Origin of the sequence: Enterococcus sp. MMGLQ5-1 (assembly GCF_013155265.1) — a bacterium.
Taxonomy (GTDB): domain Bacteria; phylum Bacillota; class Bacilli; order Lactobacillales; family Streptococcaceae; genus MMGLQ5-1.
Map to the genome: position 1 here is coordinate 57,672 of NZ_JABJXU010000005.1, position 115,343 is coordinate 173,014.

A 115,343-nucleotide genomic window follows, 5' to 3' on the forward strand; every position below is an offset into this window, starting at 1 on the left:
AAATATACAACCATTTCAAGCATTTAAACCAAATATGTTAAAAAGCAATTAGCGATTCGACCACTAATCATCGTCTATTTTATAAATTATTATTTAGTTTTTCAGCCATGACACCCAATGCCAAATATTTAGAAATTCTTCAGCATGCATAAAGCGATAGTCATCTCATCAACCATACAAACTGACGAGATAACTATCTCGCTTATACTGCGTAAATCATAATACTTTTATAGTGCTAAAAATATAAAAAATAAATCAATAACATTAAATACATTAACGTTATTGATTTATAAAGTAAAATTAATCTATCAGCTTGCCGAAATAGTTATATTAATACCATTATTAAAAAAATTAGTTATCCGAATATAAAAATTATTAACGTCTTGATTTTATTAGATTATCGTAATATCCTGATTAACCAAATATAGTTTTAAATAGCTTTTACACTTACACTAATTAACACCGAACCCTAAAGTCATTGCTTGCCAAAAATCAATGAATTATGTGCCTTTTTATTTAATCTATAACCGCACATTTCCTTATTTATGCCTTTACAGTCATGCTCAATCAATTGGATTAATGCTGATTCATCAAAATAATATTTTTCACAGTCTTGAAAATGATTTCTCAATATCACTAACTTTGCATCAATCAATATCATTTTTTGAAGAGACAGCCACATCAGATCGCCATTAAAATTTTTACAAAGTTTAAGAACCTCTGACTCTTGGATCATCCAATAATCATATAGCTTTGGCATTTTTTTTTGGACTAAATCAAAATTAATATCTTCTCTCATAATTGTTATATATTCTTTTTCAGTTTGAAAAAACATTTATAACACCTCAATTTTATTATCTTTTTTTCTTAATAAAAATAACCAACCCCGATGCAACACCTAAGCATCCAATTAAGATAAACCAATTATTTATTTCTTCACCTGTCTTGGGCATAATTTGATTGCTATTTTTTATTTTAGCATTCGTTTTCTCTAAAACTTGATTGGGATTTTCATTTACATCTTGTGATGTGATTGAAAATTTAACTGGTGTTTTATCAATTTGATAACCTTCGGGAGATTTCGTTTCAACCAATTGATAATCGCCAACTTCTAAGGCCTCTATTGCTATTGTACCGTCACTACCCGTTACTATATTTCTTCTCAATACTTTACCGTCAGCGGTTTGTAATTCAAATTCAGCATTTGCTAGCATTTTGGAGGTCTGACTATCTACTTTTTTCAAGATAATTTTTCCAAGCTTGGTATCTAAATACTTATTTTCAAATACTACCTTTTCTTCATATACTGGGGTCGCAACCAACTGACCAGCATTATCCGCAACCTTTACAGATACCTGATATTTACTTTGATCATAGCTAATCGTACTATCCGTACCAGCAACCTCTTGAATCACATAGTTATAGGTACCTGCCTTACTATAATCCAGCGCATCAAAGTAAATCTTGCCAGACGCATCATTCGACTTAGTTTGAAGCACCTCACCGTCACTAGACAACAGCTCAAAGCTAAACTGACCGGCTGTTAAATCTTTACCTATTAATTCTTTAGTCGCTTCTAGCACCGCACTGCCCTGTGCTGGACGATAGGTATTTTTAAAAGCTGCAGCTCCGTTATATGTTGGGGTCGCAACCAACTGACCAGCATTATCCTCAACCTTTACAGATACCTGATATTTGCTTTGATCGTAGCTAATCGTACTATCCGTACCAGCAACCTCTTGAATCACATAATTATAGGTACCCGCCTTACTATAATCCAGCGCATCAAAGTAAATCTTGCCAAACGCATCATTCGACTTAGTTTGAAGCACCTCACCGTCACTAGACAGCAGCTCAAAGCTAAACTGACCGGCTGTTAAATCTTTACCTATCAATTCCTTAGTCGCTTCTAGCACCGCACTGCCCTGTGTTGGATGATAGGTATTTTTAAAAGCTGCAGCTCCGTTATATGTTGGGGTCGCAACCAACTGACCAGCATTATCCTCAACCTTTACAGATACCTGATATTTGCTTTGATCGTAGCTAATCGTACTATCCGTACCAGCAACCTCTTGAATCACATAATTATAGGTACCCGCCTTACTATAATCCAGCGCATCAAAGTAAATCTTACCAGACGCATCATTCGACTTAGTTTGAAGCACCTCACCGTCACTAGACAACAGCTCGAAGCTAAACTGACCTGCCGTTAAATCTTTACCTATTAATTCTTTAGTCGCTTCTAGCACCGCACTGCCCTGTGCTGGACGATAGGTATTTTTAAAAGCTGCAGCTCCGTTATATGTTGGGGTCGCAACCAACTGACCGTCATTATCCTCAACCTTTACAGATACCTGATATTTACTTTGATCATAGCTAATCGTACTATCCGTACCAGCAACCTCTTGAATCACATAATTATAGGTACCCGCCTTACTATAATCCAGCGCATCAAAGTAAATCTTACCAGACGCATCATTCGACTTAGTTTGAAGCACCTCACCGTCACTAGACAGCAGCTCAAAGCTAAACTGACCGGCTGTTAAATCTTTACCTATTAATTCCTTAGTTGCCTCTAATGTTAAGCTTGTTGCCTTCGTCTTAGGATTCGTTACCTCTATGATATAACCATTAACATCTGAATTATGTATTCTAAATACATCACTCGGACTAAACCTTGGACTGCTATAGCCAGCTAAGCCTGATACCTCAACTAACTTATACTGTCCTACAGCCAACTTGCCAAAGGTCACTTCGCCATTTACATCGGTTGCTCTCTCTAAAGTACCAATTGAGTCATGAGGTGTATAATCTTCATACTCTTGTGTAGCTTCATTGAGCTTAGCCAATTTAAAGATAACATCTTTCAAATTAACCCCTGAATCATCCTTTTTTACTACCTTTATGGATTTAGCCTCAACACCTTCTGCACCACCACCAATTTCTTTAAAATCAATTTCTCTCTCATTAGAAATCGCTTCTTTATTATCATAAATCAGCTTCGCTTGATTTTTTAATTTACTTGGATCACCAGCTACATCTGCTCGAATCGTTACCTGAAAAGCAATTACCTCATCTTCGATGCCCGATTGAAAATGATTCATCGTTTTCCAATAAGCCTGATTAGTTATTTTTCCACTAGCTAGCTGAGCATCTAATAGTTTTTTTATTTCATCATAATTATTCGCACGATATTTTTCTGGTAATAAAATACCGTTGTTTGGGATATTTCCAAAATAAATTACAACTGTATTATTTAAAACACCATACGATGGCTTCCCATAATTTTTTAATGTCTGTTGGTACTCTTCTATTGTTGTTTCTGTAGTAGGTGGCTTATTTTCAATTTGATAATTTCCCCATGAAGACTGCGTGACATCAGTGTATAAAAAAACATTGTTTGACATGATTTGTTTAGATGTTGAGCTATATAAAATTGTTTGAATTTTTAATGAGCTAAAGGTTTGATTTTCTTGCAATTCATCAATAAAGAAACTATTATTTAACGTTTCATAGCTTTCTCCATTATATCTTTTATTTAAATTATCAAAATTCAGTAAAACATCCCAATTGGCTACATTTTCACCCGATACCTGTGTTCCATTTTTAACGATAGCGCTATTGTTAGAGTTTGGATATTCACCAGCAGAACCACCACCACCATCAATATCAAATGATGGAAGTTTGATGCCATTTTCTACCTCAATAACAATATTTGAGCCACTCTTCTCAATTTTACCATCTGCATACACATTACCGTTTTTGATGGACTCTTTAGCAACCGCTAGGTCAGTTAGAGTAATTTTAATTTGCCCATCAATTATCTGATACTTACCTAGAATCTCTCCTGTTGTAGAATCCTTTAAGTCATACTCAGAAGTATTTTTATATGAAAAATAATCACTTGGTAGGCTGAAATAAAAATAATCACCTGCAGACATTGTTGCTAAATTGGCTTCACTGATATTCCAGCTATATTCAAATCTAATAGAATTGCCTACGATGGGGCTTGCCGCACCATCTACTAACTGACCATTTTTGATAAAATCATAAAAGCCACTACCACTATTAATTTTAACATCTATTCCAGAAGTGGTTATTTTATCGCTTACATCAGCATTTGCTCTTAAGATTGGTATTTGGCGCAACGCTATTGCTTGACTCGACTCTTTACCCTGCTCTGAGCTATTAATTAACGGTTCAGGAGGCATTAATTTTGAGTGAGTTTCAAAAGCAGTTGCTGCCTCATTCGTAGCTGCCAATTGACTAGATTCTTCAGTGGCTGAAGCCGATATTTGATTATCTACAGTCTCTGCAATAGCAGTAACAGGAGCAATAATAAACGAAACAATCAGCAGAATCAAACTAATTAGCGTAAACATTTTTTTTGACATTACTAAACCTACTTTCTTAATAAATACATATCTATAATCCTCTGGCTTGACATCCATTACCGTCATTTCCAGTTTTTTTTCTAGCAATAAACTTCAATTGATTAAACACCTCTACTTTGTCTAATAGCTTGCCATATCATTAGCAATTTACCAAGACAGCACAACCAGCTTCAAGTGGAGATTATGACTGCTCATTCTCCATGATCAACCTGCGAAAGTGACTGTCGCCCGACATTTCTATCATAAAAATCTATTTAACTGGATTCACAAATTATTTTTTAATTAAAATAAATTTCATCATCCGAGAGCTAATGCTCATTTGATTTTTCCATTGACGAAATAGAGGATAAATATCAGTTTTAAGTCTTTTTTGTTCATCAATCAACCCATGATAAAATGCCCTCTCAGAGCAATTACCATCAACAAAAAAGCATATTCTCCGTTAATGCAAACTCTAAAGCGGATACAGATTTATGAATAAAAAATCAGTTTCTTTTCAAATTAAGAAATCTCTTTTCTACCAAATAAAACGCCGCCCGACATTGAAGCCAATATCATTCCCAGCTGAATTTCATGTTCATCATTTAATAAAACGCCTTCTTCTTTTTCCAAATTTGCCAATCTTTTTTCAATTTCCAAAAATTTCCTTCTCTCTAATTTTTGGTAATAATTAATATTTGAATCATTATCAATTGTAATTGTATGTTCTGATTTACTATTTATATCAAATTGATAATTTACTGGTCCTTGATTGTCTGGCAGCAGATTCCAAAACGGAAAAAAGGATTGATTAGTAATTAAAAAAGGTAATACCCAAAGAATTATTTTTTTATCTCTCACCATCTTGCTCCTTTATACCTATAAGTACATTCCCCAATTCTCGCCAATCATTAGCTGTTGGTGGCTTTTTCCAAATTAATTGCTGACAGTTTAACTTATCCATTGCACAATCTGACAAAAATAAATCTGTGAGCGTACTAATTCTTGTTTCATAATGGATATTCATAGATTGAAGAGAGCTCAGCATAATACGGATATAATTGTTATAATTTTCTCCGTGAGAAAAATCGATACAAATATATAAAGGTACTTCTATTTTTTCTAACGGAAGCTTCGTAACCAATAAAAAAAGGTAGTCATAATAAAATTTATTCCGCTCAGAATCGGACTTAAACAAATTTTTGGAATTAATTATACAAATAAATTCCTTAAGAAAGAGATCGAGCTTAGGATTAACTTCTTCAAAATAATTAATTCTTCCTTTAATAATAAAGGTTTGCTCTCTAAAATGATAAATCAACCATTTTCTAGTAATATTTTTTATCTCAGCTAGTAGTGCTGCGTGCTCAACTGAGCTCGTCAAATCATAATTAAATCGCTTTAAAAAAAGGGCTGAAAATTCATCCGTTATCTCTTGCACCTGTCGATCAATCTCTGACACATTAAAACGGCTAATAAATTTTATATTCTCAATTTCAAAATGGCAATACATCATTAAATAAGCAATTTCATCTATTAGTATTTTTTCTGAAATAATCAAGCTTGCTGATAGAAATTTTTTCAACCATTTGGTGAAATCAGTTTCAATATAATCAGCATATTTCTGATCAATATGGTGCTCATTCATTAAGCGTGTAATCCAAATCGTAATAAATAACGACAGTTTTAGTGTCTTAGTTCTAGGAATACTTAGTGAAAAATACTTTGATAATTGCTTTAAAATGGTTGTACTTAATTTAGTAATGACCTTCGGAAATGGATTTTTAACGCCGTTAAATAACTCATAATAGGTACTAAATAAAATGCTTCTTAAATTTAATTCATTACCAATCAAGCTATTTTTATGCAGCGAAAGTCCGTCTTCACTCAATACAGTCTTTAAATCTCGATAATGCAAATAAATATTTGATTGGCTGATATAAAGCAATTGAGCTTGCTTTTTAATAGGCATTTCAAAAGCTACAAAATTATGGAAAATGTTAAAAAATTCACATTTCTGCAAATAACTAATCCTTAATTTTTTTAATAATAGATACTCAATTCCTTTTGTCCGAACCTCTTTTTCAGTGCTCACTTCAATACTAGCATTACATTGAATACTCTGTATCTCAATATTTATCTCTTCAATGTATTTTTCAACCTTATATAAGGATATCTCCAGTAACGTACTTATTTGATGAATCGTAAAATAATTATTTTTATTATTATCAACAAGCTTTAAAATAGACCACTTATAACGATAATCATCCGTAAGTAATTCATTTGCTAACATTAAGCGGCTCCTTTCTAAAAAAGTCTATCATATATTTTTATTTCGATACTTTATAAAAAACAGCTATTTTTCTCTATTTTTTCTATCTATTTTAAAATTTTAGGAATAATCATAATTCACTATCTAATACGCAACTCGGACCATGATATTACATTTCATTATTTTATGCTATAAAATAACGAAATATTAAACAAAAATATATATAAATAAAAAATAAATTAATAAAATAGCAATTATTCTGATAATTATTAATTTAACAAAAATAATTAAAACGCGCTATTTTTCAGTAAATACTCTAAGAAATTAAGTAATCAATGATGGAACAGCAAAGTATCAATTTAAAATATAAAAAAAAACCTAAAACAGAAGTTCTACGTCTTTTTTTGATTATATTTCAGTGAATCAGCTAAAAAATCCGTCACCATTTGCTAGAGACGATATTTAAATAAAAAGATAGCAGCTATTCCAGAACAGATTTTTATACCTAGCTTAGTAAATCTTCTCTATCTAAAAAATTAGGCTTTACTTTTTTTGAGCTACTTAAATATATTTTACCAAACTCATCAATTAAGCCATGAAATTCTTTAGCCTCGCTACTAGTAAAAAGATTAGCTAAATCAATTACTTCATATAATTCCTTATAGGATTGATATTCTTCTTGCTGCAACCAGCTAAATAAACGCCTTGCATAGGCATCTGCAATAAACTCTGAACGATCAAATATATAAACCAGCAATACATCCGCCGTTTCAAAGCCAACCCCTTTTATTTGCAATAAAATCTGCCTAAGATTTTCTTCATAAGTGTTAGATATTTTTTCGTAATTCCAATCATGCAGCTCGAACCATTGGAAAAGAGCTTGGATTGTTTGTGCCTTATTTCTATAAAAGCCACTTGGACGAATCAATAGCTCTAATTCTTCTATCTGTAATGCCTTTATTTTTTTAGGTGAAAATTTTGTTCGCTCATTCAGATTTTTTAAGGCCTTCTCAGCATTACGCCAATTGGTATTTTGAACAAGAATGGCACCCAACACAATTTCTGGCTTTGTTTTTGCTGGCCACCATCCTTGGGGTCCCATTTCCCTTAGTAATACTTGAAACAGCCGACGTGTATTTACTCTATTCATTTTGCTGCCTGAATCTTTTTGGCGTTTGACCGTAATATGCTTTGAATTTCTTAATGAAATATGATACATTTGGCAAACCAATATCCTTCGCAATTACTGTGATTGTCTTTCTTGTATTCAATAATTCTCTCCTTGCATGCGCCATCCGAATAGCCTGCAATCTCTGCTGGGGAGTTTGCCCAGTTATTTTTTTAAACACATGTCTCAAATAGGATTCTGAGCCGTGAGCTAAAAAAGCCAATTCCTTTAATGACAAATTCATTTGATAGTTTTGTCGTAAAATTGCTTCTATCTCCTCTACCCATAGCTCATCATTTACAATTTTACCAGTTGGCTGACATCTTTTACATGGTCTAAATCCACGTTTTTCAGGTTCGTTTAAATCATAATAGATTTCAACATTTTCTCTTTTAGGTATCCTAGATGGACATGAAGGACGGCAAAATATTTTGGTCGTTTTTACTGCATATCGGAATAGGTTGTCATACGCTGCATCATTGGTCTTCAAAGCTTGCCATTCACTATCAGTAATCAATCTATTACCCTCCATTAAATCTGATGATTTTCTAAACGCTCTCGATCAAATCCTTCTATCGCAAGCAATTCAATTTTACGATTGATACCGCCAGCATAACCCGTTAATGAGCCGTTAACCGCCACAACTCGATGACAAGGAATTAATATTGATATCGGATTATGACCGACTGCACCACCGACTGCACGAGCCGAGCTTCTCTTGCCGTTTTTTGCTATGCTATCAGCAATTGATTTATAAGTTCTTGTCTGCCCATAAGGTATCTCCTCTAGCAATTCTAGAACCTGACTTTGAAACTCAGTGACCTCCGGTGCTAAAATTGTTTTGTCAATCAACGGTTGACCACCCGAAAAATATTCTTCCAGCCAGTCCTTCACCATCTTTATTATCCGATTTTCTTCATTTCTTATATCGGTTAGCTTATATTTTGCGCCATAATATTTTTGATTTTCAAACCAAACACCTTTTATATTCATTTCATCACACAATATTTCTATGTTTCCTAATGGTGATATATACATACTTCTAAATAACATTATTACGCCTCCTTAAGCCGATAAAAGTTTCTAATCAAAACGGGTCATCGACTAGCATATGATATGCCTTTTCTTCAATCATCTAATCCTTCCGTCATCAATATAGCAGTCGAGCGCTTCTTTTCTATAAGCTTATTCTAACAAAAAAAATGACTCATAAATAACATTATCTGGCTTTTTTCTTTTTAATATTATTGCCATCCCATCAAATATGAATTATTTGTAATAGAAATTTAATTGTTAATAAAAACAATTAAATTAATTATTTATCAACTCTTAACATTTAGACTGAAATAGCTTATTATTAATAATAAGTAGTGCCGAGTTCTATCTAAATGATATTTATCAATCCATTTATGTAAAAATCCATTTTAACAGGAAAAATTTTTTAAAAAGGAGAAAAAATGATTCTAGGAATTTTATTATTAGCTCTAGGAAGCTGGCAGTGTTATTCTACAAATAAATATTTTAAGCTTTTAAAAACAGAAGGTAATGAGAATACGTCACCATTCAGCATGCTAGCACTATTTAGTGGGTATGTATTTGGAATTGCCTTTATAATCGCTGGAATCGTTATTATCGCTAGCTGAGGAAGCAAAAATTACTACGCTAAAGCGATCAACGGACCAACAAAGGATCTAAGGCTTCCCCTTAGCAGCACTGGTTTTATTAAAGACTAAAGGTGATAAGACAGCTTGTAAATAGAACAATATTTTATTCAAGTAAACAGTTTAGACCAAGTTTGATAATCTAAGATTGCTCTGTAATATCAAAATACGACAAAAAAGCCAAGAACATTGATTTAACAACATTCTTGGCTTATAAGGAAGGTTTAGCCTACACTGCCTTCCATATTGGAATCGACTTCTCAACCCGTATCATTCGTTATCAAAACTAGTAATCAGGGTCATTCATGATAGTTCAATTAGTCAATAATTATCATTGATTATCAAATTAAGAGGGTCAAAATCTGGTCAATTTATACTATGTTATTGGGAGCAAAAAAGAACTAGATAAACTAGTTCTTTTTTAATTTTATATTTATATCACAGTTAAATCAGCTAATTTTTTGGAAGTTAGAAATTTATTAATATCATCAGGAGTCAACTTATTATCAGATAATATCTTTTCCGTTTCAAGTCTCCAAAGTAAGTCTCCTTGATCAGTATACTTCCTAATAATTTCTGAAATGACAGGTAATTTTTTTTCTGCAAATTTCAATAAATCATCTCTATTAACATAGTTAATATTTGTTATAATTTCTTTAACACCTTCATTAATCTGACTAGCATTAGAAATTAAAACATTAATAATAGCAGCATTTGAATCTAACACAAGACTCTCTCTATTATTCTTTATCCAAGTTGGGTGCGTGCTTGATTGCCTTGCATGATCTACAGAAATCCCTTTGTCAGTATTTTCATAAATTTTACATTCTGTCACTATACAATATTTACTATTTAAAACCCACCATGGGTCTGGATTACCCTTGCCATTTGGATTACTAGCCCTGTATCCTAGTAACTTTCCAAGTTTTTCCACGCCTCTCTCAAACTTAACACCATCATTATCTTGTAACAAATTAATCACATCAGTAGAATCCTTTTGAAAATTACTGTTCCTTTTCCCTTCCGAAACTGATGATATATTATTTTCCAACCTATCAATCATATCAGATATTGTAGATTCAAATGCATTATCTTCTTCAACTGAATCTTCAATTTTAAGATTTCTAAACCAAGTTATTGCATTTGAATGTTTTGAAGCTTTATCATAATACTCATTTGCTTTTATTTTATTTAACTCACCTTTTCCTTCTCTAAAAAGTTTATTATAAGCCGAGGCAACTTCGTAATTCCAATATTGTTTATATCCACCAAGCTCTGGTGACCTCAATGTATCAATTATAGCTATAGCTTTTTCTATAGCTTCTTCATAATTTTGTTTCCATAAACAATATTGAAAATCAACCTCAAGCTTCGAAGATTTTATCAATTCCTCATTATATTTATACGTATCTTGATTACTCCTAAATTTATTTCTTTGTTTAATGATTTGCGTCTCTATGCTATTCCATTCACCATCTCTAGTAAATCCTAAAGTCGCTGTTTGAGACAAATCTTCCACAGATTTCACTTGCTTACTAACTGCATAACCTGTTTCCATTTCAGCTCTCAATTCTGGGGAGAACAGATTAGATTTTCCAGTAGGAGACATAAGAGTTTGCAATTCTCTTCCTATAACCATAACTACCGCATAATCATTTGTTGACCGTGTGCATCTTCCTACTGCTTGAGTTACTCGTGTCTTCATTCTTTCATTAAATAAGATAGCCGTTGATAGTTTACTTATAAAAAATCTTTCTTGTAGTCCTGTCGTACCAGGAAGCCCATATAAAATCAGAAAATGGCATAGTTCGTCTTGCATATTTAATCCATCATATCTATTTGCAAGAACTGCTATCGCATTATCTTCAGTACTAAAATTATCAAACGAACTTTTTAAATCCTCAATCTCATATATTGTAGCCTTTGATTTATTCATTAATTTGTTAATTATTTTTTCAGAGTCTCTTTTGCTTTCAGTTAGTATCAATGCTCTAGGAGTATATTCTTTTATTTTAGAAAAAATTTCAAAGTTATTTTCTATTTGAAATTTAACATTAGGGAAAATAAAAAATCGTCGACCTATACTTGGAATCCGATTTTCAGATAAAGATAATCGTTTAATTTTGCTTACTCCAATCGTTCTCTCCAACTCACCACTTACTCCTAAAGTAGCTGACATGTATACCCTTTGTTTAGGATTAATAAAAGATTTCAATTCTTTAGTTGGTGGAATAAACGGTCTAATTACAATAGTATTTTTACTCAAATATAAATTACATGCTTCTAAGTTATACTTTATATTTGCCCATGCATATTTCTTTAAGCTATCATCCATGACTCTAGGACTGATTATTTCGTATAGATCATTAGAAATTTCATCAAGTTTAATTCTGGGAACCATATCACACCAGTTTTCTTCAGCACCTTCATTTTGGTCTTCAGCAAGTCTTAGGTAGGAATTATTTGTAATAACATCTTTGAGGCGTTCAGAAATACTAATAAATAAGTCCGAATCATCTTTTCTATTGATTGTTAACGTCCAATTATTTGCTATATATCCTTCTGCACTATGCGCATCATCAAAAATAATTACATCGGCTTCACAGAAAAAACTATTTATATTAAAGATAGAACTATAATTTGTTACAGCTATCTTACTGCAGTCAAAATATGAACTTACAGCATACTGAGAATAATTTGCTCTTTTCCCTGTAAATGCTACTGCAGGAATATCATAATCTTCGTTTGCCTGCTTAACTACTTGATTTACTAATTGATTATTTGGACAAACATAAACTACTTTTTCTTTTAACTTTCGTCTCCTGTACTCAGCTATCAATAACCCTACTAATGTTTTTCCACTTCCTGTTGGTAACTCTAATGCTACATCAGAATAATTAAAAAATTCATCTTTTATGTATTCTGTTAACATCTCTGCTTGGTAATCTAAAACCCCCTTAATTTTTTTCTTTTTATAATCTTCATACATTTCTTGAGGACTGTTAAATGTCAAATCTTCACTTTCATCAAATATAAATCTAGCCATAGTATCCCCTCCTCAACTTATTTCTATAACATTATTTTATAGTAAGTGCTCTTAATTTCAATAATAAATAAAGAACACCTTTCAATGTAGTGACCCCAAAAAGTTAGACTTTTTGGGGTCACTACATTGAGATAAACTCTCTTTTATCACACCAGAGTAAAAATCATCTTAATGCACCTGTAATCACGATTCAACCTTCAATTTAGTTCAGTATAATAACTTATTAAATAAAATTTGAAATTGTTTATAATTCATCCCAAGTTTGTTCTAATATAAAACCAAAATTATTTTTGTGACCCAATAAAGCCGCTCTGGTAACATCAATTAAATCAGTGAAATCTCTATCTTGTCCTTTTATTCCTTGTGATCCCAAACCTGCCAATAACTTTTCAGCAGTCCCCAACTGAAGATTTAAAGAGTTAAATGTCTCAATATATGAATCTTTCTTAGATTCCTTGCATTGATAATATAAACAATATAAATAATGCCTATGCGAATTTTTTTCTGTGAACCCAGATGATGATGGTAGCTCCCCTAAAAATAACATGTCACTGTTAGGGCTCTCCATTGATAAAGGAGGCCGTAAGGTATTTAAATAACCCATTTGAGAAGCTAAATCTAAAAATGCTAATTTAAATTCTGAAAAAACGGTTGGTGAATAATACCACGTTGATCGTCTACTTGGATTTCGTTCCTCTATAGTCTCAAATCTACTGGATTGAAACCATCTAACATTTAAAAAATTTCCTGAGGCAATTGCGTCACACTTAGTTGAGGCTAAAAACAACATCTGATGACTTGCATACCCAACAATAGTTTTTTTCCCTGCTCGTTTAATGCTTGTAACTAAATTCATCAAATTTAAAATCCATAGTGGCTCATCAACTAAATACATTTTATCTGGATGTTCACAAACTATATATACTCCTTCGATATCCATTTTCTCTATGAATAATACAATTTTCTCAAGTTCTAATGTATTCTTCATCAATTCTTTTCCTAATGAAATTGTTAAATAAATAGGTTTCGATATTCCATTTTTTTTAACTAAAGAGACATTGCGCTTTTGAAATTGAACCCATATTTCTGAAAAATTATCAATAGTATATGACGGTAATATTATTTTAGAACTTTTTAATTCCTTATTTAATAAACATAGTTCATCTATAAGTTTCTCATTATCATCCTTCGATAACCAATATTTATATTCCTTTAGATTTTTATGATATTTTTCTGGATAATACATTTGTGGATCAAAAAGAACCTTCCCACCATTTGAAATAATTTGTTTAGAAAAGGTCGAAATACGATTTGGTTTTATATTTACAGGGCTCAGAATTACAGTTCCTTCCCCCCATTTTTTTATTAATTCAATACTCATAGTCTGCATACCATGACCCATTTGAACATAAAAATCCATACTATACTCCCTCTTTTATTTTAACGAGCTTTTTACTGCTTCTAAAAATCCAAGTGCTTGTTCTGCATTTCTGGGTCTCTGCGAAGGATATTTAGCCATCATTATATTAAGTAAACCTAACAGCTGATTATTATCATCTCCTTTTATGCTGACAATTCTAGGCATCAAAGTTCTTGTTTTCACAATTACATCAGTGAGGTCTGAAGCGCCTTCCAAAAAAGGATTTATACCAGTTAAACATTCATAAATAACTACTCCTAACGCATATATATCAGTTCTAGAATCAATATCTTCTTTCAAATTATCAATTTGTTCTATTGAACCATAACCAGGAGTATAAGGTCCATTAAAAGCCTCTGTTGCTGTTAATGATTCCATTCCTATAACTCTAGCTATACCAAAATCCAAAAAAAATAATTTGTCATCATCTGAAACCATTATATTATCTGGCTTTATGTCTCTATGAACTACACCTTCTCCACTATTCTCTAAAGTTAAAATAAAATTTAAACCTTGTTCTAAAAATAAAAGCGCTCGTTCAATATCAAGCGGACCTTCTTCAGCAATAACAGTAGACAGTTCTCTTCCTATAACTTTTTGCTCAATTATATAAATAGTCTCATCTTCATCATATTCAATATTACCTGTTTCAAAAATTTTAGGTGTATTAACAAAGTTCCCAGAAGAGACAAGATTTATTTCTCTAACTAATCTTTCATTTTTGTTACGACAAATTTTAACCACAACATCGCCAAACACTTTATGTTTAGCTGAATAAACTATTTTCTGTCCTCCTTTTGCAATTCGTTCCACATTATCAAATTGTACAAAAAGTTCTTCCTTATTCATTTCTAAGGCTCCTTTACCTATTTAATGACTTACCTATCCATTCATTAAATTGAAGCGATACGTAACTGGTAGGCAAACCTTTTTTCTTTGCTTGCAATACTTTTTTAAAACCATCTGGCTTTGTATAAAGCCCCAGCCCATTTTTATAAAATAAATCTCTCGTGCTATTTTGAGGTTGTTTAACAGGCAAGAGTGCATAAGATTCAGAGGCAAACCAAGTATTTAATAATGTTTGTTCATATACTGATCGTACATCATAAAGTTTAGCTTCTATAGCCATTAATTGCTTTATTCCGAAAAAAGTGTGTGTAGGTTCAACTTGCCACGACCTAGCAGTTCTCCTTATTAGACCACAGTCTAATAAACGCTCAAGTGATCTTAAAACTTGTTTTGCATTATATCCTAATCTAATAAAATACTCCCCATCACAACTTCTTTTATTAATTAGAATTGATAAAATTTTTAGCTCTTGGACAGTTAATAAATTGCGTGTTGTACTCCACCTATCATATGACGCCTCGTCATAGCTAGCCAAAACTATGTCAGGAAAAGTTGATTCTATTTTAGGCTCTACAAACACAGCTAATTTATTATTCTTATTATACCTGTAGAATCTCTTCTCATAATATGAAATAAACTCCCATACTAAATCATACTCTTTACCATAAGTATTGGTTCGAGTCTTTAAACCAATACTTTTATTATTTTCATAAAAGAAATTTGTCTTTCTCATGTTGGCTCATTCCCTATTTTATTAATAATAGTAAGTATAACATACTCTCATTTAAATTTAACTAAGATAACAAAATTGACGTATCTATATGAAATATTTGTATATCTATTTGATCTACAATAACTCCCACAACTATGTAGTAATTTTTAATCGAAAACTATTTTTTAACCACCATAAATATGAAACAAATAAATCCCTTTGTATAGAGAATTATTTTCCTGATTTCATTTAGTTTCATATATCAAAATTTATTAACCTCTTGCAAAAGTAAAAAAAGAGTATCCCAAGTAAGCCGTGTAGCTCAATTAAAGGGTACCCTGAGTACAGTCAAATAACAACGGGATGGGGTTCTCTATCCTATTCATTCAATTCCTTGTATAATTCTGCCAAAAATATGATTTTGTTTAGAAGCTAATTCTTCTTTAAATTTTTCTGATTTATTATATTGATTACGATTTGATCTAATAGTTAAAATAGCAGTGATCAAAGTTCCCAAAAAAGGAACCCATAGCTGCCACCTTTCATAGCTCATAATAATTCCTTCTTTACAATTTTCCTAAAATAGATATAAATATATATTCGACAAACCCATGGAATTGTTTCAAATAAATGCTACCACAATCCTGTTCACTTAACAATATAACGCTTATTTTCATCTAGATGAAATATTTGTAGGTCTGTTTCATCTACAATAACTACCACAAATTTGTAGTACTTTTTAATGAATTTAACCAAAAACTTTTTTTCATTTCAGCTATATATGAAACATGTAAAACCTTGCTATATCAATGTTTATAAATCTTTATTCTAAATTATTTCATGTATCAAAACTTATTAACCTTTTGCAAAAGTCAAAAAAAAAGTACCCCAAGTGAGCCATGTTGCTCAATTAAAGGGTACCCTTAGTATGGTCAAATAACAACGGGGTGGGGTTAATTAGTGAAATTATCTACAATATTATATCTGATATGTAATGACACCATCCTTCGCAGTAATTACTATTTGTCCATCTCCCCCCGTACTCCAAATACTCACTGGTTTACCGCCTGTATGTAAACTTACTTCCTTAGCTACATCAAGAAAGCTATCGTAATATTCTTCATTGCCTTGTCCTGAGGTATACAGTTGTAAATTCTGAATAGTAGCTGACATGGCTGGTAATAGGTTAACTGTTGTTCCATCATCTTCTATAGAACAGCCCAGCCATTTTGCTTTATTTTGAATAAAATCATTAGGATTTAAATCTTTATATCTAATAACACCCAAATTAATGTTCTCGGTTTGAGTTGATGAAGAAGGTGCAATATTATTGGTTACAATCTCATTAAATCCATTTCTTAATTCGAAGTTCTCAGTTTCTGTAAAATATAGATAATTATTCTCGTTTCCTTGATTTTGAGTTGTAATCAATACTTTAGGTTGTCCCAAATAAATTGTAAAAAAGTATACATGTTTAGCAAATTCTGGTTGCGTTTCGGCATCAGAATAGACTGCTACTAATGAGTAATCCGATTTTTCATCGCCGTATTCTGACCAATTTAAAACTATTGGTGTATCACCAATGACAGCTTGCCAACCACTATTATTCAAAACAGACGCTGGAAGTGACAGTCCATACAAATCGACATTGTTATTCGGGCTGTATTGTTTATAGGACCGATTCATTGCTTGTCCCCAATTAATCATAAAACTATTTAATTTTTCACTTTTTTCTGTATTCCATAATGTATCTTCTGCTACTTCCTCTTCTGATGAAGAATTACTAGCAGAAGATACTTTTGTCGAATTAGTCGTGTAAGATGTTTCATTAGAAACTGAAGAATCAGATTTTTCTTGTCTATTTCGACAAGATGTCATCAAAACAATAGATAATAATAAAACCAAAATATACCATTTTTTCATTAAAGCGCTCCTAATAAAACTTCTCTGGATTTTTTTCTATATAATCATTGTAAATAATAAATGTCATTGATACAATAGTTTGTCCCGTTTGTATTTTATCCACATCTCGTTCTTCTATACCCATTTTAATTTTTCCAATCCCATCATAAAGAGTTGTATGTGAATCTTTCATAGCTTTAGGGAGATTCTTAGGAGGCTTCATACTGTCAAGTTTCTTCATTTCCTTACCTAAGAAATTTGCAGTATCTTTCATATCACTATCTGAATATACATCAGTTTGTTTGATTTTATCATCGCTATTATTAACTATATCAACCACTTCTTGAACATATTCAGCTTCTGACATATGACCTGAGCTAAAAATCATTGAAAAACAACCTAATAATAACAAGACCCCCACTATCAGTATTATTCTTCTATCTTTTGGATGATGATGCGTTTTGAGAAGCTTTCTTATTGCAATTGCGAAAAAAACAAGACCTATCCCGCCTAATATTTTTGTCATCACTTGACCTCCTCAGTATCCAGATGATAAGCCTAGAAGTGTTCCGAGAATACCACCTGCTACACCTGCAATCATTAAAATAGTCCCATGCTTTTCATCATGCTCTCTATACAAATACCCCATAATAACTCCAATAGCACCAAATAATACAGGAATAAATAGTAGTGAGATGACAACTGAAACCCACCCAGCAATCTTATAAAGATTTCCACTTTGTTTTCCCTTACTAATCTGGGTTTTAACTTCACTGAGCGATTTTTCTATCTTAGGGTTTATTTGTTCTGTATATAACTCCTTATTTTCCTGAGATGCACCACAAGATGGGCAAAACTTTGCTGATTCTTCCATTTTACTGCCACATTTACTACAAAACATTTTCTTTTTCCGCTCCTTTCACATTGAAAACATCATAAAACAACTCATCTAAATCAACTTCTAGTATTTCTGATAACAGCTTCATTTGGTGGGGTTTAGGTATAGTTCTTCCCGTTTCCCATGAACTAATTGACTGTTGAGTGACAGACATCATCTCAGCAATTTCAATTTGAGAATAACCCTTTGCTTCTCTGTACAAACTAAGCCTTCTTTTCTCTTTCATAATCTTCCTCCTCATCATCATTATTATATACGTCGTTTTGTAGTTTATCAACAATAATATGTTGTTAAACGCATTTTTAAAAGTAATAAACAACACTTCGTTGTATAGTATAGATATTGGAGGAACAAGTTAATGAAACAATATGCTAAAGCTATAAGAGAGAACAGAAAAAAATTGGGATGGACACAAAAGCAGTTAGCAGAAAAAATCCATGGTTCTCAACAGGCCATCGCTCGTTGGGAAAATGAAACGACTGAGCCACGAACTGAAAATTTACAAGCACTTTCAAAGGCTCTGGGAGTCCCTCTAAGCCATTTTATCGATGAACAAACAGAGATGGCAGATGAAGAGTTCAACGCTTTGTATCGCTCTTTATCGACCGAAGATAAGGTTAAAACCTTAGACTATATGAGGTTATTAAAAAGGCAAGAAGCGGAACGCAATGAGTTCAAATAAAAGCACCAATCCGATTAGGATAGGTGCTTCTTGTTTTCTATATTGAAATGGTAAATAAAACTATCACCAGTAATATCAATTTTAGTTAGCTCTTCTTTGTTATATAGGTCATTCATTACCTTGATTAGATTTAAAGGCTCATCAGAATTATATGTAATCCCATCATTCTCAGTAAAGTCCAGTTCTCCTAAAATCACTTTGTAGTAGTTAGGAATCCAATTTCCTCTCTGAAATACTCTGGAAGATATAACTTTAACAAAGCCCATTTTCTCTAGTAATCTGATGTTTTTAGCACTTCTTCCAGTATTACTATCATTGCCCATATCTGCTAAAGTTGCGTGAGTACAATAGAATACTCCATCACTACCACTATATTTTTTAGAATGATACAGTAAACTAAAAAGAAGATATCTTAGATTTTTCCTTGGGATAGATAGAATAATATCTAACTCTTGTCTATAAAAAATAATGTCACTAGACTTCATGCTAAATGAATAGTCTACATTATAAACTGTCTCAATTACACGCTTTGTTTCATTTTTTAACCCCTGTAAATCCCATCTTTGATTTATGAATTTTCTTGTATTAGAATTTTTAAAGGTATTTTGAATAACATTGAAGATAAGTTGATGCGTGGTCTCCAAATCATTGCCTTGATACTTTAAGATACGAGATGCGTGAAAGGTAAAAAAATTTCTAGTACTTGATTCTGACAAGTATCCATCTTCAAGAATCTTTCTCACGTATGCATAAATACTTTGATTATTATACTTCTTAGCAGTGATATCTTGATGATGTACTTTCTTTTTCTTGTTAGTAGTTAATTGATGTTTAGTAGTAGTTGAACAATCTTTCAGAACATTTTCTTTGAACTCACTCAAAGATTGAGGTTCTATAGACAAAAAATAATCTATAGGCAATGGTTCTAGTGTTCGATTGTCAACATAGTAACAAAATTCTTCTGTTTTCAAATGAATACCCAACGGTAATTTGACTCCAAGTCCAGTAGTAGGTCTTCTTTCGATGCGATGAATTGTTTCCCCCATCCGTGAAAGGACTTCATAATAGAAGTTTTCAAATTCCCGTTCCCGAATAAACCCATCAAAATAAAGGTCAACATGATAACCCTTCATTCCTGAATACCAAACATGTATATCTTGCATTGAAATACCATAATAGGAGTTAAGCACATCTATCAATTCTATAGTTGTCCATCTTCTATCTCCTTCATCCATAATATCGATATCAAAACATAAAAATTTTGTCAATCCATAAGAACCTAATTTTATTCCTAATGTGTATTCTCCATTTAAATGTTTTCTAACTTTCCACTCATTTAATCGCACTTTATCATCAGTAGTCGTTTTATATATAGCTTTTTCTTCCTTTATCTCTTGATAAAGGTATTCCTTTCTATAACTGATTAAAAGTTTGTCCATTTGTTTTACTACATTATCCTCTATCTGCTTTGTATATTTATTTTCCATACATATCCTCCTATAATTTTTAATAGTTTTCTTTTAACTTCTCTTACTAGTAATAAATAAAGATACTTGTAAGACATAATCAACACTGCCTACTAAGCATAAATTCATCTAAATCTGATTTTTTTATACGCTTAGTACCTTCTATTATTGTTATAGGTAAATCATACTCGTTGATGTATTTAGCTAGAGTATTTCTGGATATTGACAAATAATCACAAGCATCTTTCATAGTTAAAAAACCTGAAAAATGATTGGTAGGATTAGATAAAGTAGTTAACAGACTTTTCAGTTCTAAGAGCTCTTTATTTAAAACTTCTTGGATTGTTCTCTCAAGCAGACTATCCAGAGTAATTTCTTCTATTCTATTCATGGAATGTCCTCCCTTCTATTTTTTAATCATAATAAACACCTCCTCTTTCAATTAATATATAAATTATAACATATTTTCGTAAATAAATCAACACCTATTAGTGATATTTTTTTGGTATTAGTAATTTTTTAAAAACTTTTAGTTGATTTATTCACTTATTAGTGATATTATAGATATTGAAAGGAATGAAGCTATGGAAAAAAATAGTAACTTAAAGGTTGGATTTGCACTTAAACGCATTAGACAGATGAAATCTATTGAAGGAAAAAAATATACACAAGCGATGATGGCTAAAGATTTAGGAGTCGGACAGTCATATATTGGAGGTCTTGAAAACAACACACGAATCCCATCATTCAAAACTTTGACAAAAATTTCAGATGCTTTAGGTATCAGTCTCCGCAACTTAATTGATTTATGCGAATACCAGCGTCTTACAGAACTATATTGCCATCCAAGTAAAGATGAAAGGCACGACCTATTATCTTCAGAGGAGTTATATAAAATAGGCACACCTGAAGCTTTTGCTTTTAGGGATGTTAGTAAATCTTTCGATTTCGAAAATCTTAATTTTAAATTAGGAGAATTTTTAGATAATATTGATGTAAAAAAGAAGATATATGAGGGAGAAAATTTTCCTTATATAGACTCAACTAATTTATCAGATGTTATATCTAAGGGAATTGATAAACAAAAAAACATTTTCTTTAATAACCAAAAATTGACCGATGGACAGATATTAGGTCTTAATCACTATTTAGAAGCAATTACAAATCAGAAAAATGGAGGTGTTTAAGATGGAGCGATATTAAGCCGTAACATCTTGGACTAAACAGAAACTAAAAACTAGATTTACTCCTACTATTGCTCCCAATAGACTATATCTATTGACCAATATTTAGGAGGAAAAAGAATTGGCAAAAGTAACAAAATATAAAAAAAATAATGGTCAAGTAGCATGGATGTTCAAAGGACATGTAGCCACTGATCCGCGAACTGGAGAAAAAGTAAATACCACACGTAGAGGCTTTAAAACTAGGCAAGATGCAAAAAAATCACTTGATGAACTAGCATACGAGATAAAGTACGGGGTCAAGAAGAAAGCTTCTGATATGACTTTCGAGGACTTGTATGAAGAATGGATAACCCATCAACGATCAAGTGTTAAACCTTCGACAGTAGCTATATCTGTTAGGTTTGCTAAAAATCAAATACTACCTGAGTTTGGTAAGTTGAAGTTAACGGATATTTCTGTCCCATACTGTCAGAAAGTCTTAAGCAAATGGCATGCAAAATATAAGATGTGGGATTCTATTCGAAAACAGACTGGACAAATTTTATCCTATGGCGTTTCTATGGAATATATTGATAGTAACCCTATGAGAAAAACAATGCGTCCTAAACATAAAGAGTATGAGGAAAAACGAAAGTTCTATACTAAGGATGAATTGAATACCTTGCTAAATGCATTCAAGGACTTTGGAAACACTAAGCAATATGCTTTCTTCAGATTACTAGCATATACTGGGATGAGAAAAAGCGAAGTTCTTGCATTACAGTGGAAAGATATTGATATGTTTAATAAGGAACTGCATGTTAACAAAACAGTTGCGATTGATGAACATAAGAATATCATAATTCAAACGCCTAAAACCAAAGCCTCAAGAAGAACGATTTCTCTTGATAAAGGGACTCTAGCAATCTTAAATGACTGGAAGTTGCAACAAAGAACTGAATATCTTAAACTAGGCTATAATACGAGCTCAGAAGAGCAATATGTTTTTACAACACTTAAAAACACGCTATACATTCCAAACACTGTGAATGATTGGTTAAGATATATTTTGAAAAAGTATAACTTACCTCGTATTACGCCTCATGGGTTCAGACATACCCATGCTAGTTTGCTATTAGAAGCTGGAGAATCTGTTAAGGTAGTTCAACAACGATTAGGGCATGAAAATAGTAAAGTGACGTTAGACATCTACGCACATATTACTAACAACGCACCTAAAAAAACGGGTCAAGAGTTTGCTGATATGATGGCTAATCAATAAAAAGCTGGTCAAAAGCTGGTCATTTCTAATATCCAGTAAAACAAAAAAACCAAGAACATTGATTTAACAACGCTCTTGGCTTATAAGGAAGGTTTAACCTACACTGCCTTCCATCTCATACGAAATCAATCGATTCAATTCAACAGCATATTCCATCGGTAATTCTTTAGTAAATGGTTCGACAAAGCCCATAACAATCATTTCAGTGGCTTCACTTTCTGATAAACCACGACTCATCAGATAATAAAGCTGCTCTTCTGAAATTTTTGAAACCTTCGCCTCATGCTCTAAAGCAACCTGTGAATTATGAATTTCATTAAAAGGAATTGTATCTGACTTAGAAATATCATCCATAATAATCGTATCACACTCAATATGTGAAGCTGATTTGATACTTGGTTTATTAAATGTTACCTGTCCACGGTAGTTTACCGCGCCACCATCTTTGGAGATTGACTTAGAAACGATTGAGCTTGAGGTGTGAGGGGCATTATGAATCATTTTAGCACCCGTGTCCTGCTCTTGACCTTTACCAGCAAAAGCGATTGATAGCATCGTACCACGTGCACCTGCACCATCTAAGTAAACTGCTGGATACTTCATTGTGGCTTTCGCCCCTAAATTCCCGTCAATCCATTCGACTGTTGCATCTTCTAATGCCTGAGCTCTTTTAGTCACTAAGTTATAAACATTATCTGACCAGTTTTGAATGGTTGTATAACGTGTATAGCCACCCTTTAAGGTGAAAATTTCAACAATTGCCGCATGCAAGCTATTAGATGAATAGGTCGGTGCTGTACAGCCTTCAACATAATGGACACTTGCACCTTCATCAACAATGATTAAGGTACGTTCAAACTGCCCAGTATTTTCAGCATTGATACGGAAATAGGTCTGCAACGGTGTATCAACCTTCACACCCTTTGGTACATAAATAAATGTGCCACCAGACCAAACAGCTGAATTTAATGCTGCCAGCTTATTGTCAGTTGGCGGTACTAATTTCGCAAAATATTGTTTAAATAAATCAGGATATTCCTTTAAAGCAGAGTCAGTATCCGTAAAGATAATACCTAGCTTTTCAAATTCGTCCTTCATATTGTGATAAACAACTTCTGATTCATATTGCGCTGAAGCGCCCGCTAGATACGCACGTTCTGCTTCTGGAATCCCGATTTTTTCAAAGGTATCTTTGATTTTATCTGGTACATCATCCCAGTCGCGTGCCGCCTTATCACTGGCTCTTTGGAAATATTTAATTTTATCAAAATCAATCTCAGATAAATCTGCCCCCCATGATGGCATTGGCATTTTATGAAACGCTTCTAACGATTTTAAACGAAACTCCAACATCCATTCTGGTTCTTCTTTTGCTTTAGAAATTTCACGGACGACTTCTTCAGTTAAACCTGTACCTGTACTATAAATCGGTTCAACATCATCGTGAAATCCAAATTGATATTCTTCTAATTCTGGTACACCCATCTGGAGCCTCCTTTTGTTATTTAATTTATTCTATCGATACTTACTCACTATCATACTACGATAAACCTATTTTAGAAACCGAAGTGCTTAATCATGATAGGCCAAACCGGATGCGCCGGTATTGTATTTACTCTCTAGTGCCTTCTTTAAGGCGTTCCGCGTCAGAAGAAACACCGGGATTGTGACAAAAGTCCTAACCCCTTTTTGAATTGTTCGTAATTTACGGGAGACAATACGACAACGACTAGGAAAATAGACAAATTTCCGAATATTTGCAAGCAAATGCCATCAATTTCCTAATTTTCTACATCGTTAAACGTCTTTTGTCCCACCTCCTTTGTTCCTCTTCCTTTTCCCATAAAAATTTACATTCCTATGGGGCCCAGTTGGAACGCAAGCTCTAATAATTAGTGACAGGTCAACCCCGATGTCCCGGTATTATCTTCACTCTCTAGTGCCTTCTTTAAGGCGTTCCAGCTTAGGGTTGCACATTTAATTCGCGCTGGAAACTTAGAAACACCAGAAAGAAAGGCTGCATCACCAAGTGCATCAGTATTTTCAACAGCCTGCCCCTGTACTAATTCTGAAAAGGCTTCTGAAAGCTCTGCCACCTCTTCAATTGTTTTACCTAATACCGCATCGGTCATCATTGAAGCAGACGCAGTAGAGATTGAACAACCTGAGCCATCAAAGGCGATATCCTTAATTCGTCCGTCAGCGACTTCAACACTCAAATGAATCACATCACCACAGGTTGGATTATTCAAAATTAAAGGTGTCGCACCTTCCAAAGTACCATGATGATGTGGATGTGCAGAATGATCTAAAATTACTGCGCGATATAAGCTATCTAATTTAGTTAGTGCCATCTTTAAAAAACTCCTTTGTTGCCAAAATTGCTTCAATTAATTTATCACAATCTGCCTTGGTATTATAAAAATAGAAGCTGGCACGTGCTGTTGCTGGAATGCCCAAATATTCAATCAAAGGCTGAGCACAATGATGTCCTGCTCGAACTGCAACGCCCTCCATATCTAATGCCGTTGCGACATCATGAGGGTGTATTTTATCTAAATTAAAAGCAATTACTGCAGTATGCTCAGAAGGATCTTTTGGTCCATAAATTTCAAGACCTTCAATTGCTTGTAATTTAGGCAGTACATAATCTACAAGCTCTTGTTCATACTGATGGATATTTTCAATGCCTAATTCTTCAAGATAATCAATCGCTGCACCAAGCGCAATCGCATCTGCGATATTAGGTGTCCCTGCTTCAAATTTCCATGGTAAATCTGTCCATGTAGATTCAAATTGGTGGACAAAATCAATCATTTCACCACCAAATTCAACAGGTGAGATTGCCTTTAATATTGATTCCTTACCATACAGAACGCCAATACCAGTAGGACCACACAATTTATGACCCGAAAATGCAAAGAAATCCGCATCTAAATCCTGAACATCTACTTTAGTATGTGGGGTTGACTGTGCACCGTCAACGACAATAATGCCACCCTTTTGATGCACATAAGCTGCCAATTCTTTAATCGGATTTGTAGTACCAAGGACATTTGACGACTGCGTAATCGCTAAAATTTTAGTATTCTCAGTGATTACTTCATAAGCCTGTTCTAAATCAAGCTTACCATCTTTCAAATAGACATATTTTAAAGTCGCACCTGTTTTTTTAGCGACCTGCTGCCAAGGTACAATATTTGAATGATGCTCCATGATTGAAATCACGATTTCATCGCCAGCCTTTAAGGTCGAGCCATAGCTCTGCGCGACCCAATTAAGACCAGTTGTTGTCCCACGGGTCAATAAAACCTCTTTGGTAGAGCTGGCATTAATAAAGCCTCTGACCTTTTCTCTAGCTGCCTCATAGGCATGAGTTGCTCGCTCGGCTAGCGTATGCACGCCACGATGCACATTCGCATTATCATTTTCATAATAATGAACTAAGGCATCGATTACCTGCTTTGGTTTTTGAGTCGTTGCTGCATTATCCAAATAAACAAGGGGTTCGTCATTGACCTCTTGAAATAAAATTGGAAAATCATCACGAATCTGATTCGTTATGGTCATAAACTACACCCTTTCATTTCATACTTTCAACCATAAGCTAAGCTCGTTATCTTTTACGTAGCTTACCTTCAATCACTTCAATGAATTCTTCTTGAACATCGCGTAATGGAATTGCCGTAATCACTGCACCTAAGAAACCACGAATTACAAGACGCTCAGCTTCCTGTTTGGCAATCCCACGACTCATTAGGTAGTATAAATCTTCTGGATCAACCTGACCAATAGAAGCTGCGTGACCAGCAGTGACTTCATTTTCATCGATTAATAAAATTGGATTTGCATCGCTTCTGGCCTTATCTGAAAGCATTAAAACTCGGCTTTCCTGTTGTGCATCAGCACCCTTAGCGCCACGAATAATATGACCGATTCCGTTAAATGTTAAGGTTCCCGCTTCTAAAATAACACCGTGCTGCAAAATATGTCCAACCGAATGTTGACCAAAATTCGTAACACGTGTGTCTACACCTTGCACTTGTTTGCCAGCAGAGATACCAACTGCCTTTAATTCAGCATGTGAGCCATCACCAACTAAATCCGAATCAAAGTCGGCAATCACATTGCCATCATTCATCACACCAATTGCCCAATCAATTGAGGCATCATTTAAGAGATGACCACGACGTGAGATAAAGGTTGTCAAGTTTTCACCGAGGCGATCAATTGCTGAAAACTTAACCTGTGCGCCACGTTTGGCAATTACTTCTACTACAATATTAGCAGAGGTTTGAGCAGTGCTTTCACCCACAGTTTGAAATCTTTCCAAATACCTAATTGATGCATTTTCATCAGCAACAATTAAAACATGTTTATTAAACGGTACTTTAGAATCACCATTTTGATAAAAAATTGCTTCAATCGGCTGTTTAATTTCAACATTTTTGGGGATATAAAGAAAAGTGCCGCTATTAAAGTAAGCTTGATGCCAAGCCGCCATCTTATCTTCACCCGCTTTTAATGCAGTCGTCATAAAGTACTCTTTGACCAAGGCTTCGTGCTCTATCATCGCTGTATGAATGTCAGTATAAATAACACCCTGATCAATCAAAGCCTGTGGTAGCTGCTCTAAGACTGTCTGTGTGCCCTCTTGAACAATTAAGGGATTATTGGATAATTGGTTAAAATCCGCAACATTACCTGTTGCTGCCTCTTCTTCATCAAAGTTAGTTTCAAATAGATGCCAACGATGGTAGCGTACACGCTCAATAACCGGCAAATCTAGTGAATCAATTGCTTCAAAGGCTTTTTGGCGCTTTTCTTGCATCCACGCCGGTTCACCCTTAATCGCAGAAAAGGCTTGAATATTTGTTAAGTTTGACATATTTTCGCCTACCCTTCTTCTACGTATTCAATTCCTAATTCTTTACTAATTTCAACATAGCCTTCAGCCTCTAAGCGCTTGGCAAGATCAGCACCACCTGTTTTAACAACCTTACCTTCCATCATAATATGCACCACATCAGGCGTAATATAGTTTAGTAATCTTTGGTAATGGGTAATAATTAATGCGCCAAAATTTTCACCACGCATCGCATTTACACCCTTAGAAACCACCTTCAAAGCATCAATATCCAATCCTGAGTCAATTTCATCTAAAATTGCAAATGATGGCTCAAGCATCAACAGCTGAAGAATTTCATTACGCTTCTTCTCACCGCCAGAAAAGCCTTCATTGAGATAGCGCTCAGCCATTTCCTCAGGCATATTTAAAATATCCATTTTTTCATCTAATTTTTTGATAAAATCTAATACAGAGATTTTGTCATCTTCGTCACGCTTGGCATTAATTGCAGCTCGAATAAAATCAGCATTAGTAATACCTGGAATTTCAGAAGGATATTGCATTGCTAAAAAGAGACCTGCACGTGCACGTTCATCAACTTCCCATTCCAAAATATTTTCACCATCAAGCAAAATTTCACCTTGAGTAACTTCATAATTAGGATTGCCCATAATCGCAGCCGATAAAGTTGATTTACCAGTTCCATTAGGTCCCATAATCGCATGAATCTCACCTGTCTTCATGGTAAGATTAACACCCTTCAAAATTTCTTTTTCTTCGATTCTTACATGTAAATCTTTAATTTCTAATACAGACATAGCTTCCTCCTACTTATTATCATGACTAATTCTATCATATCACTTAATGAAAACCATTATCAATCAAAGCGCCTTATTATAACAAAAATCTCGTTACTTTTTTTTGATAAATAATTTTTGATTACTGAACAAATTATTGGTAAATCTCATAGGCAAATAAAACTGCAAAAATGTTTAATTTTTTGAACTACGTTTTTAAAGCGCCCCTTGGTTGCTTGTAATGAATTGCCTCACAAAAATGAAAGATTTTGCGGTTTTGGCAAAGACACTAAGCAAAGTCGAAAGGGTTGCCTTTCAGCGTAGCGTGTGTTTTTGTCTCATCGTTTGATACATACATAGTATATGAATACGCAGTATTCTTCCGACGCAGTCGGAAATAAAACATGATACAAATTTTGTGAGATGAGGCGGAAGAACGCAGTGAACAAAGAATTAGAAGCCTTTTTAGCTAATCAAACATCACAACTCTAACAACTTTAATTCAAGCTATACCGATAAATAGATTATATATCTAACGTCTAATTCTATTGAACGAAGTTGCTTCCGACGATGCCGACTAATCTAGCTTCAACGGCTTGACAACATGCTCCCGAGTCAAAATTTGACGTGTCAAAGAATGACACTTTCAAATTTCGCCTACCGTTCGCAGTTGCCAGACCAAGCCGTTTCAGCTTTTTAAATAACCGCCTCAATTTGCAAGCAATTTTCGGGAGGTAAGTGTATGTTTGAGCCTTTGAACTACGTTTTTAAAGCGCCCCTTGGTTGCTTGTAAAAACAAGTTCAAATGCATACCTTTGCCACTAACCGCCTCAAATTGCAAGCAATTTTCGGGAGGTAAGTGGCAATGGCAAAAAGCTCAGTCACACTTTGCGACTGAGCTTAGGTATGATTAAACAAAAACAATTATTAACGGTCAGTGACCTTTAGAATGCCATTTAATTGTATGACGAGTTGGTCGATTCGTCTTAACAGTTCGACGAATACCATTTTTATCAATTTTTACTTCCACATTATAAATCTCATTTTTAGTTAAATCATAAAAACGACCTACAGAATCAATGACAGTTGATTTAGCCTTACCAGCAAATTCCTTAGCTCTATCTGGAATTTCACGTGCTGCATCAGGGGCATCCTTACTCAAGTCTCTAGTCACATCTTTAGCCTTCTCGACAACATCTGTCGCGAAGTCACGCGCCTTATCAAACACTTCATTTAATTTATTATTTGCCATGAGCTTCCTCCATCCAAGTAAATCAATATTTTATCTTCGCCAGCTTATCTGCTTCTATAATACGATAAAATTACCCATTTTTCAAAGAAACATCTCCATGAAAAATACTCAAAAATTGGTAATTACTATTATCGCTTTTGAACCATCGCATTCGCAATATTATATTTACGCTTTAAATACCATTTCACTGCCAATGCTGCAGCCCCAATGACAATCGCTGGAATGGCGGTTAAGTTTGGATTAATTGTTGCTGGAAGCAGTGCTGTAACGCTGAATAGTAACACCCAAACCAAAATTGCCAAAACCATAATACCGATTCCCTTAAGCCAGCCCTTACGATCCTTATTAGCCGCATCAGTGCGATAAAAATAATGATACATTAAATAAAAGACTAAGCCGCCTGCAGCTGCCATCACAAACAATGTCAAAACACCATAGCTCGCATTTTCGCCAGCCTTTGAAACCAAGCCTAAAATACCATTCATTAAAGCTAAAACACCAAGCAATAATAATGAATTGTCAAGCCACATCAGCCAAGGTGTTGTATTCTCAGCTTTATTTTCAGTTTGACCAATTGTACCCTCAAACTGCATTGTGTACTCGGTAACCGTTCCATATAATTTTCTAGCCGTTAAACCATTTTTCTGATTAGCAACAATTTCAGGTAGAAGCTCTTCAAGCACTATTTGAATTTCAGCTTCAGATTTACCAAGCTCCCTCAAGCGCTTCTTTAAATCAAAAATATAGGCGCTATTTTTATTTGTTAATTCTTTTGTTAAATGGTTAATATCAACTGCTGGCTTTTCAATAGCCGATGATTTTTTATCTGCCAATTTCTCACTCCTCAATTAATCAATAATTATCAATTATTAATTATTAAACATTAAATCTAAATTCCATAATATCGCCATCTGCTACGACATATTCCTTGCCTTCAAGTCTAACACGTCCGGCTTCCTTTGCAGCTTGCATACTACCGTATTTATTTAAATCTTCAAAAGCAACGGTTTCTGCCCGAATAAAGCCACGTTCAAAATCAGAATGAATAATACCTGCTGTTTCTGGCGCTTTCATACCACGCTTAAAGGTCCAAGCACGGACTTCTTTTTCACCTGCAGTAAAATAAGTCCCTAATCCTAATAAATGATAGGCGGCACGTGTCAATTGATCAACACCGCTTTCTTTAAGCCCCATTGCTTCTAAAAATTCTGACTTTTCATCATCCTCGAGTTCTGAAATTTCCTCCTCAGCTCGGGCAGAAATCACCACAACTTCAGCATTTTCCGTTTCAGCAAATGCTTTAATATCCTTAACATACTGAATATCATCAGGATTAGCAACCTCGTCTTCTGCCACATTGGCAACATATAAAACCGGCTTAATTGTCAATAAAAAGAATGCTTTAGCAATCTTTGCTTCATCGTCAGTTAATTCAACCGTTCTTGCTGAAAGACCTTCTTCAAGCGCTGCTTTCAGCTTAGTCATTACTTGAAATTCAGCAACAGCATCTTTATCTTTAGTTCTTGCAATTTTTTCAACTCGCGCATAACGCTTATTGATTGAATCTAAATCTGCCAAAATTAATTCCAGATTAATCACATCAATATCTTCTAAAGGATTAACATGACCCTCAACGTGTGTGATATTCTCATCGTCAAAAGCACGTACAACATGGACTATTGCGTCCACCTCACGAATATTAGCTAAAAATTTATTTCCTAGACCTTCACCTTTACTCGCACCCTTAACAATACCCGCAATATCCGTAAATTCAAAAGTAGTTGGCACTGTTTTTTTCGGCTGTACTAATTCTGTCAAGCGATTTAAACGCCAATCAGGCACTTCAACCATTCCAACATTTGGATCGATTGTTGCAAATGGATAATTTGCAGCCTCAGCACCCGCCTTTGTGATTGCATTAAATAAAGTTGATTTTCCGACATTTGGTAAGCCGACAATTCCAGCTGTTAAAGCCATATTTCCTCCCGAGATTAGTTATTTTCTGATGCTTTAACAAGCACCTTTTTAATTTTTTTGTTAAAGTCTTGGCGAGACATCATAACAATATGTCCACAATTTGAGCATTTAATTTTTATGTCCGCACCTAAGCGAATTACTTCCCAAGCATTCGCTTTTTTACCCGTTTGTTTGACAACACAGGCATGAGGTTTTTTCATTTCGACAATATCATTTAAATCGTACATAATCCCTCCAAAAATACTTGCTTGAGATACCAGTTCAGTGTGACCAGTACAACCTTTAATTTTACGTGCCATTAGCATTTAAGTCAATCATAGAATCATGAAACAATTAATAATTTCTTTAAAAATATTTTATTGCAGTATCCATTAATATACTTTTTACATTTTTTATAATGCGTTTTGCTTTAAAAAGAAATTATATTTGATATAATATAACTAATTGGTAAGAGCAATCTTACTAATTAATAATGTTAGGGTTACTCCCCTTTCCCTTTCATACTTTCATTTTACCCTTTTTAGCCACATGTCTTATTGACCTAGTATTTACAAAGCCCCCCTTCATAAAGCTTTGTATTTATATGGACGGCAATAGACTGTGGCATTTTTTGGTCTTTTAAAATAACAACAGTTTTAATTATAGGTTAAAAAAGCTGTCCTTGAATTAATCGCAGTCCTATAATAATAAATCGATCCGTGACTGGATTAAATTTCAAAAACAACCAACATTAAATAATCGCTAAAGCTTATTAAACTCAGCAGAGCAAGCATCAATAGTTATCAGATTTCCGCATGCTCAATTTCAAATTGTCGCTTTTTATATTCTTGCTGAACGATTGAAAAATCAGCACGTTCTTTATCCAAAACAAATTGTACATTTTTCTTTTTGATTGACCAATCAATCATATACCCCATATCCAAGTCCAAACCAATTTGAAATTCTAAAAAGCCAACAATCTCAGACCTGACATATTCAATATCTGCACGTTCAGTTTCAGTTTGAACCTTTTGCCAGCCAAAATAAATTTCATCATATTCTGACGGATTTAGATAATAAAAGGTATATTTCAAATTATCATATTTCATATCCAAGAAAAAAGTATTGGCTGGACTACTTTTACCATCATATAATGGCATTGACTTTGCCAATCCTAAAAAACGTCTTGCCTTATCTGTGATTACAATTGTTAAACCAGTTGTCATTTCATCGCCTCCTAGCATCAGTGTGTGCGGAAAACAAATAAAAGGATTGTAACCAAGACAAATAAGAGAATAACGATACTATCTGAAATATGCCATGCCAGCTTTCGATAGCGTGTTCGACCTTCGCCACCCTGATAGCCTCTAGCCTCCATTGCCGTTGCTAACTCATCCGCCCGCTTAAAGCTACTTACAAAAAGTGGTATTAATAAGGGAATCACTGCCTTTATTTTTTGAATAATACTACCCTCGCCAAAATCAACACCTCGCGAACGCTGAGCATTCATAATTTTTTCAGTTTCATCCATTAGGGTCGGTACAAATCTGAGCGAAATCGAAAGCATAAGACTGATTTCATGAACAGGTACCTTAACCTTTTTCAAGGGATTCATTAAGCTTTCAAAAGCATCTGATAGCTCTAGCGGTGCAGTTGTTAAGGTGAGCAGAGTTGAAAAGAATATAATTAAAATAAATCGCATGAAAATTAATGCAGAGTTTTCAAGCCCATATTGTGTGATTTGGATGAAGCCTAGCTTAAAGTAAACCTCTCCACCTACTGTAAAAACCAGCTGTAAGACCACAGTAAATAAAATCAAAACAAGCATTGGTCTCACACCACGAAGGAAAAAGGAAAAATTAATTTTTGAGCATAAAATTGCAACTAAAGTTAAGACTGTCAAAATGGCATAAGTAACGACATTATTCGCTAAAAAAATAATAATAATAAATAAAAAGGTTGCAATCAATTTAGCCCTAGGGTCCAATCTATGAATTAGCGAATCAACAGGAATATAGCGCCCTAAAATCAGCTTATCCATCATTTATAATTGCTCCTCTCAGCATTACAGTTAATTCATTTAAGCTTACTGGTAAATTTTCAAAAGTAAAGCCTTTCTCCTTCAGCTTCACGGCAAAATCAGTTACCTTAGGTACCCCCAGCTGTTTTTCTCTTAACCATTCAACCTCTTGGAAAACCTCTTCGGGTTTACCAGATTTTACTAGCTTCCCCTTTTCTAAAACATATAAATAATCTGCATAATCAGTCACATCATCCATTAAATGAGTCACTAAAACAACACTAATGCCAGTAGTTTGATGTAATTGATAAAACATTTCCATCATTTCCTTACGCCCCTGTGGATCTAATCCAGCTGTCGGCTCATCAAGCACCAAAACCTCTGGATTCATCGCTAAAACACCAGCAATCGCGACGCGACGCATTTGACCACCGGAAAGCTCAAAGGGAGAACGTTCATAAAGCTCTTCTGAAATCCCTACTAATGCCAGCTTTTCACGAGCAAACTTAAGTGCTGCTTCTTTAGATACTCCAAAATTTTGTGGTCCAAATGCAACATCTCGGATTACTGTTTCATCAAAAAGCTGAGCTTCTGGAAATTGAAAGACAATGCCCACCTTTTTTCTAACTGCTTTTAGCTTGCGATTATCGACATCAGGTGTAATTTCTAAATCCCCTACCGTCACCTTACCACTAGTTGGCTTAAGCAAACCATTAAGATGCTGCAGCAAAGTTGATTTACCAGAACCTGTATGACCAACAATGGCAACATAACTATTATCCGGTATCATTAAATCCAAGTCAAAGAGAGCACTACTTTCAAAGGGGGTATTAGGTTGATAAGTAAAATTTACTTTTTCGATTTTAATTGCCATAAAAACGCTACCATCTCTTCCTCGGTTAAATACTGTTTTGGTAATTCAATACCTACTTTTGCTAAGGAGGCTTTAATTTTCTCTGTTAAGGGTACATCTAAACCAAGCTCAATCAAATCCTGCCCCTTTGCAAATATTTCGGTCGGCGTTCCTGTCGTTAGAACCTTGCCTTGCTTCATAACAATAATTTTATCTGCTAGAGCAGCCTCATCAATATCATGTGTGATTGAAACAACGGTCAGATTTTTTTCTGCCTTAATTTGCTGAACAATCTTAATCACTTCTTGACGGCCTTTAGGATCTAGCATACTAGTTGCTTCATCTAATATGATAATATTTGGTGCTAGCGCTATCACTCCCGCAATTGCAACACGCTGCTTTTGACCACCAGATAACCTTGCTGGCTCTTTTGTTTTATAATCTGCCATTTGGACACGCTCAAGTGCCTGATTAACTCGGATTAGCATCTCATCACGAGGTATACCTTGGTTTTCCAAGCCAAAAGCAACATCGTCTTCGACAGTAGAGCCTACAAACTGATTGTCTGGATTTTGAAAAACCATGCCAATCCTTTTACGAAGCTCCCAAACATTATCTGGCGTCATGATGGTGCCATCAATCAAAACGTCCCCATTTTCAGCCTTAATCAAGCCATCCATAATTTTAGCAGTTGTTGACTTGCCAGAACCATTATGACCAATGATTGCCACCCACTCACCTGACTCAATTGTTAATGAAACGTCATCTAATGCATAATCGCTTGCTTCACTAGAATATTTAAAAGATATATTTTTTAGTTCAATCATCATAACCCCTAATATTGAATTGGGCACAGCATTCAAAACTACTATTGACATCTTTGATTTTTATTTTGACCCAATTATTTTTATCCTTGCCATTATACCACACTAAAATACATTAGTAGCTTGCTTTTATGATTTTCATTTATTTCTCAATTGAAGCCATATTAAACAAAAAATCATCTACTGATTTAAGCAGATGACTAAATTATTATTTTTAAAATAACTATCTTGCAAGACCACGTCCGGCAATTTTTGCTAAAAAATTACCAATAATTTGTGTGATAAAGACAATAACTAAAACGAGAACAAGCGATAAGAAGGTAACATCGCCGCGACCACGTTGATAGCCCTGCTGCAATGCCATTGCTCCGAGACCACCGCCACCAACGGCACCTGCCATGGCTGTCAAACCAATTAAATTAATAACAGTAAAGCTAGAGGCTCTGATAATCGAAACCAGACCTTCCTTTAAGTAAACACGTAAGATGATATCTGTATTGCTTGAGCCCATTGCTTTAGCTGCCTCTACAACTCCAGGATCAACCTCAAGTAAAGCATTTTGAATTTGTCTAGCAAAAAATGGCGTTGTACCAATAACAAGAGGTACGGTAACCGCTGCCGTTCCTATTGATGTACCAACTATTAAACGCGTAAATGGCATGATAACAGCCAGTAGAATAATAAAAGGAATTGAACGTCCAATATTAACAATTTTATCCAATATCCAGTAGATGTATCGATTGGGTGTTAAGCCATATTCATCGGTAATCAGCAAAATAATACCCAGCAATAAGCCGATAATGCCAGCAATAACCCCCGGAATCAAAGTCATTTGAATTGACTCAAGCGTCGCAGTCCAAAAATCTGAACCTAACAATACAGCATTTGGGAAGAATTTTTCAAACATTATTTTTCATTCCCTTCTTTAACAATTTTTATCTGTGCATCCATAGCATTTAAATAACGTTGGATTGCCTCAAAATCTTCAACATGATCAAGTGTCACTAAAAGACTTCCAATTGAGGTATTTTGAACAAATTCAATATTACCATACAAAATTCCAGCAACTACACCAAATTCTCGATAAAGATTGATAATAATTGGTTCTTCAGTTGTACGATCCCCGACAAATTTTAATTCGTAAATTGGTTTATCGGTATGCTTGACGATATTTTTTTCTGCCTGCTCAATATGAGTTGCCGTTCTAATAAAATCCACCGTCAACGGATTTTTAGGATTTTGAAAAATATCAACTACCTGACCTTTTTCAATAATTTTTCCTGATTCCATGACTGCCACCTGATTGCATATCTCCTTCACTACCTGCATTTCATGCGTAATGATAACGATTGTAATGCCTAGCTTTTCATTAATCGACTTTAGTAATTCAAGTACAGCAAGCGTTGTCTTGGGATCCAAGGCCGAGGTCGCTTCATCACAAAGTAATATCTTAGGATCATTGGCAAGTGCTCTAGCGATTGCTACTCTTTGCTTTTGACCACCAGATAACTGTGCAGGATAGTTGTCCTTTTTATCCAAAATACCAACTAAATCAAGCAAATCCTCAACTTTTTCCTTAACCGCCTGCTTTGATAAGCCACTGCCCTTTAAAGGAAATGCAACATTATCAAATATAGTTCGACTTGACATTAAATTAAAATGCTGAAAAATCATACCAATATTTTTTCGTGCAATTCTTAAGTCATGATCCTTCAGAGCTAATAAATCAGTGCCATCAACAACTACCGAGCCCTTTGTTGGTACTTGGAGTAGGTTAATGACCCTAACAAGTGTCGATTTACCAGCACCACTGTAACCAACAATGCCATAAATATCACCTTTTTCAATCGTCAAAGAGACATTATCCACTGCAGTTACTGTTTTATTTTTAGAAGTAAATTTTACATCAATATTATTTAAATTAATCAATAAATCCAACCACCTTTATTCATCATTATGTTTAGCCAATATAAGAGGCAGAGAACATTATCCCCTGCCTCGTCATTTATCATATCATAAGAAGATAAGCAAAACCTGCAAAATATTAAAAAACAGCCTTCAACATGATGATTTAAAACTAGCTCTCATTTTATTAATCTACTTATTCCCAAGCTGGGATATCACCAGTTGCTTTAATCAACTCAGCCACATGGTCTGTCTGATAAGCCTTAACAATTTTCTTGAAATCTTCATTATCCTTATCTTCCTTACGAACAGCAATTACATTTTTATACAATTCAGAAACTTTATCCAAATGATCTGTATCAATATAGATTGCCGATTCTTCAGGTGTTGTTTGCAACTGATCAATCACAAAATTAGTATTAATAGTCGCCGCAGTAACATCAGGTAAGACTGAAACAAGCTGATCCGCTTGTATTTCTTTAATTTCAATTTTTTTATTATATTTTTCAATATCTTTCACTGTTGGTGAATCAGGTGCATCCGCTTTTAACGTAATCACATCAATTGCCGCAAGTAGCTGCAAAGCACGGCCACCGTTTGTCACATCATTTGGAATCGCAATCGTATCACCATCTTTTAATTCGCTATAATCCTTAATCTTGTCTGAATAAAGACCAAATGGTGAGATAATTGTATAGGCAATATGAACTAGGTCTTGATTATTCTCTTTATTATAGTTATTTAGATAAGCAACGTGCTGGAAAGAATTTAAATCCAATGACCCGTCAGCAAGCGCTGGATTTTCCTCAGTATAGCCAGAAAAGAGCTTAACATCTAAGGTGATGCCCTCTTTTTTCACTTGATCAGCAACATATTCCCAAATTTCCCTTTGTGAATCACTTGCGACACCAACAACATATTTATGCGATTCAGTTGATGAGCCACTCTTACTTGAAGAACCACAGGCAGCAAGTGTTATCACTGCTAGAAAAGCAATCGCAAAGCTAATTAATTTTTTCATATAAATTTCTCCTTTTATAAAAACATATGGTAAGACATAAATAATCTTATTACAAAAAATAATAAATTTATAATACCATTTTCCTATCACTGATTAATAATTATTTATCACTCCATATTTAAACACTATAATGACTGAATACTTTGATAATTTTGCTTAATGGTTTCGATGCTTTTAATAAATTTTATATTTTCTTCAGCGGTTAATTCAAGCTCTTGTCGAACAAATTTTTCACCATCAAATAGACTAGGCCAGCCATAATAGCAATCTTTAGTTGAATCATAGCAGCTAACATTTAATACTTCATTATTTTTTTCTGTCATTGCTTGGATAATCCGAAAAGTCGTACTGGCAATCCCAAAGGCTGTATGCCGCTTGGCTTGATAAATCTGCCAACCAGCCGCTCGCCCCGCTGACTCTTCAGAATTTGAAACCTGATTCACCGCAACTTGACTATTGCCATGCTCACCAATCATCATAACATCACGACGCTTCGTTATATTGATTAAACGATCAGTATCAATTACTGTACCTGTCCCAATCACTTGTTCCTTAGGTAAACCCGTCAATTCTGCCAAGTAAAGTGCAATGACATCACAAGGATTAGTAATTGAAATTATTTTTCCAGAAAATCCTGATTCTTTCAATTTTGGCGCTACATCTTCTACAATTTTCGCCGTTACTTTTAGCTCAGCAAGACGATCGCTTTCAGCATTTTCAAATATCGTAATATCACCTGCTGAAAAAATAATAAAATCTGCTGATTCCAAGTCTTGATAGTGCGTCAAAATATTAATTTTATGCTTAATATTTAAAGCCGTATCCAATAATTCAATTGTTTCAGCAGCAACCTTTGCCTGATTATTGTCTATCAACACAAGCTCGTTAGCTATTTTTTTTAATAATAACGTATACGCAATTGTAGAACCAACATGGCCCAAACCAATAATTCCAATTCTCATCAAGTCTCACTCCTCTGCATATAATAAAGCACAAATTATTCTTGAATATTATAACATAAAAAAAGAATAGTCTCCGACTATCCCCACATTGTTAAGCTTAATAAAATGAAGAGTGTCCCGTGACTTAAAGTCACGGGAGCCCCAGAGCTAGACTAAGGATAATATAATTAACAATTAATAAATCCCACCATCATAACACTCAACATAGTTAGTGGTAATAGCTAACTAAAGGTTAACTAAATTCACCACTATTTATGATATTTAAAGATTAAACAAATTCAATGATTGCCATTGGTGCAGCATCACCACGACGTGGTTCAGTCTTTAAGATACGAGTGTATCCACCATTACGCTCTTTAAAGCGCTCAGCCAAATCACCAAATAGTTTTTGCAAAGCATACTCAATTTGAATATCTTCATCAACTTCTTTAATTGAAGCAACCTCATGGCGTACATATGCAGCAGCTTGACGGCGTGCATGTAAATCACCACGTTTTCCTAAAGTGATCATTTTTTCAACAGATTTGCGGATTTCTTTCGCACGCGCTTCTGTTGTCACGATAGTTTCGTTGATAATTAAGTCAGTCGTTAAATCGCGTAGCATTGCTTTACGTTGTGAACTTGTACGTCCTAATTTACGATAAGACACTTATTCTTCCTCCTTGAACTAATCTTCTGGACGGAGTCCTAAACCTAAATCATGCAGTTTAGCTTTCACTTCTTCAAGTGATTTACGTCCTAAGTTACGTACCTTAATCATTTCTGGTTCAGATTTAATAGTTAATTCTTGAACCGTATTGATACCTGCACGTTTTAAACAGTTATATGAACGAACGGATAAATCCATTTCTTCAATTGTCATTTCTAACACTTTTTCTTTTTGTGTTTCTTCCTTCTCAACCATGACCTCAGCCTTTTGACCAATATCAGTTAAGTTCACAAAAATACCCAAGTGTTCCGTTAAAATTTTAGCAGATAGACTTAATGCATCCTGTGGAATAATTGAACCATTAGTCCAAATTTCCATAGTCAATTTATCATAATTGTCCAATCTACCAACACGAGTTTGCTCAACTTGATAATTTACACGGCTTACTGGTGTATAATTTGAATCCACAGCAAGAAAGCCAATAGGTGTTCCATCACTCTTATTTTCTTCTGCTTGAACATAACCACGACCTGTATTCACAGTTAAGGTTGCTCTCAACGTTTTGCCGTCTGCAATCTCAAATAAATGATGCTCTTTATTTAAAATTTCAACATCGCTATCCGTTAAAATATCGCCAGCTGTCACAACTTGTGGTCCAGTAACGTCAATTTCGATTGTTCTTTCTTCGTCAGTAAACATTTTAACCGCAAGGCCTTTAATGTTTAGAAGAATTTGAGTAACATCTTCTCTGACACCATCAACTGTCCCAAATTCGTGTAACACACCATCAATTTGAACGTTAGTAACTGCAGCACCTGATAAAGAAGAAAGTAAAATACGACGCAATGAATTGCCTAAAGTTGTTCCATAACCTCTTTCAAGAGGCTCTACGACAAATTTGCCATAATTATTAGCTTCATCAATTTTTTCAATTCTTGGTTTTTCAAACTCAATCATTTATTCGTTACTCCTTTCAAAACGAGAAGTGCCAGCCATTCTACAATAAGCTACTATACACGACGACGTTTTGGAGGACGACAACCATTATGTGGGACTGGAGTGACGTCACGAATTGCTGTTACGTCAAGACCTGTTGCTTGCAAGGCACGAATAGCTGCTTCACGACCTGAACCTGGTCCTTTAACCGTAACATCAACTGATTTCAAGCCATGTTCCATCGCTGATTTCGCTGCTGTTTCAGAAGCCATTTGAGCTGCAAATGGTGTTGATTTTTTAGAACCCTTAAATCCTAAAGCACCTGCTGAAGACCATGCTAAAGCATTACCATGTACATCTGTAATCATCACGATTGTATTGTTGAATGTTGAATGAATGTGCGCAACACCTGATTCAATATTCTTTTTCACACGACGTTTACGAGTTGGTTTTTTTGCCACGTTTCACTACCTCCTTACTAATTAATTATTTTTTCTTACCTGCAACTGTCTTAGAAGGACCTTTGCGAGTACGTGCATTATTTTTTGTATTTTGTCCGCGAGTTGGTAAACCACGACGATGACGCATACCTCGATATGAACCAATTTCCATTAAACGCTTAATGTTTAAGTTCACTTCACGACGTAAATCGCCTTCAACTTTAAGTTTGTCTACTTCACGACGGATTGCATCTTCTTGATCATTTGTTAAATCTTTAACACGGATATCTTCTGCAACTCCAGCTTCAGCTAGAATTTTTTGAGCAGTCGTTTTTCCGATTCCATAAACATAAGTAAGTGAAATTACGATATGTTTATCACGAGGAATATCGACACCTGCAATACGAGCCATTTATTTGTTCACCTCCATTTTATCCTTGACGTTGTTTATGTTTAGGGTTTGCTGGGCAAATCACCATAACACGACCATTACGACGAATCACTTTACAATGTTCGCACATTGGTTTTACTGATGGTCTTACTTTCATTTTTATAATACCTCCACGTTAATTTGAAAGTACAATTATTTAAAGCGGTATGTAATCCGACCACGAGTCAAATCATACGGTGACATTTCAACTGTCACGCGATCTCCTGTTAAAATACGAATATAATTTTTACGAATTTTACCTGAGATTGTAGCTAAGATTTGATGACCGTTTTCAAGTTCCACTGTAAACATTGCATTCGGCATTGTATCAACGACTTTGCCTTCGATTTCAATCATATCTTCTTTTGCCATGCGAAGTGTAACCTCCTAAAATCTACAATACGCAGTATGTTTCAAGCCTACCATTCTCAAAGTCGAACTAGATTATTATAGCACTAAAGCCCTTATTTTACAAGAAAATTAGTTACCTAGCGCAGCTTGTACTTCTTTGAAAACTTGGTCTATTGCTTGGTTACCATTAATATCATAGACAAGATTTTGCTTACGATAATATTCTAAAATTGGTGCACTTTGTTTAATATTAATTTCCAACCGATTTTTAACTGTTTCAGGCTTATCATCCTCTCTTTGGAAGAAGTTATGCCCACCACAACGATCACAAGTCCCTTCAACCTTTGGCGGATTGAAAACTTTATGATAAGTGGCACCACAGTCTTTACAAATAAAACGGCCAGATAAACGTTCAACTAAAATCTCTGGATTAACATCGATATTAATTACATAATCAACTGTTTTATTTATTGATTCTAAGATTTCCGTCAGGCTATATGCTTGATCAATCGTTCTTGGAAAACCGTCTAAAAGGAATCCATTCGCTACATCACTTGCGCCTAAACGCTCCTTAACAATTCCGTTGGTTACTTCATCTGGAACTAATTCGCCTTTGTCAATAAAGCTTTTAGCCAATTGCCCCATTTCAGTACCTTGAGCCATTGCTTCTCGGAACATATCACCGGTTGAAATATGCGGTATTTGATATGTATCAATTATTTTTTCTGCTTGAGTACCCTTCCCTGCACCGGGAAGCCCCATAATCAAAATGTTCATTTTTGATTGCTCCTTATTTATTTCTCACTTGATTCAGCTATTTACAATTAAGCGAATAGACAGCTTAAATGGACTAATCGAAAAATTGTCTTAGTCCATCCAAACCACTTATTCCGAAATATCCATAAAACCGACATATTTTTTCTTCAGCATTAATCCCTCTAATTGTTTAGCTGCCTCAAGTGCAACTGAAATGACAATTAAAAGTGAAGTACCACCCAAACCAATTGATTTAGGCAAGCTCCAAATTGCTGCTGCAATAATCGGTAATAGTGCAACTAATCCGAGGAAAATTGAGCCTACCGTTGATAGACGCATCAAGAGATGTGATACGTACTCTTCGGTTCCCTTACCAGGACGAACTCTTGGAATATAGCTGCCTTGCTTTTGCAAGTTTTCAGCCATTTTTTCTGGATTAACTTGAACGAAAGCATAGAAAAAGGTAAAGGCAATAATCAATACTGCATAGAAAATACCACCAACAATTGTATTGTAGTTAAATATTTCAGACATTACTTTAAACCATGTTTCATTACCGCGCGATTCTTGGAAAAATTGTAAAATTGCTTGTGGTGTCGAAATAATTGAGCTTGCAAAGATAACAGGGATTACACCAGCTGCATTTACTTTTAATGGTAAATATGAGCTTGTTGGCGCACCTGATACACGTTTTGTATATTGAATTGGAATTTTTCTTTCTGCCTGCTGCACAAAAGTTGTTAAAGTCACGATGATAATAACCGCAATAATTAACACAATAATAAAAACGATTGAAATTGGAATTCTGCTTGAATCCACATTAATAAAGTGATCTTCAAAGATTTCCTTAATCGCTGAAGGCAAACCAGAAATAATCCCTGCAAAAATGATCATCGAAACACCATTACCAAAACCTTTTTCAGTAATTTGCTCACCCATCCAGGTTACAATCATACTTCCTGCTGTAAGGATAACCCCAATAGAGATGTATGACCAAACACTTGGATTTTGCACTAATCCCAAGCTAACATACTGATTAAAACCAGCAGTAATCCCAATTGATTGTACTAAGCCAAGAACTAATGTCAAATAGCGAGTGACCTGATTTAACTTCCGACGACCAACTTCACCTTGTTTACTCCACTCCACAAACTTAGGCACAATATCCATTTGAAGTAATTGAACAACAATTGACGCAGTAATGTAAGGTGAAACACCCATCGCAAAAACAGAAAAGTTTTGCATTGCACTACCAGAAACAATATTGAACATACTCATGAATGGTAAATCAGCCACCTGCTCTAATGATTTTGCATTCACGCCAGGTACGGTAATATGCGCACCTAAACGAAATACAAAAAGAATAAAGAATGTGAAATAGATCTTATTACGAATTTCTTTAACTTTAAACGCATTTTTCAATAGTTTAAACATTAAAGCACCTCGATTGAACCACCTTTAGAAGTAATTGCTTCTTCAGCAGTTTTTGAGAATTTTGAAGCCTTAACAGTTAATTTTTTAGTTAACTCTCCATTGCCTAAAATCTTAATTCCAGATTTAACATCCTTCACGATTTTAGCCTCTACCAAAGCTTCTGGTGTTACTTCCGCACCATCTTCAAAACGATTTAATGCATCTAAATTAACTAATGCATAATCCTTTGAATTAATATTTTTAAAGCCACGTTTTGGCATACGACGGAATAAAGGTGTTTGACCCCCTTCAAATCCTAAACGAACACCACCACCTGAACGAGATTTTTGACCCTTTTGTCCACGTCCTGATGTTTTACCATTACCTGAAGAAGTTCCACGTCCAACACGGTTACGGACTTTACGGCTACCTTCAGATGGTTTTAATTCATGCAGTTTCATAAAACTTGAGCACCTCCTTAGACTAAGTATAATAATTAAACTTCTTCAACGTCAACTAAATGTGAAATTGTGTTAATCATTCCACGAATTGCTGCGTTATCAGGTTTTACAACTGTTGATTGTAATTTTGTAAGTCCTAACGCTTTAGCAGTGTCACGTTGATTTTGTTTACGTCCAATTACAGAGCGCTTTAAAGTAATTTTTAATTCAGCCATTGTAATCCTCCTTAACCAACTAAATCTTCTACAGATTTTCCACGTAACTCAGCAACTTCGTTAGCACGTTTTAATTGTTTTAATCCCTCAACTGTTGCGCGAACAACGTTGATTGGTGTATTTGAACCTAATGATTTACTTGTTACATCAGCAACACCAGCAAGTTCAAGTACGGCACGAACTGGTCCACCAGCAGCAACACCAGAACCCTCTACAGCAGGCTTCATCAAGATACGTCCACCTGAAAATTGACCAATAACTTCATGAGGAAGTGTTGTGCCAACCATAGGAACTTCAATTAAGTTTTTCTTAGCATCTTCAATTGCTTTGCGGATAGCTTCTGGAACTTCTTGCGCTTTACCTGTACCAAAGCCAACGTGACCATTCTTGTCACCAACTACAACTAATGCGGCAAAACGTAAACGACGTCCACCCTTAACAACTTTGGTTACACGGTTGATTGAAACAACGCGTTCTTCTAATGATTTATCATCAATATTGAATACCATGTGTGGTTTTCCTCCTTCTAATTAAAATTCTAATCCATTTTCGCGTGCAGCTTCTGCTAAAGCAGCTACACGTCCATGATAAAGGTAACCACCACGGTCGAAGACTACTACTTTTACGTCTTTTGCTTTTGCACGTTCTGCTACTAATTTACCAACAGATTGAGCTTTTTCTGTTTTATTTCCACCTGAAATTTCTTTATCTAAGGTAGAGGCACTTGCTAGCGTCACACCCGCTACGTCATCAATAATTTGAGCGTAGATGTGTTGATTAGAACGGAAAACGTTCAAGCGTGGGCGCTGAGCTGTACCAGAGATACGGTTACGAACACGGTTATGACGTTTCTTACGTGTTTTATTTTTATCTGGTTTTGTAATCACAATTTTCACCTCTTATAATTTTTCACAATAAATTGTCAATGACACTTTCATTGTTCTACTCGGAATTTTTGAAAAGTATTCCAGAAACTTTCCCAGCAATAGTTCACAATTAATAATTAACAATTGATTATTAATGAAACTATTTACCAGTTTTACCTTCTTTACGACGTACAAATTCACCAACATAGCGAATCCCTTTACCTTTATAAGGCTCTGGCGGACGTAGTGAACGAATGTATGCTGCAACTTCACCAACAACTTCTTTGTTGGCACCCTTTACAGAAATTTGAGTAGCAGCAGGCACTTCGAATTCAATGCCTTCTGGTGCTTCAACTTCATCTGGATGAGATTTACCTAAGCTCAATACAATCTTTTTACCTTGTAGTTGTGCACGGTACCCAACCCCGATCATTTCAAGGTCTTTTTTAAAGCCTTCAGAAACACCAACTACCATATTATGGAAATTAGCACGAGTTGTTCCGTGGATTGTTTTCATTTCTTTACTATCATTAGGGCGAGTAAATGTTACTTCAGACCCTTCAACTTTAATTTCAATATTATTGTTAAAAGTACGTGTTAATTCGCCTTTAGGTCCCTTAACCGTTACTGTATTGTCTTTACGATCAACAGTTACACCTGCTGGCAAAACAACAACTTTATTACCAATACGACTCACTTTTGGCACCTCCTTTTATTTAAAAATTCTTACCAAACGTAAGCAATAACTTCGCCACCGACGTTACGCTCACGTGCTTCTTTATCAGTTAATAAACCTTCAGAAGTAGAGATAATTGAAATACCTAAACCATTTAAAACTTTAGGTACATCATTCGCTTTAACATAAGCACGTAATCCTGGTTTAGAAATACGCTTTAAGTTTGTGATAACACGTTCACCATCACGTCCGTATTTTAAGAATACACGGATGATACCTTGCTTATCATCTTCGATATACTCAACATCTTTGATGAAACCTTCTTTTTTCAAGATTTCAGCGATGTCACGCTTAATTTTAGATGCAGGCACTTCTAACACTTCGTGTTTGACTTGATTCGCATTACGAATACGTGTTAAAAAGTCTGAAATTGGATCTGTCATGACCATTGAAGTAGTAACCTCCTTTAAATTTTCGTTTAACATTTGAATCCAAGCTTACCTTAAATTCTATTATAACTGCTTACCAGCTTGCTTTTTTCACGCCCGGAATTTGACCTTTATAGGCTAGTTCACGGAAGCAAATACGGCAAAGTTTAAACTTGCGGTAAACTGAATGTGGACGTCCACAACGTTCACAACGTGTGTATGCTTGAGAAGAGAACTTCGCAGGACGTTGATTTTTAGCAATCATTGATTTTTTTGCCATTTAAGTTTTGCCTCCTATTTTACTTTTGGAATGGCATACCTAACCCTGCTAATAATTCACGAGATTCTTCATCTGAATTAGCAGTAGTTACGATAACGATATCCAAACCACGAACTTTATCAACCAAATCATAATCAATTTCTGGGAAAATTAATTGCTCTTTCACACCTAAAGTGTAGTTACCACGTCCATCAAATGCTTTTTTACTAACACCATGGAAGTCACGTACACGAGGTAATGAAACAGTTACTAATTTATCCAAGAATTCATACATACGTTCGCCACGTAATGTCACTTTAGCGCCGATTGGCATTCCTTCACGCAAACGGAAACCAGCGATTGATTTTTTAGCTTTGGTAATCAAAGGCTTTTGACCTGAGATTAAGCCCAACTCATTGACAGCCTTTTCTAAGTTTTTAGAGTTAGATACGGCATCCCCAACACCCATGTTAAGTACAATTTTTTCTACTTTAGGCACTTGCATTACTGAAGTATAGTTAAATTTTTCTACTAAGGCTGGAGTTACTTCATTTTTAAATTTTTCTTTTAAGCGATTAGCCAACTAATTTGCCTCCTTTCACAATTACTTATCTAGTGTTTCCCCAGATTTTTTATTAAAACGAACTTTTTTATCGTCTTCAAATTTATAGCCAACACGACCTGCAACACCATTTGCATCTAGCACTTGAACATTAGAAGCATTGATTGGTGCTTCCTTTTCAAGAATACCACCTTGAGGATTTGCAGCGTTTGGTTTTTGATGTTTTTTAACGATATTAACACCTTCGACAACAACTTTGTTTTGTTTAACCAAAACTTCTAAGACAACGCCTTCTTTGTTCTTGTCTTTACCGGCGATAACTTTAACTTTATCGTTTTTCTTTACAAACATTAATTTACTGACCTCCCTTAGAACAATTAATAATTAATAATTAATAATTAATAATTGTCAATTGTTAATTGACTTATAGTACTTCTGGTGCAAGTGAAACGATTTTCATGAAGTTACCTTCACGCAATTCACGAGCAACAGGTCCGAAAATACGTGTCCCACGAGGGCTCTTATCATCACGGATGATAACAGCTGCATTTTCATCAAATTTAATATATGAACCATCTGTACGACGCGCGCCAGATTTTGTACGAACGATTACGGCTTTAACCACGTCACCTTTTTTAACTGCACCACCAGGGATTGCTTGCTTCACTGTAGCAACAATAATATCTCCGATATTAGCAGTCTTACGACCTGAACCACCCAAAACTTTAATTGTTAAAATTTCACGTGCACCAGAGTTGTCAGCAACTTTCAAACGACTTTCTGCTTGGATCACTGATGTGACCTCCTTTCAACCTATCTTCTTTTCAACTATCTTAATTAATTAGATAATGACTGCTTTTTCGACTACTTCGAGTAAACGGAAGCGTTTTGTAGCAGATAATGGACGAGTTTCCATGATGCGCACGATGTCACCAGTTTTTGCTTCATTGTTTTCATCATGTGCTTTATATTTTTTAGAATAATTTAAACGTTTACCATAGATTGGGTGATTTTTCTTAGTTTCGACAACAACTGTAATTGTTTTGTCCATTTTATCAGAAACAACACGCCCTTGGTAAACTTTACGTTGGTTACGTTCAGTCATACTAAATGAATTCTCCTTCCATTACCTTATTTTGCTTCACGTAAAACAGTTTTGACACGAGCAATTGTTTTACGTACAGTTTGAATACGTGCAGTATTTTCTAATTGACCAGTAGCCAATTGGAATCGTAAGTTGAATAGTTCTTGTTTTAATTCAGCCTCTTTATTAACAAGCTCTTCAGTAGATAAACCACGAAGTTCTGTTACAGTATCTTTAGCCTTCATTCGATTCACCTGCTTCCTCACGTTTTACAAATTTTGTTTTAATCGGTAATTTGTGAGATGCAAGACGTAGGGCTTCACGAGCCACTTCTTCAGGAACGCCTGCAATTTCAAACATAATTTTACCGCGTTTAACTGGTGCTACCCAACCTTCAGGTGCCCCTTTACCAGAACCCATACGAACTCCGATAGCTTTTGCTGTATATGATTTATGAGGGAAGATTTTAATCCATACTTTCCCACCACGTTTCATGTAACGAGTCATAGCAACACGAGCTGCTTCGATTTGACGGTTTGTAATCCAATGTGAATCCACTGCTTGTAAACCGTATTCACCAAATGCAATCTCTTTACCACCTTTTGCTTCACCACGCATTTTCCCACGGAATTCGCGACGGTGTTTTACACGTTTAGGTACTAACATTGATTATTTCCCTCCTTTCTGAGAATTTTTTTTCGTTGGCAATACTTCACCACGATAAATCCAGATTTTAACTCCTAATTTTCCGTAAGTTGTATCTGCTTCTTCCCATGCGTAATCGATATCGGCACGCAATGTATGAAGCGGAACAGTTCCTTCAGAATAGCCTTCAGCACGAGCGATATCAGCACCATTCAAACGACCAGAAACCTGCGTTTTGATCCCTTTAGCGCCTGAACGCATTGTACGTTGGATTGCTTGTTTTTGTGCACGACGGAAAGCAACACGATTTTCTAATTGACGCGCAATGCCTTCACCAACTAAGTGTGCATCTAAATCAGGTTTTTTAATTTCCACAATATTGATGTGTACTTGCTTACCTGTTAATTGATTTAAGTTTTTACGTAATGATTCGACGTTTGAACCGCCTTTACCAATAACCATACCTGGTTTAGCTGTGTGAAGTGAAACATTAACTTTGTTTACTGCACGTTCAATTTCAATAGTAGAAATTGAAGCATCTGCTAAATTAGTTTGGATATATTTGCGGATTTTTAAGTCTTCGTGTAAGTAGTCTGCGTATTCTTTATCTGCGTACCATTTAGCTTCCCAGTCGCGGATAATGCCGACACGCATTCCAATTGGATGTACCTTTTGACCCACTACTATCCCTCCTTATTTTTCAGTAACAACAACTGTGATATGACTTGTACGTTTATTAATTGGTGAAGCTGAACCCTTTGCACGAGGACGGAAACGTTTTAAAGTTGGTCCTTCGTTAACAAATGCTTCTGTTACAACTAATTTTTCTTTTTCTAAGTCAAAGTTGTTTTCTGCATTGGCAATTGCTGAATTTAAAACTTTTTCAATAATTGCTGCAGATTTATTTGGTGTGAATTTTAAAATTGAAATTGCTTCTGCAACATTTTTACCACGGATTAAGTCCATCACGATACGCGCCTTACGAGGTGAAGTACGCACTGTTTTTGCAGTTGCTTTAGCTGATAAAATTTCTGCCATTTACTTTTCCTCCTTTTTAGCGTTTTGTTTTCTTATCGTCTGCTGCATGTCCACGGTAAGTACGTGTTGGTGCAAATTCACCAAGCTTGTGTCCTACCATATCTTCTTGAATATAGACAGGCACATGTTTACGACCATCATAAACTGCGATTGTATATCCGATAAAGCTTGGGAAAATCGTTGAACGACGTGACCAAGTTTTAATTACTTTTTTCTTTTCAAGATCCTTTTGAGCATCTACTTTTTTCATCAAATGCTCATCGACAAAAGGTCCCTTTTTAAGACTGCGTCCCATTATTTCCTCCTATGTATGATTGGTTAAATTGACAAAAAAGTCAGTTTAACGCTACGTGATTACCACAACGGCTTATCAGGCGAAGCTGATTACCGAGCTGGCGGGATATTTTTTAAAACATTTACACCTTATTTGACGGTTTAAAACGGCTTGACAATATGCTTTCGAGTTTGTGTTTTTTCAACAAGCCAACTAAGCAGCTGAAGCTGCAAGTTTCGTTTATTTCATAAAAACACAGCCTAGCGCTCACAAGTTGCCAGAGCGAGTCGTTTTGAAACCTTATTTAGCATTACGACGACGAACGATAAGCTTGTCAGAAGCAGCTTTCTTATTACGAGTTTTATAACCAATAGCTGGTTGACCCCAAGGTGAAACGGGTGCTTTACGACCAACTGGTGCTTTACCTTCACCACCACCGTGTGGGTGATCATTCGGGTTCATTACAGATCCACGAACTGTTGGGCGTTTGCCTAACCAACGTGAACGACCTGCTTTACCAATATTGATTAATTCATGTTGTTCATTACCAACTGTACCGATTGTTGCGCGGCAAGTTGCTAAAATCATACGAACTTCGCCAGAATTTAATCTTACTAAGACGTATTTACCCTCTTTACCAAGAACTTGCGCTGAAGTTCCAGCAGAACGGTTTAATTGTCCACCTTTACCAGGCTTTAACTCGATATTATGAACAGTTGTACCGACCGGGATGTTTTCTAATGGCAATGCATTACCAACTTTAATATCGGCATGCGCACCACTTTCAACAGTCATACCAACTTCTAATCCTTTAGGCGCTAAAATGTATGATTTTACACCATCTGAATAAATGATTAGAGCAATATTTGCTGAACGGTTTGGATCGTATTCAATTGTTGCAACTGATGCTACAACGTCATCTTTATTACGTTTGAAGTCAACTAAACGATATTGACGTTTATGTCCACCACCTTGGTGACGTACAGTAATGCGACCGTTATTATTACGACCCGCATTTTTCTTCAATGAAACTAATAATGATTTCTCAGGTGTATTAGTTGTGATTTCAGCGAAATCTGAAGAAGTCATGTTACGACGACCATTAGAGGTTGGTTTATACTTTCTGATTCCCAATGTTTTCCCTCCTAGGTTGATTATTCGTTTTCAAAAATTTCGATTGGCTTAGAGTCAGTTGTTAAGGTTACAATCGCTTTACGACGTTTGTTAGTGAAGCCACTATATTTACCAACGCGTTTTGCTTTTGGTTTAACATTCATAATGTTAACCTTTGAAACCTTAACGCCATCGAAGCTTGCTTCAACAGCTTGTTTTACCAAAGTTTTGTTAGCACGAACATCTACATCAAATGTGTATTTCTTTTCGTCCATTGCTAGCATTGAAGCTTCAGTAATAACTGGTTTTTTAATGATATCGTATAAACTCATTATGCAAGTACCTCCTCAATCTGAGCTACAGCATCTTTTGTAACTACTAATTTAGCAGCATTTGCGATTTCTAATACTGAAATTTCATTCGCAAAAGCAACCGAAACATTTGCAAGGTTACGAGCTGCACGAGCTGCAGTTTCGTTTCCTGATTCTAAAACAACTAAAGTTTTTTCTGAAACTTTCAAGCTATCCAATACATTTTTAAATTCTTTTGTTTTAGGTGCATCGAAAGCTAAAGCTTCAACTGCAACTACCGCTTCATCAGCAACCTTACTTGAAAGCACTGATTTCAAAGCTAATTGACGAACTTTTTGTGGAAGTTTGTATGCATATGAACGTGGTGTTGGTCCAAAGACTACGCCACCGCCACGCCATTGTGGTGAGCGAATAGAACCTTGACGTGCACGCCCTGTTCCTTTTTGTCTCCATGGTTTACGTCCACCGCCAGAAACTGCACTGCGATTTTTCACTGCGTGTGTGCCTTGACGTTTTGAAGCACGTTGTGCAAGAATTACATCAAAAACAACAGTTTCATTTGGCTCAATACCAAATACTGTGTCATTTAAGCTAATCTCACCAGCTTGCGTGCCATCTTGTTTAAATAATGCTACGTTTGCCATTCCTTAAAGTCCCCTCCTTCTGAATTATTTTGCAGCCTTAACTGCAGATTTAATTGTGATTAATGATTTTTTAGCACCAGGTACATTACCTTTAACTAAAATCACATTGCGTTCCGCATCAACCTTAGCAATTTCTAAGTTTTGAATAGTTACGCGGTTGCCACCCATGCGTCCTGCAAGGTGTTTATTTTTAAATACACGGTTCGGTGCAACTGGACCCATTGAACCAGGACGACGGTGATAACGAGAACCGTGAGACATTGGCCCACGAGATTGTCCATGACGTTTAATAACCCCTTGGAAACCTTTTCCTTTAGTCGTACCTGTAACATCAACTACATCTCCTGCTTCGAAGATATCTACTTTAATTTCTGTACCAACTTCTAAGCCTTCAATGTTTTTGAATTCACGTATGAAGCGCTTAGGAGCCGTGTTTGCTTTTGCAACATGACCTTTCGCTGGTTTGTTAGACAAAACTTCACGTTTATCTTGATAGCCAACTTGCACTGCTTCATAGCCATCATTTTCAACGGTTTTAACTTGTAAAACAACGTTTGGCGTTGCTTCAATTACAGTTACTGGAATTAATTCGCCAGATTCAGTAAAGATTTGAGTCATTCCAACTTTTTTCCCTAAGATTCCTTTGGTCATAAGTACACCTCTTTCCTATTATAATTTGATTTCAATGTTAACACCTGATGGTAAGTCTAGTTTCATCAATGCATCAACTGTTTTTTGTGTTGGCTCTAAAATATCAACCAAACGTTTGTGTGTGCGGATTTCAAATTGCTCACGAGAATCCTTATACTTGTGTGTCGCACGGATAACGGTATAAAGGCTACGATCTGTTGGAAGTGGAATTGGACCACTCACAGAAGCTCCTGTACGTTTTGCCGTTTCAACGATTTTTTCCGCTGCTTGATCTAAGATACGGTGTTCGTATGCTTTTAATCTAATGCGGATTTTTTTGTTTGCCATCTTTGTTCCTCCTGTCGTCTATTTTGTAAATAGGCATAGCTTAGCAAGAAAACCGTCACGCGAATGCGTGGCAATGCATTCGGGCGTGTCGCAACCTCTTGCCTCATCGCCGAACTACCAAAATGTTGATAATTCAATGTTGTACTCCTACATTGAAACAACACCTTTGATATCATAACAGTTTCTATGCTTCATTGCAAGAAAAAAATAGTAATTAAACGACTTTTTTCAGAGTTTAACTTTATTTTAGAATTTAATTTCATTTTTTACTTGGTTTTTAACCTAAATTTTCAGTTCTAAAATACGATCACCTACAGTTAATCCCTTATTTAACAGTATTTTATATAGCAACTATATCTAGCGTATCTTTTTGCTATCTCTATTGAATCAACCAACTCTAATCAAGATGGAATTATGATAAAATAGACTCAGTAAAAACTATAGATGAAAGGACGGTCAGAAATTATAAGAAATTTACCTAATTTATTAACCAGCCTCAGGATATTATTTGCCGCTTCTTTATTAGCAATAAGACCATTTTCAATTGAATTTTACCTTATTTACGCTCTATGCGGACTCAGCGACGTACTTGATGGACTAATCGCTAGAAGGTTTAATTACCTTTCAAGGTTTGGACAAATATTTGACAGTATCGCCGATTTATTCTTTATTGTTATCTCTCTAGTGCGAATCGTGCCTGTTATCAAACCGAGCCCACTAATTATTTATTGGATTTGTATAATCACGATGATCCGTTTACTTTCTATTATAATAGGCTTCATCAGATATCAGCAGCTCGCTTTTTTGCATACACTTTCAAATAAATTCACTGGTTTGATTGTATTCTTTTTTCCATTTTTGATAATTTATTTCAATATCAACACGATTGGAATAATAGTCTGTATCATTGCAACATTTTCAGCGCTGGAAGAATTAGTAATTAACTCATTTTCTAAAAAATTACAGCGAGATCTTAAATCGATTTTTCACATCAAATAAAAAAAGAGTTGGAACAAAAGTCCTGACCCCATCATATTGTTCGTAATTTGCTGGCTAAATTGCCTAAAAAGCATAAACGGCTCGTTCTGAAAGTTGAGTATCAGACTAAAAAATAATAAAGGCGCTCTTTGCCATGACGACTTACTCTCCTCAAATTTCAGAATGAAATTTGAGGCAGTTAGTCGGCAAGATATGCAATTGAGCTTACTTTTATAAGCGGACCAAGATGCGCTTTAAAAGTTTAGTTCAATTGTTGCCACGAATTGTTTTCAGCTTGTGCCGATACTTTCAAGCCGTTGAAGCTAAATTTCTCGCTCGGGCGAAGTACGCCCAAGTAAATAAACGTGAAATTAGCTTGTTTGATAGTCTTTCTCTCTCGAAGCTGCTCAAATAGACATATTATGCGGTCAGTTAGAAAACGTCTGACTGAATAAACAAAGGAGTTGTCTATTTTTCACAATTTTAATCAGAGAGCGTAAACAACTTGGTTTACGCTTTTTTGGGCGAGGTAATTTAGCACGTTTTTTTACGTCGCTAAACGCCTTTGGTCCCATCTCCTTTAATAGCTATTATTTTGAGCTTAAGATGCTACAATTGACAAAGCTGACAACCAATAATATAAATAATAAAATCGAATCAGTTGTCTGCCCAACGGTATACCAGTCATAAATAAACGACGCAACCAATGCGATACAAATCAATGAAATTGCACCAAATATTAAATTCCAGAGTCGATACAAGACCGCCCCTAGAACACTTACAACAACTGCAATAATTATCACATCACGTAAATTACTGGTACTAACCGAATCTAGCATAACATTTACTTTTTGACTCCAACCTCTGATTAAACCAGCAACAAATTGATTATTAGCAAGCATCCGCCACATCAAATAAAGCAGGACTGAGCAATTCGTAAAAAAAACAAATTTCATTTTGCCATTTGCCACACGTTCACCTCCCTTTTATAGTTCTATCATGATATCCTTCGCATTACCAATATAAGCCAAATGCTCGAAGGGCAATTCAACTTGTTGTTCATTAATCACAATAAATTGCGTATTCGGCTTAGCTGCATTAGCTAAACTAGCAAAAGGATAGACAACAAAGCTTGTACCTAAAACAACTACCGTCGTCGCATTTTGCATGAGCCTCATTGCAGAATCAACAACTCCTTGTTTTATCCCTTCCCCATATAATACAATATCAGGGCGCAGCTGACCATCGCATTTTTGATGAATAGCCGACTCTAGATAGACTTGATACGGAACCGTTGCACCACATTTTCGACAATAAACATTGTAAAGTGAACCATGGAAAGCAATAACCTTTTTTGCACCAGCCTGTTGATGCAACCCATCAATATTTTGCGTGATAATGGCACTGTTTTGGTGCCGCTCAATCAAGGCCAGCTTTTTATGAATCAAATTCGGCTTAGCATCCGGATAATACATCATTTTCATAAATCGATAAAACTTAGCCGGCTCATTTATCATCGCTTCGTGCGATAGTAAATATTCAGGTCGTTCCTTAAATTGACTATAAATACCATTTTTAGAACGATAATCAGGAATTCCTGAGAGCGTCGATACACCTGCCCCTGTCAAGAAAACAAGATTTTCTGCGGATTTTATTTCATTAACAATCCTTTCCTTATTATTCAAGATTATCATCAACCCCTCAATTTAATGTCATAGCGCAATCATTCACGTAGCGCTAAATTACGCTGCCTTGCCAATTCAGACTTGATTTTTGCTTCTGGGGCAAATTTTTCAGTCCAACCATCCGGCTTTAAAATTTTTCCCGTGACTTCATCATAATGCGCTTTACCATCATCCCAAAGCTTGCCCATATTAGCCTCATGAACATACTCAAAAATTTGGTGTGGATCAACACCCATCAAAACAAAGCTACCATAGGTAAAGTATAGCAAATCAATCAAAGCATCAGCCTCATCTGTTAAGACATCTTCAACAGTTGCCTGCTTTTGCTCAACCTTTCGCTTAGCTTTATCAATTGCTTGGTGTAATTTTTCAATCTGACTCTCAAACACTTCAGGCTGGTTGTCACTCGCTGCATATAAAAACTCAACCAATTCTTCAACCTTGAAATCTGCTCGATAGCCCGCTTGTTCTGCCGAAAAGGGCTTGGGAATTTCTTGGGAATTTTCATCAAACTTTAAATGGAATTCCTTCACCTTATTAAAATAAGGATCCTTACTATAGAAAACAGGGAGCAAATTAAATGAAATCAAATCATAATTTTTAAGCGCAATTGCAATACCATCCTTTTCGTTGGATTGCGTTACAAAATCAGCAATCGCTTTAACTTCGACTTCCGCATTTCCCATTGCCACACCAATGCCAGCCCCAGCAATCATTTCGATATCATTCAACGAATCGCCAAATACCATTGTTTCCTCAATCGAAAAACCAAAATACTTACCGGCATATTCGATTCCCTTCAGCTTTGAACCACCCTTTGGAATAATATCAACCGAATAGGAATTACTCCGCGTAAACGTACACTCTGGAAATTCCTTTTCAAACCTTGACTGCTCACCACGCGTTGCCACCATCGTCACCTGATAAATAGCCTCGCGTAGCACTGGATTATCCTGATAATCCTTCGTCTTTATACTGCGAACCACCTTTTGGAAGCCTGTTTTTAATCCCTTAGAAAAACTAGACGGCACATAGTTATGCAATAATCTTGCAATATTTGAACCACCAAAAGCAATCAAGCGGCTGCCAACCATTTCAGAAGCCGTGCCAAAGGTCATTTCACGTCGATTTGCCGAAGCAAATTCCGCTAGATGAAGAATTGGTTGTTTGCTGAACGGCTTCGCACTTATCACTCGATCACGACTAATTACATATTGTCCATTATAGGTTACCGCAACATCCAAGGTGAGATTTTCCATCAATTCCTGAACATAAATCGGTGAACGTCCTGTCGCCAAGCCAACCAAGATGCCTTGAGATTGCATTTCTCGAATTGCCTTTTTAGTGCTTTCAAGCACCTTAGAATTTTTATTCAGCAAAGTGCCATCAATATCAAAAAAAACCGCTTTAATCATTTTAGTTATATTCATTCCCCTCTAAATCAACAAAATCAGATACTCTTAATCAATAATCGCTTCGCCAGCCGACAGCCAAACCTGATGGCAACGTTCGATTTGCCAAGCTGTATTTCTGACCAACGATAAATCTGGCAAATTATTAATCGGAAAATATTGCGCAGCAACAGTTTCAGCATTCAATGTAAATTGACCACCTTTAGCAGCACAAGCAAAAAACATTTTATAATATTGCTGACCCTGCAGTTGATGACTATTGCTGTCAAAGATAGCTAGCAAGCGCAATACCTCTCCTTCTAAACCAGACTCTTCTTTTAACTCCTTTAAAACATTTTCCTTCGGACTTGTCCCAACCTCAGCATAGCCACCTGGCAACGACCATTTGCCATCAATCGCCGACTGAACTAATAAAATACGATTTTCTCTGACCACAACTGCTCGAACATCAATCAGCGGCGTTGGATACCAAGCGGTCGGTCTTAAAAAATTATCTACTTCTCCAAGCGATAAGCCACTCTGTTCAACCAATAATTCAGCCAAAAGCTGTTTAAATTCATGGTAACGAGCTTGATCAAAGGAATCATGACCGTAAATCAAGCCCGCATTTACAATGGCGTTCATTCGTTGAAGCATTTTTGCAACCTCTTGCTGTTCCATATTCTAATACCTCTTTCAATCCGATAACCATTATTGTAAGCTGCCAATCTTTGAAAAACTAATACTATCTCCTAATTCACCATTATAAACCACTATTCTTATTTTAAGATTAATATTTATTTTAAAATTTATACTTTATTCTATTTTTTATTACAATTTTTTTAGAAAAGGAGAAAACGACAAAATTCAGAGCGCTAAGGTCTACCACATACTTATCAAGCCTCACCAGCGACAACTCTACGCTAGCTCTTAACAAAAAAATTACACTTAAATAGCATTAAATTGATTTCCTCACCATTTCAAGTTTTATTATAAAGCTTAAAATAAAAAACTTATATTTATTCAAAAAAAAATAAAATTAATACAACTATTAAGCATTTCTTCTGATAAAATAATAAGAATATCTTTATTTGTGAGTTAGGAGCTAAAAAATGGAAAATGCAAAAAATCAGAAATCAGAAATCAAGGCAGCGTTTTTAGCCGCATTTCCAGATACCATCCCTATTTTAACTGGATTCCTCGGTTTGGGAATGGCATTCGGAATACTGATGCAAACCAAGGGGTACGGGCCTATTTGGTCAGTCTTAATGAGTGCAATCGCCTTTTGCGGTAGCATGCAATTCGTAGCAATTACCCTATTAACAACTACCTTTAATCCAATTCAAGCTTTTCTCTTAAGCCTCATGGTCAATGCACGCCATCTATTTTATGGTATTTCAATGCTAAATAAATATAAAGGTATTGGAAAAATGCGATTTTTTTTGATTTTTACACTCTGTGATGAAACCTTTTCTTTAGTTTCAAGCTTAGAGCCACCAAAACAGGTAAATCGAAAATATTATTACTTTGCCATTTCCTTTTTGGACTATCTATACTGGATAATCGGTAGCTTACTTGGCGGTATTTTCGGCGGATTAATCTCATTTAATACTGACGGGCTTGATTTTATCTTAACTGCATTGTTCGTAGTCCTATTTTTAGAACAATGGAAAACCAGAAATAATCGAATCCCAGCCATAATCGGACTTATGGCAACAATTATCAGCAGATTGATTTTTGGCGCCTCTAATCTAGTAATTCCAGCAATGATTATCATTATATTAGCTTTAATTGGAGGTAGAAAACGGCATGTACTTAACTAATCTTCAAACAATCGGTATTATTTTAGCAATTGCAGCAGGTACAATGATTACTAGGTTTCTGCCATTTATACTTTTTCCAGAAAATAAAGAAACCCCTAAAATCGTTACCTATCTTGGTATTGTACTGCCTCCAGCAATGATGGGTTTATTAGTAATTTATTGTCTTAGAAACACTAATCTCTTCTCAAATGCGCATGGATTGCCTGAAATATTAGCAATTCTTGTCATTATTTTACTCCATCACTACAAAAATAATGTACTGTTAAGTATCGCTGGCGGAACTTTAACTTATATGTTTTTAATTCAAATGATTTTTAATTAAATATTTGCAAAAATTCTAATATTGATTTCAAATTATTTGCTAGAATAGATATTAGATTTATAAACGAGGGAGGTTCTAATGAGTAGCAAGAAAAAAATCGGAATCCAAATATGCATTGCTTTTTTCAGCATCCTATTACTTTCACTGATGCTTAAAGACCTATATCCTTTAATCAAAACAATGATTATCAACAAAAACGATGAAGCCTTAACCATTGATTATATTCAAAAATACGGCTCGCGCGGCGTACCAATTCTATTTAGTCTGGAATTTTTACAAGTGATTTTGCCATTTATTCCTACCGCTTTGGTCGAAATATTGATTGGACTCTGCTATGGGCCTTTTTGGGGTAGCTTGATTTGTATCAGCGGGCTTGCAGTAGGCAACGGTTTAGTTTTTTTTCTGATTCGGCATTATCAACAATATTTGCCTTCATTTTTCCATCAAAATAATTCAAAAAAAGCTAAAAAGCACCGTTTGTTCAATAAGGATTTTATCACTCAAAGCAAACATCCTGAATTACTATTAATGATCCTTTATTCAATACCAATATTCCCTAATTCATTACTTGCATTTTTATTTGAAAAAACTGAGCTTTCTGTAATCAAATATGTACTTTCTGTAGTAATCGGCAGCATTCCTTCTGTTGTTTTGTATACCGTACTTGGTCGCCATTTATCACGCGATAGCTATCCAATCGCTATCATAATTGCCGTGATAATTTTAATTGTAATCATCGCTTTATATCTTAAAAAAGATAAAATCATAAGCTCAATCGAAAAAATCGCCAGTTAACAAAAAAAATACCTTAAATTAAGCAAACAGCAGTCCTCTTAAATCAATTGAACTGATAATTATTTCGGTTCTTTTTTTATTGTTCTAAAATGAAATCACACTTATATTTGCGATTAATCCAATCTTTCTGAGAAACAATACCGTTTTCGCATGAAGACTACAAATAACTCGCGAATTTGGTATTGTTTTCGGAAAACAATACCATTTCCGCAACAAAACCACAACATAAAAGGCAGCACATTCTGTGCTGCCAGCCATCTATATTAAGCTTTTTAATTAAATCAATTCAATTTAGCATCGAGCCTCTGAGGCACGTATCTTACAATCAAGGTATTTTGCTAGTTAATTTTTTGTCTCAAATTGAAATTTAGTCCAGGGCTTCAAGAATTCTAATAGTGCCAGCTCTGATTTCGGAATACGGCCAACTAAATTTTTGCGATCATCCGAATGAGGCTCTAAAATAATTTGTAATTCATTCTTATATTTTCCAAAGCCATCATTGCCGACCACTACATCACCACGCTCAAACAATGCTTCATTGTCATGAGCCGGATTAGCAATTTCACTATATTTCACCCTAACCTGTGTTGAGCGAGCCATTGCCGCCGTTATATCTCCACGCCTGAAATGCTGCTTATCTTCCACGATTTTTCTTTCAATATCACTAGCTTGATCAACATAGTTAATTGATAAACTCAACTTATAACGATCTATGCTGGCAAGCTTTGCCAATTCTTCATCAGATGCATAGGCATTACCAATAATTACATCATCAATTAGATCCGTTGCAAAAAGATGCTTTGCCTGTAGCTCTATTGGTTGATCCCGATGAATTTCTAAGGTAGGCAAACCGTCATTAATATCCCATGGACCAAAATCACCTGATTGGCTCGTTACAAAGGCAGCGGTTTTAATCCCTTGACGTTTGAAGCGCCTACTACATTCGATAAAAAAGTCATAAGGTAATGCTGTTCCACGTTGGGGATAAAAATTGTGGCAGCCATATAAAAAGGGGGTATTCGCTTCATATGAAAGAATATGTTCTAAATAAGCCACATTATTACTCATATTTAATTCAATCGCCAAGCCGTAGGGATTATAAGTCAGCATCGCTTCTTTAGCACCATCAAAGCCCTCATCTAAGCGGATACCATCAGCACCAAGCTCTGCAAAAAAGCTGAGATCATCATAAGAAATACCAAGCTCCTTAAAAATACTTGGTGCAATGTCAAGGACTGTCTCAAAGCCTAGCTTCTTAGCAAATTGGATAATCCCTTTAAATTTTTCAGCAACCCTTGCCTTACCATCCTTTACTTCCAGCATACTCATAAAAATACGTGAAAACCCTAAATTTGCAGCTTTTTGAATATATGCCTTATCCTTTTCAATATCACTATGATCGGGATAGACCGAAATGCCTATTCTTCGTTTCATTGATTAAACCTCTTTCTATAATCAAATATTATTATTAATTATTTAAAACCATTATCTTCAGCCACCTTTTTGAACCATTGGCCAGATTTTTTGACTGTTTTCACCTGAGTATGAATATTATTTGAAATGAAACCGTAACGATTTTTATAAGCATTTAGCCACGACCAGCAATCAATAGGCGTCCACATATGATAACCAAAGCAATTTGAACCCGCTTCAATCCCCTTATGTAACCATTCTAAATGCTCTTTAACAAAACCAATCCGATAATCGTCCTCAATCACGCCGTCATCGTTAATAAAACGTTCTTCGTCTGAAACCCCCATCCCGTTTTCCGAAACGTACCAGGGAATATTTTTATAATTATCCTTGATATTAATCGCAATATCATACATCGCCTCTGGATATATTTCCCAACCACGATCCAAATTAACCCGACGTCCCGGCATATCAAAAGAATCGTAATAACGATCTGGCATCCAAGAGCCTACTGAATTCGGCGCTACGTCCGGCGCCTTCACCCTGTTTGGATGATAAAAATTAACACCTAAAAAATCAATTGTATTTTCTGCAATAATCGTCGCATCCTCAGCTTCAGTCTGCCAAATCACACCATCAGCCGTTAATAAGCTTTCTAGTTCTTCAGGAAAACGCCCCCATATCGCAGGCTCAAGAAACATTTTATTATTCCATAATTCTGCAATCCTAGCCGACTCAAGATCCGCTCGGGCGTCAGAGGCCGCATATGTCGGTGTTAAATTTAAAACGATGCCAATTTGATTGCCTTGCTCATTCATACCCATCGCTCTAAACGCTCGGATAACCTTTGCTGACGCTAAATTTAAATGATAAGCAACCTGAACTGCTTTTTTACCATCGACAAGATTTGGATAATGAAATTGGAATAGATATTCACCCTCCACAACAACCATTGGTTCATTATGTGTCGTCCAAAATTTCACTCGATCACCAAATAATTCAAAGCATCTTCGAGCGAAGCCAACAAATAATTCAACGACCTGACGAGACTCCCACCCACCATATTTGTGATAAAGTTCAACAGGTAAATCGAAATGATGAAGATTAATCACTGGCTCCATCCCCTGTTCGATAATGGCGTCAATCATTCGATTATAAAAATCGACTGCCTTAGGATCCACTGTATTTGTTTCCAAGTCATCAATCAAACGGCTCCATTGAATACTCGTTCTAAGACTGTTCATACCAACTTGCTTCATTAATTTTAAGTCCTGCTGATAGTCATTGTAAAAGTTTGAGGCTGTGTCTGGACCAATCTGATTATAAAATTTTTCTGGCTCGATTTCATAATGATAATCAAAGACATTCGCATGCTTTTTATGAAAACGACCTTCACTTTGTGGGCCAGAAGTCGCTGCGCCCCACCAAAAATTTTTTGGAAATTCTTTCATTTCACCCTCCGTATTAATTATAAAAATGGGATTTTTGGGAGCACCTAAAAATCGGTCCTTAATCACCAAAAATCCCACTAACTTTTAAGCTATTTGATTTTTCTTAGCTTCTTGAATATTTGCCATAATAACAAATGGAATATAAATAATAGTTGCAACAACAAGATTGACAGCCGCTAAGATACCACCAGCGATACTTTGAGTTGCTAAGAAGCCGCCAATAATCGGTGGCGTAACCCAAGGTGGCATCACTGTTGCCGCTGGCACAAGACCAGTTTTGGTTGCAAAATAAGCAATCGTTACACAAACCATCGGTGTAATAATAAACGGAATAAACATGATTGGATTTAAAACCATTGGCAAACCGAATAATAATGGCTCATTGATGTTGAAGATTCCGGGTGCTGTGGATAAATTCGTAACGACCATAAATGGTTTATTTTTACGACCAACTAAGTAAATTGCAATAATAAGCGCAATGGTTACACCTGTACCACCCATATTTACAAATGAGTCAAAGAATGGTTTATTAACAATGTATGGCGCTGCTTTCCCTGCACTAACCGCAGCTGAATTGGCTTCAATCGCCGGTGCATTGATTGTTTGCATAAAAGGATCAATCAGATTAGCACCATGAATACCAAAGAACCATAAGAACGGTGTGATAAACGCTAAGAGTAACGCTGAGCCATATGAATTTGCCAAGCCCATAAACGGTTCTTGAACTAATTTATAAAATGAAGCAAACATATCAGTAATACCAAATCCAGCAAGAATTGCGTTAAATAAACCAAAAACAGAAATAACAATCATTGCAGGCAATAATGAAGCAAACGCTCTAGCAACTGCTGGCGGTACACCATCAGGCATATTGATGACTAGTTTTTCATTACCAAGTAAGCGTGGGAAAATTTCACCAACAATAATACCAATAATTAATGCAATAAATAATCCCGATGAATTCATTCCGCTTGTTGCCGCACCTAAGGTGAAGAAGCTCGCAACAGAAACAATACCCGTTGCAACTGCGTCTTTTTTATAGTGATGCGCTAAATTATAGGCCACAAGGAAAACAATAAAGACTGAGAGTACGCCAAATGTCCCACTCCAAACTGCGACACCAAAGCCCTTCCAAGATTCACCACCAAAAATACCATTCATAAATTTACCAAAGGCTGGCAAAGATAGCGATAAGTTATTAAGCATAACCGCAAGCGCGCCTAAAATCATTAATGGCATGGTTACCATGAATGAATCACGAATTGCAACTAAATGACGCTGGGCTCCAATTTTTGAAGCGATTGGAATAAATCTTTTTTCCATAAAATCAATAAACTTATTCATATTTCCTCCTTTTAAAACTTTTTATATTTTTAAAATAGCTATTCATCATAAATAGCCACCCGAATCACAAATTAAAAGTAATCATAAAACGAGACTTTACCCTTCAAAAAATGGTTGTCCAATTCACGATTATTACTCGCTTTAAACTTTTCTAATAGCAGACCAGCTTCGACCGTTAAATCACCAAGAATCAAAGCAGACCATGATTGAATCGGTCCTGCCAAATCAGATTGACAAGCCGTAGCATCAACCTTAACCACATCCATTCCGTCGCCCTTAACTAGCCACTTACCTTGGTTCCACGGACAATAACAGTCCTCTGTCACCTCAAAAATAAATTCTTCATTGCTGTCGAAGGGATATATTTTTAATAGCTCTGGAAAATTAATGATTCTAGTCATCATATACGGTTTAATACTTATCGTTAAGCCCTGATGCTCTGGTGCAAGTATTTCAAGCCGCTCATGGCATGGCGCAGAATATTTAAATGCTTGAAATGACGAGGCATGTGATTTAACAAAGGTCAATAGCTTTCTCAGTGCAAAGCCTGTGGTATAAACAAGCTCATCGATTAAAAATTCATTTGCAATCATTCGATAAATAAGATAACCAACTGGCTGCTTATACCTATCGTAAGCAATGGCAAAATAGCGATCAGAGTAGTAACAATCCAGTCGATGCCACCACCATTCTTCACGTATTACCGTATTACATTCCTGTTTAGAATTAATAATCTGCTGATATAGTTCTTGAACGATTAATCTCATTTTTTCATCTTGCCACCTGCCACGAATCACTTCCCCTGTGCGCTCAGTTGGAAATTGCTCTAAGAAATTAGCCGTCATTTGGTAATTTTTAGTAAAAATTGCATTTTCATAACCAAATTTCCGATAAAAACGTTCAGAAAATGGCGCAAGATTAGAAATTAAATAGTTGCGCTCATATAAATCCAATAGCAGCTCTTGCATCAATTGCGAAATACTACCATCACCACGCGCCTCTGGAAAACTCGATACATAGCCAATACCAGCCATTTTTATGTTTTTTTGGTGAAACGCAACTTGAAAATCATTCGCCATTACCAAACTTGTAATTCGTTGATGCTCATTAACTGTCCCAAAACAAGTTGCATGATGATACCTAGATAGAAAAGTGGGTTCATCGATAACTCTCGTTTTTTTGTTGAATGCATACTGAATCAATTGTCCAATCATTTCGAGATTCGATTGATTATTTGCCAATTTCAAAGCTCTATCAACTCCCCAACATTACTATTCAGCAATCCGCTTATAAATATCAATCACTTCTTTTGCTAAGTCATTAAAAGTAATACTCGTCATCAAATGATCCTGACTATGAATTGTAAGCAAGGTGATTTCCATGGAATTACCACGCGCTTCTTCTTGTAATAATTCTGTCTGAGAATGGTGTGCTTCAACCAAAGCTTGATTTGCTGCCTTCAACTTCTCATCCGCTAACTCAAAATTACCAGCCTTAGCTGCCTGAATCGCTTCCATTGCATCACTTTTTGCATTACCTGCATTAACAATTAGACCCATAACAGCCTGTAGTTGTTCTTCGCCCATTTTTTCACCTCCTATTAATACTAAACAGCCTTAACCAATTAATTCTAACGCTGTCTTCAAAACATTTTCACCGTTCATCATGCCGTAATCAGACATATTAATTACTGCAACAGGAATATTTTTTGAAGCAACCTTTTCCTTAAACTGATTTTCCATAAATCTTACCTGTGGTCCAAGTAAAAGCACGTCCACCGGATGCTCAGCATCCTCTAGCTTGATATCCGCTTCAGAAGCTGAAACCGCAAAAATATTGGCCTCAATACCCTTCTCAATTGCCGCTTTCTCCATCTTGGTAACCAACAAGCTTGTACTCATTCCTGCTGAACAAACTAACATAATATTATTACTCATATTTATCACCTCTCCAATTTATACTTAGCAAAACGCATGCCAACTTTAAAAAACGTTAAAGATAGCTAACTGATAGCATTTTCTGAAAGCAAAAGCTGTTTTTTAGTGTGCGTTTCAATCGCACACTATACTTTCTAATTAACAATTCAAAAATAGGTTTAAATACAGCCTCCTCTTTTAATTATTTGCGTTAGATGTTCTGACATATTTTTGTAATTTATTGCTTTTTTTATCAAAATCACTAACGATAAACATTAGTATAGACCAATAAATCGATTTTAGCAACTTTTTTTTATTTTTCATGTAACTTTTTATAACATACAGACTTGCAAAAATAAGCTTTTAATAAAATATTCGCTTAAAACAGCCCAACCACAACCTAAAGTCGACTGCATACAAGCAAAACAAAAAGGGATGCGACACAAGTCCCATCCCCTCTTGATTCAATATTCGTGATTCGCAGACGATAATTTAGCAGCAACGCAGGAAAATAAATAAATTTCCGAAAATTCTCGTGGGTTCTCGAAAATATTTTTAAATCGTAGCCCGCCAAGCATGATAGACCTAGGCACCAGCTCACAGTGTCACAAAAAGGACTAAACGCTTTTTGCAGATTTTTCTTAAACTCGCTTTTTCAGCAAGCCTAGCGACGATTAACCGCATTTTCGACAACCATTTGTGTAATATAGGCAATCTCATCCTCAGAAATCATAATTTCATATTTCTTTTCAATTGACATTAAATTCACCCGAACAGTATCCATCTCGTAACGCTTAGAAGTGCCATAAGCACTCAGATCCTTGAAGCTTCGACCTGGATTGCCAGCAATTAAACCATCAACTAGGAAAGCCAAGTGAAGTAAAATACCTAAATTAACATCTGGATCAACCACTAATTGTAGTTGTTTTTCAATTGCAGATAGGTTCAAAAGGAGCTCCTTAAGTAAATCACCCACTGAATCCACTGAACTTAAAACACCATTAAGTCGTTCTACCATTTGCTCTAAAGGCAGCTCATCTTCAACAATTCGTTTAAATACCTCTAATTCCTTATCTAGAAAAATATCAAAAGCCGAAAAGAAAGGAATATTTTGGTAATCAATCGGTACAGTACCAGCAATCGCCATAATCTGATAGTTTGCACGCAATTCATCAATATGACGTTTAAACGTCTCCTTTTCCAAAAATTGCAATTGGATAATCTTTACCTTACTTTGATCAATCACCGGAGCTACACGATCAAACAATTTTTGAGCCACGCCCTCGCCCGTAAAGCAAGTAACAACCACTGCTTTAGCAAGAGGCTTAGCTTTTGAAAACTGAGTATTAACTGCAGACTCATAGGCGGCTTGAATTTTTTGATAAATATCCTCTAACAATCTGCCACTTTCTGAAAGACGCAACGCTTCCATCAAAACTAGCGTCGTTACTAAAGGCACAACTTTAATTCTGATCGCCAACTCTTCATGAAGCATCGTTGCAAAACTATTCAATGAGCCCATGTCAGTCATTAATAAAACACCATCTTCCAATGTATCAATTTGATCCTCTAGATAGCGTTTGATTTGATAGTACATTTCTTGAACTTCCATTGTTAGCGGCATATTAAACGCCTTTCCAGTCGAGGCAAGCGTCAGCTCTTGAGCCGCCTCTAGCATACTGCTCGCAGTAGACTTACCATGCATCACCACTAGAATTTTAACTTGATGCTGTTCTGTTTGTACAATATCGCCTAAATCAGAAACTAAAAATTTTGTCAAAAAACCAATTTCATCAAAGGGCAGAGTTAAATTAAACTTTTCTTCAATCATTGTTGAGCAATCTAGGCCAACTTGAAATTCCTTAGGGTAATCTTTACGCAGGGTATTCAATTCCGGAAAGACGATTGTTTTGCCGTTCTCAACTCGCTCAACCATTCCTTGTAAATGTAAGGTAAAGGCAAAAAGCGACTGCTCACTAAATTGGCGCTTCAATTCTGCCGAGGCAAAATCGAATAATCGTTCAGCAAGCTGCTTAATGACATTCGGAACTGTTGAATATTGATCCTCTTGAGCAGCCAAAATCTCAATATAACGATGAAAATCCTGCATTTTAGCATTTTCTAAAAACTTCTCCATGAAAGAAGTGGACTCCTTTTTAGTATTCGACAATAAATCATTTGATCCGCTAGCTTTTTTAGAGAACGGAATAAGAAGCTCCTTCATGTCCGCAGAAAACTCTAGCAAATCCTGACCATTTTCAATACCTAAGCCTTGAATCCTTTTAAAATCCTTCTTGATGCTGAGTAAGCCCTGTTGGATTTCAAACGGTAAATTATCTTGATGAACGATAATTTTAGAATCACTACCCGATTGATAATTTAAAAATGCCCGTGCGCAAACTAATTTTATGTCCTTTTTTATTTGCCCAATATTCCCCTTGGCAGGATACAACAAAAAAGAAAGGAAGACGTCGCGCTCAAAAAAAATAGCTTGCTTTAAACGTACCGCTTCAGCTTGAACAAAATGAGCAATCAAAGCAAAGCGTTCTTCGATTGAACGTTCTCGTAACGGCGGCAAGGTAATCGCCATTTGAATTCGTCGATTAAAGGTTGGCAACAAAACATCTGGTTCCGCAGTGGTTGCACCAATAATCTGAACCGTTGCTTTTTGAACCTCAGTACTCTCCCCAAGCGGACGATAAGTCCCTCGGTCAATAAAGGTAAACATCATTTCTTGACCTTCCGGTGGTAGCCGATGAATTTCATCTAGAAATAAAATACCGCCATCCGCCTTATCTAACAAGCCCAATCGATCTTCATCCGCACCAGTATAGGCGCCTTTTTTTACGCCAAAAATATGGGCATATAATAATTGGGGATTTTGTGCATAATCTGCACAATTAAATGTAATAAACGGGATCTCTTCAGTAATACGACCTACTTTTAGCGCAAACTGGTACATACATTCTGCAAACATCGACTTTCCCGTACCTGATTCACCAAACAATAATGTATGCAGACCATTGGGCGGATAAACAACCGCCGCTTTCGCTTGCTCAATACAAATTTTTAATGAATTTTCCGCGCCAATCAAATTTTCAAAGGTAATCAATTGAAAATCAGATTGAGCCACTTCTAGCATTGCATTACTTTGACAACAATACAAGACAGGTCGACCCTCTAATCTTTGAATCCGCTGCTCTTTATACAATTCAGCTAGATACCTACTTGACTGCGTTCTCGACATCGACAACGCTTGTGAAACCTCTATTGCTGAAACAGGCTTGCCTATCTCTTCCAAAAAAGCTAAAACTTCATCTTTTTTCTGAACCAACCCATTCACCTCCCAGTCATTGACTTAAAGCCAACATCTATCACTCGGTTTTCTCTACTTTTAATCAAATCATAGCAGAATCACAAAAATAAGTCTATACCAATTGATAGCGTTGTCACTAATTCAAATCAGCCAATTAAATACCCCAAAATACCAGCAACTATAATTAAAAAAATTGGATTAATACGACGCCATCTTATTTGGACATAGGCAGAAGCAATAAATACCACAAGTGCAAACGGAGATATTACCGAAAAGGGCGCTTCAGAAACTTGCTGCCAGCTGACATTGTCAACTAGGATAATACCAAAAATTATCGTTATTGAAGCATAGATAATTAACCCAACAACACTTGCTTTAATCGTATCCATTACAAATTTAAATAATGGATTATTCTTGATTATTTGTTCATAGCGCAAGGCAATTGGTACATAGATAAACGAGGGGATACAGACAGCCAGCGTTGCAATTAATGAGCCTAAAATACCAGCAATTAGATAACCGACATAGGTTGCCGAATTAACCGCAATTGGTCCTGGAATCATCAAATCCAAGGCTGTCAAGTCCGTAAACTGATCAACTGTTAAGCCCAAATTTTTGGAAACCGACAGCACCATTGAAAGCATTGCATAGCCACCACCAAAGCCGACAGCTGAAATCTTTAAAAAAGAGGTAAATAAACGCCAATAAATCACTTTTTAACCCCTTTCTGACTGAATCGATAATAGGTAAAACCAAATAACGCCGCAATAAGTAATACTAACGGTGCAGAAAGATTTAAAATAAATAATAAACTAAGACTTATCAAAAGCACAAGAATACCATATCGATTGCGAATATTATGCTGATACAATGTAATCGCCGCCGTTAAAATCATCGCTGAAGACGCTGCTCTAATACCCAAAAAGGCACTTTGAAGACGCGTGGTCATCGGAAGAATTGAATAAAGCATTGTCGCAGCCAGCATTAAAACAAAAGCCGGCAAAATTGCACCAAAGGCCGCGTAAAACATACCACGCCAACCAGCAAGCTTTTTACCAACAAAACAGGCAAAATTTAAAACAATCATTCCCGGTAGGGTCTGTGATAGGGTTGCGTATTCTAAAAAATCATCTTCGTCTATCAGCTGATTACTCTCAACTAAATCTCGTTGTAGCACTGGTAACATCGCTAATCCACCAGCAAAGGTAAATAAACTAGCAATAAAAAAGGTTTTAAATAAAATTAAATTAGTTGATTTTCGAGGCATTCCACGATACTCCTTTGTCTGCTTCATTACTGTCATTACTATAATTTAATCATAACTTTTTCCTTATATATAGACAATCATAATTGATCTTTATTTAATTTATTATGCGATATTCAAATAAGCTCGTCTGTCAAAAGGCGAAGCCAAGAAAGCACTCTGTTGAAAAATATAAATTTTGCCTCTTAAACCATCAAGCATCCTCTTCCTTTGAGGTAACATATTCAAATTTATAAACCCAGCCTCGACCATTCTTACCAAAACAACAAGCGACCTAAAGCGATAGCTCCACGAGCACCTCCCTTCGTTTATAAAAATTCAATGAATAAAAAAAGGCAAAGAGCCGGTCTAATATCCGGCTCTTTGCTCTTATTTTAATGAAAAATTTTACAATGTGCTTACGTCTAATGGTGCTGATCTTCATCTTTACCCGATAATTTAGAAAAATCAAATGAGCTTTGCGGCTGTCTACCACGTATTTTCTCGACCGCATATTGAAGTAAAATTAAAGTTACAATTAATATCAAAATTGATAGCGATAAAAGTAAGATTTGACCCGCATCATGATCAGATAAGATTTGACGTAAAACCGCTGTTACACAAATATAAATTAAATAACGAATTGGTATGTGATGGTTTTCCTGTAAATAACGAAAAATTAGCATAATGAACTCAAAGGTCATAAAGAAGGTTAATACATTACGAATAATTGCTTCCAAACGTAATTTATCCCCTAAGCTGATGACAATTTGAAAAATTTCATATAACTCTCTTGCCGAGACAATTAACAATAATCCCGCTAGCGTTATCAAAAAAATATCTAGGATAAAATTAATCGTTGCTTTCGTTTGTTTTTTCATTTAATCACCTACTGGCATAAAAATCCAAAGCAAAATGTAAGTACCCACTCCGAAGCCTGCGAAGAAAATTAAAATTATCCAAATAACACGTAAAACGGTTGAGTCAATATTCAACTGTCTGGCAATGCCGCCTAACACACCTGCAATTACCCTATCACTTCTCGATTTTGTAAAGCCCAAAACACCAACTACCCAGCGGACAATAAGAAGCGGTAGTACAATAGAAAAAAAACTAATTATTAATAAATAAATCATACTATTATCCTTTCGGACGATATAAATCTTGTACAGGCTTTAAGACAATCTTTTGAATATCATTAATAATAATTTGTAAGGCTTGCTCCTTAGCCATCAATGAAGTCAATAGCTCGTTTTCTTGCAATTTGGCTTGAAACTCTTGCGCTTTAGCTTGATCCGCTTCATCTAGCTCCTGACCATTTGCAATCTTATCTTGTAGCTGCTGTTGAAAGGTAATAAAAGCATCGTAAGAAGCCTTAGCTTCAGGCTGTTCGTTAATCACATCCAAAGCTTGCTTAATATCTTGATATTCTTGAGAATTTCTAATTTCAATTTCTAATTGGTTCGCTGTGTCATAAATATTTGCCATTAAAATACTCCTTTTTCTATTCTGCTTCAAAAACTTCACGGTCAATCAATGTCTGCATTTGAAAATAAAACTTTTCTTGAATCATTTGATTTTTATCATTTTTAAAAATATTAACCAATCTTAAACCAGACATATCTGTAATCGATAATTTTAGCTTATTCAATTCTCGATTGACAATGATTTTAAGTTTAAAACCATCGCCAGAATTTGGAACTGCTTCTAGTAATCTTTCAAACTGAAAATTACCACTTGCAGTTTCAACAAAGCCGTTATCTCGTAGCGTAAATTTTTTTACCTTTGGATTTAGACGATAAGCAGCTTTGCTATCCTCTAAATGCACGCTTGTCTGAAATGCCATTTTCCCTCCTCACTTTGTCTCTTGGATCAGTGTAGCAATTAGCACTTTTACCGCTTCACAAGTAGTTCCCTTGCCAAAGCTAATCCTAATATTTTCTGTTAGTTTCTCCGAGTCCGTCCCATACATCGCTTCTAGCACATGACTTGGTTCGATCGCACCAGCAGTACAGGCAGAGCCTGTTGAGACCGCAATGCCCTTTAAATCTAGCTTCATCAATAATAAATCCTGCTTAATCCCTCTAAAGCCAATATTTAGAACATAGGGGACACCTGCTTGACTCCCATTTATATAGTAGGGTACTCGACTAGCATCTAGCTCATCAAAAATCATCGCCTTAAAGGATTCATAGCTTTGATAATCCGCTAGCCGATTAGCCTCACTAATTGCCAAAGCGTCAGTCATGCCAACAATATATGCTAAATTTTCAGTGCCAGCTCTGCGCTTACGCTCCTGATCACCACCATGCATAAAGACGTTCAGCTTAGTACCGGCTTTACAATAAAGAAAACCAACTCCCTTAGGACCACCAAACTTATGCGCTGTCGCTGAAAGCAAATCAACCTTTAATTGATTTGGCTTCACTGCAATTTTCCCAATGGCTTGAACAGCATCCGTGTGAAAAATAATCGATTTTTCTGCCAAAAAATCACCAATTTCACTAATCGGATATAGATTACCTGTTTCATTATTAACCATCATAATTGATACTAAAATCGTATCTAGTCTAATTGCAGCCTTTAAATCAGCGAGTGAAATTTGACCATTTGCATCAACCGGTAGATAGGTCACTTCAAAGCCTAGCTCACGCTCTAAAAAGGACATTGGATGTAAAATACTATGATGCTCAACGCTCGTGGTAATCAAATGCTTCCCTTTACTTTGATTAGCAAGTGCCGCTCCAATTAAAGCAGTATTATTACTCTCTGTACCACAGGAAGTAAAAACAATTTCATCTGTTCTAACTTCTAAAATTTGAGCAATTTGCGTTCTCGCTTGTTCTAATTGAGCCGCAGCCTTGCGCCCATAGGCGTGGATGCTTGAAGCGTTACCGTAGTTATCCGCTAAGACGCTTCCAATCGTTTTAGCCACTTCTGGCAATACTGGTGTTGTTGCCGCGTAATCAAAATACATTGAATCACACTTTCTTTTATCCTTATTTTACTTTATTCTTCACCCTTGTCGTACTGAAATAATGGTGAAATTGGTTTATTCTCGTGAATATTAATAATGCCATGAGCTAATAATTCATTTGCAGATACATGCAACAAGCGCTCCGGCAAATTCTCCTCGGGTACACAAACTGAATCTGTAACTACAATTTCTTTAATCGGTGAACGATCTAATAATTCTTTCGCATTTTCCGTAAACAAACCATGCGAAGCCGCAGCATAAATTTCTGCCGCCCCTGCCTGTTCTAAAACAAGAGAGCCGAAATATTGCGTGATCCCTTTATTTATAATATCGTCAACAATAATCGCTTTTTTACCCTTGACATCGCCGATAACATAGCCAAATTCTCGCCCTTTATCGTCTTCTTCATGGTCAATAATTGCAATTGGCGCTTCTAAATACTCTGCTAAGCTTCTAGCACGTTTAACACCTGAATTTTTAGGAGAAACAACAACAACATCATCTCCAATAAGACCTTTACTTCGATAGTATTCAGCAAATAAAGGAATGGTAAACAAGTTATCAACTGGAATATCAAAGAAGCCTTGCACCTGAACGGTATGTAAGTCCAGAGTCAATAAGCGTGTCGCTCCAGCCTTTTGAATCATATTTGCGACCAATTTGGCTGTAATTGGTTCTCTTGGCGCTGCTGTTCGATCCTGTCTAGCATAGCCAAAATAAGGCATCACTAAATTCACCGTCTTAGCACTGGCCCGTTTACAAGCGTCAACCATAATTAACATTTCCATTAAATGATCATTTACTGGATAATTAGTCGCTTGAATAATATAAATATCTTTTCCGCGGACACTTTCTTCTATGTTAATTTGAATCTCACCGTCTGAAAATTGACGTGAAGAAATTTTACCTAAATCAACGCCAGCAGCTTCGCTCACTTTTTCTGCAAGCGACTCATTGGCGTTTAGACTAAATATTTTGAGCTGCGTATCTGGATATTTAATGATTGACATGAATTCCTCCTAGTTTTACTATACCTTTTATTTTATCATAACCCTAATTAATTGACGAGAATACTTTGATTTTAATTTTCATTAATGAATTATCAAGTATTTATTTTAATTACTATTGTTGTAAGCGCTTGTTTGTTTTATAATTGACATGTAGTGTATTTAGCACACGAAGAAAGGATGTTTTAAATGAAAAAGACAAAATTAGTCGCATTATTTGCAGCACTATTAATTTCTGGGAGCGTACTAACTGCTTGCGGTTCTGACAATAGTGATTCTTCATCTTCTGAAAGCAGCAGCAGCGCTTCATCAAGCAGCAAAAAGGCAGATGCAACAACAGGCGCTTCTGTCACAAACGATGCTACTGAGTTAGCTGGTGGTTTAGGGGCCAAAGGTTTTTGGTTAGTTGCCATTACTGAAAATGTAACCTCTGATGCAGATATTACCGTTGAAGGCGAATTCAAAAATGACGAAGGTAAAGCAGCACGTGAATTGGCACTTTATGCTTCAAATCCTGACACACATAAACCGGATGCATTGTATACTTTAACTGTACCAAAATTAACAGTTGACTCTGAGAACTTTGTAATTGCTCAAGGTACTGTCAAGGGTGATGTTTATGTTAATGCAAAAGGCTTCCAATTTGAAAATGATTCAGACAAGGGCACTAAGGGTACTGTTGACGGTAACCTTATCTTCAAAACTCAAGAGTTAAAGGATGCCTATGATGCACTATCTGATGAAAACAAAGGTGAAGTAACTGGCGAAATTTCAGTTGGTTAATTCTAACTGACAAATCTAAACCAAAAAGAAGCAGATATGATCTGCTTCTTTTTGCTATCCTCTATCCTTCCTTAATAACAATAAAGCAATCATTAGCTGCATTCTCACTTCTGAATCTTCCAAATTTACATTCAAATATTGTTGAATTTTTTTCAATCGATAGATGACTGTATTGCGATGAATATATTGTACTGCTGCGACTTTACTAACTGAGCAACCATTCAAAAGATATTGATAGAGGGTTTCCATCAGCTCTTCACTCTCTAATTTTTGCGGTAAATTAATTAATTCAAATAAATGATTATCAATGAAACTCTCAACCTCATTGTCTGGAATTAAATGTAATAATTCGGTAATCGCCTTCGGTCGATATTCATTCAAAGTCGATACCTTGTCATCACGCCTCAATGTCAGTGCTTGCCTAGCCTCTTGGTATAAAGTCGTCAACTCAGTCAAAGGTAAATTACTATGGGCATAGCCAATATCAAAATAAAAATTCGCCGAAAAATGTTGATAAAGATACTCCTGTAATTTAGGCAAACTACTTCGATTAATAAAGCTATCTGATGTAAAAATAATCACATCATCACGATAAATAAATATCTGCGATTCTACTTTTTCTTCTTCAATAAACCATTCGACATAATCATGCACTCGTCTAATCACTCGAAAATTAATTAGACTCCCTAAATGATGCTTTCTTAATTTAATAATCGCGCATTTTTGTGGCTTAACACTATCTATTCCTTGAAATTTCAGCTGTTCTTCAACGGCCTTAGAATCAGGTGTTTCAACTAAAATCGAAGCTAAAAATTCATTCTTTATTTGACGTTTAGTCTCCTGATTCATTGAAGTTCTTAAGGTCGCAAAACTTAATAAATTAATAATTTGCTGAATCAATAGCATGATAAATGGATCGTTTTGCTCAAAATTTAGAATACCTAGGAACAAAACATTAGATTTAAAATTATTCTGAATCGGATGTAAAACAAGCGGTTGATTTTTAAAATCGGTCGCCAAAATCTCCGAAACTTCTAATAACTCCTCATCAATGCTTGCCTTTATTAAATCACCAATCTCTTGGTGCTGATAGTAAATATTTTGATTTGAATGGGTGATTTGATAATGAGAATTAATCAAAAACACATCTTTCCCAATAATACTTGCTATTTTTTCTAAGAATAAATTCGTTCGTTCTTCCTGAAGAATTAAATGTGACAATTCATTATTATATTCAATAATTCGTCTTAAAAGATCACTTTGCGATTTCAAAAGACGATGTAATAGATTTCTAACAATAACTGATAAGCCAATTGTTTTAGGTAGGAGCAAAATTGGAAATCTCAATTCATTGGCCAGCTCTACTACCTCTGGTGGAATCTCATCAAAATAGCGTTGCTCTTTGATACCAATAGCAGCACAGCCTCTTTCCTTCATCATTTCAAGCAAAGCAAGTAAGGCTGGTACATCATTTTGAAAATGATAGCCGGTTGTCACAAGTAATTGTCCGTCAACCAAAAAATCCGAAATATCAGGCGCCTCCATCATGCCAATCGTACTCACCTCAATAGAAAGATCTGCACGCTCATTGACAACCTTAATACCACTCGCTTCTTCTGAATCAAGCAACTCATACAGCTCCATTTTACCTCCTATCCTTTGTATAAAAAGACCTATAATTATTAATTTTTAGTTATTTTGCCTAATGATACCATATTTTGCAATCAGTATACTGAAAATAGGACAAATTAAGCAAGGAGAACATTAAGATGAAAACAGTTAATCTAACAATCAATCAATTACTTGATCAAATTGCACAATTCACCAGTCAAGAAACAAAGGGCGTGACACGATTACTTTACGATGAGCATTGGATTGAAGCACAAAAATTTCTACTCGAGCTTGGACAAATGATTGGGTTAGATAGCGGCTTCGATCAGGTCGGAAATGTAATCCTAACAAAATATGGCATCGAAAATGATAAAAGTGTCATTACAATCGGTAGCCATATTGATTCTGTAGTTAACGCTGGAAAGTACGATGGCATTTACGGTGTTGCCGCAGCAATCATCGCCATTAAAGAGCTACTGGCGGAATACGGTGCACCTAAAAAAACAATTCAAGTCATATCATTCTGCGAAGAGGAGGGGAGTCGATTCCCTTTTACCTTCACCGGATCAAAAAATTTAATTAATCAGTTACCTGATGATATTTATCAATTAGTTGACAAAACAGGAGAATCCTTCGAAAAGGCACAAGCCAAGGCAATTCATGCTCTTAAGAGTAGGTTTCCTCTAGTTAAAGCCTTACTGCCAACAGCTTATGCTGAGATTCACATTGAACAAGGACCAGTTTTAGAGCGATTAAACAAGGAAATCGGTATTGTGACGGCAATAGTTGCCCAAAAACGCTTCACCGTTACCATCACCGGAAAAAGCAATCATGCTGGCACAACGCCGATGTGGTTACGCATTGATCCACTTAAACAAGCAGTAAAAATGATTAATCAGCTTGAAGTCATCGCATTAGAGATTGGCGAGCCATTTGTTTTTACAGTTGGCGAAATGTCAATTTCACCAAATGCCAGTAATGTCATTCCAGAAGAGGCGATATTCTCAATTGATATCCGACACACCGATGAGAAGGAGCTCCAATTTTTCGAAGAATTAATCTACAAATTTGCTAAAAAACAAGAACTAGAACTAGATGGTTTGGAAATTGAAATCAATAAATGGACTGATGTTTGCGTTGAAAGGATGAATGAAACCTATATCGAAGCGCTCCAAGCGATTTGTTTAGAGAAGCAATTATCCTTTAATCTCATGCCGAGCGGTGCTGGTCATGACACCCAGATTGTTAATCGAATCGCACCAACAGCGCTGTTATTTGTACCAAGTATTGACGGTATTTCACATTCCCCAAAGGAATTTACTACAGCCGAAAACTTAGAAAAGGGCAAAACAGTGTTTAAGCAATTTATTTATGATTTAGCCTATTGAAGCTATTATTTCGCAGGAGGAAATTATGAAAGAATTATCAATTAATAAAAGATTAATAATGACACCGGGACCTACCGCAATCGATCCCAGAATTAGCAAAGCAATGTCTTCAAGTATACTCGGACAGTTTGATCCAGACTTTACACAAATAATGAATGAAACAATGACATTAATCCGTCAAGCGTTTCAAACAAACAATCATTGGGCTTTCCCAATCGACGGCACAAGCCGAGCAGGCTTAGAGGCGATTATCACAAGTATCATTCAACCTGACGATATCGTTCTTGTACCAATATTCGGACGCTTTGGTCATCTTTTTGTTGAGCTATGCGAACGAGCGGGCGCTAAAGTGCATACAATCCAAACAGAATGGGGAACCGTTTTTGAGCAACAAACAATTATCACTGAAATCGAAAAAATCCAGCCTAAAATAGTCGCAATTGTTCATGGCGAAACCTCTACAGGTAGAATGCAGCCACTTGATAAAATCGGGGTAGCAGTTAGAAAAAACCACGGCTATTTGGTAGTCGATGCCGTTGCCACATTTATGGGCGCTGAGTTTAAGACAGATGAGTGGTTAGTAGATGCAGTGGTTGGTGGGGCACAAAAATGTCTTTCAATTCCTTCTGGCATTACACCAATTACCTTCAATGAACGTTTTGCTACAGCAGTCAATCAAAGGAAACGAGTTGAGGCAGGAGTCAGAACAGACAGTGATATAAATAGTAAGCAATATATAAGAAGCAACTATTTTGATTTAGCACAATTAATGGATTATTGGAGTGATCGCCGTCTTAACCACCATACTGAAGCAACAGTCATGCTCTATGCATTGCGCGAAGGCTTAAGAATTGCACTTGCAGAAGGACTATCACAAAGATTTGAGCGCCACCTCAAGCATCAAACTGCGATTAAAAACTCACTCAGCCAAATGGGCTTTACCATCTTTGGCGACGCTAAAAACGAAATGCCAAATATGACTTGCATCGAGATCCCTTCAGGCGTCGATGGCGAAGCGATCAGAGCATTTCTATTAAAAAATTATGGCATTGAAATCGCCTCAAGCTTTGGACCAATGCACGGAAAAATTTGGCGTATTGGAAGCATGGGCTATGTCGCTAATCAAAGTGATATTTTAACTTTCCTAGCTTGCTTTGCCGCTGTGATTAATCACTTTAAAATAGAAAGCCTAGATACGCAAAAAGGGCTAAATTATGCCTTTTCATACTATTTGAATGCGGATTAATTATGAAAATAAATAATAGAAACTATTCATGGACTTGGCTCGTAGGTACAGCCTTCTTTGGTTGGATATTACTGTATAGTAATCGTTCAATCTTGAATCCTGTGATGGATATTGTCCAAAAGCAATATTCGCTTAATAATACAAAATTAGGCTTATTAACAAGTGTCTATTTTTTGACCTATACGCTCGCTCAGATACCATCTGGACTGCTTGCAGATCGATTAGGTTCAAAAAAAATACTTAATATTTGCTTTCTAGCATTTGCCTTAGTCAACTTACTCACTGGATTAAATCAAAATATTATCTTATTTATTGCCCTACAGGGCCTTGCTGGACTATTTGCCGGATTATACTATGGGCCACAATACAGCCTTACCTATCGTTTATTACCTGAAAACAAACGAACATTAGCAAATGCAATTATTAATTCAGGCATGGCTTTCGGACTATCATTAGGCTATTTATTATCAACACAGCTGGTTTTGATTCAAAAATTATCATGGCATTCACCCTATCTCGTATTAGTCATACCTTCACTTATTATTTTTATAATGTTCAAAAAAATTATACCAAGTGATGATAAGCTACCCAATAACAATCAAAATAGAGAGTCTCTTAGTAAAATGAGTGCGCTTTTTAAAAATAAAAAATTAATGGCTAGCTTTATCTTAAACTTTGCTTCAATTTACGCCTATTTCGTCATCATTACTTGGCTACCAAAATTTTTAATCACTGAAAGAAACGTGCCGGCTAGTCAAGTTGGCTGGATTTCTAGCTTTGTGCCATGGGCAGCTTTACCAAGCATGCTTTTAATCGCTCACATTAGCGACAAATACAAATCAATTAATTTTTACTTAAAAATATTAATACCAATCTCAGCTGCGTCGATTTTATTTGTGGCAAGTGCAAAATCGCTGGAGCTCATTTCAATAGGATTACTCATCTATGGTTTTTTTGGCAAGCTTGCTTTGGATCCACTTTTAATTGCATACGTTGGTAAAAATGCACCAGACAAGCAGCTTACTACTGCTTTAAGCTGTTTAAACTTTTTTGGCATGTCTGCAAGTGTATTAGCCCCTTTATTAACAGGTATCCTAGCTGATCACTTTGGTACTATGAAAATTGGTTTCTGGTTTGCAGCCATCTTATTAATGTTTGGATTAATTCGATTTATTTATCCATTCACTTTTTATACCAAATTAAAATTCAAGCGAAGTTAACAATAAAAACCATGTCATCTTTAATTGTGCAAAATAAACAATAGAATAGATATGATTATGCACAAAAGCTGATTAATCAATCAGCGAAGGTTGCTATAATAAACTCACATCAATTAAGTAAGGAGTGAGCAAAGTGAAAAAAATATTGCAATCTACAACAATTCAAATTGTTATTGCAACAATTTCAGGTATTATATTTGGTTCAATTGTTGGTGAATGGGCGTCTAATTTAAAATTTATTGGCGATATTTTCATTAGACTAATTCAAATGTCAGTTGTGATCCTCGTAATGACTTCAATTATTTCAGCAATCGGTGATATGGGAAAAGAAAAGAAGGAAAGTCAACTCGGCATAAAAATGGGCTTAAACACCTTTAAGTGGATTTTACTCTTTACTGGAATTTCAGCAGCAATCGGCTATTTCTTTTCAGTAATTGTCGAACCTGGAAGAGGCATGCAAGCCGCTGAAGCATATAAAGTCGAAACAGAAACCGGCGCTTTAGGTATTCAAGAAACCCTAGTTAATTTCGTATCTACAAATATTTTTCAAGCAATGGCAAATGGAGAAATGATACCTATTATCGTTTTTTCAATCCTCTTTGGAATCGGACTTAATCAAACAATCAAAAAGACTAACACAACACTTATTCTAGATATTATCAAAAGCGTCAATTCAATTACCCTAAATATCATTCAAACAGTAATGAAAATCGCACCAATCGGTATCTTTTGCTTACTGGCAAATGTTTCTGGTACCATCGGCTTTAAAATTATGATTCCAATGTTCAAATATCTTGGTATTCTTTTTGTCGGCGTAATATTAATGATGCTCATAATGACAATTATCGTTTCAATTCGCTGTAAACTCAATCCATTTTTGCTACCTCAAAAATTTTTGCAAATGTCAATTATCGCTTTAACGACAACTAGTTCAGCAATCACATTTCCGACCGCTTTAAAAGATTGCATTGAAAAATTTGGCGTTAAACGAGATGTGGCAAATTTCACGATGAGCATTGGTATGACAATGGGAAGCTCAGGTGCAGCAATGTGCTATGTAGTGATGATTATGTTTCTTCAGCAAAGTGCAGGAATTGAATTACCATTATTAAAATTACTAACTGGAATTGGCTTAGCAATCCTCCTGACACTAGGTACAATCACTGTTCCTGGCGGCTCAGCTGTCGTTGCAACCTTCCTAGCCACATCAGTGGGTTTACCGGTGGAAGCAATTGCTTTATTAATCGGAGTCGATTGGTTTGCTGGCATGTTCAGGACCTTTCTTAATGTAAACAACGATGTTTTTGTCTCACTCCTAGTTGCAAACAGTGTCGATGCCCTTGATAGAGAAGTCTATCATGCACAAAAAAGTACAAGCCTTTCAAATGTCCTTGAAAATTAGTCATTAATGGACTCAATCACAAATGCGAACTTCTCAATCAAAATACAAATTAAATTTCAGCAGTTGATATTTCTTCTGCTGAATTTGTCATATAATGACAGACAAATATAATTAAGGATGTGAGCTTATGACAACGCCGTATATTGAACCAAATTTTGAAATTGAACCCTTGAAAAAGGGTAGGCTAAACGGGCTAAGCTTTGCCGCTAAGGATCTTTTTGAAATCAAAGGGCACACTGCTTCCTTAGGTAATCCGCGATGGCGCGCTACCCATCAACCCAGTGCTGCAACATCATCAATTATCGAAAAGCTATTAAATGAAGGCGCAAGATTAAAGGGTCTCACAATCACCGATGAATTTATGTGGAGTATTAAAGGAGATAACGTTCATTTTGGCGCACCACTTAACACAAAGGTACCTGATTCATTTATCGGCGGCTCCTCTAGTGGCTCGGCTTCTGCAGTAGCCTGTGGCGATGTAGACTTTGCCTTAGGCACAGATACTGGTGGCAGTATTCGTGTACCAGCAAGCTATAGCGGACTATTCGGTATTCGACCAACACAGCGTGATTTATCAAGTAGCGGTGTTTTTCCACTGGCTCAAAGCTTTGATACCGTTGGCTTCTTTACGAGGGAAATTTCAACAATGTCTCAAGTCAGCTCTGTTTTTTTTCAAGATAGTGTTGAATTACCCCAAAAATTCTGCCTTATCCAAGACGCATTTGATACCGTCAAGCAACCTTTAAACGAACAAATAATTAATTACTTTTCGGAAATTTTTTCGGCTTCGTTTCAATACATTACACTGCCTGAGCAATTTAAAGTTGAAAATTTACTGAATACTTACAAGCTTATTCAAAGTATTGAAGCATACCAAAATTATGGTGAATGGTACCAAAAAAACAAAGAAAAAGCGCATTTAGGAAAAGATATTGAAAGTCGATTTGAATGGGCGAGCCAGCTAACAAAAGATGAAGCATATCAGAATGCACTTGATCTTAAAAAAAACTTTACAATCTATCTTGAAACACTCGTTCATCAATCCTTACTAATCTTGCCAAGTGCAACGAGCTTTGCACCCAAAAAATCCTCCAGCTTTGATACCGTTGAAGCAATTCGCTCAAAAACAATGGCTATTACAAGCATCGCTGGACTTGCTGGTCTACCACAGCTCAGCATACCTGTAACTACAACCAAAAAACCAATTGGTTTATCAATTATCGGTCCTAAAAATAGCGAAAAAAGCTTAATTCAATTTGCAAATACACTGCTTAACCAATAAAAATACAGTCTGAAGATTAGTAATTTCACTAACCTTCAGACTGTATCTATTTAAAATAATTACTTCACGACATCAAAACCACGCTCTTCAATCACGTCTTCAATCGCCGAAACTGTTTGTACAGCTTCATCAAAGTCGACTTTAGCATATTTTCCTTCAAGTGAAACCTCGATCTGTTTAATCCCCTTTAACTCCTTAATGCCTGTTTCAATATTATTTTTACAACCATCACAGCTCATACCTTCAATTTTAATATTCACTTGACTCATATTTTCCTCCTAATTATTATCCTGCTTTGATATATTTTTTTCGACAATAAATTTTAAACGTAAACTATTTAGAACAACTGAAATGGAGCTAAAGGCCATCGCTGCACCTGCAATCCAAGGAGCGAGTAAGCCACTGGCCGCAATTGGAATACCAATTAAATTATAAATCAATGCCCAAAATAGATTTTCACGAATTGTTCTCATTGTCTGCTTAGAGATTTGTACAGCATCTACTACTTTCGTAGTCTCACCGCTAACTAAGGTCACATCCGCCGATTCGATTGCGACATCACTACCTGTACCCATCGCAATACCAACATCGCTCGTTACTAGCGCAGGTGCATCGTTGATACCATCACCGACCATCGCAACACTTTGACTAGCCTGTAGCTGCTTGATTTGATTTGCCTTCTCATCAGGTAAAACTTCAGCAATCACATCTGTGATGCCAATTTCTTGGGCAATCGCTTCAGCGGTTGCTTGATTGTCACCCGAAAGCATCACAACCTTCTTACCTAGTTTAATAAGCTGCCTTACTGCTAACCGACTCTCTGATTTGATTATGTCTTGGATGGCAAAGATAGCCACATTCTTTCGGTTAATCGCCGCAAAAACAAGTGTACTGCCCCTAGCTTCATGATCTAAAAAATCTGAGGATAATTGCAAATCAACTCCGGCCTTTAACATCAAGCTTCGATTACCAATTAAAATTTCCTGGGTGCCTAGTCGTGCTGAAATACCCGAACCGGGCAATGCTTCAAATTGTGTTATATCAACTAAAGCTAGCTGTTTTTGCTTGCCATAGCGCAGCATCGCCTTTGATAGCGGGTGCTCTGAGTTAACTTCCGCAGAAATAATTAACGGCAAATCATTTTGATCCTCACAAGTTACTGCGACTACTTCCGGCTGCCCTGTTGTTAGCGTACCTGTCTTATCAAAAACAATCGTATTTACTTTTTCTAAATTTTCTAAATACTGCCCACCCTTAAATAAGATACCATGCTTTGCAGAAGCACCACTACCAACCATAATCGCTGTTGGTGTCGCCAAGCCTAAAGCACATGGACAAGCGATAACCAATACGGAAACCGCACCATTAATCGCCTGATAAAAATCTCCACTGATTAATAGCCATGCGAAAAAGGTTATTACAGAAATTACAACGACTGCCGGTACGAATATTGACGATATTTTATCCGCAACTCGCTGAATTGGAACCTTATCACCTTGAGCATTCTCAATAATTTTAATAATTTGAGAGAGCGTTGTTTCCTGACCAACTCGAGTAACCTTAACTACAATTGAGCCATTTTGATTAACTGACCCGGCAATAACAGAATCATTAGACTGCTTATCAACCGGAAGAGATTCACCAGTCAAAAGTGATTCATCAACAGAGGTCGTACCCTTGATAATTTTACCATCTACTGGTATTTTTTGCCCCGGAACTACCTTGACTAAATCGCCTACTTTAATTGATTGAATCGGAATCGTTTTTTCAATACCCTCTACTATAATCACTGCCTCGCTTGGTTGTAGCTGAAGCAGGCTAGTAATCGCTGCCGTCGTTTGCTGCTTTGCTCTCTTCTCTAGATACTTACCTAGTAGCACAAAGGTTATCAAAACTGCACTTGTTTCAAAATAAAGGACTGGATGATGCAAATGTCCAAATTGATAGCGAAACGTATTCACTACACTTAATCCATAGGCAACTGAGGTGCCAAGGACAACTAATACATCCATATTTGCAATGCCACCACGTACAGCACGATATGCTGATACATAAAAGGGAGCACCAATAATAAACTGAACAATTGTTGCTGGTACGATTTGAAACCAAGGATTCATGAGAATACCAAGTGACATCCCCTTTGTAAACGGCAGATGCTCAATCATTGATAGAAGCAGTGGTATTGATAAAAGCAGTGCTGCAATTAAACGAATTTTATATAACTGGAACTCTTTCCTTGCAATTGCCGCCTGATCAACTTTTTCTTTAACTGGAATATAGCCAATCTTCTTTATTTTATTGTAAATATCTGCTTCACTTAATTCAGCTGAGTTGAAGGTAATCCTACCAGATTCTGTCGCCAGATTAATAACCGCTGAATAGATATTTGAGTCTTTATTTAAAGTTCTTTCAATTCTCTGCGCGCAAGCAGCACAGGTCATGCCTTCAATTCCTAAATTAATTGTCTTAGACAATCATCTCACCTCCATTTGCTTAAAATATCATTTACTATGCAATTTTACCTCATTAATCTACATTTGTAAACTACTTAATTTTAAAAATAGCACCTAATTGGTGCTATTACCATTGAACATTAAATTATTATCGAATTAATTTTACAGCTAATAGAATTGAAACACTAATCGGTAACCAAGAAAAAACTATTATATATAAATTAATCAAATTAAATTAACTCTAAAATATCGGTACGCCTGAAATTTCATAATTTTCAAAAATACCGCCAATTTCTTTGGCTGAATACCAATTGATTTCATTATGATTATTTTTGATTAGATTTAAATCACTGGTCTCAAAGACATAAAACGGCATCCTTTCTTTGTGATTGAGCTCCAAGCTATTCAGCTCGACTAATAAAAGATGATTGACGTCTATATCAAGCACATCATTAAAATAGGTTAGTAAACTACCTAAAGCCGTTTTCTCTTTGGCCTGCTGGACCTTAGGAAAAATCAGCTTGCCATCTTCATTCATTACAAAAAATTCTTTTCTGCCATCTGAATGATTCAAAATAATCGTACCGCAAATATTTTTACTAATCATGAGTAGAAGATCCTTTTTCTGTTTCTGCCAAGCGATTCAAATAGACTAAATCCTCTTTAATCCATTCGGGCATTGCACGATTCAAGCTCGCAAAACCAATATGGCGATTTTTATTTGTAAAGTAACGTTTCCATGTCTTAGGTTGAATTTTAGCTGGATGATTCAGCGTACGAATTGACAGACTAATTTTACCTGAGTATGCATCTATATCAATTATCTGGACAGTTACCTGCTGATTAATTGAAAATAGCTCATCAATGGCTTTCACAAAGCCTGCCTTGATTTCTGATACATGAATCAAACCTTGTGTATGATTATCGATTTGAACAAAAACGCCATAGGGCTGAATGCCTGTGATCGTTCCTGTAACGATATCTCCAATTTTAACCATTAAATCACCTCATAACTTACTCAGTCTTCGATAATGACTTGATTGATAACAACATCAGAGGCTGGTTTATCTTGAAAGCCAACTTCTACGTCTGCAATTTTATCGAGCACGTCATAACTCGCTTGATCAATTAAATGACCAAAAACCGTATGACGAAAATCAAGCCAAGGTGTACCACCCTTATCATATGCCTCAACAATTTCACTGGGAAAGCCTGCACCTTCTAGCTGAGATTTTAATCCTGGTTCTACAGAACTTTTTTGCACGATAAAAAATTGTGAGCCATTCGTATTTGGACCAGCGTTGGCCATCGATAAAGCACCACGAAGATTGAAAACATTCCTAGAAAATTCATCTTCAAATTTTTCACCAAAAATACTTTCACCACCCATACCAGTACCGGTTGGATCTCCACCTTGAATCATAAAATCCTTAATAATACGGTGAAAAATAACACCATCATAGTAACCTTTTTTGGCTAATTCAACAAAATTTTGAACTGTTTTTGGCGCTTCCTCAGGGAAGAGCTGAATTTTTAAATCTCCTAAATTGGTTTTAATAGTTGCCTTCGGGCCTTTAGCCGTTTCTAAGTCTAATTGTGGGTACATAAATCCTCCTATAATTTTTCTTATATGATAAGTGTATGCTTTTTTAACAAATTTGGCTAGTTAATTTAGCGTGAATGCGTTTTCAGTAATCAAATTGTCATACTCTAACCTTTTTAATAAATTTAATTTGATTTTTTATCCTATAATATGTTAATTTATATTTTAGTGATGTGGCATCAATCGTACAGATAGCATATTAACATATGCCGAAATAGAGGCGATTTCTAGAAATAGAAATCCCTCTTTTTTGTTTATTACCGCATCAAATATCAATTTAAAGGGTGATTACGTGCAAAAAACAAAGGAAATCAAATTAGGATTAGCTGTTCTGGCAAGTGGCATTATGTCATTTTGTGGTGTATTAATTGAAACTGCAATGACTGTCACCTTTCCCACACTGATGAAAGAATTCAATGTTTCAACCGCTAGCATCCAATGGATTACAACTATTTATCTACTTGTAATTGCGATAACTGTACCTTTATCAAGTTATTTATTAAAAAAAATATCACTACAATCTTTATTTTTATTCGCAAATATAATGTTTTTTCTGGGACTAATGACAGATTTTACTGCTAAAAGCTTTGGACTATTACTCTTAGGCAGATGCTTTCAAGGCTTAGCAACAGGGATTGCATTGCCCTTAATGTTTCATATCATTTTAACGTATGCACCAATTAACAAAAGAGGTACGATGATTGGACTAGGCGTTCTAATCACTTCTGTAGCCCCTGCCATTGGCCCAACTTATGGAGGGATTCTTGCAACCACGTATTCTTGGCATTATATTTTTCTTTTATTAATACCAATAATTGTTTTTTCATTACTGATTGGCTTAATCGCTATTCCAAGACAAAAAGTTCTTAGTAAAGCTAAGCTTGATTGGGCAAGCATGCTAGGCATTATCTTGATGTTCAGCGGTGCTCTTTGTTTTTTAAGCAATATTGAACAATTAATCAGCCTAATTTACTTTTTAGTCGCAGGTCTTGGCTTTCTCATTTTCTACAAAGCTTCAAAAAGTAATGAAGCACCCTTAATTCAGCTTTCTTTATTCACAAACAAAAAATTTAGATTTTTTTTACTTGGTTTTCTAATCTGCCAAACGATGCTACTCGGCATCTCATTTATTGTTCCAAATTATATTCAAATTGTACTTGGGGGGACAGCCTTTGAGTCGGGACTAGTGATGATTCCCGGAGCAGTTGTCGGAGCCCTATTAGCACCGCTTTCTGGTCGCTTGCTAGATAATTTTGGTGCTAAACGCCCAATATTGATTGGTATTGCAGTCACAATTATAGGCTGGGGTGGACTATGCTTGACATTGGGGAAAATCGGTTCAATAGGCATTATCATTGGTCATGTCTTTTATATGATTGGCATCGGCTTATGCTATAGTAACCTTATGACTGTAGGGATGAATCAGCTTTCTAAAGCGTATCAAAATGATGGTAATGCAATTTTCAATACATTACAGCAGTTCTCAGGGGCCGTTTCAACAGCACTGGTCGCCGTCATTATCAATTTAGTTCAAAACAACGGTTCACATGGTATTAAAGCAGCGACGACTTTGGGCTCTCAAATTGCAATGTTAATTATTTTAGCGCTAATGTGCTTTGTTTTTATTGGCTGCTGGCGCATATTTACCAGTAAAGCTGATTAAAATTCAATTCATTAAAAAAGCCTTTGAAATTGTCAAAAAATTTCAAAGGCTTTTATGCTTAATATTCTTAAACGATCACAAGCGTTGCTTTTCGATGATAGGCTTTGCTCTCCTCTGCCTCTAAATCCGTTGAAATAATTGTTGCTTCATCCAACGGCGCCACATGCGCAAAGGTAATTCTATTAAATTTAGACTCGTCTGCCAATACATAGGATTTAATTGCCTGTTGTATGATAATACGCTTGAGCAATGCTTCCTCAGGATCAGGTGTCGAAAAGCCAAAATCTAAATGGATGCCATTCATTCCTAAAAAGGCACGATTAAAGAAAAATTCACTAATTTGCTTGTTTGCAACAGCACCAATAATTGCATCCGTTGCTTGCTTTAATTCGCCTCCTATCATATAAACAGGAATTTGATATTGATAACAAGTTTGCGCATGAACTGGTGAATTAGTAACTGCTTTAATTTTCTTCCCCGCCAAATAAGGAATCATTTCCCCGATTGTTGTAGAGGAGTCCAAAAAAATCAAATCACCATCCTTCACAATGCTTGCAGCATGCTGACCAATTTTATTTTTTTCTTCCTTGTGCGTTAAGAATTTCTGCTCGACTGATAATGAAAAATCATAAAGATCAACACCCCGAGCACCACCATGAATACGAACAATTTTACCAGCCTCTTCCAATACCGTTAGGTCCCGACGAATTGTCGACTCACTTGCCTTGAAAGTTGACATCAAATCCTGAGTCTTAACAATTTCCTCCTGCTCTAATTTATCCAAAATTAACTTTCTTCTTTGCTCTGTATTCATAATGCTACACCTCTATATTTCGATTATAAACGCCTCATAAGGCCTAATTAAATCCATCACTCGATAACGATCTGAGTAGTTAGAAATAATAACCTTTTCCTGAGTAATATTTGACAACTCAAGCAACTCATTTAATTCTATCATTTCTTCTGATAGATTTGCTAGTACAATCCATCTTCTATCGTTTTCTTGGCGTAAATAAGTAAACAATCGTTGATCTTCTGGCAATAGTAACTGATAGCTCCCTACTCTAAGCATTGTATCTTGTTTACGTAGCTGAATTAATTGCTGATAATAAGCAAATATTGATTGCTCTGATTTTAAATCCTGTTCAACATTAATATCCGTATAATTTGGGTTAACCTTGAACCAAGACTTACCTGTGGTGAAGCCGGCATTTTCTCCAGAATTCCACTGCATTGGCGTTCTAGCATTATCACGCGAAATTTTATGCACGGCGTCCAAAAACTCGGTCTCGGTTAATGTTTTTTGTTGTTCAACAAAATGTTGATAATTCCCACGTAATTCAATGTCTTCGTATTCATCTAATTCAAATTTCGGGTTAGTCATACCAATTTCTTCACCTTGATAAATATAGGGTGTTCCTTGCAATCCATGTAAAATCGTTGCAAAGGCTGTTGCACATTCATAACGATAATTAGAGTCATTCCCCCAGCGACTAATCACTCTAGCACGATCATGATTTTCAAAATAGAGCGCATTCCAGCCATTATCTCTTAATTCGTTTTGCCAATTTGACATAATCTGCTTCAAAGCAACTAAATCAGGCTTTTGTAATGCCCAACGACCGTTAATATCGCCAGCCTTGCGGTCAATATGCATATGCTCAAACGTAAAAATCATATCTAATTCTTGACGCTTAGGACTAACCAGCTCCCACGCGTTCCAGCTTTTTGCTGCTGGACTTTCACCAACACTCATCATATCTAACGGGGTTAAAATTTCTTGATTCATTTCATGAATAAATTCATGCATTCTCGGACCATTCTGCTGATTAGCAGTTGTTAAATCACGTTCATTATCTGGGAAGTCTTGATCCTTAGAAATCGAAGTGACAACATCCATTCGCCAGCCATCAACCCCCTTTTGTTTCCAAAAGCGCATCATATCATATATATACTGACGAACATTTGGATTTTCCCAATTCAAATCCGGCTGCTCGGCTGCGTAATAATGCAAATAGTATTGCTTTCGACTTTCATCCCAGGTCCATGCGCTGCCACCGAAGCTAGAGCCCCAATTATTTGGTTTAGAGCCATCAGCCTTGCCATCTTTCCAAATATAAAAATCACTAAAGAAATTATCTTTACTCTTTCTACTTTCCTGAAACCAGCTACATTGATCAGAAGTATGATTAGCCACAAAGTCCATAATGATTTTAATCCCACGTTGATGTGCTTGCTCAATCAATCGATACATATCCTCATTAGTTCCAAACATCGGATCAATTTGTCGATAATCCGTGATATCATAGCCGTTATCAATCTGTGGTGATAAATAGACTGGGCTTAACCAAAGCGCATCAACACCCAATGCTTCAAGATATGATAATTTTTCAATAATACCATTAATATCTCCTACCCCAGATCCAGTTGTATCATTATAGCTCTTAGGATAAATTTGGTAAATTACCGCATCTTTCCACCATTCACTTCGTTTTGTATGCATTCTAACTCCTTTATTTCTTTTACTCATTTTTTACTGCTTAATCAAATGCCAATTTTGTGCAAAAAAGTCATGGTTAACATCCGCAATTGCAAGTCCAACTTGCATCAATTCATCACCACGTCGAATTATTTCGGTACCGTCAATTTGATAATAGCTATCCGTATCTAAACCAACGAGACGCAAACGTTTGCTCGGCGTATTCGCTTTTGCTAAAATTTGAACATAGCTGACAATAACTTCATGAAAATCAGCTGAAAGATAAAGCCAAGCCTTTGCGTTTTCCCGTTGGGCAGTCCTTAGATAATAATGTTCACCAAATTGTACAGTCTGTCGAATTCGCTTATAAAAAGCAACCTGCTGCTTGATTTCTTTTTTTTCTGCTTCTGTTAGTGTTAAAACATCCAGTTCATAACCAAAGTTACCTTGCATGGCCACGATACCTCGTGTTTTCAAGCTTGTGAGTCGCCCATTTTGATGATTAGGACTGGCTGAAACATGACAGCCCATACTCGCTGAAGGATAGAGCATCGTCGCCCCCGCTTGAATAGCCAAGCGTTCAATAGCATCGGTATCATCACTCGCCCAAGTTTGTGGCATATAATAGGTCATACCTGCATCAAAGCGCCCTCCTCCGCCTGCACAATTTTCAAAAAGTACATTCGGAAATGCTGACGTCAGTCTCTCTAAGATATCATATAAACCTAAAACATAACGATGCGCTGTTTCTCGTTGCCTCGATTTAGGTAAAAACTGACTCCCAATTTCGGTTAATGAACGATTAAAATCCCATTTAACATAATCCACCGCAGCTGATTTAAAAATACCAGTAAATGTCTCCACTAAATAATCACGAACAGCTGGATTTGTTAAATCTAAGACCCATTGGTCGCGTGAAAGAGAAGGTCGACGATTTGGCGTACCTAACACCCATTCAGGATGCTGACGATAAAGTTGACTATCTGGACTAATCATCTCTGGTTCAACCCATAGCCCGAATTTCAAGCCTAGTGCTTTGATTTTTTGACTAAAGCTACCTAGCCCATTTGGAAATTTTCTTAAATCTACTTGCCAATCACCTAGCGAAGAGCTGGCATTATCTCTTCGCCCAAACCAGCCATCATCCAATACAAATAGTTCAATGCCCAAATCCGCTGATTCCTTAGCAAAATTAAGCAAACGTGCTTCTTCCAAATCAAAATAGAAGGCTTCCCAGCTATTAATTAAAATTGGACGCTCCTGCCATTGATGATGCCCTCGCACTAAAAATTGCTGATAGCTGTTTCGAAAGGTTTGACTCATTTCTTGCAAGCCGTTTTTGGCATAAACCAATAACGCTGCCGGCGTTTCAAACTTTTCTCCCGCCTCAAGTCGCCAACTAAATTGGGCAGGATTCAAGCCAATTTGCAGTCTTAGTGCATCGTGCATTTCCATTGTGACACTAGCTCGAAAATCGCCTGAATAAAGCAAGCTCATTGCTCGAATTTCACCATAGTCTTCATTAAATTGTGAATCTGCCAAGGCAATGAAGGGTTGATGCTCGTGGCTACTTTGACCCCTTAGGCTTTCAATAACCTGACCATTCTGAGTTAGTTCGCTTTGTTGATAATGCAGCTCTCTAGCCCAGCCACCTGAAAGGTGTAATAGCTTCTGGTTCGTATCATCAATGTGAATACAAGCCGAGCTTAATTCAGCAATTTGAGTCACTTCACTGCCAATATTTTCAATGGTAACAAAGCGAACTAAAGCAGCAGTCTGATGATTTAACCCATAAAATTGCTGCATTTTCAGCTGCTTTTCTTCATCGATTAAAGTGATAATTAATGTTTCTCCGCGCTCATCCTCCAAGCCTGGCAGGTTCTTGGGCTTTAATAATTTAGATTGAACTTCAAAATCGACATACCTAAAATCAGAAATATTGGAGCCATCAGCATGCTCAAGCACAAAGGCTGGCTTACGAAGATCTGAATTACCATAAGCAGGGTATTCAATCGGTAATCTTTCTAATTTAAATTCTTTGATGCCATCTGTATCAGCAATATAGCTCGCACGTTTGATTTCATTTATTAAATAGTCTAGTGCTGCGTCCTTTAATTGATCACCCCAGTATAGATGTGTTAAATGACCGCTTGGCAAAACCTGCATTACATAACTCATCTGTGGCGTAGACAAATGGAAAATACGCCTTTGTTGATTAAAAATTATCATTTTATATCCTTTATCAAAAATTAAGCAATACCAAATACTGAAGCAATAATACCGATAACAATCACGCCAACAATCATCTTATTAATTGATACATTCTTTTTAGCAATTAACCAATAGCATAACATTGTAAATGCAAGGGGAATGATACCGATGAAAATAGAATCAAGCATTTCCTGTGATTTCATGACTGTTTTGCCACCCATGACCATATTCCACTTCAAATCAAATTTGACCATACTTGAGGTCATCGCACCAACCATTGTAATACCAACAATCGATGCCGCCTTGGTAAGAACGCTCATCAACCCAGAATTATACAAGTCAGAGATGTAGGTTGAGCCTAAAGTATAACCTAATTTACCAGCAAACCAACGTGTCAGCTGAGTTGGAATATTGAATATCAATAAGAAAATAATTGGCGCTAAAATATTGCCCTGCTTAGCCAGTGGGATTGCAATTCCAGCTGCAATTACTCTAAGCACACCCCAAAATACCGAATCTCCTAGCCCAGAGAGTGGTCCCATCAAACTGGTTTTAATTGCTGAAATGGAATCCGAATCAAAATCAGGTTTTTCTGAATTCTCCTTCTCCATCGAGGCAGCAATCCCTAAAATAAATGGATACGTTGCAACAGTTGTATTAAAATAAGTATTATGACGTAGCATTGCTTGTTTTTTTTCTTCGTCTGTCTGATAATATTTATTAATAAATGGGAGCATTGCATAGGTTACACCCGAACCACCAAGCTTAGTTGGCGTTACTGAAGCAAACTCAGTAAACGAACGCCAATACATCTGTTTTAATAATTTTTTTTCATCTTTAGTTAGTTCTACTTTAGCCATCTTTTTCCCTTCCTCAATCTTTTAGTCATTAGGCGTAAAAATCATCTACCTCTTGCTGTTTCGGATCGTTATTCTTGCTAGAAGAAATGTTAACACCTTGCTTTAGCTGATCTTTAATTCCCTTAAGTGTAATATCATTTTGCGCAACAATCACAGCAGCAATAATTGCAATCGCCGAAATCGCAATTAATGGAATATCAAGATATGCAATCAGCACAAAGCCAAGGAAAAAATAGACAGCAATTTTATTATCCCAAAGCATTTTCAAAAGCATTGCCATCCCAACCGCTGGCAATAGGTTACCGGCAATCTCTAAGCCATGCATAATTACGTCAGGAATCATTTTCAAAACTGATTCTGTCGCTTTTGAGCCAACTAAAATAGCAAAAAATGGAATTAAGCTATATACCCCCCAATTTAATGCCCATATGCCGAAATGCAAACGCGTATATGCTTTGCCATTACCTTGTGCAGCATATTTATCAAAGCGAGTTGAAATGGGTGCAACAACGGCAATCCACAACAATTGCTTGATTTGTAAACCAATAATACCAAGCGGTAAGGCTAAAGTAATAGCATATTCTGTCCCACCACCCAGTTTAATCGCGAAGGCCGCAGCAAGTGCTGAGGCTAAGCCGGGCTCGGCTGAAGCCGCACCACCAATATTGACAACGCCCATAAAAATTGTTTCCAGTGCAGCACCCACTAGTAAACCAGTTTGTAAGTCTCCCAAGAACAAACCAACGAGTGGGGCAATAACAATTGGTCGTCCTAGCATTGTAAAACCAAGTAGCTCCTGTCCTCCAACTGTCAACCAGACAATTAAAGCAACTACGATTGCTTCATATAACATTATTTTTCTCCTTTACTGCTAATTTTATATCAATTCTTTTGCAAGCTCTTTTTTCTCAGCAGGCACCATTTGAATATCCGTTTTCGGAAAAATGCCAACTAGCTCTTCTAAGGAGGCCAACTCCGGCGCTGTCAATAAGACAGTTGGGGCGATTTTTTTCTTTTCACCCTCAATCATCTTGCCAACATTGCCCACGTTAATTCGATTAAAATAGCTTACCTGACCTGCCAAACGCGCTGCATCATGAACCGTACGTACCAAAACCAAAATATTTTTTGTTGCTGAGCGGTTATCATTCAATATATCTGCCGCTTCATCAATTGTTCTCATCAAAACCTTGATGCCATTTGGCGCAGCCATTCTCAAAGCATTCTCCTGTAGCTCATTTGTTACAACTTCATCATTAGCAACAATAATACCTTCAATTTTTAATTCCTTTGTCCAAACCATTGCAATTTGACCATGAATTAATCGTTCATCGATTCGCATCGTAATCATTTTATTCGTTTCAGGCCTTACTAATAGGTTATCTATTGTCTTAGACTTGACTGCTTCAGTCATATCCGTGACGGCTTGAGCGGATTGCTCTCCTGTACCTTGCACACCCTCAACCAATTGAACTTGCTTTAACTCTAGCCGAGCAGTCTCTACCAATGTCTGAATCTTTTGATATGTATATTCTTCACCCGCTAAAGCAATCGACACCGTTTCCAAAATTAATGGAATATTCATGCCTGCAATCACAAAAAAATTAGTTTTACCAGTTGTTTTCATTACCACTTTTTGATTGACACTACCGCCGTATAAATCTGTAAAAATAATTGCTTGATCTGTATCACTAATTGATTCAATAAAGCGAGCTAAAGCATCATCCAAATCAGGTACATCATCTGTATAAGCAGAAATATAGGTGAAATCTTTGTTTTCCCCTAAAAACAATTCCAATGTTGCCTTAACCCCATCCGCCAATTTACCATGACCAGCCACTAAAAATTTCTTCAAATCTTCCCTCCTAAATATCAGTAAGCGTTTTCTTTTCTGTCGACTATCAAAGTATAACATCAAATTTGACCGTTTGCAACCGTTTTATTGACTAAATCGTTCATTTTTTATTCAACAATGAACGAAACGGTCTTACGCTGTTCTTGTATCAAAAATCTATTTAAAAAATAAAAAAAACCAGAATCTGTTAAGATTCCAGTCATTATTTTAATAATAAAAATTATGTAAGTTCTTTCCAAAAAATACATTTGTGATTTGCGGTAACATCCTTGCCGCTCTCAGGACTTTCAGAATTACTACAGTTTGCAATCTCATTAGGATTGATAAAAGTGAAACCTGAAGTGGTATCAGTGATGTGAGTACCATCCCAATATGCACAATTACCACAGCTTTCAGCAACAACGTTATGCTTTACTACTTTTGCCATAATTAAAACCGCCTCTCTTATTTGATAGCTTAATTATAGCACCAAAAATAAGAAAAAATTATTAAATAATGATGACGACAATGATAATCAGTATCGGTTGATAATCAATATTACCAATGGATTTAAATTGAATGCTACTAAGCATCTAAACCATTTTTTTCTATTTGAATTTTAATTTTTATGCCATTTGGATCAAGAATCGATAATGAATCAAAGGTTTCTTTAAGATAATTTGCCGAAATTGCCTGCCAATGCTGCTCAAGTCGCGTTAGCTCTTGAGCATTTACCACACTAAATGTATAGTAATCAAGTCCCAAATCATTGGCTACCATTGCTGGCGTGTGTCTCCCAAGCCAAATATTTGAGCCGATGTGATGATGATAATCTCCCGCTGCAAAAAATTTTGCCTGATCACCATAATTAGTTTTTAAATCAAGTCCTAAAACCCTCGTATAAAAGAGCTCCGTTTCTTGTAAATCGGCAACTTTTAAATGAACATGACCAATCTTACTTCCTTTAGGAAATCCTTGCCATTTGCCGTCAGCAGATTCAATCAAATTATCGCCATCCAGCTCAACCGTAATACCTACAATTTCGCCATCTGGTCGAATATCCCAAAATTTTCTATCCTTATCGCAATAAATCTCAATACCATTTCCTTCTGGATCATTGAGATAGAGTGCTTCACTATAGCCATGATCACTTGCACCAATTAGAGGTGCTTTATTCGTTAAATAATGAATTAGAGCATTCCCTAAATCATTTCTTGAAGGTAATAAAAATGCAACATGGAAAAGACCTGTTTTTTTTGTGATTGGTAGTGGATTGCTTATTTTTTTTAAAACCAATAAAATCTGTTTGTCTACCCCTAAGATACTTGTCAAATTTGTTTGATTTAATAGCTCTAAGCCAATGACTTCAGTATAAAATTTTGTTTGCTCTTCCAAATCCGCAACCTTCAATGATAAATGACCTAACTGAGTTGCTGCTGAAATCTGAAATTTAGGAATTACAACACTCATAATTCACTCCTTCTACTTAAATCTCCATAATATTTTCTATAAAATCAAGCAGCCAACGCTTCCTGTCGAATAATGGACTGACTTAACTATTAACATTATAATACTTACTTATAGTAAGTTCATAGTGTTTTGCTCACTTCATAAAAAGCTTCTTGCTACACTAATGATTTTTAATAAGGTGTCAAAGCATTTTTTAAGAAAAAGACGTATTAAATAACAAAAACCACCATCATCTCTGACAGTGGTAGGAGTTTATGAAAAAGATTAATTATTTGGGATGAGTTAATAGTATAACGAGAAGCTTAAACGAGGCTTAAAGCAAAAAATGCCCTCACTAAACGTGAAGGCTGATATGGGCCGTTGCCATTAAACCTGTGTTGCTAATTTCTTAATATATTTAATTTGTTTTTCATCTGTATGCATATGAGTGTCATAGCCTGCCTGTTTCATCATAGTCTCAATTGCTGCTAATTCACTTGGACTTGAAATCGGTGTATAACGATTGCCTACCCATAAAAATGCTGTTTTGTTTTCTGCAAATATAATCATATTCTCTCTCCCTCTTTTGGTTGGATTCACTGGATTCGTATTTTTAAGTAAATTGTACCAATACCTTGCTTGTACTTGTCTTACCGGCTGATTTGGATTATACGGACGTTCATAGTAACGTATAAAAATATCCGCTAATACTTCAGGTGATTGCGTGCTCTGAGTAAACTGCTTAAAAGACATACTTGGATGATAAAATTGTTGATTATTTACCACTTCCCATTCAAGTCTTTTACATTGGCTAATAACATCCTGATATACTAAACCGTTACTTGTCGCCCAGTTGATATACTTGGTAGCAGGTGTCCACTGAACTAAACCATAGCCACCAGACATATTACCAATATTATCTGATTCCCAGCGATCGGCAATGATACCACTCTCTGATTGCATATTACCAAGTGTTGCTGCAACTGCTTCTTGGCTCCAGCCCTTACTAGTCAGATAATTCCAAATTTGCTGCGCCGTCTGTTGTTGAGTCATCATTTCTCACTTCCTTTTTTACAAAGCTAAAAAATCCTAGCTCTCTTGAGCCAATTTTTTAATATATTTAATCTGTTTAGAATCTTCGTGTTCCCATGTGTCATAGCCTGCTTGCCGCATCATCCCCTTAAGTGCTTCTAGCTCACTAGGATTACCGACATAAGTATATTTATTACTAGCCCAAAGATATACTCGACCATTTTCTTTAAATAAAATCATGCTTTCTTTTCCTCCCAATTTTCCTGAATTATTGTCATTCTCACTATACGGTGGTCTAACAAAACCAATGTAGGGTATATGCGTTAATGGGTGCTTACTAATGTATTTACGACCAGCATAATTTTCATCATAAACTTGATAATTATCTTCAGCAATAATACCCGTATGACCATATTGATTAGTTGGTTCTGGTCCTGTAACAAATATATCTCCCGGCATTGAGCCTTGTGAAACTGGTATTTTCTGCCACCCCGGATCTAATTGCGCCGTCCAAATATCCTTGGCACCAACTATACCTCTGCCTGAAAATGCACCACCTGCTACACCAAAGAATGCCTGTGAAACATAATTGACCAAATCAACACACTGAATGTTTGAACCATTGTTGAAACCAATTGCTCGACCTTGGTTCGCATTCAACCAGCTTAAAACTTCATTTCTTGTTGTCATATATTTCCTCCTTTCATGTTTTAAATATATCACCTTAGCACGTGTGAAAAATCCGCAAATAATCCACGATTGAAAAGCTAAGTGATATTTTCCTTTATAAAATAAAAAAGCCCTCATAAAATACAAGGGCTGAATGATTACTTAATGGGGGGAATTGATTTATTATATTTTTTATTGTTCTTTTAATAGTTGATATTATTCAGTAAACTTTCGCTATATCTATAATAATCAAAGCAATGAAATTTTTAAAATAACTCGATATATCAGTATATAAAGGTATTTAAAAAGCAATTAGTCGGGGACAAAAATCGCTTTTTCTGACTTTGTCCCCGACTAATTTTGTACTTCTATGACTTTCTATGGTTTAATTTATAGATACATCCTTGTTAAATCAACGTTTAATATATTTTAAACTGTTTTAAAAATCACTAAAATATCTACTTAACGTGCCAAGCGATAAATAGCATCTGCATAAATAACTGCAGCACGATATAAATCCGCCTCAACAATGAACTCGTTGGCTTGGTGCATCGTATCAGTATAGCCTGGGAACATCGCACCATAGGCAACACCACGTTCCATTAGGCGTCCAAAGGTACCGCCACCAATAATCTGTTCATAGCCCTTTTCACCCGTATGATCTTCATACACCTGTAAAAGCGTAGCAACAAGCTCATCATCTTCGGGCACATAATGTGGTGCTTGCGTTCGCTCACCTTGTTTAACTTTAACAATATAAGCTGATAGCGTCTTTGTTAAGCCTTCTTTGATCGTCAAGGCATCTGTTCCTTTAGGAAAACGGAAATTCAATGTAATTTCACCACCATCGGCCTCATCAAAATTAAAAATACCTGCATTCATCGTTAATTTACCCATTTTAGCATCTTCAAAGGCAGCACCAATTTTATTGGCATAATGGTCTTGATAGAGAAAATGACCCGCAACCTCTAAGAATTTTTTAGCATTACCAGCAAAGTGATAGGTGCGTAAAAAGCGAGCTAAATAGGTTGCACCATTCACACCAGTTTGCGGACTAGCACCATGTGCCGATTTACCAACCACTTCAATTTCAAACTCCCCTGCCTTGATTTCAGCAAGTGCACCACCGACAGAATGCGCAATTTTAAAGGCTTCAAAATCTTCCTCTAAGTCAGCAAAGGACAGATTACCGCTAAAGCTTGCCTTTGCTGATTCAGGCACCATATTTTCACGCAAGCCACCTTTAAAGGTATGTAATGTAAATTCCCCTTGATTTGCACCATCAAAAATTAAAATTTCAGAAGTATTACCCTTTTCACCATTGATAATTGGAAATTCAGCGTCAGGTGAAAAACCAAAATCAGGCTTAGCCTCCTTGGTAAAGTAATAGTCCATGTCACCCCAGCCAGATTCTTCATCAGTTCCGATGACAAAACGGATTTTTTTAGACAGCGGCACCTGTAAATCTTTTAATATTTTCAGTGCATAATAGGCAGCCACAGTTGGTCCCTTATCATCGCTTGCACCGCGTGCATAAATTTTGCCATCTCTAATTTCTGGGGTAAAAGGGTCACTTTCCCAGCCACTGCCAGCTGGTACAACATCCATATGAGCGAAAATACCTAATGTTTGTTCTCCCTCACCATATTCAAGAACGCCAACATAATTATCAACATTTCTTGTTGTAAAACCGTCACGTTCGGCAATTTCTAAGAATTTTTTCATTGCCGCCAAGGGTCCAGGACCAAAAGGTGCTGCTTCCGTTACCTTTTCATCATCACGAACTGAAGGAATTGCTAAAAGTGTAAATAAATCCGCCTTCAAATCATCTTTTCGTTTCAATACTTCCGATTTAAAATCAACAGTCATTATTAATAAACCTCCATTTTATCTTAATACCTCTATTGTATCACTCAAATAAATATTTAGGAAAAATCTGATAGTAAAGATTTTATATTGTTATCAAAAAAAGTGATGAACTAATAAGTCCATCACCTAATAAAAAATTTAAGCTTGAAATTCAAAGCCATCAATCGTTGCGAAATAATCCTCTGGCTTTTCAGCGCGGCGAATTAATCTTGAATGGCCGTCAGCCTGAAAAAGCACCTCTGCACTTCTCAGCTTAGCATTATACTGATAACCCATCGAAAAACCGTGTGCACCAGTATCATGAATCACCAATGTTTCACCTTCTGATAATTCTGGCATTGGTCTTTGAATTGCAAACTTATCATTATTCTCGCAAAGTCCACCAACGATATCAACTACGGTTGTCGCTGGCTCTCCCTCACGTCCAGCCGCGGTGATATGATGATAGGCCTTGTACATTGCCGGACGTAATAGATTGACCGCTGAAGCATCAACACCAATATAGGTTCGATAGGTTTCTTTTTTATGTAAAACCTTAGTAATTAGATGTCCATTTGCAGCTAACATAAAGCGTCCTAATTCGGTAAATATTTTAACTTCTCCAAGTCCTGCTGGCTCAAGCACTGACTGATATGCATTTTTGACACCCTCACCAATTTTAAAAATATCATTGGGTTTTTCCTCAGGGAGATAATTAATGCCAATCCCACCAGATAAGTTAATAAAATCCAAATCAACATCAGTCGCCTGAACGACCTCAACAGCTAACTCAAATAATTCTTTCGCTAATGTGGGGTAGTAATCATTTGTAACTGTATTGCTCGCTAAAAATGAATGTATGCCGAATTTTTTAACACCAAGCGCCTTTAATTCAATAAAAGCTTGAATTAACTGTTCTTTAGTCATACCAAACTTTGATTCTTGAGGGCTATCCATTATCTCGGTTCCTAATGAGAAAACACCACCGGGATTATAACGACAGGAAATCGTTTCCGGAACATCAGCCACTTTTTTCAAAAACTCAATATGCTCATAAGCATCTAGGTTAATTGTCGCATTTAACTGCCTAGCAAATTGAAAATCCTCAGCAGGCGTATCATTAGAAGAAAACATAATTCCACTGTCTTTAAAGCCTAATTTATGACTCATTAATAGCTCAACATAAGAGGCACAATCGACACCACAGCCTTCTTCCTTTAAAATATTGATGATTGCTGGTGTTGGTGTTGCCTTTACGGCAAAATATTCCTTAAATCCCTTATTCCAAGAAAACGCTTGGTATAAATCACGCGCAACTTGGCGAATGCCTGCTTCATTATATAAATGAAACGGCGTTGGATATTGATTCGTCAGCTCATTTAGCTGTTCTTTAGAAACAAAAGCCTTTTTCATTAAAATTCCTTTCCAATGTGCAGCGTTATTAAAGCAATCAATATCGTATCATTAAAATCGATTTAAGGAGGATAACTCAATTAATAACTGAATTATCTTTTTAAATAGCGAATTAATAGCTTGGGTCGGCCAACACCCGTACTGCGCAATTTAGGTTTGAAGTCCTGACCTGAGACAATTTGAAAAATTTTGTGACGCTGAATAAAAATTTTCTTAAAGTTACTATTGTCCATTTTAGCAAAACGTTCATCAAAAATCTTGAAAATTGCTAAAACTTCATTAATTGTAAATTCATCCCCCAAAATTTGTACAATATCTGGTTCAATCTCGAGATATTGCTTGATTCGATTAAAGCTTGTCATAAACATTTTCTTATGATCAAACGCCAATTCAGCTAAATCGATTCGCTTACCCTGCTCATCTTCAAAATAGAGCGTATCACCAGCACGCTCAATATTAACCCAATGTGCTGCTTTAGCATCATCCCCTGCCACAATCTTATCGATATCTCGAGGTGGTAGATAGGTCACATGAGCAACGGAAACCACCCAATATCTTGGATCGCGATCTGGAGTCGAGAAAAGACCGACCTGCCAAATATTTTTATCATCAACCAAAATGCCAACCTCTTCTTTGGTTTCCCTAATCGCTGCTTGCTTAGCATCTTCATTTTTATTAACAAATCCACCGGGAAATGCATACTTATGGCGCTCTGGATTTTTCAAGCGTTCAATCAATAAGACTTGTAGCTTCTCTGTGCTAGCATTAAAAGCAAAAATAATATTATCAATCGTTAAGGATGGTTTGGCGTATTTTCCCAAATCTTGTTGATGATACCATACTAAAAACTCAGCTTCCTCAGCCTCTTCTTCATAATACTTTATTTCTGCCTGCTTGGATTCAAACTTTTTTATCATTTTTAAGCCTCTTTTACCCAAATATTTTATTTTAAAGTAAAATGTACTAAAATTATTTTGTCAAGTCTAAATTAAAAATAGCTACTAAAAAACTAGCTTTTTCTGAGGTTATCCTCTGGATAAAGTGCACGTATACCGCCAATTAATTTTGGGCGACTTGCAAGTGCTGTCACGTGTGCACCACCCAGCTCACGATATTGCAGGCGAATCGGGATTTGCACGTGCTTCACATGCATACCAATTGAAGTATCACCAATATCTATACCAGCATTAGCAACCACAAACTCAACCTCTACAGGTGAATGAAAATATTTAAAGGCTGCAAGCTGTCCACTACCACCTGCGTGTAATGAGGGCAAAACTGAAACAACCTCTAAATGCTTTTCTTGAGCGACACTCGCTTCAACCGCTAATGCTCGATTTAAATGTTCACAGCCTTGAACAGCTAAATGAATTTGCTTTGGTCTCAATATTTCTAAAATCGCACTGACGATCACTTCACCAATTTCTTGACTTGAATTTTTACCAATCATTCCCCCCGCAACCTCCGATGATGAAAGTCCAAGGACAAAAATATCATTAGCACTGAGGTTAGCTTTTTCTGTCAGCTCCAGCGTCAAAGCCTTTGTTTGCGTGGCTAGTTCTTTTAAATTCATCATTTATGCTCCAATCTAATATTTTGCTATCGGCCGAACAAGGTTGGTTCTTGATAGTGCCTTATAAACTGGCAAAGCAATCACAATTCCGAAAATATTTTGTAAGGTATTACCAGGTATGCTTGCCAAACCATAACCGAAACCATTTAATAGCCAGCCCGCTAAGCCATAACCAATGACCATTAAAACACTTGCAGTAGTTAAACCAGCAATCATTAGCTTATTGCCACGATCAAAAGCAATTTTACCAGCAACCAAGCCTTGCAGGCCATGAATCACCACAGAAAAAAATAACCATTGCGGATAGCCTGAAATTAAATCAATCAAACCGCCTGATAACGCGCCAACAGCTAAGCCTGCTGGTCCACCAAGTAAGAGTGCCGCAAGATAAATACCAGCTTCACAAAGTGTTACGAAGCCTTTAGTTTGCGGTATAGGAATAATAAAATTTAGCGATAAGGCAACTGTTAAAGCGGTAATTAAAGCAATTAATGTAATTTTTCTCGTTTTTGTATTTTTCTGCATTGTTATAGCTCCTCATCTAAAAATTAAAAATATATCCAAAAAGAACTTACCTACATACTACGAAATTAAAGCAATATCCCTTTTATGATTTAGCTTATCATTCTCAGTAAAGCATGATTTTGCGCATAAGCAGCATGTTTTCTTGCGAAGAGTGAAAAATTATTTTTACCGATTAAATAGAGAATATTTTAGCTAATAAAGTAATAAGTAGCAGTTTTAAAAAAAGTATGAAGCAGTTTTAATACTGTTTTTTCATTAGTTTACAGAAAATTCTAAATAAAAAAACACCCAATTGGATGTTTTATAACCATCCAATTTAAGTGTTTTGAGTTTAAATTGCTTTTACTAAACGTCTTTTTTCATCTAATTCATAAACCGCTGAAGCAAATTCATCTAATATTTCAATCATTTCCTGCTGTGTATTCGCTTGATTAACAAGAGACTTGGCCTTGGCTGCTCTTGGTGCGCCTTTTAGATAATAAGCTGCGTGCTGTCTAAATTCACGTGTACCGATTTTTTCACCCTTTAAGTCAACTAAACGCTCTAGGTGTAGCTTTGCAATATTAATTTTTTCTGCAACCGAAGGCTCTGATAATAGCTCACCAGTAGCTAGATAATGCTCAGTTCGTTTTAGCATCCATGGATTACCTAAGGCAGCACGTCCAATCATTACCGCATCTACACCAACCTCATCTAGCATTCGCTTAGCATCCTCAGGTGTTTTAACATCGCCATTTCCAATAAAGGGAATTGTTAATTTTTGAGCCACCTTGGCAAGCATATCCCAATCCGCATGCCCCTCATACATTTGAACACGAGTTCTCCCGTGCATAGCAACCGCCTTAGCACCAGCCTTTTCAGCAGCGAGTGCATTTTCAACTGCATATAAATGCTCAGCGTCCCAGCCAAGACGCATTTTAACAGTCACAGGAAGCTTGACCGCCGAAGCAACAGCCTCGACCATTTCATAAACCTTATTTGGATCAAGCAACCACTTAGCGCCAGCTTCTGCTTTAATTACCTTATTAACTGGACAGCCCATATTTATATCAATAATATCTGCTGGTGTATTAGCCTCCACAAATTGAGCAGCTTCAACTAAGGTTGCCTTCTCTCCCCCAAAAATTTGCAGGGATAGAGGGTGCTCATTAGAGGCAATGTCTAGCATGCTCAACGTTTTTTTATTCCTATGCTGAATACCCTTATCAGATATCATTTCCATTACGACAAGTCCAGCTCCAAATTCTTTGGCTGTTACACGAAATGCCTTATTTGAAATGCCCGCCATCGGTGCTACAACTACTCTGTTTGGGATTGCAACATCACCAATATGCCATGTTTTTGCCACAGCTACCTCCTGTTAACTAATTTGATTATAGATTAATCAATATATCTTCCAATTCCTTCTTTGAAAATTGATACTTATCCTCACAAAAATGGCAAACAACTTCAGCCTGACCATCCTCCTCGATGATCGCAGCTAGCTCTACGCCTCCAAGTCCAGCCAGACCTCTGGCAAATTTCTCCTTAGAGCAGTCGCATTGAAATTGTAATGGTGCCTTACTCAAAACCTTATACTCAACCTCACCAAAAACAGCATCCAAGATTGCTTGCGTTGATGATTTTTCGAGAATTTCAGAAATCGCGGGCATTGCTTGTAACCGTGCTTCAAATGCTTCTAAATCCTCAGGCAAGGCATCAGGCATTGCCTGAACTAAAAAACCACCTGCTACCTTAACTCTATCCTCTTGATCTAAAAGCACAGATAGACCGACCGCTGAGGGAATTTGTTCGGATTCAGTAAAATAATAAGCTAGGTCTTCGGCAATCTCACCGGAAATCAATGGTACTTGACCAGTATAAGGTTCCTTTAAGCCCATATCTCTCATGACTAGTAAGAAGCCTGGCGCAACTGAAGAGCCGACCATTACTTCACCGGTCGCCGTCTTCTTTAAGTCAATATGAGGATTGCCGACATAACCTTTCAGGTGACCGTGTGCATCTGCATCAACTGTAATATGACCAATTGTATTCTCACTTAACACCCTTAAAGTTATTTTATCATTTCCCTTTTGATTTGCCCCTAAAATTGCACCTGCCATTAAGGCACGACCAAGTGCGACAGTTGACGTACTCCATGTATCATGGCGCTGTGCTGCATTTGCAACCGTCTCTGTCGCCAAAAAGGCAAATGCCCTAAAATTGCCATCCCTAGAGATTGCTTTAATTAAGATATCCTTCAATGAAAATGCTCACTTTCTAAGTTTTCCAAAATAGCACTTATAATTATAATTGAATTTGGCGATAAATAAGCTTAAATATACTGTAATTCTTTTTCTGCTTGATAAACATGATCGATTAAACCGCCACCAAGACATTCATCACCGTCATAAAAGACAACCGCTTGACCTGGGGTCACTGCTCGAACAGGCTCTTTGAAAGTGACAATTGCCTTGTCACCATCAACCATGACATGAACTGCAACGTCTGCTTGGCGATAACGAAATTTAGCAGTACAGTCAAATTCTAACTGTTGGCTTAAATCTCTAGGTACCGTAAAGCTGATTTCTCGGGCTTCTAAGCTGGTTGAAAATAGACTTGGGTGGTTAAAGCCTTGACCAACATATAAGATATTTTTAGCTAAATCCTTACCGACCACAAACCAAGGCTCATTACCTTGACCAGTACCACCAATACCTAAGCCTTGTCTTTGACCAATCGTATAATACATTAACCCATCATGAGTTCCCATTAATTGACCATCAACTGTTCGCATTTCACCTGATTGCGCAGGCAAATATTGACTCAAAAATTGTTTGAAATTCTTTTCACCAATAAAGCAAACGCCGGTTGAATCCTTCTTTTTGGCAGTCGCTAGTCCTGCTCGATCCGCAATTGCACGTACTTCTGGTTTTTCTAAATGTCCCAGCGGAAACATTACTTTTTGCAGCTGCGTTTGCGATAATTGACTCAAGAAATAAGTCTGATCCTTATTACCATCATAGCCTCGCAATAAATGAACAGTACCGTCCATATCACGCTTAATCTGCGCGTAATGACCTGTTGCGACATAATCTGCACCCAGCTCAACGGCGTAATCTAAAAAAGCTTTAAACTTAATTTCTTTATTACACATCACATCAGGATTTGGTGTCCGTCCTGCACGATACTCCGCTAAAAAATATTCAAATACCCGGTCCCAATATTCCTTTTCAAAATTAACTGAATAATAGGGGATGCCAATCTGATCTGCTACCTTTGCAACATCCTTATAATCCTCCGTTGCCGTACAGACACCATTTTCATCGGTATCATCCCAATTTTTCATAAAAATTCCAACCACATCGTATCCTTGTTCTTTTAGTAGTAATGCAGTCACAGAACTATCTACCCCACCACTCATACCAACAACAATACGAGTTTTTGAGTTATCACTCATTTTGTCACCATCTTTCACTAGATTTTGATGGTAGGCTTTTAATAACAACTAAAACCATTGATACCTACCTTGCATATCTACGATTTGAAGGTCGTAATTGCAACTTCCTATTATAATCGGAAAATGCTGAAAAATCTAGCTTTTGGCTGATTAACTTTATCATTGCAATAAAAACTCAATAATTTTTCAATTGCAGTATAAAATAAAAAGGGGCTGAAAAAGTCAGCCCCATGATTTATATAAAAAACCGAATGCAGATTAGCTATGCTTTAAGCTCATTTGGACGTTTAACTGTTAATGCAAGCAGCACACCGCCGATGATAAACAATACCAATAAGCTTGCAATCCCAAATTGACTTTTTCCTGTTAATTTAGTCATCGTAGAGAAAATAATTGGACCAAGGATTGCTGAAAATTTTCCGAAAATATTGTAAAAACCGAAAAATTCATTTGCTTTATCCTTTGGAATAATTTTTGAAAAATAGGATCGGCTTAGCGCTTGAATACCGCCCTGAGAAGTCCCTACTAAAATACCAAGAATCCAAAAATCAAGTGTCGTCTTCATGAACATTGCATATAAGCAAATCATCGCATACACAAAAATTGCAACGACAATTAATGGCTTCGTACCAAATTTTTCCGCTAGCCAGCCGTAAAGGATGGTAAAAGGAAAGGCAATTATATTAACGACCAGTAAAATAATAATCAGCATATTGGAATCAACGCCCATGTCAACCCCAAAGGCCGTTGCCATCGTAAAAATTGTATCAACACCATCAATATAAAAGAAATAGGCAAGTAAAAACAGCACAACGACTTTATACTGACGAATATCACGAATCGTTGTAAGCAAGCGTCGAAAGCTATTACGAATGGAATGGCTTTGCTTAGGCACACCATAAACCTGTTGGACGTTCTTAAAAAACGGAATCGAGAATAACCCCCACCATAAACCAGTTAGGATAAAGCAAAGCTTCGTAACCAATTCACCACCTAGCAAACCAAAGCCGTCTGTAACCTGTAACACCATTACTAGAATAAATAGCAGTGCACTACCAATATAACCAAGACCGTAACCATAGGAGGATACCTTATCAGCGCGCTCATCATCAGTAATATCAACGAGAAAACCATCGTAAAAGACATTTGCCCCCTGAAAGCCCATATGCGAAATCACATAAACAATTAATAGCGTCACCCAGCTTTGATTAGGTACTAATGCTAAGCCAAGTGTTGTAATAATTCCCGAAATGGCGAAAAGTGAAAATATTTTTTTCTTATAACCAACGTAATCAGCAATTGTTCCTAAAAAAGGGGCTAATAACGAGATAATTAAGGTTGCAATTGAAGAGGTATAGCCCCAGATAGCAGTGCTATCGACTGAAGAAACGCCTGCATTGCCACTCACATACTTAAAATAAATCGGTAAAATTGCTGTAACCACGACTAAAGAATAGGCTGAATTTGCCCAGTCATACATAATCCAGCTTTTTTCTGTTTTGGTTAATTTCATTTAGTGCTCCTCACAAGTCTTCAAAAGTTGATGATGCTTTAATTTTTTGACTACGAAAAATAATAAATCCCAATCTATGTAAAAAAACTATACAGCTTAAGCAGCCACCTCTTATTCAGCAAGCTTAATTATTCAAAAAGCTCATTGATTACTTGACCATCAACAATTGTTGGAAAAGTAGTCAAATTTAATATTTTGGCGAAAGTAGGCGCCTCATCAACCAGTCTCGCCTGAGCAATTTTTTTACCCTTGGCAATCCCTGGTCCAAATGCGACTAGGGTTGTTTGGTAATTTTCTTTTTCAGGAGAAAAGCCATGAACTGCTCGATAACGTTCAGATTGACCGATTGTCTTGGCATCAACCTTTTCAACCGGCTGTCCTACTGATTCATCAATAAAATAATAGCCTCTTTTAGCTTCCAACATTAAGGTACAATTTGGGTCTGCGCCAAAGGATTCCGCACGGTCGTGACTATAGATTGCCGCAATCTCATGGATGTTATGGAGCTCCGCCCTAATTTCTGACACCGTTATGTCAGATTTTGGATTAAGATAAACATAGGCTGAGCCATCACAGCTTTTACAATAAACATCCCAATTTGCTGCAACTGTACCATCACTTCGCACCGTCAACCAACCCATTTTGGCAAATAGTACGTTGATACGAATCATCGAATGAACATCAATTTGATAATGATCACCCAGCAAGACAAAAACGGTGTCTGAATAGGTACCGGCTATTTTAGTTGCCTCAATAATTTTTGCGACATTTTCATCGAGCTGCTTTTTGGCTGTTTCAGCCTCTGGGCTATTGACGCCATGTGCATGACGCATACTATCCAAATTAACTAAGTGAACCGCCGTCAAATCTGGCTGTTCATGAATAATTGTATCCACCGTGCAGGCAGTAATAAATTGATCTAAGTAAGGCTGATTAATCCCTTGACGCAATTTGCCATAGCGTGCATTCATTTTGACTAAAAATAAAGATGAGCTCGCTTGAAATGACGTTAATACCTGATTCGTCCAGATACGATTTGGAAAAATTTCCGCAATATTAAAATCAATAGCTGCCTTAGCACAAACAGGCCATAAAAAAGCTGCTGTTTTTAATTGATGACGTTTGGCATAATCAAAAATAGTTGGTACCTGAATATCCTCGGCATACCAAAACCAATCTGGCGACTTTCGCTTACTTTGCAATTTGGTATTGTTTACAATACCATGAATATTTGGAAAAAAGCCAGTCATAATGGTGGTATGAGATGGATAAGTTAATGATGGATAGATTGCCTCAACCTGCTCAACATGGCAGCCGTCTGCTATTGCAGATTGAATTGTTGGTAAATCTGCTAAATCGCCCTTTAAGTCTGCAGCACCTAATGCATCCAATGAAATCACTACCAATTTAGTCATTGATTACGCTCCCTTTCTCGCGTCAACATTTACAGTTTACCTTAAAAAAAATATCTAGTTGTTAAAGTAATGTAAAATTCATTTAATCTCTTTTTTAAAAGTATCATAAAAAAAGAATTCTATAAAATATAACGACTAGCTACTAAAAAATCCGCCAAATTGCACGGATGATTGTTTATAATTTTTAGACTATGGTAAGTTGAAATGCTCTAATTATTTTAATTAGGCCTCAGCCAAAAATTGTTTCACTAATGCTTTAAATCTAGTCTTAAGCTGATTGGTTACCGCCACAACTTCGTCATGATTCAATTCTGTTTGCATACCTGCTGCCTTATTAGTAATTGCTGAAATACCGAGTACGCGTATCCCGCTATGATTGGCAACGATTACTTCTGGTACAGTTGACATTCCAACCGCATCGCCGCCAACTGTTCTAGCTAAATGGATTTCTGCTGGCGTTTCATAGCTTGGACCAGAAAATCCCATATAAATACCTGATTGAAGCCGTATTTTCAAATCTTTTGCTACTTTTGCTAGTAATTGAAGGTATTGCCTATCATATGCCTGTGACATATCTGGAAAGCGTGGCCCAAATGCTTCTAAATTGTCACCAATTAATGGATTATTGCCCATAAAATTAATATGGTCTGTAATTGCCATTAAATCACCTGCTTCAAAATTTATATTCACGCCACCTGCCGCATTGGTCACTATCAACCCTGTCGCCCCAAGTGCCTTCATAATACGTACTGGATAGGTAACTACTTGCATACTGTGCCCTTCATAATAATGAAATCGACCTTGCATCGCCAATACCGTTTTCCCTGATAAAGTACCATAGACAAGCTGACCTGCATGACCAACTACGGTTGAGGCTGGAAAGCCTGGAATTTCTTGATATGGAATTTCACGCACGTTCTCAATTTCAGTGACTAAATCCCCTAGCCCAGAGCCCAAAATTAAACCAAATTCAACACTGCCCACGCCTTGTGCTTTTAAATAACTCACTGTTTCTTCAATTAAAATCTGATTAATTTCTGTCATCTAATCACCCTTCTATCTCTTTGCTAAGAATATATTGACTTAGCATAATGCACTTAAAAAGCTTTTTCCGTTTTCCGTTGGTCGTATGCCAAAATTTTCCGCAATCGTGGCCGATATATCCGCATAATGTCCAATCGGTAAAATGCCCGATTTTTTAAAGCTTGGACTATAAGCTAGTAATGGCACATATTCCCGTGTATGATCTGTACCTGAATAGGTTGGATCATTGCCATGATCAGCTGTTATTAGCAATAAGTCATCTGAATTCATTGCATCATATATTTCTGGTAAACGTCCATCAAAAGCTTCAATCGCTCTTGCATAACCAACTGGATCACGACGATGTCCATATAGAGCGTCAAAATCAACAAGATTGGTAAAGCTGATGCCTTCAAATGATTTACGCATCACCTTTAATAACTGATCCACGCCATCCATATTACTTTTAGTCCGAACAGCATCTGTGATACCTCTACCATTAAAAATATCATTAATTTTACCAACAGCATAAACTGTTTTATCTGCCGCTTTCAAATGGTCTAATACTGTTTCACCAAAAGGATTTAAGGCATAATCATGACGACCACTTGTTCGAATAAATTGACCAGGCTCTCCAATATAAGGACGTGCAATAATTCGACCAATCATATATGGATCGTCTAGGGTAATTGAGCGAACATACTCACAAATTTGATAAAGCTCCTCTAGTGGAATAACAGACTCATGCGCTGCAATCTGCAATACGGGATCAGCAGAGGTATAGATAATCAAATCACCGCTTTTAAGCTGCTCTGCTCCGAAATCAGCAATTACCTCTGTGCCTGAATATGGCTTATTAGCCGCTCTAATCACTTTTCGACCCGAAAAGATTTCAATTTTTTTTAATAAATCTTCTGGAAAGCCCTCTGGAAAAACTCTAAATGGTATTTTTATATTCAGCCCCATAATCTCCCAATGACCAGTCATCGTATCTTTGCCCGCTGAAACCTCCTCAAGCTTAGTAACGTAGCCTAAAGGGGCTGCAACTCGTTGAATACCTTCTAATGCCTCTGGACGTGGAATCAAGCCTAGTCCCAGCTTTTCTAAATTCGGTACGTTAAGACCAGCTACTTTTGCAATATGGCCTATTGTGTCACTACCCAAGTCATTAAAAGCTGCTGCATCTGGTGCCTCGCCAATTCCAACTGAATCTAATACAATTAAATGTACACGCTTAAACATTTCATCTTCCTTTCAAAATACATCACTTGATTAAAGTATCCTCACCCTTCTAGTTTATGAATAAAAAACTAAAAAGAAAAGACATTCCGAAATTTAAATTTCCAGAACAGATAAAATAACATTTTATTTATATAATATTAATAATTATTTTACGTTATAACTATCAAAATATTAATTATAAGACAAAAATATTGATTATTAATAATATATTTATGAATATAGCTTGCTTTTAAATATTGAATTTGAGATGATTTTTTTAGGAGTAAGGAGATTAAAAAATGACAAATCAAATCAAGCTGCCTGATGAAGTGATTCAAGCATTAGGCATTAATCAAGATAGCGAATTAGAGCTTCAGGTTAACAACCAAAAATTAACAATTCAAGTCGCCAATCATCGACCAGCTAATCAAACAATTATCTTAAGATGGTTTTTAATACCATCAATTTTAGCAACAATTGCCTTTATAAGCTACTTTATATTTAATAATATCAATCAAATTAACTTTACAGGCAGCAACTCAATTGCAACAATGGTCATTATTTTGGGATTATTTAGTGGTATCTGCACCTTCGCATTTTTCTTTATTCGTGGAAAAAAACGTAATACACGGTATCTAAAGGACATCTATTGGCGAAATTTC

The 115,343-nt window shown here is 36.1% G+C and carries 129 protein-coding genes (2 of these 129 cut by a window edge); 17 read left to right on the forward strand and 112 right to left on the reverse strand.

The genetic code is table 11. The features are described from left to right. A protein-coding gene (locus tag HOY35_RS06580) for a GNAT family N-acetyltransferase (protein WP_172211745.1) crosses the window boundary here: on the forward strand, positions 1-52 show its 3' portion. It extends 497 nt beyond the left edge of the window; only the last 52 of its 549 coding nucleotides appear in the window; its start codon lies off the left edge, out of view; the stop codon is at positions 50-52. 423 nt (positions 53-475) lie between these two features. On the opposite strand, the gene HOY35_RS06585 is transcribed toward HOY35_RS06580, so the two are convergent. The 7 genes from HOY35_RS06585 to HOY35_RS06615 all read right to left on the reverse strand — a co-directional run bounded on the left by HOY35_RS06585 (position 476) and on the right by HOY35_RS06615 (position 8,866). Beyond that, the gene (locus tag HOY35_RS06585) at positions 476-835 is read right to left on the reverse strand and encodes a hypothetical protein (protein WP_172211743.1); all 360 of its coding nucleotides are present in this window, start codon (positions 833-835) and stop codon (positions 476-478) included. 19 nt (positions 836-854) lie between these two features. Then, the gene (locus tag HOY35_RS06590) at positions 855-4,481 is read right to left on the reverse strand and encodes an FctA domain-containing protein (RefSeq protein ID WP_172211741.1); all 3,627 of its coding nucleotides are present in this window, start codon (positions 4,479-4,481) and stop codon (positions 855-857) included. A gap of 414 nt (positions 4,482-4,895) precedes the next feature. After that, complete coding sequence (locus HOY35_RS06595) at positions 4,896-5,234, reverse strand: hypothetical protein (RefSeq protein WP_172211739.1); 339 nt, start codon at positions 5,232-5,234, stop codon at positions 4,896-4,898. Next, on the reverse strand, positions 5,224-6,666 hold the full coding sequence (locus HOY35_RS06600; protein WP_172211737.1) for a helix-turn-helix domain-containing protein: 1,443 nt from the start codon (positions 6,664-6,666) through the stop codon (positions 5,224-5,226). The genes HOY35_RS06595 and HOY35_RS06600 overlap by 11 nt, the downstream gene beginning before the upstream one ends. Before the next feature lie 484 nt (positions 6,667-7,150). Continuing rightward, positions 7,151-7,795 carry an endonuclease III domain-containing protein gene (locus tag HOY35_RS06605; protein ID WP_172211735.1) on the reverse strand — a complete coding sequence of 215 codons (645 nt, stop codon included), beginning with the start codon at positions 7,793-7,795 and terminating at the stop codon, positions 7,151-7,153. Then, positions 7,788-8,330, reverse strand: a complete 543-nt coding sequence (locus HOY35_RS06610; protein WP_249641499.1) for a bifunctional transcriptional activator/DNA repair enzyme AdaA — start codon at positions 8,328-8,330, stop codon at positions 7,788-7,790. Before HOY35_RS06610 ends, HOY35_RS06605 begins: the two co-directional genes overlap by 8 nt. 14 nt (positions 8,331-8,344) lie before the next feature. Then, entirely contained in the window at positions 8,345-8,866 is a 522-nt protein-coding gene (locus tag HOY35_RS06615; RefSeq protein ID WP_172211731.1) for a methylated-DNA--[protein]-cysteine S-methyltransferase, read from the reverse strand. A gap of 404 nt (positions 8,867-9,270) precedes the next feature. On the opposite strand from HOY35_RS06615, the gene HOY35_RS06620 reads away from it, so the two are divergent. Continuing rightward, positions 9,271-9,456, forward strand: coding sequence for a hypothetical protein (locus HOY35_RS06620; protein ID WP_172211729.1), 186 nt, complete (start codon positions 9,271-9,273; stop codon positions 9,454-9,456). 451 nt (positions 9,457-9,907) lie between these two features. Here the strand turns inward: HOY35_RS06620 and HOY35_RS06625 are convergent, their stop codons facing one another. The 9 genes from HOY35_RS06625 to HOY35_RS06665 form a co-directional block, all read right to left on the reverse strand. Then, entirely contained in the window at positions 9,908-12,520 is a 2,613-nt protein-coding gene (locus tag HOY35_RS06625; RefSeq protein WP_172211727.1) for a DEAD/DEAH box helicase family protein, read from the reverse strand. Positions 12,521-12,764: 244 nt separating this feature from the next. Then, positions 12,765-13,940 carry a hypothetical protein gene (locus HOY35_RS06630; protein WP_172211725.1) on the reverse strand — a complete coding sequence of 392 codons (1,176 nt, stop codon included), beginning with the start codon at positions 13,938-13,940 and terminating at the stop codon, positions 12,765-12,767. A 15-nt stretch (positions 13,941-13,955) separates the two neighbouring features. Continuing rightward, positions 13,956-14,789, reverse strand: a complete 834-nt coding sequence (locus HOY35_RS06635) for a serine/threonine-protein kinase (protein ID WP_172211723.1) — start codon at positions 14,787-14,789, stop codon at positions 13,956-13,958. A gap of 13 nt (positions 14,790-14,802) precedes the next feature. Beyond that, positions 14,803-15,522, reverse strand: a complete 720-nt coding sequence (locus tag HOY35_RS06640) for a hypothetical protein (protein ID WP_172211721.1) — start codon at positions 15,520-15,522, stop codon at positions 14,803-14,805. Between the two features lie 361 nt (positions 15,523-15,883). Continuing rightward, entirely contained in the window at positions 15,884-16,054 is a 171-nt protein-coding gene (locus HOY35_RS06645) for a hypothetical protein (protein WP_172211719.1), read from the reverse strand. Positions 16,055-16,479: 425 nt separating this feature from the next. Beyond that, positions 16,480-17,424, reverse strand: coding sequence for a DUF4767 domain-containing protein (locus tag HOY35_RS06650; protein WP_172211717.1), 945 nt, complete (start codon positions 17,422-17,424; stop codon positions 16,480-16,482). 10 nt (positions 17,425-17,434) lie between these two features. Continuing rightward, positions 17,435-17,929: a hypothetical protein gene (locus HOY35_RS06655; protein WP_172211715.1), complete on the reverse strand. Its 495-nt coding sequence runs from the start codon at positions 17,927-17,929 to the stop codon at positions 17,435-17,437. Between the two features lie 12 nt (positions 17,930-17,941). Beyond that, a complete protein-coding gene (locus tag HOY35_RS06660) occupies positions 17,942-18,304 on the reverse strand; it encodes a zinc-ribbon domain-containing protein (RefSeq protein ID WP_172211713.1) in 363 nt (120 codons plus the stop codon). Next, positions 18,294-18,527: a helix-turn-helix transcriptional regulator gene (locus tag HOY35_RS06665; RefSeq protein WP_172211711.1), complete on the reverse strand. Its 234-nt coding sequence runs from the start codon at positions 18,525-18,527 to the stop codon at positions 18,294-18,296. The genes HOY35_RS06660 and HOY35_RS06665 overlap by 11 nt, the downstream gene beginning before the upstream one ends. A 132-nt stretch (positions 18,528-18,659) precedes the next feature. Here HOY35_RS06665 and HOY35_RS06670 point away from each other — a divergent pair, with 132 nt between their 5' ends. Then, entirely contained in the window at positions 18,660-18,983 is a 324-nt protein-coding gene (locus tag HOY35_RS06670) for a helix-turn-helix domain-containing protein (RefSeq protein WP_172211709.1), read from the forward strand. Between the two features lie 14 nt (positions 18,984-18,997). Here HOY35_RS06670 and HOY35_RS06675 read toward each other — a convergent pair whose 3' ends face one another. Both HOY35_RS06675 and HOY35_RS06680 read right to left on the reverse strand, forming a co-directional pair. Then, positions 18,998-20,470: a hypothetical protein gene (locus tag HOY35_RS06675; protein ID WP_172211707.1), complete on the reverse strand. Its 1,473-nt coding sequence runs from the start codon at positions 20,468-20,470 to the stop codon at positions 18,998-19,000. A 79-nt stretch (positions 20,471-20,549) separates the two neighbouring features. Next, positions 20,550-20,840 carry a helix-turn-helix domain-containing protein gene (locus HOY35_RS06680; protein ID WP_172211705.1) on the reverse strand — a complete coding sequence of 97 codons (291 nt, stop codon included), beginning with the start codon at positions 20,838-20,840 and terminating at the stop codon, positions 20,550-20,552. Between the two features lie 193 nt (positions 20,841-21,033). On the opposite strand from HOY35_RS06680, the gene HOY35_RS06685 reads away from it, so the two are divergent. After that, on the forward strand, positions 21,034-21,636 hold the full coding sequence (locus HOY35_RS06685) for a helix-turn-helix domain-containing protein (protein ID WP_172211703.1): 603 nt from the start codon (positions 21,034-21,036) through the stop codon (positions 21,634-21,636). A 118-nt stretch (positions 21,637-21,754) separates the two neighbouring features. After that, positions 21,755-22,897, forward strand: coding sequence for a site-specific integrase (locus HOY35_RS06690; protein WP_172211701.1), 1,143 nt, complete (start codon positions 21,755-21,757; stop codon positions 22,895-22,897). Between the two features lie 93 nt (positions 22,898-22,990). Here HOY35_RS06690 and sufB read toward each other — a convergent pair whose 3' ends face one another. The 47 genes from sufB to HOY35_RS06925 all read right to left on the reverse strand — a co-directional run bounded on the left by sufB (position 22,991) and on the right by HOY35_RS06925 (position 54,002). After that, positions 22,991-24,382: a Fe-S cluster assembly protein SufB gene (gene sufB, locus HOY35_RS06695; protein ID WP_172211699.1), complete on the reverse strand. Its 1,392-nt coding sequence runs from the start codon at positions 24,380-24,382 to the stop codon at positions 22,991-22,993. A gap of 407 nt (positions 24,383-24,789) precedes the next feature. After that, positions 24,790-25,251: a Fe-S cluster assembly sulfur transfer protein SufU gene (gene sufU / locus HOY35_RS06700; protein WP_172211697.1), complete on the reverse strand. Its 462-nt coding sequence runs from the start codon at positions 25,249-25,251 to the stop codon at positions 24,790-24,792. Next, the gene (locus tag HOY35_RS06705; RefSeq protein ID WP_172211695.1) at positions 25,238-26,467 is read right to left on the reverse strand and encodes a cysteine desulfurase; all 1,230 of its coding nucleotides are present in this window, start codon (positions 26,465-26,467) and stop codon (positions 25,238-25,240) included. The genes sufU and HOY35_RS06705 overlap by 14 nt, the downstream gene beginning before the upstream one ends. Before the next feature lie 46 nt (positions 26,468-26,513). Beyond that, positions 26,514-27,785 carry a Fe-S cluster assembly protein SufD gene (gene sufD / locus HOY35_RS06710; protein WP_172211693.1) on the reverse strand — a complete coding sequence of 424 codons (1,272 nt, stop codon included), beginning with the start codon at positions 27,783-27,785 and terminating at the stop codon, positions 26,514-26,516. Positions 27,786-27,793: 8 nt separating this feature from the next. Beyond that, on the reverse strand, positions 27,794-28,564 hold the full coding sequence (gene sufC, locus HOY35_RS06715) for a Fe-S cluster assembly ATPase SufC (RefSeq protein WP_172211691.1): 771 nt from the start codon (positions 28,562-28,564) through the stop codon (positions 27,794-27,796). Between the two features lie 913 nt (positions 28,565-29,477). Beyond that, entirely contained in the window at positions 29,478-29,795 is a 318-nt protein-coding gene (locus tag HOY35_RS06720) for a hypothetical protein (protein ID WP_172211470.1), read from the reverse strand. Between the two features lie 128 nt (positions 29,796-29,923). Continuing rightward, positions 29,924-30,628, reverse strand: a complete 705-nt coding sequence (locus tag HOY35_RS06725; RefSeq protein ID WP_172211689.1) for a DUF1129 domain-containing protein — start codon at positions 30,626-30,628, stop codon at positions 29,924-29,926. Between the two features lie 43 nt (positions 30,629-30,671). Further along, on the reverse strand, positions 30,672-31,772 hold the full coding sequence (ychF, locus tag HOY35_RS06730) for a redox-regulated ATPase YchF (protein WP_172211687.1): 1,101 nt from the start codon (positions 31,770-31,772) through the stop codon (positions 30,672-30,674). A 14-nt stretch (positions 31,773-31,786) separates the two neighbouring features. Next, positions 31,787-31,999 carry a DUF951 domain-containing protein gene (locus tag HOY35_RS06735; protein WP_172211858.1) on the reverse strand — a complete coding sequence of 71 codons (213 nt, stop codon included), beginning with the start codon at positions 31,997-31,999 and terminating at the stop codon, positions 31,787-31,789. Positions 32,000-32,554: 555 nt separating this feature from the next. Beyond that, on the reverse strand, positions 32,555-32,977 hold the full coding sequence (locus HOY35_RS06740; RefSeq protein ID WP_172211685.1) for a hypothetical protein: 423 nt from the start codon (positions 32,975-32,977) through the stop codon (positions 32,555-32,557). A gap of 17 nt (positions 32,978-32,994) precedes the next feature. Beyond that, positions 32,995-33,795: an energy-coupling factor transporter transmembrane protein EcfT gene (locus HOY35_RS06745; RefSeq protein ID WP_172211683.1), complete on the reverse strand. Its 801-nt coding sequence runs from the start codon at positions 33,793-33,795 to the stop codon at positions 32,995-32,997. Next, positions 33,785-34,645: an energy-coupling factor ABC transporter ATP-binding protein gene (locus HOY35_RS06750; RefSeq protein WP_172211681.1), complete on the reverse strand. Its 861-nt coding sequence runs from the start codon at positions 34,643-34,645 to the stop codon at positions 33,785-33,787. The genes HOY35_RS06745 and HOY35_RS06750 overlap by 11 nt, the downstream gene beginning before the upstream one ends. After that, a complete protein-coding gene (locus HOY35_RS06755) occupies positions 34,621-35,454 on the reverse strand; it encodes an energy-coupling factor ABC transporter ATP-binding protein (protein WP_172211679.1) in 834 nt (277 codons plus the stop codon). The genes HOY35_RS06750 and HOY35_RS06755 overlap by 25 nt, the downstream gene beginning before the upstream one ends. Positions 35,455-35,671: 217 nt before the next feature. Beyond that, positions 35,672-36,355, reverse strand: a complete 684-nt coding sequence (locus tag HOY35_RS06760) for a methionine ABC transporter permease (protein WP_172211677.1) — start codon at positions 36,353-36,355, stop codon at positions 35,672-35,674. Continuing rightward, on the reverse strand, positions 36,355-37,377 hold the full coding sequence (locus HOY35_RS06765; protein ID WP_172211675.1) for a methionine ABC transporter ATP-binding protein: 1,023 nt from the start codon (positions 37,375-37,377) through the stop codon (positions 36,355-36,357). The genes HOY35_RS06760 and HOY35_RS06765 overlap by 1 nt, the downstream gene beginning before the upstream one ends. Positions 37,378-37,549: 172 nt before the next feature. Then, a complete protein-coding gene (locus HOY35_RS06770; protein WP_172211673.1) occupies positions 37,550-38,374 on the reverse strand; it encodes a MetQ/NlpA family ABC transporter substrate-binding protein in 825 nt (274 codons plus the stop codon). Positions 38,375-38,499: 125 nt separating this feature from the next. Beyond that, complete coding sequence (locus HOY35_RS06775) at positions 38,500-39,336, reverse strand: L-lactate dehydrogenase (protein WP_172211671.1); 837 nt, start codon at positions 39,334-39,336, stop codon at positions 38,500-38,502. 268 nt (positions 39,337-39,604) lie between these two features. Next, a complete protein-coding gene (rplQ, locus tag HOY35_RS06780) occupies positions 39,605-39,985 on the reverse strand; it encodes a 50S ribosomal protein L17 (protein WP_172211669.1) in 381 nt (126 codons plus the stop codon). Positions 39,986-40,003: 18 nt separating this feature from the next. Continuing rightward, entirely contained in the window at positions 40,004-40,942 is a 939-nt protein-coding gene (locus HOY35_RS06785) for a DNA-directed RNA polymerase subunit alpha (protein ID WP_172211667.1), read from the reverse strand. Between the two features lie 53 nt (positions 40,943-40,995). Then, complete coding sequence (rpsK, locus tag HOY35_RS06790; protein ID WP_172211665.1) at positions 40,996-41,382, reverse strand: 30S ribosomal protein S11; 387 nt, start codon at positions 41,380-41,382, stop codon at positions 40,996-40,998. 25 nt (positions 41,383-41,407) lie between these two features. Then, positions 41,408-41,773, reverse strand: coding sequence for a 30S ribosomal protein S13 (gene rpsM / locus HOY35_RS06795; protein ID WP_172211663.1), 366 nt, complete (start codon positions 41,771-41,773; stop codon positions 41,408-41,410). Between the two features lie 19 nt (positions 41,774-41,792). Beyond that, on the reverse strand, positions 41,793-41,909 hold the full coding sequence (gene rpmJ / locus HOY35_RS06800) for a 50S ribosomal protein L36 (RefSeq protein ID WP_010742772.1): 117 nt from the start codon (positions 41,907-41,909) through the stop codon (positions 41,793-41,795). Between the two features lie 35 nt (positions 41,910-41,944). Then, positions 41,945-42,163: a translation initiation factor IF-1 gene (infA, locus tag HOY35_RS06805; RefSeq protein WP_172211661.1), complete on the reverse strand. Its 219-nt coding sequence runs from the start codon at positions 42,161-42,163 to the stop codon at positions 41,945-41,947. 108 nt (positions 42,164-42,271) lie between these two features. Continuing rightward, positions 42,272-42,919, reverse strand: a complete 648-nt coding sequence (locus HOY35_RS06810) for an adenylate kinase (RefSeq protein WP_172211659.1) — start codon at positions 42,917-42,919, stop codon at positions 42,272-42,274. Between the two features lie 108 nt (positions 42,920-43,027). Continuing rightward, the gene (gene secY, locus HOY35_RS06815) at positions 43,028-44,332 is read right to left on the reverse strand and encodes a preprotein translocase subunit SecY (RefSeq protein WP_172211657.1); all 1,305 of its coding nucleotides are present in this window, start codon (positions 44,330-44,332) and stop codon (positions 43,028-43,030) included. Then, positions 44,332-44,772 (reverse strand): 50S ribosomal protein L15, encoded by a 441-nt coding sequence (rplO, locus tag HOY35_RS06820; RefSeq protein WP_172211655.1) that lies wholly within the window; start codon positions 44,770-44,772, stop codon positions 44,332-44,334. Before rplO ends, secY begins: the two co-directional genes overlap by 1 nt. Positions 44,773-44,807: 35 nt before the next feature. After that, positions 44,808-44,987, reverse strand: coding sequence for a 50S ribosomal protein L30 (rpmD, locus tag HOY35_RS06825; protein ID WP_172211653.1), 180 nt, complete (start codon positions 44,985-44,987; stop codon positions 44,808-44,810). An 11-nt stretch (positions 44,988-44,998) separates the two neighbouring features. After that, a complete protein-coding gene (rpsE, locus tag HOY35_RS06830; protein WP_172211651.1) occupies positions 44,999-45,496 on the reverse strand; it encodes a 30S ribosomal protein S5 in 498 nt (165 codons plus the stop codon). A 21-nt stretch (positions 45,497-45,517) separates the two neighbouring features. After that, on the reverse strand, positions 45,518-45,883 hold the full coding sequence (gene rplR / locus HOY35_RS06835; RefSeq protein ID WP_349627495.1) for a 50S ribosomal protein L18: 366 nt from the start codon (positions 45,881-45,883) through the stop codon (positions 45,518-45,520). A 130-nt stretch (positions 45,884-46,013) separates the two neighbouring features. Further along, positions 46,014-46,550 (reverse strand): 50S ribosomal protein L6, encoded by a 537-nt coding sequence (gene rplF, locus HOY35_RS06840; RefSeq protein ID WP_172211647.1) that lies wholly within the window; start codon positions 46,548-46,550, stop codon positions 46,014-46,016. 29 nt (positions 46,551-46,579) lie between these two features. Then, entirely contained in the window at positions 46,580-46,978 is a 399-nt protein-coding gene (gene rpsH, locus HOY35_RS06845) for a 30S ribosomal protein S8 (RefSeq protein WP_172211645.1), read from the reverse strand. 73 nt (positions 46,979-47,051) lie between these two features. Further along, the gene (locus tag HOY35_RS06850) at positions 47,052-47,237 is read right to left on the reverse strand and encodes a type Z 30S ribosomal protein S14 (RefSeq protein WP_172211643.1); all 186 of its coding nucleotides are present in this window, start codon (positions 47,235-47,237) and stop codon (positions 47,052-47,054) included. Positions 47,238-47,256: 19 nt separating this feature from the next. Then, positions 47,257-47,799, reverse strand: a complete 543-nt coding sequence (rplE, locus tag HOY35_RS06855; protein ID WP_172211631.1) for a 50S ribosomal protein L5 — start codon at positions 47,797-47,799, stop codon at positions 47,257-47,259. A gap of 21 nt (positions 47,800-47,820) precedes the next feature. Continuing rightward, positions 47,821-48,129: a 50S ribosomal protein L24 gene (rplX, locus tag HOY35_RS06860; RefSeq protein ID WP_172211629.1), complete on the reverse strand. Its 309-nt coding sequence runs from the start codon at positions 48,127-48,129 to the stop codon at positions 47,821-47,823. Between the two features lie 73 nt (positions 48,130-48,202). Then, positions 48,203-48,571, reverse strand: coding sequence for a 50S ribosomal protein L14 (gene rplN, locus HOY35_RS06865; RefSeq protein ID WP_172211627.1), 369 nt, complete (start codon positions 48,569-48,571; stop codon positions 48,203-48,205). Positions 48,572-48,619: 48 nt separating this feature from the next. Continuing rightward, on the reverse strand, positions 48,620-48,883 hold the full coding sequence (rpsQ, locus tag HOY35_RS06870; protein ID WP_172211625.1) for a 30S ribosomal protein S17: 264 nt from the start codon (positions 48,881-48,883) through the stop codon (positions 48,620-48,622). A gap of 26 nt (positions 48,884-48,909) precedes the next feature. Next, positions 48,910-49,107 carry a 50S ribosomal protein L29 gene (gene rpmC, locus HOY35_RS06875; RefSeq protein ID WP_172211856.1) on the reverse strand — a complete coding sequence of 66 codons (198 nt, stop codon included), beginning with the start codon at positions 49,105-49,107 and terminating at the stop codon, positions 48,910-48,912. Then, positions 49,097-49,528: a 50S ribosomal protein L16 gene (gene rplP, locus HOY35_RS06880; protein ID WP_172211623.1), complete on the reverse strand. Its 432-nt coding sequence runs from the start codon at positions 49,526-49,528 to the stop codon at positions 49,097-49,099. Before rplP ends, rpmC begins: the two co-directional genes overlap by 11 nt. A 3-nt stretch (positions 49,529-49,531) precedes the next feature. Next, positions 49,532-50,188, reverse strand: a complete 657-nt coding sequence (gene rpsC, locus HOY35_RS06885) for a 30S ribosomal protein S3 (RefSeq protein ID WP_172211621.1) — start codon at positions 50,186-50,188, stop codon at positions 49,532-49,534. 12 nt (positions 50,189-50,200) lie between these two features. Then, on the reverse strand, positions 50,201-50,545 hold the full coding sequence (gene rplV, locus HOY35_RS06890) for a 50S ribosomal protein L22 (RefSeq protein ID WP_172211619.1): 345 nt from the start codon (positions 50,543-50,545) through the stop codon (positions 50,201-50,203). Between the two features lie 16 nt (positions 50,546-50,561). Then, a complete protein-coding gene (gene rpsS, locus HOY35_RS06895; RefSeq protein WP_172211611.1) occupies positions 50,562-50,840 on the reverse strand; it encodes a 30S ribosomal protein S19 in 279 nt (92 codons plus the stop codon). Between the two features lie 279 nt (positions 50,841-51,119). Further along, positions 51,120-51,953, reverse strand: a complete 834-nt coding sequence (rplB, locus tag HOY35_RS06900) for a 50S ribosomal protein L2 (RefSeq protein WP_172211609.1) — start codon at positions 51,951-51,953, stop codon at positions 51,120-51,122. Between the two features lie 20 nt (positions 51,954-51,973). Beyond that, on the reverse strand, positions 51,974-52,264 hold the full coding sequence (locus HOY35_RS06905; protein WP_172211607.1) for a 50S ribosomal protein L23: 291 nt from the start codon (positions 52,262-52,264) through the stop codon (positions 51,974-51,976). Next, positions 52,264-52,887, reverse strand: coding sequence for a 50S ribosomal protein L4 (gene rplD / locus HOY35_RS06910; RefSeq protein ID WP_172211605.1), 624 nt, complete (start codon positions 52,885-52,887; stop codon positions 52,264-52,266). The genes HOY35_RS06905 and rplD overlap by 1 nt, the downstream gene beginning before the upstream one ends. A gap of 24 nt (positions 52,888-52,911) precedes the next feature. Then, complete coding sequence (gene rplC, locus HOY35_RS06915; protein ID WP_172211603.1) at positions 52,912-53,538, reverse strand: 50S ribosomal protein L3; 627 nt, start codon at positions 53,536-53,538, stop codon at positions 52,912-52,914. Positions 53,539-53,556: 18 nt separating this feature from the next. Continuing rightward, positions 53,557-53,865 carry a 30S ribosomal protein S10 gene (gene rpsJ / locus HOY35_RS06920; RefSeq protein WP_172211601.1) on the reverse strand — a complete coding sequence of 103 codons (309 nt, stop codon included), beginning with the start codon at positions 53,863-53,865 and terminating at the stop codon, positions 53,557-53,559. Next, positions 53,835-54,002 carry a hypothetical protein gene (locus HOY35_RS06925; RefSeq protein WP_172211599.1) on the reverse strand — a complete coding sequence of 56 codons (168 nt, stop codon included), beginning with the start codon at positions 54,000-54,002 and terminating at the stop codon, positions 53,835-53,837. Before HOY35_RS06925 ends, rpsJ begins: the two co-directional genes overlap by 31 nt. 307 nt (positions 54,003-54,309) lie before the next feature. Here HOY35_RS06925 and HOY35_RS13665 point away from each other — a divergent pair, with 307 nt between their 5' ends. Next, a complete protein-coding gene (locus tag HOY35_RS13665; RefSeq protein ID WP_172211597.1) occupies positions 54,310-54,864 on the forward strand; it encodes a CDP-alcohol phosphatidyltransferase family protein in 555 nt (184 codons plus the stop codon). A 569-nt stretch (positions 54,865-55,433) separates the two neighbouring features. On the opposite strand, the gene HOY35_RS06935 is transcribed toward HOY35_RS13665, so the two are convergent. From HOY35_RS06935 to HOY35_RS06950, 4 genes are read right to left on the reverse strand one after another with little or no spacing between them, the layout of a single operon-like run. Further along, a complete protein-coding gene (locus tag HOY35_RS06935) occupies positions 55,434-55,814 on the reverse strand; it encodes a hypothetical protein (protein ID WP_172211595.1) in 381 nt (126 codons plus the stop codon). Between the two features lie 15 nt (positions 55,815-55,829). Continuing rightward, on the reverse strand, positions 55,830-56,537 hold the full coding sequence (locus HOY35_RS06940; RefSeq protein ID WP_172211593.1) for an NAD-dependent protein deacylase: 708 nt from the start codon (positions 56,535-56,537) through the stop codon (positions 55,830-55,832). 29 nt (positions 56,538-56,566) lie between these two features. Then, positions 56,567-57,958 (reverse strand): Cof-type HAD-IIB family hydrolase, encoded by a 1,392-nt coding sequence (locus HOY35_RS06945; RefSeq protein ID WP_249641498.1) that lies wholly within the window; start codon positions 57,956-57,958, stop codon positions 56,567-56,569. Between the two features lie 30 nt (positions 57,959-57,988). After that, positions 57,989-58,600: an NUDIX hydrolase N-terminal domain-containing protein gene (locus HOY35_RS06950; protein WP_172211591.1), complete on the reverse strand. Its 612-nt coding sequence runs from the start codon at positions 58,598-58,600 to the stop codon at positions 57,989-57,991. A gap of 431 nt (positions 58,601-59,031) precedes the next feature. On the opposite strand from HOY35_RS06950, the gene HOY35_RS06955 reads away from it, so the two are divergent. From HOY35_RS06955 to HOY35_RS06965, 3 genes are all read left to right on the forward strand, one after another. After that, positions 59,032-59,742 (forward strand): AzlC family ABC transporter permease, encoded by a 711-nt coding sequence (locus HOY35_RS06955; RefSeq protein WP_172211589.1) that lies wholly within the window; start codon positions 59,032-59,034, stop codon positions 59,740-59,742. Further along, complete coding sequence (locus tag HOY35_RS06960; RefSeq protein WP_172211587.1) at positions 59,729-60,064, forward strand: branched-chain amino acid transporter permease; 336 nt, start codon at positions 59,729-59,731, stop codon at positions 60,062-60,064. The genes HOY35_RS06955 and HOY35_RS06960 overlap by 14 nt, the downstream gene beginning before the upstream one ends. Positions 60,065-60,142: 78 nt before the next feature. Next, positions 60,143-60,859, forward strand: coding sequence for a TVP38/TMEM64 family protein (locus HOY35_RS06965; protein WP_172211585.1), 717 nt, complete (start codon positions 60,143-60,145; stop codon positions 60,857-60,859). Positions 60,860-61,201: 342 nt separating this feature from the next. Here HOY35_RS06965 and HOY35_RS06970 read toward each other — a convergent pair whose 3' ends face one another. The 15 genes from HOY35_RS06970 to HOY35_RS07040 form a co-directional block, all read right to left on the reverse strand. After that, positions 61,202-62,293, reverse strand: coding sequence for a DUF871 domain-containing protein (locus HOY35_RS06970; protein WP_172211583.1), 1,092 nt, complete (start codon positions 62,291-62,293; stop codon positions 61,202-61,204). 38 nt (positions 62,294-62,331) lie between these two features. Beyond that, complete coding sequence (locus HOY35_RS06975; protein ID WP_172211581.1) at positions 62,332-63,723, reverse strand: glycoside hydrolase family 1 protein; 1,392 nt, start codon at positions 63,721-63,723, stop codon at positions 62,332-62,334. 84 nt (positions 63,724-63,807) lie between these two features. Next, a complete protein-coding gene (locus HOY35_RS06980; protein ID WP_172211579.1) occupies positions 63,808-65,067 on the reverse strand; it encodes a PTS sugar transporter subunit IIC in 1,260 nt (419 codons plus the stop codon). A gap of 71 nt (positions 65,068-65,138) precedes the next feature. Continuing rightward, complete coding sequence (locus HOY35_RS06985; RefSeq protein ID WP_172211577.1) at positions 65,139-66,314, reverse strand: enhanced intracellular survival protein Eis; 1,176 nt, start codon at positions 66,312-66,314, stop codon at positions 65,139-65,141. Positions 66,315-66,338: 24 nt separating this feature from the next. Next, a complete protein-coding gene (locus HOY35_RS06990) occupies positions 66,339-66,653 on the reverse strand; it encodes a PTS lactose/cellobiose transporter subunit IIA (RefSeq protein WP_172211575.1) in 315 nt (104 codons plus the stop codon). A 30-nt stretch (positions 66,654-66,683) separates the two neighbouring features. Next, positions 66,684-67,004 (reverse strand): PTS sugar transporter subunit IIB, encoded by a 321-nt coding sequence (locus HOY35_RS06995; protein ID WP_172211573.1) that lies wholly within the window; start codon positions 67,002-67,004, stop codon positions 66,684-66,686. A 643-nt stretch (positions 67,005-67,647) separates the two neighbouring features. Continuing rightward, entirely contained in the window at positions 67,648-70,317 is a 2,670-nt protein-coding gene (locus HOY35_RS07000; protein WP_172211571.1) for a sigma 54-interacting transcriptional regulator, read from the reverse strand. Between the two features lie 128 nt (positions 70,318-70,445). Continuing rightward, on the reverse strand, positions 70,446-71,012 hold the full coding sequence (locus HOY35_RS07005; RefSeq protein ID WP_172211569.1) for a chromate transporter: 567 nt from the start codon (positions 71,010-71,012) through the stop codon (positions 70,446-70,448). Further along, positions 71,009-71,566 carry a chromate transporter gene (locus HOY35_RS07010; RefSeq protein ID WP_172211568.1) on the reverse strand — a complete coding sequence of 186 codons (558 nt, stop codon included), beginning with the start codon at positions 71,564-71,566 and terminating at the stop codon, positions 71,009-71,011. Before HOY35_RS07010 ends, HOY35_RS07005 begins: the two co-directional genes overlap by 4 nt. Positions 71,567-71,967: 401 nt before the next feature. Further along, positions 71,968-72,423: a phosphate-starvation-inducible PsiE family protein gene (locus HOY35_RS07015; RefSeq protein ID WP_172211566.1), complete on the reverse strand. Its 456-nt coding sequence runs from the start codon at positions 72,421-72,423 to the stop codon at positions 71,968-71,970. Continuing rightward, positions 72,424-72,678: a PspC domain-containing protein gene (locus HOY35_RS07020; protein WP_172211564.1), complete on the reverse strand. Its 255-nt coding sequence runs from the start codon at positions 72,676-72,678 to the stop codon at positions 72,424-72,426. A 4-nt stretch (positions 72,679-72,682) separates the two neighbouring features. After that, on the reverse strand, positions 72,683-73,030 hold the full coding sequence (locus HOY35_RS07025) for a YlbF family regulator (RefSeq protein WP_172211562.1): 348 nt from the start codon (positions 73,028-73,030) through the stop codon (positions 72,683-72,685). Between the two features lie 16 nt (positions 73,031-73,046). Beyond that, positions 73,047-73,388, reverse strand: coding sequence for a DUF1831 domain-containing protein (locus HOY35_RS07030; protein WP_172211560.1), 342 nt, complete (start codon positions 73,386-73,388; stop codon positions 73,047-73,049). A 9-nt stretch (positions 73,389-73,397) separates the two neighbouring features. After that, positions 73,398-74,519 (reverse strand): cysteine desulfurase family protein, encoded by a 1,122-nt coding sequence (locus HOY35_RS07035; protein ID WP_172211558.1) that lies wholly within the window; start codon positions 74,517-74,519, stop codon positions 73,398-73,400. Between the two features lie 32 nt (positions 74,520-74,551). Continuing rightward, on the reverse strand, positions 74,552-75,529 hold the full coding sequence (locus HOY35_RS07040) for a ribose-phosphate diphosphokinase (RefSeq protein WP_172211556.1): 978 nt from the start codon (positions 75,527-75,529) through the stop codon (positions 74,552-74,554). A 186-nt stretch (positions 75,530-75,715) separates the two neighbouring features. Here HOY35_RS07040 and HOY35_RS07045 point away from each other — a divergent pair, with 186 nt between their 5' ends. Beyond that, positions 75,716-76,309 (forward strand): polymer-forming cytoskeletal protein, encoded by a 594-nt coding sequence (locus HOY35_RS07045; protein WP_172211554.1) that lies wholly within the window; start codon positions 75,716-75,718, stop codon positions 76,307-76,309. A gap of 54 nt (positions 76,310-76,363) precedes the next feature. Here HOY35_RS07045 and HOY35_RS07050 read toward each other — a convergent pair whose 3' ends face one another. Then, positions 76,364-77,953: a PucR family transcriptional regulator gene (locus tag HOY35_RS07050; protein ID WP_172211552.1), complete on the reverse strand. Its 1,590-nt coding sequence runs from the start codon at positions 77,951-77,953 to the stop codon at positions 76,364-76,366. 125 nt (positions 77,954-78,078) lie between these two features. On the opposite strand from HOY35_RS07050, the gene HOY35_RS07055 reads away from it, so the two are divergent. The 5 genes from HOY35_RS07055 to HOY35_RS07075 all read left to right on the forward strand — a co-directional run bounded on the left by HOY35_RS07055 (position 78,079) and on the right by HOY35_RS07075 (position 84,458). Next, positions 78,079-79,308, forward strand: a complete 1,230-nt coding sequence (locus HOY35_RS07055) for a M20 family metallo-hydrolase (protein WP_172211550.1) — start codon at positions 78,079-78,081, stop codon at positions 79,306-79,308. A gap of 25 nt (positions 79,309-79,333) precedes the next feature. Next, a complete protein-coding gene (locus HOY35_RS07060; RefSeq protein ID WP_172211548.1) occupies positions 79,334-80,554 on the forward strand; it encodes an alanine--glyoxylate aminotransferase family protein in 1,221 nt (406 codons plus the stop codon). Positions 80,555-80,556: 2 nt separating this feature from the next. Then, on the forward strand, positions 80,557-81,774 hold the full coding sequence (locus tag HOY35_RS07065; protein WP_172211546.1) for an MFS transporter: 1,218 nt from the start codon (positions 80,557-80,559) through the stop codon (positions 81,772-81,774). Between the two features lie 133 nt (positions 81,775-81,907). Continuing rightward, positions 81,908-83,176, forward strand: a complete 1,269-nt coding sequence (locus tag HOY35_RS07070; RefSeq protein WP_172211544.1) for a dicarboxylate/amino acid:cation symporter — start codon at positions 81,908-81,910, stop codon at positions 83,174-83,176. 127 nt (positions 83,177-83,303) lie between these two features. Further along, entirely contained in the window at positions 83,304-84,458 is a 1,155-nt protein-coding gene (locus HOY35_RS07075) for an amidase family protein (RefSeq protein WP_172211542.1), read from the forward strand. A 59-nt stretch (positions 84,459-84,517) separates the two neighbouring features. Here HOY35_RS07075 and HOY35_RS07080 read toward each other — a convergent pair whose 3' ends face one another. The 5 genes from HOY35_RS07080 to HOY35_RS07100 form a co-directional block, all read right to left on the reverse strand. After that, complete coding sequence (locus HOY35_RS07080; protein ID WP_172211540.1) at positions 84,518-84,727, reverse strand: heavy-metal-associated domain-containing protein; 210 nt, start codon at positions 84,725-84,727, stop codon at positions 84,518-84,520. A gap of 9 nt (positions 84,728-84,736) precedes the next feature. Next, positions 84,737-86,932 carry a cation-translocating P-type ATPase gene (locus HOY35_RS07085; protein ID WP_172211538.1) on the reverse strand — a complete coding sequence of 732 codons (2,196 nt, stop codon included), beginning with the start codon at positions 86,930-86,932 and terminating at the stop codon, positions 84,737-84,739. Between the two features lie 220 nt (positions 86,933-87,152). Beyond that, on the reverse strand, positions 87,153-87,518 hold the full coding sequence (locus tag HOY35_RS07090; protein ID WP_172211536.1) for a hypothetical protein: 366 nt from the start codon (positions 87,516-87,518) through the stop codon (positions 87,153-87,155). Beyond that, positions 87,511-87,909 (reverse strand): CvfD/Ygs/GSP13 family RNA-binding post-transcriptional regulator, encoded by a 399-nt coding sequence (locus HOY35_RS07095; protein WP_172211534.1) that lies wholly within the window; start codon positions 87,907-87,909, stop codon positions 87,511-87,513. The genes HOY35_RS07090 and HOY35_RS07095 overlap by 8 nt, the downstream gene beginning before the upstream one ends. A 20-nt stretch (positions 87,910-87,929) precedes the next feature. After that, positions 87,930-88,517, reverse strand: a complete 588-nt coding sequence (locus HOY35_RS07100) for a peptidylprolyl isomerase (protein ID WP_172211532.1) — start codon at positions 88,515-88,517, stop codon at positions 87,930-87,932. A 289-nt stretch (positions 88,518-88,806) separates the two neighbouring features. Between HOY35_RS07100 and HOY35_RS07105 the strand changes: the two genes are divergently transcribed. Then, positions 88,807-90,177, forward strand: coding sequence for an MFS transporter (locus HOY35_RS07105; RefSeq protein WP_172211530.1), 1,371 nt, complete (start codon positions 88,807-88,809; stop codon positions 90,175-90,177). Positions 90,178-90,244: 67 nt separating this feature from the next. On the opposite strand, the gene HOY35_RS07110 is transcribed toward HOY35_RS07105, so the two are convergent. The 22 genes from HOY35_RS07110 to HOY35_RS07215 form a co-directional block, all read right to left on the reverse strand. Next, a complete protein-coding gene (locus HOY35_RS07110; protein ID WP_172211528.1) occupies positions 90,245-90,991 on the reverse strand; it encodes a DeoR/GlpR family DNA-binding transcription regulator in 747 nt (248 codons plus the stop codon). Between the two features lie 12 nt (positions 90,992-91,003). Beyond that, the gene (locus HOY35_RS07115) at positions 91,004-92,680 is read right to left on the reverse strand and encodes an alpha-glucosidase (protein ID WP_172211526.1); all 1,677 of its coding nucleotides are present in this window, start codon (positions 92,678-92,680) and stop codon (positions 91,004-91,006) included. A 30-nt stretch (positions 92,681-92,710) separates the two neighbouring features. Continuing rightward, positions 92,711-94,885, reverse strand: coding sequence for an alpha-galactosidase (locus HOY35_RS07120; protein WP_172211524.1), 2,175 nt, complete (start codon positions 94,883-94,885; stop codon positions 92,711-92,713). Between the two features lie 20 nt (positions 94,886-94,905). Beyond that, positions 94,906-95,727: a PTS system mannose/fructose/sorbose family transporter subunit IID gene (locus tag HOY35_RS07125; RefSeq protein ID WP_172211522.1), complete on the reverse strand. Its 822-nt coding sequence runs from the start codon at positions 95,725-95,727 to the stop codon at positions 94,906-94,908. 28 nt (positions 95,728-95,755) lie between these two features. After that, positions 95,756-96,580, reverse strand: a complete 825-nt coding sequence (locus HOY35_RS07130; protein ID WP_172211520.1) for a PTS sugar transporter subunit IIC — start codon at positions 96,578-96,580, stop codon at positions 95,756-95,758. 24 nt (positions 96,581-96,604) lie between these two features. Then, the gene (locus tag HOY35_RS07135; protein ID WP_172211518.1) at positions 96,605-97,582 is read right to left on the reverse strand and encodes a PTS mannose/fructose/sorbose transporter subunit IIAB; all 978 of its coding nucleotides are present in this window, start codon (positions 97,580-97,582) and stop codon (positions 96,605-96,607) included. A 220-nt stretch (positions 97,583-97,802) separates the two neighbouring features. Continuing rightward, positions 97,803-98,009 carry a hypothetical protein gene (locus HOY35_RS07140; RefSeq protein ID WP_172211516.1) on the reverse strand — a complete coding sequence of 69 codons (207 nt, stop codon included), beginning with the start codon at positions 98,007-98,009 and terminating at the stop codon, positions 97,803-97,805. A 137-nt stretch (positions 98,010-98,146) separates the two neighbouring features. Then, a complete protein-coding gene (locus tag HOY35_RS07145; protein ID WP_172211514.1) occupies positions 98,147-99,031 on the reverse strand; it encodes a VOC family protein in 885 nt (294 codons plus the stop codon). A 366-nt stretch (positions 99,032-99,397) separates the two neighbouring features. Continuing rightward, on the reverse strand, positions 99,398-100,066 hold the full coding sequence (locus HOY35_RS07150; protein ID WP_249641497.1) for a phage tail tip lysozyme: 669 nt from the start codon (positions 100,064-100,066) through the stop codon (positions 99,398-99,400). 33 nt (positions 100,067-100,099) lie between these two features. After that, a complete protein-coding gene (locus HOY35_RS07155) occupies positions 100,100-100,732 on the reverse strand; it encodes a CHAP domain-containing protein (RefSeq protein ID WP_172211512.1) in 633 nt (210 codons plus the stop codon). Between the two features lie 441 nt (positions 100,733-101,173). Further along, complete coding sequence (gene pepV, locus HOY35_RS07160) at positions 101,174-102,580, reverse strand: dipeptidase PepV (RefSeq protein WP_172211510.1); 1,407 nt, start codon at positions 102,578-102,580, stop codon at positions 101,174-101,176. Between the two features lie 138 nt (positions 102,581-102,718). Then, positions 102,719-103,972, reverse strand: coding sequence for a diaminopimelate decarboxylase (locus HOY35_RS07165; protein WP_172211508.1), 1,254 nt, complete (start codon positions 103,970-103,972; stop codon positions 102,719-102,721). Positions 103,973-104,064: 92 nt separating this feature from the next. Continuing rightward, positions 104,065-104,889: an NUDIX hydrolase gene (locus HOY35_RS07170; RefSeq protein WP_172211506.1), complete on the reverse strand. Its 825-nt coding sequence runs from the start codon at positions 104,887-104,889 to the stop codon at positions 104,065-104,067. A gap of 92 nt (positions 104,890-104,981) precedes the next feature. Beyond that, complete coding sequence (locus HOY35_RS07175) at positions 104,982-105,545, reverse strand: TIGR01440 family protein (RefSeq protein ID WP_172211852.1); 564 nt, start codon at positions 105,543-105,545, stop codon at positions 104,982-104,984. Positions 105,546-105,560: 15 nt separating this feature from the next. Further along, on the reverse strand, positions 105,561-106,070 hold the full coding sequence (locus HOY35_RS07180) for an ECF transporter S component (RefSeq protein ID WP_172211504.1): 510 nt from the start codon (positions 106,068-106,070) through the stop codon (positions 105,561-105,563). A gap of 331 nt (positions 106,071-106,401) precedes the next feature. Then, positions 106,402-107,418, reverse strand: coding sequence for a tRNA dihydrouridine synthase DusB (gene dusB, locus HOY35_RS07185; protein ID WP_172211502.1), 1,017 nt, complete (start codon positions 107,416-107,418; stop codon positions 106,402-106,404). Positions 107,419-107,443: 25 nt separating this feature from the next. After that, the gene (hslO, locus tag HOY35_RS07190; RefSeq protein ID WP_172211500.1) at positions 107,444-108,313 is read right to left on the reverse strand and encodes an Hsp33 family molecular chaperone HslO; all 870 of its coding nucleotides are present in this window, start codon (positions 108,311-108,313) and stop codon (positions 107,444-107,446) included. Positions 108,314-108,384: 71 nt separating this feature from the next. Then, positions 108,385-109,509, reverse strand: a complete 1,125-nt coding sequence (mnmA, locus tag HOY35_RS07195; protein ID WP_172211498.1) for a tRNA 2-thiouridine(34) synthase MnmA — start codon at positions 109,507-109,509, stop codon at positions 108,385-108,387. 262 nt (positions 109,510-109,771) lie between these two features. Further along, positions 109,772-111,022 (reverse strand): MFS transporter, encoded by a 1,251-nt coding sequence (locus HOY35_RS07200; protein ID WP_172211496.1) that lies wholly within the window; start codon positions 111,020-111,022, stop codon positions 109,772-109,774. Between the two features lie 128 nt (positions 111,023-111,150). Then, entirely contained in the window at positions 111,151-112,437 is a 1,287-nt protein-coding gene (locus HOY35_RS07205; protein WP_172211494.1) for an alkaline phosphatase family protein, read from the reverse strand. A 222-nt stretch (positions 112,438-112,659) separates the two neighbouring features. Continuing rightward, a complete protein-coding gene (locus HOY35_RS07210; protein ID WP_172211492.1) occupies positions 112,660-113,481 on the reverse strand; it encodes a purine-nucleoside phosphorylase in 822 nt (273 codons plus the stop codon). Between the two features lie 39 nt (positions 113,482-113,520). Beyond that, a complete protein-coding gene (locus HOY35_RS07215) occupies positions 113,521-114,702 on the reverse strand; it encodes a phosphopentomutase (RefSeq protein WP_172211490.1) in 1,182 nt (393 codons plus the stop codon). A 278-nt stretch (positions 114,703-114,980) separates the two neighbouring features. On the opposite strand from HOY35_RS07215, the gene HOY35_RS07220 reads away from it, so the two are divergent. Beyond that, positions 114,981-115,343, forward strand: the 5' end (the start) of a protein-coding gene (locus HOY35_RS07220) for an AbrB/MazE/SpoVT family DNA-binding domain-containing protein (RefSeq protein WP_172211488.1). The gene runs 795 nt beyond the window's last position; the window shows 363 of its 1,158 coding nt (coding positions 1-363); its start codon is at positions 114,981-114,983; its stop codon lies off the right edge, out of view.

Excerpts from the sequence above, each read along its gene's own strand:
- HOY35_RS06585 (WP_172211743.1), bottom strand. The coding sequence starts at position 835 with ATGTTTTTTCAAACTGAAAAAGAATATATAACAATTATGAGAGAAGAT.
- HOY35_RS06600 (WP_172211737.1), bottom strand. The coding sequence starts at position 6,666 with ATGTTAGCAAATGAATTACTTACGGATGATTATCGTTATAAGTGGTCT.
- HOY35_RS06605 (WP_172211735.1), bottom strand. The coding sequence starts at position 7,795 with ATGAATAGAGTAAATACACGTCGGCTGTTTCAAGTATTACTAAGGGAA.
- HOY35_RS06615 (WP_172211731.1), bottom strand. The coding sequence starts at position 8,866 with ATGTTATTTAGAAGTATGTATATATCACCATTAGGAAACATAGAAATA.
- HOY35_RS06620 (WP_172211729.1), top strand. The coding sequence starts at position 9,271 with ATGATTCTAGGAATTTTATTATTAGCTCTAGGAAGCTGGCAGTGTTAT.
- HOY35_RS06625 (WP_172211727.1), bottom strand. The coding sequence starts at position 12,520 with ATGGCTAGATTTATATTTGATGAAAGTGAAGATTTGACATTTAACAGT.
- HOY35_RS06630 (WP_172211725.1), bottom strand. The coding sequence starts at position 13,940 with ATGGATTTTTATGTTCAAATGGGTCATGGTATGCAGACTATGAGTATT.
- HOY35_RS06635 (WP_172211723.1), bottom strand. The coding sequence starts at position 14,789 with ATGAATAAGGAAGAACTTTTTGTACAATTTGATAATGTGGAACGAATT.
- HOY35_RS06640 (WP_172211721.1), bottom strand. The coding sequence starts at position 15,522 with ATGAGAAAGACAAATTTCTTTTATGAAAATAATAAAAGTATTGGTTTA.
- HOY35_RS06645 (WP_172211719.1), bottom strand. The coding sequence starts at position 16,054 with ATGAGCTATGAAAGGTGGCAGCTATGGGTTCCTTTTTTGGGAACTTTG.
- HOY35_RS06650 (WP_172211717.1), bottom strand. The coding sequence starts at position 17,424 with ATGAAAAAATGGTATATTTTGGTTTTATTATTATCTATTGTTTTGATG.
- HOY35_RS06655 (WP_172211715.1), bottom strand. The coding sequence starts at position 17,929 with ATGACAAAAATATTAGGCGGGATAGGTCTTGTTTTTTTCGCAATTGCA.
- HOY35_RS06660 (WP_172211713.1), bottom strand. The coding sequence starts at position 18,304 with ATGTTTTGTAGTAAATGTGGCAGTAAAATGGAAGAATCAGCAAAGTTT.
- HOY35_RS06665 (WP_172211711.1), bottom strand. The coding sequence starts at position 18,527 with ATGAAAGAGAAAAGAAGGCTTAGTTTGTACAGAGAAGCAAAGGGTTAT.
- HOY35_RS06670 (WP_172211709.1), top strand. The coding sequence starts at position 18,660 with ATGAAACAATATGCTAAAGCTATAAGAGAGAACAGAAAAAAATTGGGA.
- HOY35_RS06675 (WP_172211707.1), bottom strand. The coding sequence starts at position 20,470 with ATGGAAAATAAATATACAAAGCAGATAGAGGATAATGTAGTAAAACAA.
- HOY35_RS06680 (WP_172211705.1), bottom strand. The coding sequence starts at position 20,840 with ATGAATAGAATAGAAGAAATTACTCTGGATAGTCTGCTTGAGAGAACA.
- HOY35_RS06685 (WP_172211703.1), top strand. The coding sequence starts at position 21,034 with ATGGAAAAAAATAGTAACTTAAAGGTTGGATTTGCACTTAAACGCATT.
- sufB (WP_172211699.1), bottom strand. The coding sequence starts at position 24,382 with ATGGGTGTACCAGAATTAGAAGAATATCAATTTGGATTTCACGATGAT.
- sufU (WP_172211697.1), bottom strand. The coding sequence starts at position 25,251 with ATGGCACTAACTAAATTAGATAGCTTATATCGCGCAGTAATTTTAGAT.
- HOY35_RS06705 (WP_172211695.1), bottom strand. The coding sequence starts at position 26,467 with ATGACCATAACGAATCAGATTCGTGATGATTTTCCAATTTTATTTCAA.
- sufD (WP_172211693.1), bottom strand. The coding sequence starts at position 27,785 with ATGTCAAACTTAACAAATATTCAAGCCTTTTCTGCGATTAAGGGTGAA.
- sufC (WP_172211691.1), bottom strand. The coding sequence starts at position 28,564 with ATGTCTGTATTAGAAATTAAAGATTTACATGTAAGAATCGAAGAAAAA.
- HOY35_RS06720 (WP_172211470.1), bottom strand. The coding sequence starts at position 29,795 with ATGGCAAATAATAAATTAAATGAAGTGTTTGATAAGGCGCGTGACTTC.
- ychF (WP_172211687.1), bottom strand. The coding sequence starts at position 31,772 with ATGGCTTTAACAGCTGGAATTGTCGGCTTACCAAATGTCGGAAAATCA.
- HOY35_RS06735 (WP_172211858.1), bottom strand. The coding sequence starts at position 31,999 with ATGTACGATTTAAATGATATTGTCGAAATGAAAAAACCTCATGCCTGT.
- HOY35_RS06740 (WP_172211685.1), bottom strand. The coding sequence starts at position 32,977 with ATGACAACTGGTTTAACAATTGTAATCACAGATAAGGCAAGACGTTTT.
- HOY35_RS06745 (WP_172211683.1), bottom strand. The coding sequence starts at position 33,795 with ATGATGGATAAGCTGATTTTAGGGCGCTATATTCCTGTTGATTCGCTA.
- HOY35_RS06750 (WP_172211681.1), bottom strand. The coding sequence starts at position 34,645 with ATGGCAATTAAAATCGAAAAAGTAAATTTTACTTATCAACCTAATACC.
- HOY35_RS06755 (WP_172211679.1), bottom strand. The coding sequence starts at position 35,454 with ATGATGATTGAACTAAAAAATATATCTTTTAAATATTCTAGTGAAGCA.
- HOY35_RS06760 (WP_172211677.1), bottom strand. The coding sequence starts at position 36,355 with ATGTTTGAAAAATTCTTCCCAAATGCTGTATTGTTAGGTTCAGATTTT.
- HOY35_RS06770 (WP_172211673.1), bottom strand. The coding sequence starts at position 38,374 with ATGAAAAAATTAATTAGCTTTGCGATTGCTTTTCTAGCAGTGATAACA.
- HOY35_RS06775 (WP_172211671.1), bottom strand. The coding sequence starts at position 39,336 with ATGAGAATTGGAATTATTGGTTTGGGCCATGTTGGTTCTACAATTGCG.
- HOY35_RS06785 (WP_172211667.1), bottom strand. The coding sequence starts at position 40,942 with ATGATTGAGTTTGAAAAACCAAGAATTGAAAAAATTGATGAAGCTAAT.
- rpsM (WP_172211663.1), bottom strand. The coding sequence starts at position 41,773 with ATGGCTCGTATTGCAGGTGTCGATATTCCTCGTGATAAACATATCGTA.
- rpmJ (WP_010742772.1), bottom strand. The coding sequence starts at position 41,909 with ATGAAAGTAAGACCATCAGTAAAACCAATGTGCGAACATTGTAAAGTG.
- infA (WP_172211661.1), bottom strand. The coding sequence starts at position 42,163 with ATGGCAAAAGAAGATATGATTGAAATCGAAGGCAAAGTCGTTGATACA.
- HOY35_RS06810 (WP_172211659.1), bottom strand. The coding sequence starts at position 42,919 with ATGAACATTTTGATTATGGGGCTTCCCGGTGCAGGGAAGGGTACTCAA.
- secY (WP_172211657.1), bottom strand. The coding sequence starts at position 44,332 with ATGTTTAAACTATTGAAAAATGCGTTTAAAGTTAAAGAAATTCGTAAT.
- rplO (WP_172211655.1), bottom strand. The coding sequence starts at position 44,772 with ATGAAACTGCATGAATTAAAACCATCTGAAGGTAGCCGTAAAGTCCGT.
- rpmD (WP_172211653.1), bottom strand. The coding sequence starts at position 44,987 with ATGGCTGAATTAAAAATTACTTTAAAGCGCTCTGTAATTGGACGTAAA.
- rpsE (WP_172211651.1), bottom strand. The coding sequence starts at position 45,496 with ATGGTATTCAATATTGATGATAAATCATTAGAAGAACGCGTTGTTTCA.
- rpsH (WP_172211645.1), bottom strand. The coding sequence starts at position 46,978 with ATGGTCATGACAGATCCAATTTCAGACTTTTTAACACGTATTCGTAAT.
- HOY35_RS06850 (WP_172211643.1), bottom strand. The coding sequence starts at position 47,237 with ATGGCAAAAAAATCAATGATTGCTAAAAATCAACGTCCTGCGAAGTTC.
- rplX (WP_172211629.1), bottom strand. The coding sequence starts at position 48,129 with ATGTTTGTAAAGAAAAACGATAAAGTTAAAGTTATCGCCGGTAAAGAC.
- rpsQ (WP_172211625.1), bottom strand. The coding sequence starts at position 48,883 with ATGACTGAACGTAACCAACGTAAAGTTTACCAAGGGCGTGTTGTTTCT.
- rpmC (WP_172211856.1), bottom strand. The coding sequence starts at position 49,107 with ATGAAGGCTAAAGATACTGTAACAGAACTTCGTGGTTTATCTACTGAA.
- rplP (WP_172211623.1), bottom strand. The coding sequence starts at position 49,528 with ATGTTAGTACCTAAACGTGTAAAACACCGTCGCGAATTCCGTGGGAAA.
- rplV (WP_172211619.1), bottom strand. The coding sequence starts at position 50,545 with ATGGCAGAAATTTTATCAGCTAAAGCAACTGCAAAAACAGTGCGTACT.
- rpsS (WP_172211611.1), bottom strand. The coding sequence starts at position 50,840 with ATGGGACGCAGTCTTAAAAAGGGACCTTTTGTCGATGAGCATTTGATG.
- HOY35_RS06905 (WP_172211607.1), bottom strand. The coding sequence starts at position 52,264 with ATGAGTTTATACGATATCATTAAAAAACCAGTTATTACTGAAGCTTCA.
- rplD (WP_172211605.1), bottom strand. The coding sequence starts at position 52,887 with ATGGCAAACGTAGCATTATTTAAACAAGATGGCACGCAAGCTGGTGAG.
- rplC (WP_172211603.1), bottom strand. The coding sequence starts at position 53,538 with ATGACCAAAGGAATCTTAGGGAAAAAAGTTGGAATGACTCAAATCTTT.
- rpsJ (WP_172211601.1), bottom strand. The coding sequence starts at position 53,865 with ATGGCAAACAAAAAAATCCGCATTAGATTAAAAGCATACGAACACCGT.
- HOY35_RS13665 (WP_172211597.1), top strand. The coding sequence starts at position 54,310 with ATGAAAGGACGGTCAGAAATTATAAGAAATTTACCTAATTTATTAACC.
- HOY35_RS06940 (WP_172211593.1), bottom strand. The coding sequence starts at position 56,537 with ATGATAATCTTGAATAATAAGGAAAGGATTGTTAATGAAATAAAATCC.
- HOY35_RS06945 (WP_249641498.1), bottom strand. The coding sequence starts at position 57,958 with ATGAATATAACTAAAATGATTAAAGCGGTTTTTTTTGATATTGATGGC.
- HOY35_RS06950 (WP_172211591.1), bottom strand. The coding sequence starts at position 58,600 with ATGGAACAGCAAGAGGTTGCAAAAATGCTTCAACGAATGAACGCCATT.
- HOY35_RS06955 (WP_172211589.1), top strand. The coding sequence starts at position 59,032 with ATGGAAAATGCAAAAAATCAGAAATCAGAAATCAAGGCAGCGTTTTTA.
- HOY35_RS06960 (WP_172211587.1), top strand. The coding sequence starts at position 59,729 with ATGTACTTAACTAATCTTCAAACAATCGGTATTATTTTAGCAATTGCA.
- HOY35_RS06965 (WP_172211585.1), top strand. The coding sequence starts at position 60,143 with ATGAGTAGCAAGAAAAAAATCGGAATCCAAATATGCATTGCTTTTTTC.
- HOY35_RS06970 (WP_172211583.1), bottom strand. The coding sequence starts at position 62,293 with ATGAAACGAAGAATAGGCATTTCGGTCTATCCCGATCATAGTGATATT.
- HOY35_RS06975 (WP_172211581.1), bottom strand. The coding sequence starts at position 63,723 with ATGAAAGAATTTCCAAAAAATTTTTGGTGGGGCGCAGCGACTTCTGGC.
- HOY35_RS06980 (WP_172211579.1), bottom strand. The coding sequence starts at position 65,067 with ATGAATAAGTTTATTGATTTTATGGAAAAAAGATTTATTCCAATCGCT.
- HOY35_RS06990 (WP_172211575.1), bottom strand. The coding sequence starts at position 66,653 with ATGGGCGAAGAACAACTACAGGCTGTTATGGGTCTAATTGTTAATGCA.
- HOY35_RS06995 (WP_172211573.1), bottom strand. The coding sequence starts at position 67,004 with ATGAGTAATAATATTATGTTAGTTTGTTCAGCAGGAATGAGTACAAGC.
- HOY35_RS07010 (WP_172211568.1), bottom strand. The coding sequence starts at position 71,566 with ATGCCTCGAAAATCAACTAATTTAATTTTATTTAAAACCTTTTTTATT.
- HOY35_RS07015 (WP_172211566.1), bottom strand. The coding sequence starts at position 72,423 with ATGAAAAAACAAACGAAAGCAACGATTAATTTTATCCTAGATATTTTT.
- HOY35_RS07020 (WP_172211564.1), bottom strand. The coding sequence starts at position 72,678 with ATGATTTATTTATTAATAATTAGTTTTTTTTCTATTGTACTACCGCTT.
- HOY35_RS07025 (WP_172211562.1), bottom strand. The coding sequence starts at position 73,030 with ATGGCAAATATTTATGACACAGCGAACCAATTAGAAATTGAAATTAGA.
- HOY35_RS07030 (WP_172211560.1), bottom strand. The coding sequence starts at position 73,388 with ATGGCATTTCAGACAAGCGTGCATTTAGAGGATAGCAAAGCTGCTTAT.
- HOY35_RS07035 (WP_172211558.1), bottom strand. The coding sequence starts at position 74,519 with ATGTATTTTGATTACGCGGCAACAACACCAGTATTGCCAGAAGTGGCT.
- HOY35_RS07040 (WP_172211556.1), bottom strand. The coding sequence starts at position 75,529 with ATGTCAATCATTAAATATCCAGATACGCAGCTCAAAATATTTAGTCTA.
- HOY35_RS07045 (WP_172211554.1), top strand. The coding sequence starts at position 75,716 with ATGAAAAAGACAAAATTAGTCGCATTATTTGCAGCACTATTAATTTCT.
- HOY35_RS07050 (WP_172211552.1), bottom strand. The coding sequence starts at position 77,953 with ATGGAGCTGTATGAGTTGCTTGATTCAGAAGAAGCGAGTGGTATTAAG.
- HOY35_RS07055 (WP_172211550.1), top strand. The coding sequence starts at position 78,079 with ATGAAAACAGTTAATCTAACAATCAATCAATTACTTGATCAAATTGCA.
- HOY35_RS07060 (WP_172211548.1), top strand. The coding sequence starts at position 79,334 with ATGAAAGAATTATCAATTAATAAAAGATTAATAATGACACCGGGACCT.
- HOY35_RS07065 (WP_172211546.1), top strand. The coding sequence starts at position 80,557 with ATGAAAATAAATAATAGAAACTATTCATGGACTTGGCTCGTAGGTACA.
- HOY35_RS07075 (WP_172211542.1), top strand. The coding sequence starts at position 83,304 with ATGACAACGCCGTATATTGAACCAAATTTTGAAATTGAACCCTTGAAA.
- HOY35_RS07080 (WP_172211540.1), bottom strand. The coding sequence starts at position 84,727 with ATGAGTCAAGTGAATATTAAAATTGAAGGTATGAGCTGTGATGGTTGT.
- HOY35_RS07090 (WP_172211536.1), bottom strand. The coding sequence starts at position 87,518 with ATGATTAGTAAAAATATTTGCGGTACGATTATTTTGAATCATTCAGAT.
- HOY35_RS07095 (WP_172211534.1), bottom strand. The coding sequence starts at position 87,909 with ATGGTTAAAATTGGAGATATCGTTACAGGAACGATCACAGGCATTCAG.
- HOY35_RS07100 (WP_172211532.1), bottom strand. The coding sequence starts at position 88,517 with ATGTACCCACAATTAGACTTAGAAACGGCTAAAGGCCCGAAGGCAACT.
- HOY35_RS07110 (WP_172211528.1), bottom strand. The coding sequence starts at position 90,991 with ATGAATACAGAGCAAAGAAGAAAGTTAATTTTGGATAAATTAGAGCAG.
- HOY35_RS07115 (WP_172211526.1), bottom strand. The coding sequence starts at position 92,680 with ATGCATACAAAACGAAGTGAATGGTGGAAAGATGCGGTAATTTACCAA.
- HOY35_RS07120 (WP_172211524.1), bottom strand. The coding sequence starts at position 94,885 with ATGATAATTTTTAATCAACAAAGGCGTATTTTCCATTTGTCTACGCCA.
- HOY35_RS07125 (WP_172211522.1), bottom strand. The coding sequence starts at position 95,727 with ATGGCTAAAGTAGAACTAACTAAAGATGAAAAAAAATTATTAAAACAG.
- HOY35_RS07130 (WP_172211520.1), bottom strand. The coding sequence starts at position 96,580 with ATGTTATATGAAGCAATCGTAGTTGCTTTAATTGTCTGGTTGACAGTT.
- HOY35_RS07140 (WP_172211516.1), bottom strand. The coding sequence starts at position 98,009 with ATGGCAAAAGTAGTAAAGCATAACGTTGTTGCTGAAAGCTGTGGTAAT.
- HOY35_RS07145 (WP_172211514.1), bottom strand. The coding sequence starts at position 99,031 with ATGAGTGTTGTAATTCCTAAATTTCAGATTTCAGCAGCAACTCAGTTA.
- HOY35_RS07150 (WP_249641497.1), bottom strand. The coding sequence starts at position 100,066 with ATGATGACTCAACAACAGACGGCGCAGCAAATTTGGAATTATCTGACT.
- HOY35_RS07155 (WP_172211512.1), bottom strand. The coding sequence starts at position 100,732 with ATGACAACAAGAAATGAAGTTTTAAGCTGGTTGAATGCGAACCAAGGT.
- pepV (WP_172211510.1), bottom strand. The coding sequence starts at position 102,580 with ATGACTGTTGATTTTAAATCGGAAGTATTGAAACGAAAAGATGATTTG.
- HOY35_RS07165 (WP_172211508.1), bottom strand. The coding sequence starts at position 103,972 with ATGAAAAAGGCTTTTGTTTCTAAAGAACAGCTAAATGAGCTGACGAAT.
- HOY35_RS07170 (WP_172211506.1), bottom strand. The coding sequence starts at position 104,889 with ATGATAAAAAAGTTTGAATCCAAGCAGGCAGAAATAAAGTATTATGAA.
- HOY35_RS07175 (WP_172211852.1), bottom strand. The coding sequence starts at position 105,545 with ATGAATTTAAAAGAACTAGCCACGCAAACAAAGGCTTTGACGCTGGAG.
- HOY35_RS07180 (WP_172211504.1), bottom strand. The coding sequence starts at position 106,070 with ATGCAGAAAAATACAAAAACGAGAAAAATTACATTAATTGCTTTAATT.
- mnmA (WP_172211498.1), bottom strand. The coding sequence starts at position 109,509 with ATGAGTGATAACTCAAAAACTCGTATTGTTGTTGGTATGAGTGGTGGG.
- HOY35_RS07200 (WP_172211496.1), bottom strand. The coding sequence starts at position 111,022 with ATGAAATTAACCAAAACAGAAAAAAGCTGGATTATGTATGACTGGGCA.
- HOY35_RS07205 (WP_172211494.1), bottom strand. The coding sequence starts at position 112,437 with ATGACTAAATTGGTAGTGATTTCATTGGATGCATTAGGTGCTGCAGAC.
- HOY35_RS07210 (WP_172211492.1), bottom strand. The coding sequence starts at position 113,481 with ATGACAGAAATTAATCAGATTTTAATTGAAGAAACAGTGAGTTATTTA.
- HOY35_RS07215 (WP_172211490.1), bottom strand. The coding sequence starts at position 114,702 with ATGTTTAAGCGTGTACATTTAATTGTATTAGATTCAGTTGGAATTGGC.